The following is a 112,368-nucleotide window of genomic DNA, read 5'->3' as shown; positions in this document are numbered from 1 at the left end:
AGGCGTGTTTAGGTTGGTGGATGGCACTCGTTCGCTGTGATTTCTTCTCCGACGTCCTCGGCTTCAGCACCTCGATGACCGTCGTGCTGCCCCAGCGCACCACCGGGCAGATCGGCATGTCCGGCAGCGGCCGCGACGGTGACCTGCCGACCCTGTTCCTGCTGCACGGCCTCAGCGACGACGACACCGTCTGGACCCGGCGCACGTCGATCGAGCGCTACGTCGCCGACCTCGGCATCGCCGTGGTCATGCCGCAGGTCCACCGCAGCTTCTACGCCGACGAGGTGTGGGGCCGCCCGTACTGGACCTTCGTCGCCGAGGAACTGCCGGCGATCGCCCGCAGCTTCTTCCGGCTGTCCAGCGACCCGGCGGAGACCTACGTGGCCGGCCTGTCGATGGGCGGCTACGGCGCGTTCAAGCTCGCCCTGCGCCACCCGTCGCGGTTCGGCGCGGCCGCGAGCCTGTCCGGCGTCCTCGACCTCGGCGACCGGATGCGCACCATGACCTCCGAGGTCGATCCCTTGATGTGGCGGCGCGTCTTCGGCGACGACCCCTTCGACGGCGGCGACAACGACCTCCTCGCCCTGCTGGACCAGGTCACCGACCCACCGCCGCTGTTCCAGTGGTGCGGCACCGAGGACCCGCTGTATGCGGGCAACGTCCGCTTCCGCGACGCCTGCGCCGAGCGCGACATCCCGCTGACGTCGCAGTTCAGCGCCGGCACCCACGACTGGTCGCACTGGGACGACAAGATCCGTGACGTCCTCGCCTGGCTGCCCCTGCCGTCCGTCAGGCCGTGAGGATGATCTTCCCGCGGGTCCGGCCCGCCTCTGCCTCCCGGTGCACCAGGGCCAGGTCGGTGAGGGGGTGGGACCCGGCGACGTCGACCCGGACCGTGCCGGCGTCGATCAGCTCGACCAGGGCGGCGAGGTGGCGGGTGTCGTTGCGGGCCACGAAGTGCACCCCGATCGGGACGGTGGCCGACACGAAGACGCCACCCTCGGCGAGCAGCGGCAGCAGCGACCCGGCCGCCGCGGCGCTGGTCGGGACGAGGTGCAGGATCGCGTCGACGGGTCCGTCGAGCGCCTCGTGGAGGGTGGTCGCCGTGTAGTCGACGACCTCGTCGGCACCCTGCCGGCGGACCAGGTCGGCGCTGCGGGCGCTGGCGGTGGCGATCACTTGCGCCCCGGCGTGCCGGGCGAGCTGGACGGCGAACCCGCCGACGCCGCCACCGGCGCCGTTGACCAGCACCCGCTGCCCGGGCCGGACGTCCGCGTGCTCGAACACCGCCTGCCAGGCGGTGAGGCCCGCGACCGGGATGGCGGCGGCGTGCGCGAGCGGGATGGTGCGCGGCGCGGCGACGAGCGTGGCGGCGTCGGCGGTGACGTAGTCGGCCGTGGCCCCGTGGACCCGGCCGATGACCTGGTCGCCGGAGGTGTGGCCGGATACGCCGCTGCCGGCCTCGACGACCGTGCCGGCGACGTCGCCGCCGAGCGTGAGCGGCAGCTCCATCGGGAGGATCTCGCGCAGCAGCCCGCGGCGCAGCCCGACGTCGGACGGGTTGAACGAGGTCGCGGCGACCCGGATCAGCACCTCACCCGGACCGGGCACCGGCAGTGGGATGTCGTCGGCCCGGATCTCGGTCGCGTCGCCGTACCGGTGGATTCGCATGGCTCTCATGGTTTCGAACCTACGGCGATGCTGGGAGACGAACCATGCGTCACAGTCCCTCGTTCATACCTGATCGTCTCGCTGGCGATACTGTGGCGGGCATGGACGTGCTCAGTGACGTGATCACGGTGATGCGGACCGGCCGGCCCCGCTCGGCGCGGGTGGCCTGGCACGCGCCGTGGGCGCAGCAGTTCGCGGCCGTGCCCGGCGCCGCCGGCTTCCACGTGATCCTGCAGGGGCCGTGCTGGCTCGTCCTGCCCGGCGCCGACCCGGTGCCCCTCGGGGCCGGCGACGTGGTGTTCCGGCCCCACGGAGACGGGCACACCCTGGCCGGCAGCCCGTCGACCCGGCCGACCACCCCCGCGTGCGACCCGAACGACCCGCAGCTGCTCCAGCGCTACGCCACCGACACCGTCGGCGTCCCCACCGGCGCACCGGTCACCGTGACGCTCTGCGGGGCCTACGAGGTCGACCCGGCCCGGGTCCATCCGCTGGTGCGCGACCTGCCCGAGCTCATCCACCTCCCCGCGCACCTCGGCCGGCACCCTTCGCTGCGAGCCACCGTCGACCTGCTCGCCGCCGAGCTGGAGCGGCCCGGGCTCGGCACGGACGCCATCGTGCCCGCGCTGCTCGACACGCTGCTGCTGCACATCCTGCGGGCGTGGCTGGAGCGGCCGCCCGCCCTCGCGACCACGACCGGCTGGGCCGCCGCGCTCAACGACCCGGCCACCACCGCGGCGTTGCAGGCCATGCACCGGGATCCGGCGCGGCCGTGGACCGTCGCGGCCCTCGCCGCGGAGGCCGGGCTGTCCCGGGCGCCGTTCGCGCGCCGCTTCACCACCCTGCTCGGCCAGCCGCCACTGACCTACCTGACCTGGTGGCGGATGACCACCGCGGCCCGACTGCTGCAGGAGTCCGACGCGCCGCTCGGTGTCATCGCGGCCAAGGTCGGCTACTCGTCCGAGTTCGCCTTCGCCGCCGCGTTCAAACGCCGGCACGGCACCGCGCCGGGCCGATACCGCCGCGGACCGGCGGACGGGTGATCCGCCGCGGACCGGCGGACGGGTGATCCGCCGGTCCACAGTGGACGTTCAGTGGGCAATGTCGACGACGACCCTGGTCGGGTTCGACAACAGCAGCACCCGGTAGCCGGTGCGGTGGCCGGTGGTGATGAACGCCGACACCGTCCCGTTGTCGTAGACGTTGAACGACACCGATTTCGCCTGCCCGAGTCCGACCGGGGCCGGGTTCGGGCCGCCGACCACCCCGCGCTGGGTGGTGGCGGCGGTGAACCCGACGAAGACCGTCGACGGGTTCGGCCCGGTGTAGGCGACCGTGACCAGCGGGGTGGTCGCGGTGGCCAGGTCGAACACGACCCGGTCGTAGCCGGGGTGGGTGGCCGACCGGACGCCGGTGATCTGGACCTGCGCGGCGGTCCCGGCGCCGCCGCTGAACCGTTCGGTGGTGAACGGCTGGGTCGGCTGGTGCGCCACGTCGACGGCGAGCCGCGGCGGGTCGGTCAGGCGCAGCACCCGGAACCCGACCCGGTCCGCGACGCCGAGCCCGAAGGTGATGTGCCCCTCGGACGCACCGCCGGACCTGATCTGCAGCAGGGTCGGCAGCCGGGGGTCGTAGACCCGGGTGAGGTCGACGGCGGGGTACGCGCCGTCGAACACGACCCGCAGGGTGGCCGCGCCGGCGAGCGGGATCCGCTGGCCGGAGCCCTCGGCGACGAGCGGGGCGTATTCGACGCGGTAGCCGGGGGTGCCGCCGGTGAAGTCGAAGACCGTCCGGTCGTAGGCGTCGTGGCGGCCGGTCCGCAGCCCCACCAGGGTCGGCGGGTTCGGGTCCCAGGGCGGGACCGTCGCGGTGCCGGTGACGGGGGTGACGCTCGTCGGGGCGGGCAGGTCACCCGCCGCCGACGCGGTGCCGGTCACGAGGAGCACCGGCAGGAGGACGGCGGCGACGGACAGGATTCGGAGCGGGTTCATCCGCATGGTGATGGCCTTTCAGGGGTGGCGATCGATGACACGTCGCAGACGCCCCAGTCGCCGCCCCGGTTTACCGCCCCTCGCGCCCGCGTCCTTGATCGGACAGCCCGCCGCCGCGCCACCCGCCCGCCCGGAGCTGATCGGTACCAGTCGATGAACGGACACGCTGTGTTCACCTTCCGCTATCCGCAGGCAATCCGGCGCTGCCAGGGTGGGCGCGGAAGCGCCCAATGCACGACGACCGGGCGTTCAGCACGATGCACCGGAAGGCTGCGCCCAACGTGAGTTCTGCCGACGCCGCCCGCGACCTCGGTGACCAGCGCGCCGCCCTGCACCGCTACGTGACCAGGCTCGTCGCCCCCGACCTGCACCAGGCCGAGGACATCGTCCAGGAGACCCTGCTGCGCGCGTGGCAGCACGCCGACCAGCTCGACTGGGCCCAACGCCCGATCCGGCAATGGCTGTTCCGGATCGCGCGGAATCTCGTCGTCGACGCCTGGCGCAAGGATCGCAGCGTGCCGATCGGCATCGCCGCCGACCTGTTCCCCGAGCGCGCCGACCGCAGCGACCTGGCCGAGACCGTCGCCGATCGGCACCTCCTGCTCCACGGTCTGCGGCAGCTGCCGGCCCAGCACCGGGAGATCCTGGTGCACGTCCACCTGCTCGGGCGCGGCGGCGACGACACCGCCCACGCCCTCGGCATCCCCCGCGGCACCGTGAAGTCGCGCACCCACCATGCCCTGCGGGCCATGCGTGTCGCCCTTGGAGAGGCCGCATGACGTCGTTCCTCTCCGCGCAGCGCGGCCCGATCAGCGCCCTGCTCGGCGGGCTCGGCCTGCTCATCCTGGCGCTGGTCCTGCTGCAACGCTCCGTGCGCCGGGCCGGCGGCTGGCGGGTCGTGCGGCGCCGCCTCGCGCGCGAGGTGCGGCAGACCGCGGCGGCGTTCGTGCGTCCGGTGCGCCGGTGGTGGCGCTACCGGCGGCGGCTCCAGCTGCTCCGCCGCCTGCTCGCCGACCCGCAGACCTGGTCAGCGGTCGAGACCGCGTTGTGCGACGTCCCGGCACCCGGCCGGCAGCCGTACGCGGCGATCGTCTCGGGCGGTTCGGTCGGCGTGTACCTGACCGGCGCGCCCAGCGCCGCGCCGGACGACCCGGCCTGGACGGCCGACGAGGACGACCCGTCGCTCTGGTGGACACCGATCGACCCGGCCGCGCCCGGCGGCGCCGGCCCGGTGCTGGTCGCGGCCGGCGTGGAGGACCTGCGCGGCGGTGCCGTCTTCCTCGACCTGGCCGCCGGCCCCGCCACCCACGCCACGACCGGTGACGAACGCACCGCCCTCGCTCTCGTCCAGTCCGTCGCGGCCCAGCTGGAGGTCCGCCAGCCGGACGGCACCGTCACCATCGGCCCGGGCGTCCATCCCCGCTTCGAGGGCGCGACCACGACCACCGCGACCGAGTTCCTGATCTCCGCCGGTGTCCCGGACACCATCCGCCCGGACATCCGCACCGTCCGGCTCGGCGGCGCCCGCGGCCACGCCAGGCTCCTCGTCGCGGACCGCGCGGGTCTCGTGCGCCCGCTCGGCACCCCCCTCGTCCTGGACGTCACGCCGCTGCCGAGGTCGGTCGCCCGCGCCTTGGGCACCATCCCGCCGGCACCTCGCCGGCCGGCCCCCGGCCCGGCCCTCGACGAGGACGCCTTCGTCGCGCTGCTCGACAACCTCCCACCCCAGCGGACCGCTCCCACCGCGCCGCCGCCCCGGACCTCGACCGCACCGCCCGTGCCCGCCCTGCCCGTGCCCGCCCCGCCCGTGCCCGCCCTGCCCGCGACCGCCCCGCCCGCGACCGCGCCGCCCGCGGCGGTACCGGCTGCGACCGCGCCGCCCGTGGCGGCACCGGCTGCGGCGGCACTGGCCGCGGCGACGGCGGCCGGCCCGGCCCGGCCTCCGGTGTCGCCGCGGGTCGCCGACGCCGGCGAACCGCCGGCGGGCGGGTCCGGCGAGGACGAGTTCGACGAGCCCGGGCCCACCGCGCTCGGGGTTTCCGCCAGCCTCGTGGGAGGCGCCCGGGCGGCCACGAGAGGCGAGTTGCCGTGAACCTCACCCTCAGCACCGTCGACGGGATCGACGGGACCCGCCGGGACCACCTCGTCGACCTGCCCGGTGGGTGCACCGTCGCCGAGCTCAGCGCCGCGCTCGACCGGCCCGCCGACGACGGGCCCGGCAGGTTCCTCGCCGGTGCCGGTCCGGCGAGGAAGATCTTCCTCGGCGGTGCCGAGGTGCCGCTCACCGCCGCCGTGCACGGCTCCGGCATCAGATCCGGGACCGTCCTCGGCCTCGGCCGGCCCGTCCGGCACCGGGATCAGGTCCGGGTCCCGTCACCCGACGCCGGGCCCGTCCTCGCCGAGGTCCACGTCGTGTCCGGCCCGGCCGCCGGGCGGAGCTGGCTGCTGACCGCGGGCAGCTGGGAGGTCGGCACCGCCGGGCACTGCGCGATCCGCGTCGCCGGCCCCGACGCGCCGGCCCACGGACTCTGGGTGACCGTGTCGACCCGGGGCACCGTGACCTGGCACCGGGAGTCCGGCGGCGAAGACGGCGAGGTCCGGCCCGCTGTCGTGGAGCCGCCGTACGCGTTCGACCCGGACACCGGGATGACGCTCGAGGGAGGGGAGCGGCCGGCCGTACCGGACGCGCAGCAGGACGACCAGCACGGCAGTCGCTGGGAGGCCGGCACGGACCTGGCCGTCGGGCCGGTGCTGCTGCGGCTCGTGGCGCCCGTGGTCGCGGACGCGGCGATCACCGAGGCTGCCGACGGGATCGCGCTGGACTACAACCGGCCGCCGCGGATCGCGCCGCACCTGGACGCCGAGCGGGTGCGGCTGCCGAACCCGCCGACCCGCCCGCCGCGGCAACCGTTTCCGCTGCTGATGCTCATCGCCCCCATCGTGCTCGGACTCGTCCTCGTCGGGGTGTTCCGGTCGTACTTCTACCTGGTCTTCATCCTGTTCACCCCGGTCATGGCGATCACCAACTGGATGGTGGGGCGGCGCGGCAACCGCAAGCAGCACGAGGACCAGTGGCGGCGGTATCGGCTGCGGATGGACTCCCTGCAACGGGAGATCCACGAAGCGGTCCGGCAGGAACGGCACGTGCGGTGCGTGACCGGCCCCGACCCGGCGACCCTCGGCCTCGTCGCGACCGGGCCCGGCGTGCGGCTGTGGGAGCGGCGCCGGCGGGACCCCGACCATCTGCTGGTGCGGCTCGGCACCGCGGACCTGCCGTCGGTGAAGGAGATCGACGACCCGGGCCGCGACGAGAACCACCGAACGGTGCGCTGGAACATCCGCGACGTGCCGGTCGGCCTCGAGCTCGCCGAGTACGGCGTCGTCGGGGTCGCCGGGCCGGTCGCGCCGGTGCAGGCCCTGGCGCGGTGGTTCGTCGCGCAGAGCGCCGTGCTGCACAGCCCCCGGGACCTGCGGGTCGTGGTGCTCACCGAGCCGCAGCGCAGTGACGGCTGGAGCTGGGTCCGCTGGCTGCCGCACCTGCGGCCGGCCGGTGGTGGGGGCGGGCCGATGATCAGTGTCGGCAGCGACCCGGAGAGCGTCGCCAACCGCGTCGCTGAGCTCGTCGCACAGCTGCAGGCCCGGCAGCGGGCGCTCGGCTCGTCGCTGGGCAAGGCCATGTTCACCGACCCGGACGTGCTCGTCATCCTCGACGGCGCCCGGCAGCTGCGGGACGTGCCCGGGGTGGTGCAGCTGCTCACCGCCGGGCCCCGGGTGCGGCTGTTCAGCATCTGCCTCGACGAGCAGGAACGCCTCCTGCCGGAGGAGTGCACCGCCGTCGTGGTGGCCGCCGCGACGACGGTGACCCTGCGCCGCACCGGCAACGCCGACCTCACCGGCGTCCGCGCCGACCTCGTCGACGTCGACTGGTGCGAGCGGCTGGCCCGCGCCCTCGCCCCGCTGCGCGACGTCAGCCCCGAACATGACGCCGGGCTGCCCCGCGAGGTGCGGCTGCTGGACCTGCTCGACCTCGAGCCGCCCGACCCGGCCGAGCTGCTGCGTCGGTGGGAGCGGCGGCCGGCGAGCACCACCTTCATGCTCGGCCGCAGCTACGACGGCCCGCTGGCCCTGGACCTGGTTCGCGACGGCCCGCACGGGCTCGTCGCCGGCACCACCGGATCCGGCAAGTCGGAGCTGTTGCAGGCGTTCGTGGCGTCGCTCGCCGCCGCGAACCGGCCCGACGAACTGACCTTCGTCCTCGTCGACTACAAGGGCGGCAGCGCGTTCCGGGAGTGCGCCGAACTGCCGCACACCCTCGGCATGGTCACCGACCTCGACGCGCACCTCGTCCAGCGGGCGATGGAGTCCCTCGGCGCCGAACTGCGCCGCCGGGAACGGATCCTGGCCGACGCGGAGTGCAAGGACCTGCCCGCGTACCGCGCGAAACGGGCCGTGGACCCGGCGCTGCCCCGCCTGCCGCGGCTGCTGCTGGTCATCGACGAGTTCGCCACCCTCGTGCGCGAGGTGCCCGACTTCGTGCCCGGCCTGATCGGCATCGCCCAGCGCGGCCGGTCCCTCGGTATCCACCTGATCCTCGCCACCCAGCGGCCCGCCGGGGCGGTCACCCCCGACATCAAGGCCAACACCAACCTGCGGATCGCGTTGCGGGTCACCGACACCGTCGAGAGCCAGGACATCATCGACACCGGCGAGGCCGTCAACATCTCACCCGGCAACCCCGGCCGCGCCCTGGTCCGCGCCGGGCACCGCACCGCGGTGCCGTTCCAGGCCGCCTGGGTCGGCGCCGGCCGGCACCCCGACGGCGCCGCACCCGTCGCGGCGGCGCCGCTACGCACCGCCGAGCTGTCCTGGCAGCGCCTCGGCCGGCCCGTCGACCTTCCCGCCCCCGACCTCGACCCGCACGCCCCCGCCGCCATCGTCCCGACGGACCTGCAGGCATTCGTCGCCGCGGTCGTCGCGGCCGCCGGCGGTCTCGCCGACCTCGTCGCGCAGCCGAGCCCGTGGCTGCCGGCGCTGCAGGACCGGGCGCTGCTCGCCGAGCTGGCAGTGCGGCGGGAGGGTGCGGTGCACGAGAGCGTGCCGCCGCTGATCCCGTACGCCCTCGAAGACGTCCCGCAGCTCCAGCAGCGCCGGGTCGCGACCGTCGACCTCGGCACGTTCGGCCACCTCTACGTGATCGGTGCGCCGCGCTCCGGCCGCACCCAGGTGCTGCGGAGCATCGCGGGCGCAGCCGCGCAGCGGGTCAGGGTCCGCGACGTGCACCTGTACGGCATCGACGCCGCCGGCGGTGGCCTCACGGCACTGGAGGCGTTGCCGCACTGCGGCGGGGTCGTGTCCCGGCACGACATGGAACGCCTCGAACGGCTCCTGCGCCGGCTCGGCCGCGAGCTGACCGAACGGCAGGAACGCTGCGCCGCGCTCAGCTGCGCCGGGCTCGTCGAGCTGCGCCGCCGGGTGCCCGCCGCCGAGCGGCCACCGCACATCCTGCTGTTCATCGACGGCTGGGACGCCCTCGCCCCCGTCCTCGACGAGCACGACCAGGGCCGGCTCCTCGGCGACGTGACCCGCATCGTGCGGGAGGGCGCCGCCGCCGGCATCCACGTGATCGCCACCTCCGAGCGGGCCCTGCTGGGCGGGCGGCTCGCCGCGCACAACGACCACAAGCTGCTGCTGCGCCAGGCCGACCGCAACGACTACCAGCTCGTCGGCATCCTGCCGAGCAAGGTCCCGGCGACGATCCCGGCCGGTCGGGGCTGGCACGTGCTGTCCCGCACCGAGACGCAGGTCGCGCTCCTGGACCCCGACGACAGCGGCCAGGCCCAGGCCGCCGCCCTGCGCAGGATCGGCGCCGCGGCGACCTCGTCCGCGGTCGAGGACCGGCCGTTCACGGTCGCCGGGCTACCGGCGAGCGTCGCGTTCACCGACGCCTACGAGCAGGTCCCCGCGGCGCTGCGGCGCCCGATGTGGGGGCTGCTCGGCGTCGGCGGCGACGACGGCACCGCGGTCGGCGTCGACCTCGCCACCACGTCGGCGTTCTACGTCGGCGGCCCACCCGGCACCGGCCGCAGCAACGTCCTGGCCACCCTGGCCGTGTCGCTGCTCGCGGGCGGCACCGGGCTGATCGTCTTCACCCCGCGGGAGTCGCCGCTGCGGGCCCTCGCCCGGCACGCCCAGGTCCGGCTGTTCACCGACCCGGACCCGGGCAACGACGCCGTGCAGGCCGCGCTGGCCGAGCTGCGGGCCCCGGCGGTGATCCTGGTGGACGACGCCGACCTGCTCACCACCCCCGCCGCGGACAAGGTGCTCCGGGCGGTCGCGACGTCGGGCCGCGACCACGGGCAGTGCGTCGTGTACGCCGGTGCGGCCGACGCGCTGTCGATCGGCCTCGGCGCCTGGCTCACCGCGGCCCGCCGGGCCCGGCGGGGGCTGCTGCTGGCCCCCCGGTCCGTCACGGAGGGCGACGCGATCGGCGCCCGGCTCACCTCCAGCCAGGTCCGTGGCGCCGCCCCGGTCGGCCGGGCGTACACGTCCGGGCCGGCCGGCACCGCGCTCGCCGTGCAGGTCCCCCTGACGGTCCTGCGCGACTAGCCGGCGGGTGGTTCTGGGGTCCGGCGCACGAAGACCGTGCCGGAAGGGTGTGCCGCCGACGATAATTGCGGCAGCGTCTCAGAGGAGCTGATCCGGCATGGCGGCACGACTCGTCAGTGTGTGGCAACCGTTCTTCCTCCGCAGCGAGGACCTGACCGCGGCCCTCGACGCCGCGAGCGAACTGGAGGAGCTCGGCTACTCCCGGATCTGGTTCTCGGCCGGGTTCGGGGCCGGCGTCCCCCCGCGCTTCCGGGAGATCCTGGACGGGACCAAACGCATCGGGGTGGCCCCGGGCATCCTCTCCATCTGGCATGCGCCGCCGGCCGAGGTGGCGGCGTTCACGGCCGACGCGGAGCGGACCCATCCCGGCAGGTTCCTGGCCGGTCTCGGCGCCAGCCACGCACCGATGGTCGAGGAGAAGGGCGACGCATACCGCAAGCCCTACTCGAAGATGGTGGAGTATCTCGACGCCCTCGACGCGTCCGGGGGCACGGCCGACCGGCGGGTCCTGGCCGCGCTCGGGCCGCGGATGCTGGAACTCGCCCGCGACCGTGCGGCCGGCGCGCACCCGTACTTCATCACCGTCGAGCACACCGCTGAGGCGCGGGCGGTCCTCGGCCCCGACCGGCTGCTCGCGCCGGAGGTCGCCGTCGTCGTCGACCCGGACGCCGCCACCGCGCGCACCACCGCCCGCCAGTACATGGCCGCGTACCTCGAGCTGCCCAACTACACCAGGAACCTGCGCCGGCTCGGGTGGACCGAGGACGACCTGACCGGCGGCGGCAGCGACCGGCTCGTCGACGCGGTCATCCCCTGGGGCACGGTCGAGCAGGTCGCCGCCGGGATCGAACGGCACTACCAGGCCGGTGCGAATGAGGTGGCGATCCAGGTGCTCAACGGCGGCAACGCCACGGTGTTCCCGGCCAGGGCGTTCCGCGCCCTCGCCGCGGCGCTGATCTGACCCCGGCCGGGAGCCGGCCGGGAGCCGGCCGGGAGCCGGCCCGCGGCGGCCACAACGGGCCGCCGCGGCCGGTGGGTCAGGAGCCGGCGGAGCGGATCTTGCCAGCCATGTCGACGTCCATCTCCTCCATCGAGGTGCGGATGTCGCGGAACTGCTTGGCGAAGTCGTTGATGCCCTTCATCGCGGCGAGGAGGCTGGTGTTGAACTTGTCGTAGGACTCCTTCATCGCCGGGCTGGACTGCTGGAACACCAGGCCGTCCTCGAGGAGGTTGGACACGTCGCTGCGCAGGGACTCCAGCATCGGCAGGATGTCGCGGACAGCGCCGTCCAGGCGGGTCGAGGTCGCCTCGATCTTGTCGTAGTCGAGTGAGATGTTGGGCATGCGGGGCTCCTTCAGTCAGACGGCGGTCGGGTAGCTGGAGTAGTCGGTGTCGTCCTCGGGGGTGGTCTTCTCGACCTCGTCCCAGCGCGCGTACTGGTCGCCGCGCGTGTACTTGGTCACCGTGCCGTCGCTCTCGGTCACGGTCATGGTGCCGCCGCCGCCCTCGTTCAGGGCGATCACCGTGTGCGTGGTCGAGCCGTCGCCGGACGTCGTGTCGGTCACCGACGAGCCGTGCTCGCCCGTCGTCGTCACGGAGTGCGTCGTGCTGCCGTCGCTGTACGTGGTGTCCGTCGTGTACGACTTGTGATCCGGCGTGTACGTGGTCGTCGAGGTGTACCGCTGGTCGCCGTTGACGACCGTGGTCTCCTCCTTGATCACGTTGTTGTTCTCGTCGAGGGTGAGGTGGGTGTGCACCGACCCGGTCTCGGTCGTGATCGTCGAGTCCGTCGGCGGCGGCCCGGGGTCGGTCGCGGAGCAGAATCCCGGCATCGACCCGTCCGGCCCCGGGACGCAGTCACCCCGGTGCGCCTGCAGGTAGTCCCAGGCGGCCTTGTCGTCCTTCCACCGGTCCAGGTCCAGGCTGGCGCCCATCATGCCCATCCCGTTGGCGATCTGGGCGTCGACGTCGAAGTAGCCGTCGGCGACCGCGCCGAAGATGTCGCCGAGCTCCCGCAGGTCCGATTCGGCCTTGCTCATCGGGTGCTGGGCGATCCGGTACAGGCTGCGAAACGACTCAGCCAGCCCGTCGTTGCCGAACACCGCGTCGGAGTCCTCGTACTCGATGCTGCCGACCTGCGAGAACGCCGTGTCGCCGAGCTTCGGCCCGATCCGGTCGGCGAGATCGTGCAGATCCTTCTTGGCCTCGTGCAACAGCCCGTAGTCGATGGCGAAGTCGGGCACCGCGGCCTCCTCTCGTGGTTCCGCTCGGGTCCCGCCCAGACCACGTGTGAACCGTCCGGCGGGTTCACACGTGGTCATGCAGATCCGGTGAGAGGGGGTTGCCCGCGTGCCACGACCCACCGACTGGGACAAGGTCGGCCTCGGCGCCGACCCGACCCCCGGCGACCCCGCCCGTATCGACGAGGTCATCACCTCGCTGCGGAACCTCGGCACCGTTGCCCGGGAGGTCGACACCGCGCTCGCCGCCGTCCTGGACACCGCCGGCCCGGAGGCGTTCGCCGGCAAGACCGCCGAGGCGCTCCGGGAGAAGATCAGCGGTCGCCTCCGCGGCTTCGTGCAGAGTCTCGCCGAGGCGTTCGAGTGGTCCACCACCGCGCTCACCACCTACGTGGCGGTGATGCGCGACGAGCAGTGGCGCGCCGACCAGGCCCTCACCCAGGCCCGTGGCATGGCCGAGGACGACCCCGGCCGGCAGGCGCTCACCGACACGGCCCGCACGGCGGGCGAGCACCAGCGCACCGCCGCCGACAGCGCGTCGAGCCGCATCGTCGAGGCGTACCAGAACATCAAGCAGCCCGTGTCCGGCTGCGAGGAGTTCTGGGAGATCTTCAAGTGGATCGCGATCGCCCTGATCCTGCCGGCGCTGGTCTTCGGCGGCCCGATCGCGCTCGTCGCCATCGGCGTCAACCTGGCCCTGTTCATCAAGACCGCGGTCGACTTCGCCCACGGCAACGCCACCGCCCTGGAGTTCTTCCTCTCCGCCCTGGGCATCCTCGCCCCGACCACCCGCGCCGTGCCGATCTTCCAGCTGATCGCGGCGGGCGCGAAGTTTGCCTGGGCCGGCATCAAGGCCGGCGCGTTCGCCGTGTTCAAGTTCTTCGGCAACGCCTTCCGCGGCATCATCAGCCACCCGTTCGTGCTCTTCCCGAGCCTGCACGACATCGCGACCGTGGCGGGGACCTGGGTCCGCAACGGCGCCCTCTGGGTCCGCAACGGCATCACCGACCTGCCCGGCCTGGCCGGCATCGCCCTGTCCAAGACCGGCCTGTTCATCGTCAACGGGGTCAAGGGCATCCAGGCGTTCGCCACCGGCATCCCGTCGATGGTCGCGAAGTTCGGCACCAGCACCTGGCAGTTCCTGAAGACCGAGTTCGGCGGCAACCGCTGGCTGCGGCTGTTCCTGCCCGCCGAGGCCGACGAGCTGCACCTCGGGGTGTGGAAGGCGATGAAGCTCGCCGTCGTCGACCGCGGGATCATGGGCAACCACCTGTACGGCCTGCCCCGCCCCCACGTCTTCGTCCCCGAGAGCGGCGGCGGTGGCGTCCACCTCGACCTCAACGACGTGCGCACCGGCAACCTCGCCGTCCCGCCGCGGATCGAGACCGCGCACGTCGGATCGTTCGAGGGCCTCGGCCGGATCACCCCGACCCCGCCGACGCTGCAGCTGCACTCCACCATCGGCGACGGCTTCCACTTCAGCGCCGACGCGGTGCGCACCATCGACACCATCATGCTGTCGCCGGTCGACACCCTGTCCCGGCTGCGGCTGGAGGGTCTGACCAGCGGCGCGCCGGTCCTGCACACCGTCGACCCGGGGACCGGCGTCAGCGCCGGCGTGCACCTGCAGCCGGTGTCACCGGCCCAGCACGCCGGCGCCGGGAGCAACCTGCACCTGCCCGGCATCTCCGCGGTCACCGCCCCGCCGCCGGGCACGTTGCTCGGCGGGATCCACCTGGGTGAGACCGGGTCGATGGCCGGCGCGGTCCACCTGACCCCGCCGGGCGCGATCACACACAGCGCGGTCCCGCCGGCGAGCGTCCTCGCCACTGCGGTGCCCCCGCCGACCGCCGTGACCCATCTGGGCGCCTCGCCGGTGCTCGCGAACGCTGTGCCGCCGCCGGCGGGCCTCACCCACGCGGGTGCCGCACCGGTGGTGGTGGCCAATGCCGCGCCCCCACCCGCCGGCCTCACCCACGGCGGCCCGGCCCCGGTCACCCTCGGCGACCTGGGCCCCGCCGGCCTGCCCGCCGTCCACAATGGATTCACGACCGCGACGCACCTCGGCACGCCGCCGCCGTCGGTGCACGCCGGGGCGATGGACCTGCTCGCCCAGCACCCCGGCGCGGCACCGGCGGCCCACACGCTGATCGGCGCCCCGGGCGGCGCGGTCAACGGTGCCGGGGCCCGCATCGGCGACCACACCGGCCTCGCGATCGGCGCCCAGCACGTGACCCAGGACCTCGGCACCCTGGGCCGCAACCTGGACACCCCACCGGTGTCGCAGCTCGTCGTCACCCGCCTCGACGGCGTCTCAGCCCACGCGGGCCCGACCGGACCGGGGGTCACGCCCGCCCACCTCGCCGGCGCCCCGCCCGCCCTGCACGGCACCACCGTCCAGGCCCTGCACGCCACCCCGACCCCGATGCCGCACGGCGGTGCCACATCGGAGCTGACCGGCCTCTCCGCCGGAGGCGGAGCACTGGGCCGTGGCCTCGACGTGCCGCCGGGCACGGGTCGCGGCCTCGACGTGCCGCCGGGCGGGGGAGCGGGTCGCGGCCTCGACGTGCCGCCGGGCGGAGGAGCGGGTCACGGCCTCGACGTGCCGCCCGGCGCCGCGATGCACGGGCCGCCACCGGGCGTCTCCACCAACCCGGCACATCTCGCCGGCACCCCGGGCGGCGGCGGCACGCACCTCGGCGCGCCACGAAACCTCACACCGGACGAACTGATCGCGCCCCAGCCGGTCACCGTGCACATGCCCGACACCCGGGCCCTCAACGGCTCCGGCACGCGGATCGCCGACCACACCGGCCTGGCCGACAGCGCCCGCCACGCCGCACCCCCACCGGCCCTCGGTCCGGTCGGCCGCACCGGCGAGGACATCGGAGCCGGCGCCCCCCCACCACCCGGCGGGGCGGCCGACGCCGGGGTCGACCCGGTCACCGTGACCCTCGCGCTGGGCCTGCTGCAGACCCAGATCGGCCGCGGCGCGCCGCACGCGGGAAGCGCCGCGGTCCGGGACGTCGCCACGACCCCGCCACCGCCGGCGAGCGGGCGACCGACCGGTGCCCAGCTCGACGCGGCCTGGCAGCGCGACAGCAACCGCATCGCCGGGCTGTTCGGTGCCCTCGACGACCCGCTGCGCCGGCAACGGCTGGACGCCTGGGGCTCCTACACCGCGGCCCGCAACGAACTCGGCCGCGTCGAGGCGATGTGGGACGACATCCGGGCCCGGCCCGGCCAGTCCTCCAGCGGCCCCGGCCTCGCCCACGTGCACGCCGAACGCACCCACCAGGCGGCGCTGACCAAGGTCGCGCGCCTGGAGACCGACCTGCGCGGCCTCGGCGTCAACCCGGCCGCGATGGACGCCCGGATCTCCGAGCTGACCGCCGGTTCGCTGCGGGACCGGCCGCGGATGCTCGGCGGCGGCCAGAACCTCTCGCAGATGATCAACGATCTGTGGGCCGGCGCCCCGATCGACGGGCACGTCGTGCTGCGCGGCGCCGACGGCGGCGGGCTCGGGCTGCGGGTCGAGGAGCTCGCCGACGGTGCCGGCGCGGTGCAGCTGCGGCTCCTGGACGACGACGGCGCCGTGGTCGTCAACCGCACGGTGACCGAGCACGACGGCGGCTACCAGATCAGCGACGGCACCGGCTTCCAGCGCTTCGACGCCGACGGTGATCTCACCGAGGTCGGCACGATCCTGAGGGGGCTGGACGGGCACGACCTCGACGGCCGATTCGTGGTGGAGCCCACCGGCGGATACGCGGCCGGCGGCGTGCGGATCGAGAGCACCGGCGGGCACGCGATCACCCAGCACGGCAACGGGTTCCAGGTCGCCGACGGCGCCGGGTTCCACCGCTTCGACGCGGCCGGCGCCGCGACCGCCGCCGGCCGGCCGCTGCGGGACGCGACCGGCGCCCCGATCGGCGGGCAGTTCGTCGTCACCCACGGCGCCGGCGGCACCGTCGTCGAGGTCGCCGACCCCCGGTTCACCGTCGCGGCGCACGGCGGCGGCGGGTTCCAGGTCACGGACACGCTCGGCCACCACGCGTTCCAGCGCTTCGACGGCACCGGCGCGCTCACCGAGACCGGCCGGCCGCTGCGGGACGCGGGCGGTGGCGTGCTCGGCGACCGGTTCCTGGTCACGCCGACCGGCGGCGCCCCCACCCGCATCGAGGTCACCGACGCCCGCTACACCGTGGCGGCGCACGGCGCCGGGTTCCAGATCACGGACACCGCCGCCCACCACGCGTTCCAGCGCTTCGACGGCGCCGGTGCCCTGACCGCGACCGGGCGGCCGCTGACCGACGCGGGCGGCGGGGTCCTCGGCAACCGGTTCTTCGTGACGGATGCGCACGGTGCCGGCGGCCGGATCGAGGTGACCGACGCCAGGTTCACGGTCGCGGCGCACGGCGGCGGGTTCCAGATCACCGACACCGCCGCGCACCATGCTTTCCAGCGCTTCGACAACGCCGGCACCCTGACCGCCACCGGCCGGCCGTTGACCGACGCCGGCGGGGGTGTGCTCGGCAACCGGTTCTTCGTCACGGACGCACACGGCGGCCGGATCGAGGTGACCGACGCCAGGTTCACGGTCGCGGCCCACGGCGGCGGCACCCAGATCACCGACACCGCCGCGGGCAACGCGTTCCAGCGGTTCGACGGCACCGGCGCACACATCGAGACCGGCACACCGGCACACAACCTCGCCGGGCAGGCCGACCGGGTCGTGGTCAACCCCGCCGCCGGCGGTGCCGGGCACGTGGAGAGCCTCACCGGCGTCCGCCTCCACGGCTGGCAGGTCGCCCCGGACGGGGCCGGCTACCGCATCACCGACCAACTGGGCCTGCACACGGGGGAGTTCCGCCGCTACGACGCCGCCGGCAACCTCCTGGAGCAGTCCTTCAACGTGCTGCGCGACGCGGCACCCACGACCCGGCAGTTCGTCGTCGACGCGGCCGGCCGCACCTGGCGCCTCCACGACAACGGCCTGCCGACGCCCGCCACCGGCGCGTTCCATGCCGGGACGCTCGACGCGGCGGCCGCCGGCACCGGCCGGGTGCGGCTGCTGAACCGGACCGGCGTCGAGGTCTTCGACCGGCGCCCCATCCCCGGCGGCACCACCCTCGACGTGTTCCGCCGCATCGACGGCGACTTCGGCCGCACCTCGCAGCGCCCGCAGTGGGTGCAGCTCACCGCCGACGGCCGGGTCGTGGACCACGGCGTGCGGCGTTTCGACACCAACGCCGTCGGCTGGCGCGACGTCAACCACAACGGCCGGCTCGTCCACGAGATCCGGCAGGGCATCGGCGGCGGCGACGTGGTCGGGCTGCGCGGCGCGCTCGGCGACTGGACCTGGCACCGCTTCGACAACGCCGGCAACCGGCTCGGCCACGGCCCCCGTGCCCTGGACCGCGACGGTGGCTGGACCGACCGGCTGCCCCCGGTGGGCGGCAACCCGGGCCCCGTCGTGCAGCGGCAGTGGGGCACCGCGCACGCACCCGCCAACGCCGGCATGTATCAGCAGTTCGACCTCGGCGCCGGCGGCGTGCGCCGGGACACCTGGCAGGCGCAGTCCCCGCACGGCAAGGACGCCGGCAAGCTGGAGTCCCTGCCCACCGGCGACCGCCTCGAGACCCGCCGCTGGTCGGAGCAGCGGCCGCCGCAGTGGGCCCGCAAGTTCCTCGCCGGCGTCGACGAGGACGTGTTCCGCGCCAACCCGCACCTGCGCACCGACACCCGCTTCCAGCTCTTCGAGTGGCGCCGCCTCGACCAGCACGGCAACGTGCGGGCGCAGGGCTTCCGGTTCGTCAGCATGAACGACAGCACCTACGACTTCAACAACACCGGCCGGTTCGTGCGGTCCAGCGCGAAACTCGACCACGGCAACACGCTCAAGGTCGGCCACGACGTCGTCGACCTCCCGCCGGCCGCGGTCCGCGACGCCAACCGCATCCCGTGGAGCGAGGGCAACGGCCGGCTGTCCGGGCACCGTGTCAACGTCGGCCCGCACCCCGACGGGCGGATCTGGGAGGACCGGTTCGTCGTCGGGCAGCAGCACGGCAACTGGTACGAGTTCGGCGGCCAGCAGCACTCCGTGGCCCGGGCCGGCTACGCCGACGGCTCGATCAAGGAGTTCCACCGCCCGCCCGCGCCCGGCGCCGCCGACGGCGGCATCGCCAGCCGCGGCGCCGCCCACGAGGGCACCGGCGTCTGGGTGCGCAAAGATCCGCACGGCGTCATCATCGGCCGCGCCGACGACTGGCCCGACCCCGCCGGCGGCGTCCACCGCGTCGAGGCCAACGCCCCGGATCGCGCCGGGAACTGGAGCTGGTCCGGATACGACGCGCGCAGCGACAGCCGGACCTGGCAGTGGCGCGACGGCGCCGGGCAGACCGGCTCCCGCGAGTACGGGCGCGGCTTCAACGGCCCGCACACCACCTACGACGACTCGTTCCGTGACACCGTCCGCGGCGCCGACGGCCACCAGGTCCTCATCCGGGAACGGCGGATGCTCGACAGCGGCGGCCACGTCGACTCGTGGCGGGTCGACCTGCCCGGCGGCGGCCACGAGTGGCACTGGCGGAAGGTCGACAGGTACGGCAACGTCGCCGCCGCGCCCGGCGCGAACCCGCTGCGCCGCTGGTGGGACACCAACGCCAACGGCGGCGCCGGCGGCTGGGTCGCGGACTGGTTCGGCGGCGCCACCCGCTTCCGCGACGAGGTCACCGACGGCGCCGGAGCGGCCGTCACCGTCCGGGAGATCCCGGCCGGCGCCGAGATCGGCCGGATCCGCGAATACAACCTCGGCACCCCCGGCGCGTGGCGCGAGTTCGACATGGGCACCACCGTCCGCGAACGCTCGCAGATCCCCGGCGGGTTCCTGGAGCGCGACGCCTGGCGCGGGCAGTGGCGGCAGTACGACAACACCGGCCTCACCATCGCCCGCCGCACCGACGACGGCTACGTGTTCGAACGCGCCAATGGCGCCTGGGAGTCCGTCGGCCGCGAACTGGACTACCGCGGCGGTGTCACCGAGCTGCGCGGCTGGAACCGGCGCATTCGCGAGGCGAACCGCATGGAATGGGGCGGCGAGCTGCGCCTCGGCACGCACACCGAGGCGCTGTACGAGCCGTACTGGAAACTCGCCCTGCAGAAGGCCGCGCTGGAGTTCACCCAGGAGTTCCTGCTCGAGTTCGCGGCGAACCTCGCCGTCAACGGCATCGTCGACGCGATCGCCGGCACCGAGTTCAACGGCAAGGACGTGCTGAAGGCGTTCGCCAACGCGGCCGTCGGCGCGGCCGTCAAACAGGCGGTCGGCTCGCTCGTGCACGACAACAAGTTCGGCGCCATGCAACGCTCCGGCGACTGGAAGGCCGGTCTCGCCAACATCGACGGCGGCAAGGGCTGGCACCGCAAGCCGCTCAACCACGACAAGCACTGGTCCAACGAATGGGCCGGCAACGAGACCGCGACCCGCTGGCGTGGCGGCACCTACGACTTCGCGTTCAACGTGCCGGTCGCCGGGCTCACCGGGTTCGTCAACGGCAGCATGAACGCCGCCGTCTTCGGCATCACCAACGCCAACGGCGAGACCGTCTACCTCACCGGTGGCGCCGCCGCCTTCGACGGGCTGCTGTCCGCCGCGGCCGGCGTCACCGGCGCGGTCACCACCAGCATCGCCAAGACGCTGTTCAACTCCGGGCTCGGCGGGCGCGCGTTCCACCGCCAGGGCCTGGCCGAGTTCGCGTTCCAACTGCCCTGGAAGATCATCGAGAAGACGGTCACGTCGCAGCTCCTCAAGGAGTTCCGCATGCACGACAACCCCTGGTACTACGCCAAATGACCAGGGTTCTCACCGTCAGCCCGGCACGCGGCCGCGGCACCCACCGCAGCATCACCGAGGCGCTGCGCGCCGCCGCGCCCGGCGACACCATCACCGTCGCCCCGGGTCGCTATCCCGAGGAGGTCCACGTCGATCAGGACGTGCACCTGCGCCCCGAGCACGGCACCGGCAGCGTCGAGGTCGGACCGATGACCCTCACCGCGGCGGCCGTCACCCTCACCGGGCTCGTCGTGCGCGGCCTGGACCCCTCGCGCCCAGCGGTGTCCGTCCTGGACGGTGCCGGCGCCGTCCTGGATCACGTCGAGGTCCACAACGGACGGATCGAGGCCCGCGCCGTCAACGACGTCGCCGCCCTCGTCCTGCGCGACGTCGCCGTCCACGGCGCCGCCGGCACCGCGCTGCACCTGGCCGGCGACGTGAAGGCCGAGGGGCACGACGTGCGCCTCGACACCGTCGCCGGGGTCGGGATCGTGCTGTCCGGAGCGGCCCAGCTCGCCGCCACCCGGCTGCTCGTCCGCGCCACCGACGGCTCCGGGATCCGGGTCCGCGGCACTGCCCGGCTCACCCTCACCGACTGCCGGATCGACCGGGCCGGCCGCAACGGCCTCCTCGTCGAGGACGCCGCCGCCGCGGTCGCCGAGGAGACCCGCATCGACACGTCCGGCGCCGCCGCCGTCCAGGCCTCCGGGGCGGCACGGGTGCGGCTCACCGACTGCCGGATCACCGCCCCCGGCGCCAGCGGCCTCGTCGTCGCCGACGACGCCGAGCTCACCGCGACCGGCTGCACCGTCCGCGACACCGTGGCCAACGCGCTGCTCGCGGTCGGCGCGGCCCGCGCCGTCCTCGACGGTTGCCGGCTCACCGCCGCCGGTTTCAGCGCCGTGCACACCGCCGGCACCGCCGACGTCCACCTCACCGGCTGCCGGGTGCTGCGCGGCGCTGAGCACGGCGTGCACGCCGTCGAGCAGTCCCGGGTCAGGCTCACCGACTGCGACCTGCGCGAGCTCACCATGACCGGCCTGCACGCCGGGGACCGGGCCAGTCTCACCGTCGCCGGCTGCACCGTCGCCGACGTCGCCACCGGAGTCCGGATCGCCTCGTCGGAGCCCGCCGAACTGCGCCAGTGCACGGTGCTGCGGCCCAGCGAGGTCGGCGTCGAGGTCGTTGCCGGTGGCGCGCTCACCTTCGCGGGCGGCCGCGTCGTCGATGCCGGAGCTGCGGGGATCGTCGTCGACACCGCCGCCGCGGTGCGGGTGAGCGCCACCGACATCACCGGCGGCGGTGGCTCCGGCCTCGTCGCGTGGACCGGGGCCCGGCCGCACGTCGAGGGCCTGCGTGTCGACGGGGTCGCGAAGAACGGCATCTACGTCGCCCCCGGCGCCGGTGGGCAGTACACGCGATGCGACGTGACCGGCTCCAAGTTCGCCGGCGTGCACATCGGCGCCGACGCCGACCCGGCCTTCGAGCACTGCCGCATCCCGGACACCAGCACCGAACCCGGCTCCCGCGCCGCCTTCTCGCAGTGCACCATCGGCGACGGGCTCCTGGCACCCGCCCTGCCGCAGCCCGGATCGTCGGACATCCCGGACGTTCCAGATGAATCCCTTGATGATCTCCTGGGTGAGCTCGCCGAGCTCGTCGGCCTCGACCGGGTCAAACGCGACGTGAGCACCCTCGTCAAGCTCATGCAGACCGTCCGCCGCCGCGAGGAGGCCGGCCTGCCCGCCCCGCCGCTGAGCCGGCACCTCGTCTTCGCCGGTAACCCCGGCACCGGCAAGACGACCGTCGCCCGCCTCTACGGCCGCCTGCTCAAAGCCCTCGGCCTGCTCCGCCGCGGCCACCTCATCGAGGTGGACCGCAGTGCCCTGGTCGGCGAGTACGTCGGCCACACCGGCCCCAAGACCGCCGCCGCCGTCACGAGCGCGCTCGGCGGCGTCCTCTTCATCGACGAGGCCTACTCGCTCGTGCCCCGCTTCGGCGGCAACGACTTCGGCCAGGAAGCCATCGCCACCCTCGTCAAGATGATGGAGGACCACCGCGACGACGTCGTCATCATCGCCGCCGGCTATCCCGGCGAGATGGACCGCTTCATCGGCGCCAACCCCGGCCTCGCCTCCCGCTTCACCCGCACGCTGCACTTCGACGACTACGACAGCGCCGAACTGGTCTCCATCGTCGAGCACCAGGCCGCCGGGCACCGCTACGAGCTCACCGACGTCTCCCGCGCCGGCCTCGCCGACTACTTCACCGCCCTGCCCCGCGGTGCGGGGTTCGGCAACGGCCGCCTCGCCCGCCAGGTCTTCCAGGAGATGACCGAACGGCAGGCCCAACGCGTCGCCGAACTCCCCGCCGCCACCGGCGACGACCTCGTCCTGCTCGCCCCCGAAGACCTCCCGACCCGATAGCCGACTGGAGCAGCCATGTCCCCGTTCGCCGACGCCTTCACCCGACGGCCCACCGTGCCCCGCCGGGGGTTCGTCCCGGCGCCCCGTGTGTTCGTGGTGGTGGGTGTGGTACTGGCGGCGACGACCCTGCCGTTCGTCCTGCCGGGCGGCTCATCGGCGGGTGCCGACCGGAGCGCCGCACGTGAGCCTGCCGGCGCCCCGCGCCCCGCGGCGGTGACCTCCGCTGCCACGTCCGCGACGCCGGCACCGGGCACCGTCACCTCCGGCCCCGCATCGGGGACGCCCACCTCCGCCGCCTCGGCTCCGGGCGGTTCGGGCTCCGCGGCCGGCGGTGGTTCGGGCTCCGGTGGCTCGGGCTCGGCGGCGGGTGGTTCCGGCGGCTCGGGCTCCGCGGCGGGCGGTGGGACGACCACGGCGGCGGCTCCGCCCGCGGTGGCTCCACCGGCGCCGGCGAAGACCACCGCGAAGGCCGCCGCGCCGCCGATTCCCGGCCGGGCGATCGTCGGTGTGCAGTCCCGCCTGTGTCTCAGCGCCGCCGCCGGCAAGGACGGCGCCGCCCTCGTCATCGCCACCTGCGACGGCTCCGCGGTCCAGCACTGGGAGGCACTGTCCGACGGCACGATCCGCTCCGTCGGGCTGTGCATGGACGCCGCCTGGGGCGGCACGGACGTCTTCACCGTCGTCCAGGTCGCCTACTGCAGGGGTAACAGCGCCCAGCAGTGGCGCCTCAACACCTCCAACGACCTGGTCAGCGTCAACGCCGACAAATGCGCCGACGTCATCGACCGGCGCACCGGCAACGGCAGCCCGGTGAAGCTGTACTGGTGCAACGGCCAGGACAACCAGAAGTGGTTCTGGCGCTGAGGCCTTCGCCGGTCGGCCGGTCCGGGTGCGCCGGCCGCTGACCGGCGAATCGTGCGTTGAGCTGCACGTGCCGGGTAGTGGGCTGCGGGTCCGCCCCTCGTCCCGTGGAGATCTCCGTGGAAGCAGTGGAACAGCTGGCCATCTCGGTCGAGCCGCTCCTGGTCCGAGACGCGCAGCTGGTGCGAGCCGCCGGCCGTCTCACCGCCCGCAACCGGCACCGGCTGCGCAGGGCGGTCCAGAAACGCCTCGTCGAGTGCCCGATCGCCGTCATCCTCGACATCACCGGGCTGGAGCTCGCCGACCCGCCCGCCGCGGCGACGTTCGTGGCGATGCACCGCGACGCCGCCGCCGCGGACGTCGAACTGCTGCTGCACGGCGGCCACGGCCCCCTCACCCAGCGGATCCGGGTGCTGGACCCGGCGCTGCCGCAGTTCCGGACGCTCGCCGAGGCCGTCGCCGCCGCCGGCGAGCCACCCCGCACCGGCCGCTGGACGCACCGGCGGTTCGCGCCGGGGCCGCAGACCTTGCGCCTGGCCGGTTGCCTCGTCGCCGACGCGTGCACGGCGTGGCACCTACCGGACCTCGTCCACCCGGCCCGGTCCGCGCTGCACGAGCTGTTCCAACTCGGGCACCGGTGCCCGGCGGCGCAGCTGCACATCGTCGTCGCGCTGCGCCGGACCGGGCTGCTGCTGAGCGTGCGCAGCCAACTCGTCGCCGGCCACCGGCCGGACTGTCAGGCGCCACAGTGCCCACCTGGCTCGGGGCCCGTCATCCGCCACTCGGCCGGCCCCGACTACCACGCGCGCTGGGCGCTGCTGCCGGTGACCGCGTCCTGACCGCGCCGGATCAGGGCAGGCTGAGCACGATCCGGTCGACCGACGGCGCGTGCCCGTCCGGGTTGGACACGGTGATGGTGTTGCCGTCCTTGCGCAGCTGCACCTTCAGTGTCGAGCCGGTGCAGCAGGTCGAACCGCCGGTGAGCGTGACCCGTTGCGGGTCCCGCCCGGCCACGGTGACGACCGCGGTCCGGGTCCGCTCGTTGTCGATGTTCACGTGGAACAGCCGCAACGTGTACGTGCCGGCGACCGGAACCGTGACGTTCTCGAACCGCAGGAATCCGTCACCGTCGCGGCTGCCCCAGTCGCCGATGTTGCGCACGATCGAACCGCCCGACGCGCCCGGGTACCGGTCCACCCACGCCGACCCGCCGCGCGTGTTGCCTGGCGCCTCCGCCTCGTACGTGACCGGCCCGAACGTCACCGGCGGCGACGACCGTGGCGACGACCGCGTCGAGGTGGTGGTCGCCGAGGCGGTGGTCGCCGACGCGACGGTCGACGGCGCCCGTGTTGCCTCGGCGGGCGTGGGACCGGGCATGGACACGTCGGACCAGGTGGGCGCCCCGGCCGGGGGAGCGGCCCGGCGGTCGGGGCCACCGCCGCCCCCGAGCAGCGCCGACACCAGCAGGATCGCCAGCAGCGACAGGGCCGTGGCGACGCCGGCCACGATCAGCCGCGGCCACCACGGCGTGAGCCGGCGGCGCAGCTCGGACGGCTCGTCGGTGGCGTGCCAGCCGTCCCGGTCCGGCGCCACCGGCCAGTCCGCCTCGTCGGCGACCACGTCGACCACGGCGGGCTCGGCACGCGGCTCGACCGGTGGCCTGACCGGCGGCTCGACCGGCGGCCTGACCGGCGGCTCGGCGCGCGGCTCGACCGGCGGCTCGACCGGGCCCGGCTCCGTCCCGGCGGCCGGCACGTGGCCGGCGAGCCACGGCGGCACCCGTAGCGGCTCGGCGTCTCCGTCGGGACCTGTCATGGACCCCGAAGATAACGATCCCGGTGGCCCTTGGCCAGTTGGCCGACCGGTTCGGATCCCCCCTTTAGGCTGCTATGGGTGAGCTACGACCTGTACTTCTGGCCCACCGGCGCGGTGCGCAACCCCGGCCGGACGGCCGGCCGGCTCGCGGAGGGGCGCCCCGGCCGGCTGGCGCCGGACCCGCGGGTGCTGGAGTTCCGCGCCGAGCTCGTGCGCCGCTGGCCGGACGTCGTCAATTACCTCGAGCCGTGGCACACCGACCAGCCGTGGCCGCGCCCCGCGGGCCCCGCCGACGCCGCCCACCGGTATGTCCTGCTCACGCTCCCGTACCACTGGCCCGCCACCGACGCGCTGCCCGTCCTCGCCGGCGCGTATGGCATGGACTGCTACGACCCGCAGTGCGACCAGCTGACCCGGCCCAGCCCGACCGGCCCGGGCGGGGCGGACCTCGACGCGATCGGGCACGTCGCCGGGCGGGTCGATGAGGACCGCCTCGGGTGGCTGCTCCAGCGGGTCGGCCGCTGCATCGGGTACGCCTACGACGACCTGGACGAGGCGGCACTGACTGGGGCGTTCGACGACCCGGGCGCCTCGTTCGAGTACCCCCTCGCGGGCACGCCGCCGCTGCTCGTCCGCCTCGCCCGGCCCCAGCCCTCCGCCGCGATCGACGTCCGCCTCGAAGGTGCCATGGACCTGGTCCTCGCCGCCCGGATCGAGGCCCTGATCGGCAGCGCCTCGGGAGAACGCATGAGCTGACCCGGCGATCAGGAGGCGTTGGTCAGCTCGTCGAAGGGTCGCACCTCGACCGGTCCGAAGCAGGCCACCGCGCACTTCCCGGCCCAGGCCAGCGCCTCGTCCAGGTCCGCGCACCGGATGACCCAGAACCCGGCGACGTGCTCCTTCGTCTCGGCGAACGGCCCGTCGGTCGTGGTGGCGGTGCCGCCCTGGATCCGCACGACGGCGGCGCTGTCCACCGGCAGGAGGCCGCCGGCGAAGACCCAGGCGCCCGCGGCCCGCAGTTCGTCGTTGACCCTGTCGGTCTCACGGAACATGGTCCGGGTGTCCTCGTCGGACAGCGGCTGCTCGCCCTCGACGGTGTGCACCGACAGCAGGTACAGCTTCATGGTGATCCTCCGTAGGTGAAAGGCTCTCATCAGGGCTACGAAAGGGACCACCCCGAATCGACACCTGCGCCCGGACCATTTTCCCAGGGCCTTCCGCGCCGCGCAGCGGCACGGGCGTGGATGCCTAAATACTAGTTACCCGATAGGGATTGACAACTAATACCGGGCTCCCTACCGTTTCAGTAGGCGGCCGCGAGGACGCACCGCCATCCCCCGAATCCCTTCACTGCTCGCGCTCCCGTGGTGCGGGCCTGCCGTCATACCCGATGGAGCCCTCGCATGAGTGAGCCCGTAACGCTGACACCGCCGTCCGAACATCCACCGATCAGCGATCACGTCACCCGGTTCGACCCGCAGGTGGCGCACCGCCGGGTCACCCCGCGGCTGCGCCCATGGCGCTGGATCGTCAGCGCGGCCGTGCTCGTGGTGCTCACCCAGTTCATCGTCGGCGTCTTCACCAACTCCCACTACGAGTGGAACAAGTTCTGGGCGTACTTCACCCGCGAGTCGATCCTCGACGGCGTCGTGGTCACGCTGCAGGTCGTCGCCCTGAGCGCGGTCGTCGGGCTGGTCCTCGGCGTGCTCGTCGCGCTCGGCCGGCTGTCGACGAACCCGCTGATCAACGGCCTGTCATGGGCGTACGTGTGGTTCTTCCGCGCGCTGCCGCTGCCGCTGCTACTGATCATCACGTTCAACTTCTCGTACTTCTACCCGCGGCTCGGCGTCGGCATCCCCTGGGGCCCGGTCTTCGCCGAGGTGCAGACCAGCGCGCTCACGCCGCTGGCGATCGGCGTCATCGCGCTGAGCCTCAACGAGGCGGCGTACGCGGCGGAGGTCATCCGCGGCGGCATCCTGTCCGTGGAGGGCGGCCAGATCGAGGCCGCCAACGCCCTCGGCCTCACCAAGGCCCGGCAGCTGCGCCGGATCGTGCTGCCGCAGGCGCTGCGCTCCATCGTGCCCGCCTACGGCAACCAGCTCGTCGGCCTGATCAAGGCCAGCTCGCTGGTGTACTACGTCTCGCTGCTCGACCTGTTCGGCGCGGTGTACGTGCTGGAGTCGCGGCACCCCGAGTCGATCGTGCCGATCCTGATCGTCGGTGCCACCTGGTATCTCGTCCTCACCGCCGTGCTGTCGGTCGTGCAGTTCTACGTCGAGCGGTTCTACGCCCGGGGCAACGCCCGCGCGCTGCCGCCGACCCCGATCCAGCGGCTGCGCAACTTCACCACCTCGTCCTACGTCCGCCTGACCCGGAGGGGCTTCTGATGACGGCGACGCTGAACGCGGCCGCGGCCCTGGAGATCCGCAACGTGCACAAGTCGTTCGGGACGCGCGAGGTCCTCAACGGCGTCGACCTCACCGTCAACCCCGGCGACGTCGTGGCGATCATCGGCCCGTCCGGCTCCGGCAAGTCGACGCTGCTGCGCACCGTCAACCACCTGGAGAAGCCCGACCTCGGTTACGTCGCGGTCCACGGCGACCTGATCGGTGTCGAGGTCCGCGGCACGCACCTGCACGAGCTGTCCCAGCGCGCCGTGCGGCACCAGCGGACCCGCATCGGGTTCGTCGCGCAGAGCTTCAACCTCTTCCCCAACCTCACCGCGCGGGACAACGTCGCCGAGCCGCTGATCGCGCACAAGCGGCTCGACAAGTCCGCCGCCTTCGAGCGGGCCGTCGAACTGCTCGCCAAGGTCGGCCTCGGTGACCGTGGCGACGCGTATCCGCGGCAGCTGTCCGGCGGCCAGCAGCAGCGCGTCGCGATCGCCCGCGCCCTCGCGCTGGAGCCGACGCTGCTGCTCTTCGACGAACCGACCTCGGCGCTGGACCCGGAACTGGTCGGGGAGGTGCTCTCGGTGATCCGGCAGCTCGCCGCGACCGGCACCACGCTCATCATCGTCACCCACGAGATCGGCTTCGCCCGTGAGGTCGCCGACACCGTCGTGTTCATCGACGAAGGCCTCGTCGTCGAACAGGGGCCGCCGGCCCAGGTGCTCACCGCGCCACACCATTCCCGCACCCGGGAATTCCTTTCCAAAGTGCTCTGATCTCCAGCTCTGAATTTTCCAGCTCTGATTTCCAGGGAGAACGAACCATGACCACCGTCAGACCTACCGGCCGGACGTTCTCGGCCGCAGCCCTTGCCGTCGTGCTCGCCGCGAGCCTCTCCGCCTGCGGCAGCGACGAGGACAAGGCGAACGCCGGCACCCCGGCCGGCGCAGGCACGGTGACCATCGGTGCCCAGGCCAACGGCATCGCCCAGAAGACCGAGATCAAGGTCGAGAAGCAACAGAAGATCGCGGATCTGGTGCCCGACGCCATCAAGTCCGACGGCAAGCTGACCATCGGCCTCGGCGCCCTGCCGACGGGTTTCCCGCCCCTCGCCTTCGTCGGTGACGACGACAAGACCCTCACCGGCGCCGAGCCCGACCTCGGCCGTCTCGTCGCGGCCGTGTTCGGTCTCACGCCCGAGATCAACAACGCCACGTGGGACAACCTGTTCGTCGGCATCGACTCCGGCAAGACCGAGGTCGGCTTCTCGAACATCACCGACACCGAACAGCGCAAGGAGAGGTACGACTTCGCCTCCTACCGGCAGGACAACCTGGGCTTCGCCGTGAAGGACGGCAACGCCTGGAACTTCGACAAGGACTACAGGAAGCTCGCCGGGCTCAAGGTCGCCGTCGGCGCCGGCACCAACCAGGAGAAGATCCTGGTCGCGTGGCAGGAGAAGCTGAAGGCCGAGGGCAAGCCCTTCGAGATCAAGTACTTCGCCGACACGCCGACCACGTTCAAGGCGCTCGTCTCCGGGCAGCTCGACGCCTACTTCGGCCCGAACCCGGGCATCGCCTACCAGCTCAGCCGGACCAAGGGCACCGCCGACGCCGTCCGCAACGCCGGCACCTACTCCGGCGCCGGTGAGACCCTCCAGGGCCTGATCGCGGCCACCACCAAGAAGGACAACCAGCTGGCCAAGGCCCTCGCCGAGGCGATCAACTACCTGATCGCCAACGGCCAGTACCAGCAGTGGCTCGCCGCCTACAACCTCGACACCGAGGCCGTGCCGACCTCCCAGGTGAACCCGCCCGGCCTGCCGAAGTCCAACGCCTGACCCAACCGACCGTGACGCCCGGGGGAAGGCTTCCCCGGGCGCCCCGGCGCGTCCCGGATCAGAACTCCAGGTGCTCCCAGGCCGGACCGGCGTACGCCGGCGGCTCCTCGCGGCCGCCCTGAATGCTGTGCCACTTCGCCGTCCAGTCCGCGGCCGGCCCGGCGAGCACGGCCCGCGCCTCGGCGGCACTCCCGTCGGGCCGCGCCTCGTCCCAGGGCAGCGTCACCCAGATCTGATACTCGTCCGGCTCCACGAGCTCCACCTCGATCGTGCCGGCCTGGCGGGCGTAGACCCTGACACTCTCGATCCCCGGTGGCAGGGCCAGGTCGACGAGGATGAGCCGCCCGGCCCGCAGCGCCGCCGTCTCCCAGCCGCGCTCCGCCCCGGCGCGGGCCACCTCGGCGTCATAGGCCACGGCGTCGAACAGCGCCGTGCGCCGCTCGGTCACCAGCGCCGCCGCGCCGGTCGGGCCCCACTCCCAGCGCACCGCGGCACCCTCGCGGCGGATCTGCGCCCGGACGGAGAAGCACCCCGGGCCGCAGCTCGGGCAGCGGGCGATCGTCGCGGTCGTGGTCTCGCCGGTCGCCACGAACCGGTTGACCGGCACCAGCACCTGCCACGGATCGGGGCCGGCGTGGCCGTCGGCGCGACTGACGTCCTCGCCGTCGATCCGCACGATCACCCGAAGATCCTCGACGGACAACGACAACACCGACGTCATGCCCGTCAATCTACTGGTCATCCGCCCCGCCCAGGGGGCGCAGGGCGGCGAACACCACCGGCCAGTTGCCCGGCAGGTCGGCCAGCGTCCGCGCCAGGTGCCGGCGCAGGATCAGCTGCGCGGCCGCCCGCGTCGCGCCGGTGCCGCCGAGGGCGTCCACCGCCTGCTCCAGGCTGTCGGCGTCGGCGCTCGGCACACCGAGCGTGGCGAAGGCGGCGACGACGTCAGGCTCGGCGTGGACGGTGTCGTCCCGCCAGCCCGTCGCGGCGCCCAGCAGGTATCGCAGGTGGTAGGAGAGGGCGGGTTCCCGGGCCAGCGCCGCGGTGTCGACGGTCCGGTCCTCGTCGTCGTCCGTCAGCGCGGACTCCGCCACCGACAGCTCGACCAGTTCGAGCCAGTACGCGGCGTCGTGCCGGCCGTCGGTCTGCGCCAGGTGCCGGGCGGCGAACGCGGCCATCTCGGCGGGGTCCTCGATCAGCGGGGTCAGCACCAGGTCGGAGCTGTAGGAGAAGCCGAAGAACCAGCGCCGGCCGTCGACCACCATCGACTCGATGCCGCCGACCTCACCGGCGAGTTCGATGCGGTCGTGCAACGGTTCCACCATGATCGAAGATCGTAGGCCCGGGACCGGATGAACGGTTCCCGGGTCCGGCACGCAGCGGCGAGGTCCATTGCTACGCCGTCGCGCGGGGGCTGGTGCTCTCCCGGATCTCCAGGCGGTGCGGCGCGGTGATCCTCTGGCGAGTTCGCACCATCGAAGGCCTGGTCATGGGAATCGCTAGGTGAGCCGCTTGGAGAACCAGTGGTGGGCATACGGCTCGTCGTTGTAGGCGGGGACCTCGGTGTAGCCGCTGGAGCGGTAGAGGCGGATCGCCTCGACCAGGTTGCGGTTGGTGTCCAGGCGCACCGAGTCCCGGCCGGCCTCGGCGGCGCGGCGTTCCAGCTCGCTCAGGATGCGCCGGCCGACGCCGAGACCGCGCACCGTCCCGGACACCCACAGGCGCTTGATCTCCGCCGGCACGTCCGGGAGCAGCTTCAGGGCGCCGCAGCCGACCGGCTCGCCGGACAGTGTGGCCAGGAGGAACACGCCCTTCGGCGGGACCAGGTCATCGTCGTCGACGGGCTTGCTGACCGCTGGGTCGAAGCCGGCGTCGAAGCGCTGGGACAGCTCCCGGGCGTAGGCGCGCAGGCACGAGCGGGCCCGCGGGTCGCCCGGCGGGCTCGGCGCCAGGTCGATCATCGAGGCCATGAGCAGGCGCTCGACCTCGGCCATCGCGGTCGCCAGGCGGCCCTGCTGGCCGGTGCTGAGGGGGCCGAGGATCGAGCGCGCCAGGTCGTCGGACTCGCGGTCGAGCACCGCCCACTCGGCCCGGCCTTCGGTGGTCAGGGTGGCCTCGCGGACGCGGGCGTCGCCACCCGTGCCGGCGCAGACGTCGACCAGGCCGTCGGCCTCGAGGGCCCGCAGCAACCGGCTCAGGTAGCCCGCGTCCAGGCCCAGGCGGGCGCGCAGGGCGGCGACCTCGGCGCCGGCCGGGCCGATCTCCCACAGCAGGCGAGCCTGGCCGAGCGGCCTGCCCCGGGACAGGTACTCGTCGTCGAGCGCGCCGACGCGCTGCGTCACGGTCCGGTTGAAGCGGCGGACGGTCGCCACCAGATCCTCGGTCATATGCCTGACTATAGTCAGGTAATTGGTGGCATGCGACGGGCATACTCGGCGCGGTGAGACGATCAATGCTCCTCGCCGTGGCCGCGGTGCTCCTGCTCGGCTGCATCGGGCCGTTCGCGGACACGTTCGACGAGGCGGTCCAGGACACCCCGGCCGACTACGACGAGTGCTGCATCAACGCCGACCGGGCCGTTCTCGGCAAGCTCGCCGGAGTGCCCGTCATCGCCGGCGCCGACCTCGACACGCTGCGGGTCGACGCCGTCGCCACATCGCAGCAGCTCGACGAGAGCGCGGCCGACTGGCACAGAGACGGCGACGGGCTGATCGCCGACGACGACACCCACGAATACGTCCTCGCCCTGGTCACCCGGCTGCCCGGCGGGGATCCTAAGATCCACCCGGTGAGCACCGTGATCGTCTCGGCCCGAATGACCGACGCCTGGCGGGTCGGCTGCCCGGCGGACGCAACCGGACCCTGCGCCGTCCCCACCCGCTACGAGTCGGCGCCGCTGGTCGACCCGCAGGACGGCGACCCGATCGCCGCGGCGATCCTCGCGGTGCGCGTCCCGGTCGGGCAGACCGTGCTGCTGACTGCCGGGGACCCCAAGCCGGGCGGCGCCGCGGTCGACCTGCGCACCGGGCGCGCCGTGAAGATCCCGCGTGCGTAGCCGCCTGTTGGCGCTGCTCGGCGCCGGGCTCGCGCTCGCCGTCGCCTTCGCCATCCGGGCCGTCGACGACGGTGCGCTGCGGCAATACTCCGGCACCGCCCTCTACGCGTCGATGATCTACGCCGGGGTCTTCTTCGTCCGGCCCCGGACGACCCCGCTCGTCGCCGGCGCCGCCGCGATCGCGTTCTGCTGGGCGATGGAGACCTTCCAGCTCACCGGCGTCCCGGCCGAGCTGTCGAGTCGCAGCCTTCTCGCCAGGTACGTGTTCGGGGTGACGTTCGACCCGGTCGACCTCATCTGGTACCCCGTCGGCGTCGTGCCGTTGGTGCTGGTCCACGTACTGATCACACGAAAGTTTCACGGCGTGAGCAGGGCGGACGGCATCCGCCAGGGGTGAGATCCCCTCGAAGGGGCGGTGACGGGGTTCAATCCGCGCACCGCACCCGGAGAGGAGCACCACCATGCGCAGGAGGATTCTCGGCGCAGTCGCGGCACTCGGGGTCGCCGCCGCCACGACGGTCATCGCCGTGGCAGCCTCGACCCCGGCCGCGGCCGCCCCCGCGTACAACTACGCCGAGGCACTGCAGAAGTCGATCTGGTTCTACGAGGCCCAGCAGGCCGGGACGAAACCGGCCTGGAGCCGCGTCGGCTGGCGCGGCAACGCGGCCACGACCGACGGCGCCGACGTCGGGCTCGACCTGACCGGCGGCTGGTTCGACGCCGGCGACCACGTCAAGTTCGGGTTCCCGATGGCGTTCTCGACCACCATGCTCGCGTGGGGCGCGGTCGAGTACCGCGACGCCTACGTGCAGTCGGGCCAGCTGACCAACCTCGTCAACAACCTCAAGTTCGTCAACGACTACTTCATCAAGGCACACCCGTCCGCGAACGTCCTCTATGGACAGATCGGCGCCGGCAACCCGGACCACGCCTGGTGGGGCCCCGCCGAGGTGATGCCGATGGCGCGGCCGTCGTACAAGATCGACGCGACCTGTGGCGGCTCCGACCTCGCCGGTGAGACGGCCGCCGCCATGGCCGCCTCCTCGATCGTGATCCGGCCCACCGACGCCGCCTACGCCGACAAGCTCGTCACCCACGCCAAGCAGCTGTACGCGTTCGCCGACGGCGTGCGCCGCAAGTACAGCGAGTGCATCACCGACGCGGCCAGCTACTACAACTCGTGGAGCGGCTTCAACGACGAGCTCGTCTGGGGCGCGATCTGGCTGTACCGCGCCACCAACGACGCCACCTATCTCGCCAAGGCCGAGGCCGGGTACGACAACCTCGGCAACGAGAACCAGACCACGACGAAGTCCTACAAGTGGACGATCGCCTGGGACGACAAGTCGTACGGCTGCTACGTGCTCCTCGCGAAGCTCACCGGCAAGCAGCGGTACGTCGACGACGCCAACCGCTGGCTCGACTACTGGAGCGTCGGCGTCAACGGGCAGAAGGTGCCCACCTCGCCGGGCGGCCAGGCGGTCCTGGACAGCTGGGGCTCGCTGCGGTACGCCGCCAACACCTCGTTCGTCGCGCTGCTCTACAGCGACTGGATCACCGACGCCACCCGCAAGGCCCGGTACCACGACTTCGGCGTCCGCCAGATCAACTACATCCTGGGCGACAACCCGCGCAACTCCAGCTACATGATCGGCTTCGGCGCCAACCCGCCGCGCAACCCGCACCACCGCACGGCGCACGGGTCCTGGACCGACCAGATCACCAACCCCGAGATCTCCCGGCACGTGCTGTACGGCGCGCTCGTCGGCGGACCTTCGTCACCGAACGACAGCTACACCGACAGCCGCTCCGACTACGTGATGAACGAGGTCGCCACCGACTACAATGCCGGGTTCACCTCGGCCCTGGCCCGCATGTACCGCGAGTACGGCGGCACGGCACTGGCGAACTTCCCGGTCGCGGAGACCCCGGACGGCGCCGAGATGTACGTCGAGTCGTCCATCAACACCCCAGGCACGACCTTCACCGAGATCAAGGCGATGGTCTACAACAAGTCGGCGTGGCCGGCGCGGACCCTCGACCAGGGCTCGTTCCGCTACTACTTCACCCTCGACGGCGCCACCACCGCGTCGCAGATCTCGCTCACCAGCGCCTACAACCAGTGCTCCGCGCCGGCCGGGCCGACGCTGGTCAGCGGCAGCACGTACTACGTCACCGTCAGCTGCGCCGGGCAGAAGATCGCGCCCGCCGGGCAGTCCGCGTGGCGGCGTGAGGTCCAGTTCCGCATCACGTCCGCCGGCACCTGGGACCCGAGCAACGACTGGTCCTACCCGTCCGCGGCGGGCCCGAACAACCACATCACCCTGTTCGACGGGGCCACCAAGGTCTGGGGCGACGCACCCGGCACCGGCCCGGTCGACACCACCCCGCCGTCGGCCCCGGGCACGCCGGCGTTCACCAACGTCACGTCGACGTCGGTCACCGCCTCGTGGGCGGCGTCCACGGACAACGTCGGGGTCGCGTCCTACCGGGTGTCCTCGGCCACCGGCGTCGTCGGCACCACGACCGGCACGTCCCTGGCCATCACCGGGCTGGCGCCGGCGACCGCGTACTCGTTCACGGTCGTCGCGCTGGACACCTCCGGCAACGCGTCGGCGGCGTCGCCGGCCGGCACCGTCACCACCGCACCGGCCACCGGCGACGTCACGCCGCCGTCGAAGCCCGGCACCCCGGTCGCGTCGGCGGTCACCAGCAGCGGGGCGACCCTCACCTGGGCCGCGTCCACCGATGCCGTCGGCGTCACCGGCTACGACGTCCTGCGCCTCGGCGGCACCGCCGGACCGGTCGTCGTGGCCACCACCACCGGCACCACCGCCACGGTCACCGGGCTGACGGCGTCCACGGCCTACCAGTTCGCGGTCCGCGCCCGCGACGCCGCCGGCAACCTGTCCACGCTGTCCGACCCGGTCACCGTCACCACCAGCGGCACCACGACCGGCAAGAGCTGCGAGGCCACGTATCGCGTCACGAACCAGTGGGGCGACGGCTTCAACGGCGAGGTGACCGTGCGCAACTCGGGCGGTCAGGCGATCACCGGCTGGACGGTGACGTTCACGTTCCCCGGCAACCAGCGGGTCACCAACGGCTGGTCCGGCGTCTGGTCGCAGACCGGTGCCGCCGTCACCGTCCGCAACGCCGACTGGAACGGCGCCCTCGCGCCCACCGCGTCGACGGCGGCCGGCTTCGGTGCCTCCTTCACCGGCACCAACACCAACCCGGCCACGGTCACCTGCACCGCGAGCTGAATGCTGGTAGCCCCGGCGCTCCCGGCGCCGGGGCTACCATCGGTGGTGATGACCGACGTCGTGATCGACCTCGACACGCCGGTGCGGCCGGAGCCGGCGCCGCGGCAGGTGAGGCTGCCCCGGGTCCTGCTGCTGGCCGCCTGCGCCCTGTTCGCCGCGGCCCCGGCCACCGCGCCGGTCACCGTGTCCTTCGCGCACCAGCTGCCGATCCCGAGCTACTGCACCGGCGCCCCGATGCCCGGCGGCCGCCTCAACATCGTCGAGGGCGACGTCTACGTCATCCTCGACGGCCAGAACGGCGTCGTCATCAGCACCGGCCCGTGCCCGCGCCGGTGAGCGACCGCAGCGAGGTGCTGTTCCTCGGCGGGCGGTCCGGCGTCGGCAAGAGCAGCGTCGCGGTCGAGCTGCACGTCCAGCTGTGCGACGCCGACGTGCGGCACTGCCTCATCGAAGGCGACAACCTCGACCTGGCCCACCCGCCGCCCTGGGAGCACCGCCTCGCCGAGCGCAACCTCGCCGCCATGTGGGCCAACTACCGCGACCTGGGCTACCGCCGCCTGATCTACACGAACACGGTGAGCGTCCAGCACGTCGACGCGCTCACCGCCGCGATGGGCGACGACCCGCGCGTCACCGCCGTGCTGCTCACGTCCTCGGACGCGACGGCCCGGGAGCGGCTGGCCCGCCGCGAGATCGGCAGCGCGCTGCAGCGGCACGTGGTGCGCAGCGACGCCGCGGCCAGGTCCCTCGAGGCGCACGCGCCGCCGTCGGTGCACCGGATCCCGACCGACGGCAGGGCTCTCAGCGAACTCGCAGCGCAGATCCTGGCATTGACCGGATGGCATCGGTACCATCAAGCCATGCCGCACTTCTAGGTTCGCACCCCGCGTCTCTATCTGGTCACCCGCGCCGATCTGCCGCCCGGGACCCAGGCCACGCAGGCGACCCATGCCGCGCTCGACTTCGCCGTCGCCCATCCTGACGCCTTCCGCGACTGGCACACCGCTTCCAACACGCTCGTCCTGGTCGCCGCGCGCGACGAGGACGCCCTGCGCCACCTGTGCGGCGCCGCGTCCGTCGCCGGGCACCGGCACACCAGGTTCCACGAGCCGGACCTCGGCGGCGCGCTGACCGCGGTCGCCCTCGAGCCGGCCGCGTACAAGCTTCTCTCGCACCTCCCCGTTGCCCTTCGTGGACCACGAGGGGAGGTGAAACCATGACCACCGACCTCATCGCGGACCCCTCGGACCTGCCGAAGGCGATCCGCTGGCTGCAGGCGAAGGTGCTGCGGCAGGCCGCGGCGCTCGACACCCTCAACCGGCGGGTCGTGTCCCAGCGGCTCGTGTTGCGCACGCTGGACGAGCTCGGCCGGTCGCTGACCGCGGCGGAGTTCCGCACGGCCCGCGACCGCGTCACCGACGAGCAGCTCCGGGACCGGATCGACGAGATGTCGCCCTGACCCTCCACACTGTGGGGGTGACCCCGGCGGTCACCCCCACCGAGCCTCAGAAGCCCGACGGCCGGGCAGCTGTCTCTAAAACAGCCCGTAGCGGGTTCGACTCCCGTCTGAGGCGCGTCGCGGCGGATCCGGTGTTCGATACGCCGGCGATATGCCGCCGCTCGTAGCATCGGGATCATGCGGGTACTGGTCGTCGAGGACGAGCCGTTCATGGCCGAGGCCATCCGGGACGGGCTGCGCCTGGCGGCGATCGCGGCCGACATCGCCGGCACCGGTGACATCGCACTGGAGCTGTTGAGCGTCAACGCCTACGACATCGCCGTCCTCGACCGTGACATTCCCGGGCCCTCCGGCGACGAGATCGCCGAACGTATCGTCGCCTCCGGCAGCGGGATGCCGATCCTGATGCTCACCGCCGCCGACCGGCTCGACGACAAGACCTCCGGGTTCGAGCTCGGCGCCGACGACTACCTCACGAAACCGTTCGAACTGCGGGAGCTGGTCCTGCGGCTCAGGGCGCTCGACCGCCGGCGGGCCCACAACCGGCCGCCCGTGCGGGAGATCGCGGGCCTGCGCCTGGACCCGTTCCGCCGCGAGGTGTACCGCGACGGCCGCTACGTCGCGCTCACCCGGAAACAGTTCGCCGTGCTCGAGGTCCTCGTCACCGCGGAAGGCGGTGTCGTCAGCGCCGAGGAGCTCCTGGAACGGGCCTGGGACGAGAACGCCGACCCCTTCACCAACGCCGTGCGCATCACCGTCTCGGCGTTACGCAAACGGCTCGGCGAACCCGCGATCATCGCCACCGTGGCCGGCGTCGGCTATCGCATCGAGACGGCAGCCGGCGCCGGAGGGGACCGTGGATAGGGCGCCCGGTCCGAGCGTCCGCCTGAAGTTGACCCTCAGCTACGCGGGGTTCCTCATGCTGGCCGGTGTCCTGCTGCTCGCCGTGGTGTGGGTGTTCCTGCTGCGCTACGTGCCCGAGGTGATCCAGTCCGGCACGGACGTGCCCACCATGGGGCAGGGCGGCCGGCGCCCGCCGTCGCCGATCATCGCGCCGAACCGCGCCGACCTGGAGGCCGCCTTCGCCCCGAAGGCCGCCGCGATGCTGGTCGTCCTGCTGATCTTCGGCCTGCTGGGAGGATGGATCCTCGCCGGCCGCATGCTCGCGCCCCTGACCCGCATCACCCGGGCCACCCGCCAGGCCGGGGACGGGTCGCTGTCCCACCGGATCGAGCTGGAAGGCCGCGGTGACGAGTTCCGCGAGCTCGCCGACGCCTTCGACGCCATGCTCGCGCGCCTGGAGGCCCACGTCGCCGAGCAGCGCAGATTCGCCGCCAACGCCTCCCACGAGCTGCGCACCCCCCTCGCGGTCACGCAGACGCTGCTCGACGTGGCCCGCAACGATCCGGACCGCGACAATGGCGAGCTCGTCGAGCGTCTCCGGGTGATCAACACCCGGGCGATCGACCTCACCGAGGCGCTGCTCCTGCTCAGCCGGGCCGAGCAACGCTCCTTCACCCGGGAGCACGTCGACCTGTCGCTCATCGCGGAGGAGGCCGCCGAGACGCTGCTCCCGCTCGCGGAGCGACGCGGCATCACCGTCGAGACCTCCGGCGACATCGCGCCCACGACCGGCTCCCACGCGCTGCTGCTGCAGCTGACGACGAACCTCGTGCACAATGCGATCGTCCACAACCTGGCGGGCGGCACGGTGTGGGTCACGACCGGTGTCGAGGCGACGACCGTGACGCTCACGGTCGACAACACCGGCGAGCGGCTCACCCCGACGCTGGTCGCCACCATCGTCGAGCCGTTCCAGCGCGGCACCGGCCGGATCCACGACGGCCACGCGGGTGTCGGCCTCGGCCTGGCCATCGTCAAGCGCATCGCCGAGGCACACGACGGGACCCTCACCCTCACCCCCCGCCCCGACGGTGGGCTCAGCGTCACGGTGCGGCTGCCAGGTGCTGGAGCCCGATCAGCTCGGTGATGGGAAAGTCGAAATAGGTGTCCGGGTACGGCTCGTCGCGCAACGTGTAGTGCCACCACTCGAAGTCGTAGCGGGCGAACCCGGCGGCCTCCATGACGGCGCAGAGGGTCTGCCGGTTGTCCGCCTCGACCGGCGTGATGCCCGCCGCCGCGTGATGCGAGACCGGGTCCATCAGGTCGTGGTCGCCGCCCATCGCGGCCAGCTCGCCGGTGGCGAGATGGTAGAGCGTCAGGTCGACGGTGCTGCCCCGGCTGTGGCCCGACCTGGTGGCCACATATCCGCGCTCGATCATCTCGGCCCGGTCGATGTTCGGGTAGTGCCGCGGTTTCGTCCGGCCGTCCTCGGGCTGCCGCGACCAGCGCACGAAGCAGTCGACGGCGCGTTGCGGGCGGTACCCGTCCCACAGCAGCAGGCCGAAGCCGCGCGACGCGGCCCCGTCCCGGGCCCTCCGCAGAGCGGCGCACAGGGCCGTCGTGCCGACGATCCGGTTGGCCCGGTATCCGTCCACCGGTTTGCCGGTGAAGTTGTCCCAGGTCGCATACTTGGCGTCCCAGCGGATTCCGGGCACGAACTCGTCGACGAACACGAAGACGTCGCTCATCGGAGTTTTCCCGTCAGTGCCAGCGACACGAGCCGGTCGATCACCTCGGCGAGCGGCCAACCCGCCGCCGCCATCATTCTCGGGTAGCGGCTGTACGAGGTCAGACCGGGGAGGGTGTTGACCTCGTTCAGGACCACCGTGCCATCGTCCTTGAGGAACAGGTCGACCCGCGCCAGCCCCCGGCAGCCCAGGGCGCGATAGACGGTCTTCGCCGTCTCCTGGACCAGCTCGCGCGACGCCGCCGGGATGTCGGCGGGGACGATCGGGGTCGAGTTCTCGGAGCCGGTCTCGGGTGCACGCTCCTGATGGATCCTGAAGAAGCCGTGGGACAGCGCGATCCGGTCCACCTCGCCGGTGACCAGGTCCGGTCCGTCGCCCAGGACCGCGCACCCGACCTCACGACCGGCGACGGCCGCTTCGATGAGCACCTTCGCGTCGTACCGCCTCGCGACCTCCACCGCGCCCGGGAGCTCCTCCCCTCGGGACACCTTGCTGACGCCGAAGGACGAGCCGGACCGGGCCGGTTTGACGAAGACGGGATAGGTGATCCGGTCGGGATCGGGGGTCTCGTCCGCCATGACGGTCCGGACGTCCGGCGTGGCGATGCCCGCGCTGCCGGCGACGAGGTAGGCCAGGGACTTGTCCATGCACAGTGCGGAACTCTGCACGTCGCAGCCCACGTAGGGGATGCCGGACAGCTCCAGCAACCCCTGCACCGCGCCGTCCTCGCCGAACCTGCCGTGCAGGACGGGCAGCACCAGGTCCAGCCCGATCGTCTCGTAGCGGCCCTGCTCCAGCACCAGCAACCCGGGCACGCCCCGGTCCGGTGACAGCACGGCCGGGCGTCCGCCGCCGCGCTCCCAACCCGCGCCGGGGCCGTCACACAGCCGCCAGGCGCCGTCCCTGGTGATCCCGATGTAGAACGGTTCGTACCGCTCGGGGTCCAGGCTCCGGGCGACCTCCCGCGCGGATGTGACGGAGACGGGGTGCTCCTCGGAGCATCCGCCGAACATGACGCCGATCTTCAACCTAGCCACGCTGGCTCCCGTTCTCGAATTCCAGGCAATTGACGATGGAGTGCTGCACGATGTCGCTCAGGGCGTGGTCCGTGTAGTAGGCCGTGTGCGGAGTGACGATCACGTTCGGCAGCCGCCGCAGCCGCAGCAGCCGCTCGTCGGCGACGGGCCGGTTCCTGCGGTCGGTGTAGAAGATCCCTTCCTCGCCTTCCAGGACGTCCAGCGCGGCACCGCCCAATCTGCCGCTCTCCAGCGCCTGCACCAGGGCATCGGTGTCCAGCAGCGGGCCGCGCCCGGTGTTGATGACGAACGCGCCGCGTTTCATCAGCTCGATCCGCCGCCGGTCCAGCAGGTGACGGGTGTCCGCGTGCAGCGGGGTGTGCAGGGTCACGATGTCGCTCTGCCGCAGCAGCGCGTCGAGCGGGACGTGGTCGGTGCCGGCCTTCGGGCGGCTGTCGCTGGCCAGGACCTTGCCGCCGAAGCCTCGCAGCCGGTCGATGACCGCCGCGCCGATGCGTCCCGTGCCCACCACCCCGACGGTCAGGTCGCGCAGTTCCCTCCCGCGGGTGGCGGGCAACCGGTAGTCATGGACGTCCACGCGGCGCAGGACGGATCTCGCGTCCCGGACCGCCATCAGCATCAGCATCAGCGTGTAGTCGGCCACGCTGTCGGGCGAGTAGGCGACGTTCCCCACGACGATGCCGAGCCGCTGCGCGGACCGCACATCGATGTGGTCGAACCCGACGCTCCGGGTGGAGACATAGGCGACGCCGGCGCGGCGCAGCGCGAGCAGCGTGGCGCCGGTGACCCGGGTCTTGTGGCCGACGCTGACGCACCGGTTGCCGAGCGCCAGGCCGGCGTCGGCCTCGGACACCGGCGCCGCCGTGATGGTCGGCACCACCCCGAGGTGCGGCGCCAGCTCCCGGAACAGGGCGGCCTCGTCGGGCTCGCACCCGTACACCGTGATGCCCGTCGCGGGGGTGCCTGCTCGTGCTGGTTCGCGGTGGGTCATGCGTTCCAGTCAAGGCAACCGGCTGTTGCCGGCACGTATTCGATTTCGGATACGCCGACGATATGTTCCGATGCTCCTGCGACTCTCGCAGGACGGGCTGGCTTCTCCTGCGACGCACGGACGGGGTGACAGCGCATGAGCGGCGACCGGGACGGCATCGGCGACCGGATGAAGGCCTACGAGCGGGTGACGAGGACGGTGCTGCCGAGGCGCACCCACACGCTGCTGCGCGTGGACGGCAGGTCGTTCGGGTCCTACCTGCGTGGTGCCGCCAGGCCGTTCGACGCGGCGTTCATGGCGGACATGGACGCGGTCGCCCAGGCGCTGTGCGCGGAGATCGCCGGCAGCGTGTTCGCCTACGTGCAGTCGGACGAGATCTCGGTCCTCGCCGTCGACTTCGCCGCGCCCGGGACACAGCCGTGGTTCGGCGGCGAGGTGCAGAAGTGGTGCTCCGTCGCCGCGTCCGTGGCGACCGCGACCCTCAACGCGCGGCGACCGGGACCGCCGGCGATGTTCGACGCCCGCGTGTTCACGATCGCCGACCCCACCGAGGTCGCCAACTACTTCATCTGGCGGCAACGGGACGCGGTCCGCAACAGCATTTCGATGGCGGCCCGGGCGGTGTTCCCGCACCAGCGCCTGCACGGCGTCAACTCCGGCCAGGCACAGGACCTGCTGTTCGCCGAGAAGGGCATCAACTGGAACGACTACCCCGCCGGCTGCAAGCGCGGCCGGGTGGTCGTGCGGGCGTCGGGTGAGCGGGCCGTGACGTTCGTGCACAAACGCAGCGGTGTCGAGGAGACCGTGACGGCGCTGCGGTCATGGTGGGAGGTCGGCGCGGCGCCGCACTTCACCCCGAACCCGGACGGCTTCCTCGCCGCCACGATCCCCACGCTGCCCGCCCTCGGGCCGGCCGGGTCGCGAGCGCAGTGCGCGGCGGGATACTTGGCGTCGTGACGATCAAGGCGCTGATCTTCGACTTCGACGGTCTGTTGATGGACACCGAGACCACGCTGCTGGAAAGCTGGCAGTGGGAGTGGCGGCGGCACGGTCTTGAGCTGGACCCGGCCGGCTTCTTCGCCGACCACGGCGGCGATGCGAACGAGCCACGGTATGCGGCGCTCGCCGCGGCGGTCGGGCCGGCGTACGACCGCGAATCCAGTCACACGCTGCGGATGGCGCACCGGCTGGCGTTGAACACGGTGCTGGAGCCGGCGCCCGGCGTCGTCGACTGGCTGGATCGGGCCGGGGAGCTGGGGCTGCGGCTGGCGGTGGCGAGCAGCTCGGCGGTCACCCACGTGGGCACGATGCTGGACCGGGCCGGTTTACGGGCGCGGTTCGAGGTGCTGGCCACCGGCGAGGAGGTGGCCGCGCACAAGCCGGACCCGGCCGTCTACCTGCTGGCGCTGGAGCGGCTCGGGCTGCCGGCACAGGAAGCGGTCGCGTTCGAGGACACCGTGCACGGCGTGGCCGCGGCGCACGCCGCCGGGTTGCGCTGCGTGGCGGTGCCGAACCCGCACGCGGACCACGCCCGCTTCACGGCCGCGGACCTGCTCCTGACCAGCGCCGCCGAGCTGCCCCTGGACGCGGTCCTGACCGGCCTGCCCCGGCGCGGCGGCCGCCCTGCACAAACCTGACAAGGTTGTTCCAGAAACATATGAGCATCTATTGACCCGGGTCTGGGTCGGGTCCAGACGGGCCCCCGGCGCTCCACCTGATCATGTCCGAGCACCGGATAACCCAGTGGGGCTGGGCCTGGGGCCATCGGTCTCGGGCCGTTCCTGACCAGCTGGCCGAGTCGCTCGCTGGGCTGACCTGCCGCCGCGGCACCGGCACACGGCAGGACGCGCGCCTGCCGTGTGCCATTCGACGCCGTGCACTTGACCGGGGCTGCAGCGGTACATATTGTGCAACGTCTATAAGTAAACCTAACTAACAACCATGGAAACGGAGACCCGATGCACTCCCCATGGATCAGGCGCACCCTTGCCGTCCTCGCCGCCGCGGCCTGCGTTGCCGCCCTCCAGATCGCGGGCGCCGCCCCGGCCAGCGCGGACACCGTCGGCCCGATCACCGGCGGCACGTCCGGCAAGTGCATCGACGTCCCGGCGGCGAGCACCGTCAACGGCACCCAGGTGCAGATCTACACGTGCAACGCCAGCGCGGCGCAGACCTGGACCGTCGGCACCGACGGCACGATCCGCGCGCTGGGCAACAAGTGCCTGGACGTCGCCGGCGGGGTCAACGCCAACGGCACCAAGGTCCAGATCTGGGACTGCGCCGCGGGCAACGCCAACCAGCAGTGGACCTACAACGCCACGGCCCGCACGCTGGTCAACCCGGCCACCGGCAAGTGCGTCGACGTGGTCGACGGCAGCACCGCCGACGCCGCCAAGCTGCACATCTGGGCCTGCAACGCCGCCGTGAGCAGCCAGCAGTGGAACCTGGGCGCCGCGCCGCCGCCCGCGTTCACCGACTACCAGGCCGAGAGCGCGACGATCTCGCAGGGCGTGGTCGAGGCGAACCACGCCGGCTACACGGGCACCGGTTTCGTCAACTACGACAACGTGGCCGGCTCCTACGTCCAGTTCACCGTGTCGGTGACCGCGGCGGGAAGCTATCCGCTGACGTTGCGCTACGCCAACGGCACCACCGTCGACCGGCCGATGGACGTCACGGTCAACGGCGCGCCGGCCGCTCCCGGGCTGTCCTTCCCCGGCACCGGCGCGTGGCCGACCTGGGCCGAGAAGACGGTCACCGCGACCCTGGCCGCCGGCACGAACACGGTGCGGGCCGCCGCCACCACCGTCAACGGCGGGCCCAACCTGGACCGGCTGCGGGTCACCGCGCCGTCGGACAGCCAGCCGCCCACCGCGCCGAGCAACCTCCGCGTGGTCGGCGCGGTCCGGCCCACGGGCGTCGACCTGGCCTGGAACGCCGCCACCGACAACGTCGGCGTGTCCCGCTACGTCGTCTACAACGGCGGCAACGTGGTCGCGGAGGTCGGCGGCAACATCCTCACCGCCACGCTGTCGTTGCAGCCCAACACGTCCTACGTGTTCAGCGTGCTGGCCTACGACGCGGCGGGCAACCCGTCGCAGGGCAGCAACAACCTGGCGGTCACCACGCCGCCGGGCACCGACACCCAGCCACCGGGCACGCCGGCGAACCTTCGCACCACCGCGATCACCGCCAACACGGTCACCCTGGCCTGGAACGCCGCCACCGACAACGTCGGGGTCCGTGGCTACCGGGTGTCGCGCAACGGCACCCAGATCGCCGACGTGCCGGACCTGACCGCGACGGACACCGGTCTGACCGCCGCGACCACGTACCAGTACACGGTGCTGGCCTACGACGCCAACGGCAACACCTCACCGGCGAGCGCGGCCCTCGCGGTGACCACGTCGACCCAGGCCGGCGGCGGCGACCCGATCTTCGACCGGAACGTCAACACCGCGCTGGACCTGCCGTGGGGGATCGCCTTCCTGCCCGACGGCAGCGCCCTGGTCGCCGAGCGGGACCGGTTCGAGATCGTCCGGGTGACGCTGGCCGGGCAGAAGACGGTGGTCGGCACCATCTCCGAGGCGGTCACCACCACCGGCGAGGGCGGCCTGCTGGGCCTCGCCGTCGGTCCGAACTTCGCCACCGATCACTGGGTGTACGCCTTCCACACCGCCGCGTCCGACAACCGCCTCGTGCGCTTCAAGTTCGAGAACGGCGCCATCGGGCCGCGTGAGGCCCTCGTCACCGGGATCGCCAAGAACCGGTTCCACAACGGCGGGCGGGTGAAGTTCGGCCCGGACGGCTACATCTACATCACCACCGGCGACGGGCAGGACAGCAGCCGCGCGCAGAACCTCAACTCGCTCAACGGCAAGATCCTGCGGGTCACCACCACCGGCGCGGCCGCGCCCGGCAACCCGTTCGGCACCCGGGTCTACAGCCTCGGCCACCGCAACCCGCAGGGCCTGGCCTGGGACTCCCAGGGACGGCTGTGGTCCTCGGAGTTCGGCGACAACACCTGGGACGAGCTCAACCTGATCACCCCGGGCGCCAACTACGGGTGGCCGACCTGCGAGGGAACCTGCAGCAACCCGAGCTTCGTCAACCCGGTGCGGCAGTGGAGCACCTCGTCCGCGTCGCCGAGCGGCATCGAGATCGTCAACGACTGGATCTACATGGCCGCCGTCCGTGGCACCCGGCTGTGGGTCATGAAGATCACCGGGGCCACCACCGACACGCCCCGGGCGTTCTTCAACGGCTCCTGGGGCCGGCTGCGGACCGTGGTCAAGACCCCGGACGGTGGGCTCTGGCTCACCTCGACGAACAACGACATGAACGGCGGCACACCGACGGTGCTGAACAACGTCATCGTGCGGCTGCGCTTCACACCTTGACCGTCGCGGGCCCGTGGACACGTGCCACGGGCCCGCACCCGGTCACCAGCCGCCGTCGAAGAACCCTCTGAGGCCGGGCAGGGGGTCCGCCGAGACCGTGGTGTTGGCCACCGCGACGACGGCCACCGCGAGGGTGGACAGCACCAGGAGCACCCCGAACGCCGCCCGCGCCACGCGCCGGTCGCGGGCCCTGACGAACCTCCGCCACGACGCGACGCTCAGGGCGGCGAGGGCGAGCGCCACGACGGTGGCGACGACCGCCATCACCGTGTGGTACCACGCGTAGTCGTCGATGATCACGGTGAGGGCGGGTGAGTGCGGGTCGCCGGCGAGCTGCTGCCGGATCTGGTCCGCCGGCCAGTCCACCGGCCCCTCGAGCAGCATCGGCAGCAGGGAGGCGAACGGCGCGGCCGCGCCCTGGACGTTGGCCATCACCACGGTCAGCGAGGACAGCGCGAGCACCGTGACGGCGGCTCCGGCGGTCGCGACGGCGGCGCCGCCGGAGGTGCGGTACGCCTGCCACAGCCTGGCGCCGAGCGCGACGAGGACGGCCAGCAGCAGCGCGGCGATCGCCGCCTTGGCCACGTGGTAGCGGAACCAGTAGTCGACGACCCGCTCCAGGTCGGGGGTGAAGCCCGGCCCGCCGGTGCGCCAGTATCCGGTGAACGCCGCATGGAGGGCGCCGATGAGGTCACGCTCGTCGGTGAACCCGTCCGAGCCCACACCGGCGAGGGCGGGCGGGGCGACGACGAAGGCCACGACGAGTGCGACGGCGCACCCGGCGAGTGTGGCTGAGCGTCTGTGCACAGGACTCCTTTTCACTGCTGTCCGCGCAGGTACGTGAGCACGGCCAGGACGCGCCGGTTCGTGTCGTCACTGACGGGCAGGTGCAGTTTGGTGAGGACGCTGCCGATGTGTTTGCCCACACCGGCCTCGGTCAGGATGAGGATGCGGGCGATCGCCGCGTTCGAGTGGCCTTCGGCGATCAGCGCGAGGACCTCGCGTTCGCGGGCGGAGAGCCGGCCGAGCGGGTCGCGGCCGCGCTGCATCAGCTGGCGGACCACCTCCGGGTCGACGACGGTGCCGCCCTCGGCGACCCGGCGCAGCTTGTCGACGAATTCCGCGACGTCGGCGATGTGGTCCTTCAGGAGGTAGCCGATGGCGCGGCCCTGACCCGAGGCGAGCAGCTCACCGGCGTAGCTGTGCTGCACGTACTGGCTGAGCGCCACCACGGCGAGATCCGGGTCGGCCGCGCGCAGCGCCACCGCGGCCCGGAGGCCCTCGTCGGTGAAGCCGGGCGGCATGCGCACGTCGGTGACGGTCAGGTCCGGGCGGTGCTCGCGGACGGCGGCGACGAGGGCGGCGGCGTCACCGACGGCGGCGACGACCTCGAAGCCGAAGCGGGTCAGCAGGCCGGCGAGGCCCTCGCGGAGCAGGACGGAGTCCTCCGCGATCACGACGCGCACGGCAGCTCCACCCGCAGGATCGTCGGACCGCCGGCCGGGCTCGACATGAGCAGCCGGCCGCCGGCCGCCGCGGCCCGGTCGGCGAGGCCGGTGATGCCCGTTCCCCGTGCCGGGTCGGCGCCGCCGCACCCGTCGTCGCGGACCTGGACCGTCAGCCTGCCGCCGGACCGCCGGGCGCTGACGACGGCCTCGGTGGCGGTGGCGTGCTTCACGGCGTTGGCGAGCGCCTCGGACACGGCGGCGAAGGCGACCGTCTCCACGGTGGGGGTGAACCGGCCCGCGTCGGCGTCGACGCGGACCCGTAGCGGGCTGCCGGCGGCGAGCTCCTCGACCGCGGCCCGCAGGCCGAGCTCGCGCAGCGTCCGTGGACTGATGCCGCGGACCAGGTCGCGCAGCTCGACCATGAGGACCTTCGCCTGCTCGTGTGCCGAGGCCACGGCCGCCGCCGCTGGGGAGTCGGGTGGCAGGTCGAGCTTGGCGAGGCCGAGCTGCATGGTGAGGCTGACGAGGCGCTGCTGGGCGACGTCGTGCAGGTCGCGCTCGATGCGGCGGCGCTCGGCGTCGAACGCGTCGGCGAGCCGGGCCCGGGATCTGGCCACCTCGACCAGTTCGGCGGCGGCCGGGTCGGGTTCGGCACACAGCAGCAGCCGGGCGAGGGCGGCGTGCGCACCGCCGAAGGCAGCGGCCAGGTACAACAGGACGGGGATCAGCGCCAGCCCGAGCAGGGTGCGGCCGACCGCGGTCCCGGGCGAGTGCAGGTTGACCACGTGGTGGTGCACCGACAGCGGTGTGGACACCACGAGCAGGGCGATCAGGGCGAGCACCGCGCCCCAGACCGGTGCGACGACGGCGAGCAGCAGCAGGTACGCCACCGCACGCCAGGTGGCCGGGTCGGTGTACAGGGTGCCCGTACGCCAGGTGGCCGGGTCGGTGCCCAGGGCGCCCGTGTGCCGGAAGGGCGCCGGGCCGTCGCCGGCCAGCCGGAGCCGCCACCGCTCCACGCGGGCGACGGCGAGGGCCAGCCCCGGCCCCACGAGCGCGAGCAGGCCCACCCCGACCAGGCCGAGCACGGCGGCGAGCAGCAGATGATGGGCCGCCCGCGGTGGGCGCAGCACCTCGACGGCGAGGACGAGCGGCGCCGCCGGGCCGGACAGCAGCAGCCACAGCACGCCGGAGGCCGCCGCCGTGGACGCGGCGTAGGCGATGCCGCGCCACGGCCACGCCGAAGCGAGGAACCGGGGACGCAGCACCGCCCGCAGCAAGGTGGTGCCTGGGGTCATGCGCCCAAGCTAGCCGTGGCCGGATGGGCCGGACCAGGACGCTGGACCGAGACTCGTGGTAGTGCCAGGCATACCTCAGAAGCGCTTCGCGGCCTCGATGGCGTCGGCGGTGGCGAGGACGCGGCCGGCGTCGGCGTCGGGGGTGGCGAGGTTCGGGCGGAACTCGACGGTGGTGATGTCGGTGATGCCGGCCCAGCGCAGCCAGTCGTCGAAGTACGGCCGCTGGAAGTCGGCGCCGAAGGCGGGGCCGCGGCCCTCGCCGTAGACGGCGCTGGTGTAGATGACCGCGGCCTTGCGGCCGGTGAGCAGGCCGCTGTAGCCGGCCGCCGGGTCGAAGCCGAAGACCAGGCCGGGCTGGCTCACCACGTCGATGAACTGCTTGAGGATGTAGGGGACGCCGGCGTTCCACATCGGCACCGAGAAGAGCACCTTGTCCGCGGCGGCGAGGCGGTCGAACGCGGCGCGGGCGGCGGCCCACGCGGCGGCGCCCGCGCCGGTGGGCTCGACGCCGGCGAAGACGTCCATCTTGGCGCCGGCGGCGGCGGGCCCGAACGCGGGCAGGGTGCCGTCCCACAGATCCCACTCGGCGGTTGCGTGCGTCGGGTTCTGCTCGCTGTACACCTCCAGAAAACGCGAGGCGAGCGCGAGTGACTCCGAACGGGCGCCGCGGGGGGACGCCGAGATGTGCAGCAGCGTGGTCATGTCCAACCTCCGGGACGAAGAAAGTGTGTGCGCACGCACTAAGTTAGCCAATTGTGTGCGCACGCACAAGAGTTGGTACGGTGTGACGATGGACAACACGGCCGCCTGGGCGGGCCTGCTGCGGGTGCACGCCGCGCTGGTCCCGGTGCTGGACCAGGAGCTGCAGGCCGCCCACGGCCTGCCACTGACCTGGTATGACGTGCTGCTCGAGCTCAACGCCGCGCCGGAGCGGCAGCTCACGATGGGGGAGCTGGGCGCGAAGGCGGTGGTCAGCCGCAGCCGGTCCAGCCGCGTCGTCGACGAGCTCACCCGGGCCGGCCTGGTCGAGCGGGTGGCCAACCCGGCGGACGGGCGGTCCGCGTTCGCCAGGATCACCACCGCCGGCCGGGCCAGGCTGCGCGCCGCGGCACCCACCTACCTCGCCGGCATCGAGGCCCACTTCACCAGCCGGATGACCGCGGCGGAGGCGCGCACCGTCGCCACGGCATTGGAAAAAGTGCTCAAGGGGTAGATACTCACCGGGCATGGAGAAGGGGTTGGGCCGCGATCTCGCGCACGCGCTGCGCACCGGCCCGTTCTCCGCCGCGCTCCACCTGGCCATCGAGGACCGGGGCATCCGTCTCGACGAGATCCAGGAGCAGCTCGCCAGCAAGGGCGTCAGCGTCAGCATCACCACGCTGAGCTACTGGCGGCGGGGTCGCAGCCGACCCGAACGACCCGATTCGCTCAAGGCGGTCCGGCTGCTCGAGCAGATCCTCGCGTTGCCCGAGGAGTCGCTCATGGTCCAGCTCGGGCCGCGCCGCCCGCGCGGGCGGTGGCTGAGCCAGCCGCCCGGGACGATCGAGATCGACCGGCTGTTCAGCGACGGGACCAGCGTCGCGAGGATGGTCGCCGAGCTGGACCGCTGGATGTATCACGAGCTGACCCGGTTGAGCCTGCACGACCTGTATCTCGTCGGCCCGCACCGGCAGGAGATCAGCCTCACCTGCCGGCAGGTGCTGCGCGCCAACATCGACCGGGTCTCGCGCACCGTGGCGGTGTTCCTCACCGACGACCCGAGCGCGCACGTGAGCGTCAACGCGATCCGCAACTGCCGCATCGGCCGGGTCCGCACCGACACCGGCGGGCTCGTCGCCGCCGAGATCATCTTCGACCGGATGCTGGCACAGGGGGAGACGGTGGTGCTGGAGTACGAGTACCGCAGCGACTCACTGTCCACAACGGACAACTACTACCGCGGCTTCTCCACCCCGGTCACCGAATACGTGCTGCAGGTCCAGTTCGACCACGACGCGGTGCCGGCGCGCTGCCAGCGGTTCGAGCGCCGCGGGCTGCACGCGCCGGACCAGGGCGTGTGGGAGACCTGGATCGGAGCGACCCACGGCGCCCACGTCATCGCCTCCGACGTTCCCCCCGGCATCGTCGGCATGCGGTGGGAGTGGGAGTGAACGTCATTGGTCACTCCCACTCCCGCGTGTCATGACGCGCTGACCGACACGTCGTCGAGCACGAAGCTGGTCTGCAGCGACCAGTCCTCGACCCCGTTGAACTTCAGCGTGACCGTCTGCCCCGCGAACGCGCTCGCGTCGACGACCTTCTCCACGTAGCCGTTGGTCCTGTCCAGGTTCGTGTACGTGGCCACGGTGGTGCTGCCGAGGGTGACGGTCAGCCTGTCGTAGACCAGGTTCTCGGTCTCCGCGGTGGTGATGCGGATCCAGAAGCGCAGCTGGACGGTCGAACAGCCGGACGGGATCGCCACCGGCTGCGAGACCGTGTCGGTCTGCACCTGGCCGCCGCCGTTGAGCCAGGCGTTGCGGGTGCCACTGCGCGCCGGGTACTGCGACCAGGTGCCGATCACGTTCGCGGTCGCGGTCCACGGCGAGGTGCCGCTCTCGAAGCCACCGTTGCCGACGGGCTGCGAGGGTGTGCAGCCACCGCCACCGGTGGTGACCGTCCAGGTGAACTGGGTCGACGCGGTCTTGTTGGCCGCGTCCTTCAGGGTCACCGTGACGTTCGAGGTGCCCGCGGTCGTCGCGCTGCCGGTGATCCGACCGGTCGACGCGCCGATGGACAGCCCGGCCGGGAGGCCGGACGCGCTCCAGGTGTACGGCGTGGTGCCGCCGCTGCCCTGGATCTGCAGGTCGACCGACTGGCCGACGACAGAGCTCTTGTTGCCCGGGTTCGTGACGGCGGGGTCGGTGGGCGTGCCGCCGCCGATGAACCCGGTGTACAGCAGCACGTTCGGCGAGCCGCTGCCCGGGCTGGTGATCTTGCCGGTGGTGCCGTTGCTGACCAGCGCGTCGCGGACCTGCGCCGGGGTCGCGTTGGGGTTGGCGCCCAGGTAGAGCGCCGCGGACCCGGCCACGTGCGGCGAGGCCATCGAGGTGCCCGTCATCGTCGCGCTGCCGGTGTTGCTGGAGTACGACGCCGACACGATGCTCGTTCCCGGCGCGAACAGGTCCAGGCAGGAGCCGTAGTTGCTGGAGCTGTTGCGCGCGTCGGAGCTGTTGCTGTTGCCGACCGTGATGGCCGCGGCCACCCCCTGCGGGCTGTAGTAGCAGGCGTCGTCGCCGTTGTTGCCGGCCGCCTGCACGAACTGCACGCCCGAGCTGATCAGGCTCGACACCGCGCTGTCCATGGCCTGGCTGCTGCACCGGCTGCCGCAGCCGATCGAGTAGTTCGCGACGGCCGGCTTCTGCGCGTTGGTCCGCACCCAGTTGATGCCCGCGATCAGGTCGTCGTTGGTGCCGGTGCCCTGGCAGTCCAGGACCCGGACCGAGACGAGGCTCGCCTTCTTCGCGATGCCGTACGTCGTGCCGACCGCCGTCCCGGCGACGTGCGTGCCGTGACCGTGGCAGTCGGCGGGGTTGCTGTCGCCGTCGACGATGTCGGTGCCCTGCTTCACCCGGCCGGTGAAGTCGGTGTGGCTCGCGTTGAGGCCGGTGTCCAGCACGTACACCGTGGCGCCCTGGCCCGGGTTGGCCGGATACGTGAACGCCTGGTTCAGTGGCAGGCTCCGCTGGTCGATCCGGTCGTCGCCCCAGTTCGGCGGGTTGTTCTGGGTGTCGGCGATGGTGATGCGCTGCACCGCCTCCACCGACGCCACCGCCGGGTCCGCGGCCAGCCGCTGTGCCTGCTGCGCCGACATGCTCGCCGAGAAGCCGCGCTGGACCGGGTCGTACACGTGCCGGGTCTGCCCGCCGAAGCGTCCGGTGAGCTGTCTCGCCTGGGTGGCGATCGCGGTGGAGCCGTCTTTCAGGGTGACGATGTAGCGGCCCGACACCGCGTCGGGACTGTCCGCGTACAGGATCGCGCCGGTCGCGGGCACGGCCGTCGCCGGTCCGGCCGCCGCGAAGGCGCCGACCAGCCCCGCCACGAGCGCGGTGCCGGCCGCCGTAATTCGGTGCAACACGGTGAGACCTCCTCGAGGGATGCCAGCTCCGTGGCCGGGTCCGGTTGACGCCGACCCCGGAGGGCTGCAGCAGAAGGTAGGAGCGCGCGCCCCTCGGGGGTCACCCCGGTGAACAGACATCGACGATTCGTAACATCAAAACTGTTTATGAACCGGCGCGTACGCTGCGTGCGGGCACCTTCGCGGGGAGTTATTTGCTCTCAGTCATGAAGCCACTCGGCGATCGGCCGACTGGCCAAATGCTGCGTCGAAGCATGCGAGGAAAGATCGTTTTATGCGAGGGTGGCGGGGTAAGTACCAGCTTCTGGAGGCACGCTTGAGCAACAACCTGGACATCGCGCTGAAGAGCACGATGAACATCGAAGGCGCGTTTGCGGTCGCGCTCGTCGACTACACCAGCGGTATGACCCTGGGCACCCTCGGCGGCGGTCCGGACTTCGACATCACGGTGGCCGCGGCCGGCAACACCGACGTGGTGCGGGCGAAGCTGCGCACCATCGAGATGCTCGGGCTCGGCGAGCCGATCGAGGACATCCTCATCACCCTCGACAGCCAGTACCACCTGATCCGGCCGCTGCACTCGCGCACCGGGCACGGCCTGTTCCTGTACGTCGCGCTGGCGAAGGCCCGTGCCAACCTCGCGCTGGCCCGCCACCAGCTGCGCCAGATCGAAGTGAGCCTCGAGCTGTGACGTCCGGCTTCTTCGGCGGCGACCCGGACGGGCTGCCGGGCCTCCCACGCCGGGAGGGCGTCGAGCCCGGTGGTGCGGTGGGGCAACTCCCGCCGGCCGCCTTCGACGCCCGTCCCGAGCCGTACGACCCGGTCCTGTCCCCGGTCCGCGCGGCGATGGCCGACCTGCGCCTGCGCGTCCCGGGTGTCCGCGGCAGCGTCCTGGCGGGCGTCGACGGCCTCCTGATCACCTACGACCTGGGGCCCGAGGCCGAGCCGCACGACCTGGCCGCCCTCGCCGCGACGACCTTCGGCCTCGGCCGGCAGGTGAGCCTGGTGCTGGGTCAGTCACCGTTCCGCGATGCCACCATGCGCAACGAGGGTGGGTACTTCACCGTGTACGCGGTCAACAGCAACACGCTCCTCGCCGTCCTCGGCGGCGACGGGCTCAACGTCGCCCGCCTGCACCTCGAGGCCCGCCCCACCTGCAACCATCTGGCCGGGCTGCTGGCGCTCTAGTCGTTGAGGCGGCGCGCCAGCCTGGTGAACCACGGGGCCAGCTCGCCGTCGATCGCCGCCCATTCCTGCTCGGTGGGGGCGACCTGTGGTTGCTCCTCCGGCCGGGAGCGCACCATGCGGTGCCGCAGGCCGGTCGGCGGGTGCGAGCGCAGCAGCGCCGCGTCGTGCCGGAGGCTCAGCAGGCGCAGCGACTCCAGGGGCGCCGACGCACGCAGCGCGGTGCCGGCCGTCCGCCAGCCGCGCGGGTCGGCGAGGTTGCGGTGCCCGGCCGTCATCGCCGCGGGCAGGTCACCGGCGACGAGCAGGCCGTCGAACAGGTCCGCGGTGGCCGCCGAGCCGGCGACGCGGACCGCGATCCGGTCGGCGAGGTACTCGGCCCGCTGGCCGTCCCGGCCGGACAGGACCAGCAGCGCCGCCGACAGCAGCCACAGCACCGGCGTCACGACGACCGCCACCGGCACCATCCACAGGCTGCCCTGCCGCACGGTTGCGGTCAGCATGTTGAGCATGGCGCGCAGGACCCGGAGGCCACCCAGGACGACCACGCCGCGCCGGGAGTCGTGGTTGACGAAGTGCCCGAACTCGTGGGCGAGCAGCGCCACCCGTTCCTGTGGCTCGAGCGAGGCCCACAGGGGCAGCCCGATGCCCAGGATCCGGCGCCGCCGGAGCGTCACGACGCTGTACGCGTTGACGTCGTGATCCAGGTGCACCTCGTGCGGCATCGGCGTGCCCGCGGCCGTGGCGACCCGATCCAGCAGGGCGAACAGCGCCGGCGCGGCGGTCCGGTCGACGGTCCACGGGTTGCGGTGCCGCTCCCGCCGGTGCGGCCACACCATGATGAGGACGCACAGGATCAGCACGGGCCCGAGGACCGCGCCGATCGAGCCGGCGAGCGTGAGCAGGACGCCGGCGACCAGGACCAGCGGCACGAGCAGCACCAATGGCGCGGCGAGCAGCAGCATCGCGACCCGGGCGAGTGGGTTGCCGTGGTGCCCGACGGGGCGGCCGGCGAGCGAGGCGTGCTGCCGCCGGTTGAGCCGGAACGCCAGCCAGTGGTCGGCCCGGTCGGCGGCCCGCAGCCCCCACATCCTCGGCACCCGGTGCCGGTCGAACGCGCCGAGGTTCCACTCGCACGCCGGGCACCACGGCGGGGCCGGGTCCGTCCCGGCGAGGTGGCCCTGGCATTGCGGGCAGGTCTGGTGGGTACCGATGGCAGCGGCCGTCACGGTTGATCATTCTGTGGTCCGGGGCGGAACTTTGTCTGCCCCGGACGGTCACGGTTCGGCGGTTTCCAGGGGGTCGGCGAGGAGGCGCTCGAAGGCGAGTTCCGCCGCGCCGACCAGTGGGGCGTCGTCGCCGAGCAGCGGGGTGCGCAGCCGCACGTGCTCGCGGCAGGCGGGCAGGGCCATCGTGGACAGGCGGCCGCGGACGTGGGTGGCGCCGGCCAGGTACAGCTCGCGCAGCGCGCCGCCGAACACGACGGCGGTCGGGTTGAAGATGTTGACCAGGTTGGCGACGCCGAAGCCGAGCCAGTCCGCCGCCTGGCGGACCGCGTCGCGGGCCGTGGGGTCGCCGAGCCGGGCCGCCTCGACGCAGGCCAGGACGGCGTCGCGGTCCAGCGACACGTGCCGCGCGATCTCGGTCTCCCAGCAGCCCCGGGAGCCGCAGCCGCACTCGCGACCCTGCGGGTTGACGACCATGTGGCCGACCTCGCCGCCGTGACCGCCGTGGCCGGTGACCCGGCGGCCGCCGGCGATGATGCCGGCGCTGATGCTCGCGTCGCCGTGCAGGTAGATGACGTTGTCGAGGCCGGCGGCGGCGCCGCGGGTGTGTTCGGCGAGGGCGGCGAGGTCCGCGACGTTGCCGACCACCGGCGGGCGGTCCAGGCCCAGCGCCGCGCCCAGATCCCCGGCGGCGCCGACGCTGGTGGTGCCGCCGCCAGTGCCGCCCGGCGGGAGCATGCGCACGACACCGTCGCCGTGGCGCATCATGCGGGACACCGCGATGCCGCTGCCGACGAACACCGCGTCGGCGGGTGCGGCGCGCTGCATGTCGTCGAGGCAGGCGGCCAGGATGGCCACGGTGTCGCGGACCGCGGTGCCGGCCGGGCGGGGCAGCTCGCGGCTGTCCAGCACCTTGCCGCCGAGCCCGACCCGCGCGGCGCGCAGCCGGTCGACCTCGATGCTCAGGGCGTAACCGTAGACCCGCGACGAGCGGGGGCGCACGACCAGTGACGGGCGGCCGGCGCGGCCGGTCTCCTGTGGGGCGCCCTCGTCGATGAGTCCGGCGCCGGCGAGGTCCGCGGTGAGCGCGCCGATGGTGCTGCGGTTGAGGCCGAGCTGGTTGGTCAGTTCGGCGCGGGAGGTGTCGCCGCTGACATGGACGTAGCGCAGGAGCGCGCCCAGGTTCTGGCGGCGGACCGAATCCTGGGTGGGGGTGCTTCGCTGGGGGCTCTGGGAACTCGCTGACACGGATCGCTCCCTCAAGCGGCCGTGGGCCCCCGGAACACCGTTCCGGGGGCCCACGACGTCAGGTGCCTGTTGTTACTTGGTGAGCGGGGACAGCTTCGGGTCGTTGGCGTACGCCTCGGCGGCGTTGGCCTTCGTCACGATGACCGGAGCGAGCAGGAAGGACGGGATGATCTTCGAGCCGTTGTTGTACGACTTGGTGTCGTTGATGGTCGGCTCGTTACCGCCCTGCAGCGCCTTGACCATGTTGATGGTCTCGGCAACCAGCTTGCGGGTGTCCTTGTTGATGGTGGAGTACTGCTCGCCAGCCATGATCGACTTGACCGACTCAACCTCGGAGTCCTGGCCGGTGACGACCGGGAGCGGCTTGTTGGCACCCTTGATCGAGGTGATGATCGCGCGGGCCAGCGTGTCGTTCGGGGAGAGCACACCGTCGAGGGTCTTGGCGCCGGTGTAGGTCGAGGTCAGCAGGGAGTCCATGCGCGACTGCGCACCCTCGGCCTTCCAGCCCTGGATGGCCGTCTGCTTGACGTCCTTCTGGCCCGAGCCGACGATGATGTCGCCCTTGGCGATCAGCGGGTTGAGCACGTCCATCGCGCCGTTGAAGAACACGCCGGCGTTGTTGTCGTCCGGCGAGCCGGAGAACAGCTCGATGGTCCACGGGCCGGTGGCCTTCTTGGCCTTCATGCCGTCCACCAGGGCCTGGCCCTGCAGCTGGCCGACCTTGAAGTTGTCGAACGCGACGTAGTAGTCGAGGTCCGGCGTGTTGGTGATGAGCCGGTCGTACGCGATGACCTTGGCGCCGGCGTCCTTGGCCGCCTTGACCTGGGTCGAGAGCTGCGCGGCGTCGGTGGCGCCGATGACGATGACCTTCGCGCCCTTGGTGACCATGGCGGAGATCTGCGCCTGCTGGTCCGCGACCGTGGTCGAGGCACCGGCGTACTGCACGTCGGACTTGAAGCCGGCGTCCTTGAGGCCGTTGGTGAACAGGTCACCGGCGAGCACCCAGTTCTCCGACGTCTTCGACGGCAGCGCGACACCGATCAGCGAGTCGGCGGCGAAGCCCTTGGCGGCACCGCCACTGGGGCTGCTGCCGGCGTCGCGGTCCGAGTCGCCGCAGGCGGCGGAGCTGAGCGCGAGCAGAGCGACCGCGCTGACGGCGAGGCTCCTGGTGAGGAACTTGCGCATGTTTGGCATTGCCTTTCTTCGGATGGAGGTGCGGGTGTTGGGGCGGGACAGGGTGTCAGCCGGCCACCGGGGTCTTGGCGGCCTCTTGTCCGGTTCCGGATGTTGCGGACGGACCTCCGGTTGACTCCCGGCGGAAGGGTTTGCTCAACGATCCGATGATCGAGAACCGACCCTGGCTCTTGTTGTAGACGTCGAACGCGACAGCGGCGAGCAGGAACAGGCCCTTGATGATCTGGACCATGTCGGAGCCGGTGCCGGTCAGCTGCAGGCCGTTGCTGAGCAGGGCCATGACCAGACCACCGACGATCGACCCGCTGATCGTGCCGAGACCACCGGAGACGGCTGCACCACCGATGAAGACGGCCGCGATCGCGTCCAGCTCCCAGCTCAGACCGTCCTGCGGTCCGGAGGCTGCGGAGCGTGCCACGAAGATCATGCCGGCCAGTGCGGCCAGGACCGACATGTTCATCATGACGAAGAAGTTGACCCGCTTGAGCCGCACGCCGGACAGCTCCGCGGCGCGGGCGTTGCCGCCGACCGCGTAGATGTAGCGGCCGCCGGCCGTGTTGCGGGTGAAGAAGGCATACGCGATGACCAGGACGGTCAGGATGATGCCGGACACCGGGAAGCTGGTGCCCCGGGGGCCGCCGGCGAAGCGCAGCGTGGCGAAGATGATCACGCCGAGCATCACGGCCAGGCGGATCAGCGACACCCACACCGGGGTCGGCTCGGCACCCATCGCGACGCGGGTCTGCCGGGCGCGGTACTCCCGGTAGGCGACGGCCAGGCAGGCGGCCAGGCCGAGCAGCAGCGTCAGGTTGTTGTAGGGGATGCTCGACGGTCCGACCTCGGGGAGGTAGCCCGCGCCGATCTCCCGGAAGGCCTTCGGCACCGGCACCGAGTCGGCGTTGCCGATGTACTGGTTGCCGCCTCGGAACAGCAGCATGCCCGCCAAGGTCACGATGAAGGCCGGCACCCCGATATAGGCGACCCAGAAGCCCTGCCACGCCCCGACGAGCGCGCCGACCCCGAGACCCAGCAGGATGGCCAGCCACCAGGGCAGGTTCCACTCCTGCATCGCCTTGGCCACGATGATGCCGACGAACGCGGCGACCGAGCCGACGGACAGGTCGATGTGACCGGCCACGATGACCATCAGCATGCCGATGGCCAGGATCAGGATGTACGAATACTGGCTCACGACCGCGATGAGGTTGCGGGAGGTGAGGGTCAGGCCGCCGGTCTTGATCTCGAAGAACAGGACGACCGCCGCCAGCGCGAAGATCATCCCGAACTGGCGGGCGTTGGAGGTCGTGCCTCCGAAGAGGTTCTTCTGCAGGTCTTTGATTCGGCTCATGGCGTCGGCATCTTCTTCGTAGAGGTCATCTGCTTCATGAGGAGTTCCGGGTTGGCGTCGCGACGGGCGACGTCACCGGTGATGGTGCCTTCGAACACTGTGTAGATCCGGTCGCACAGGCCGATCAGCTCCGGCAGCTCGGACGAGATGACGATGACGCCCTTGCCCTGCTCGGCGAGCTTCTGGATGATGCCGTAGATCTCATACTTGGCGCCCACGTCGATGCCGCGGGTCGGCTCGTCGAGGATCAGCAGGTCCGGGTCCGTGAACATCCACTTCGCCAGGACGACCTTCTGCTGGTTGCCGCCGGAGAGCTTGGTGACGCCCTCGTCGACCGTCGGGGTCTTGACCCGCAGGCTCTGCCGGTAGGTCTCGGCGTAGGTGTGCTCCTTGACCTGGTCGAGCACGCCGTTGCGGGAGATCTTCGACAGCTTGGCCGCCACCATCGACGTCTTGATGTCGTCGAGGAGGTTGAGGCCGATCGCCTTGCGGTCCTCGCTGACATACGCCAGGCCGTGCTTGATGGCCGAGGCGACCGACTTGAGCTCGATCTCCTGGCCGTCCTTGAAGATGTGCCCCGACAGCCAGGTCCCGTAGGACCGGCCGAAGATGCTCATCGCGAGCTCGGTGCGGCCGGCGCCCATCAGGCCGGCGAAGCCGACGATCTCGCCGCGGCGCACGTTGAAGCTCGAGTTCTTGCACACCAGGCGGTCGGCGGAGATCGGGTGCCGGACCGTCCAGTTGCGGACCTCGAAGAACACCTCGCCGATGTTGGGCGTGTGGTCGGGGAACCGGCTGTTGAGGTCGCGGCCCACCATCCCGCGCACGATGCGGTCCTCGTTGACCCCGTCGTCCTTGACGTCGAGGCTCTCGATGGTCCGGCCGTCCCGCAGGATCGTGATGGTGTCGGCGATCGCCTCGATCTCGTTGAGCTTGTGCGAGATCATGATCGAGGTGATGCCGCGGTCCTTGAAGCCGCGCAGCAGGTCCAGCAGGTGCCGGGAGTCGTTCTCGTTGAGCGCGGCGGTCGGCTCGTCGAGGATGAGCAGCTTCACGTCCTTGGCGAACGCCTTGGCGATCTCCACGAGCTGCTGCTTGCCGACGCCGATGTCCTTGATGAGGGTGTCGGGGTCTTCCTTGAGGCCGACCAGCGCCATCAGCTCGTAGGCCTTCTTGTTGGCGGCCTGCCAGTCGATCGCGCCGAACTTCTTGGGCTCGTTGCCCAGGAACAGGTTCTCGGTGATGGACATGCCCGGCACGAGCGCGAGCTCCTGGTGGATGATCACGATGCCGGCGTGCTCGCTGGAGCGGATATCCGGGAAGCGGGACTCGGAGCCCTGGTAGATGATGTCACCGCTGTACGAGCCATACGGGTAGACACCGCTCAGGACCTTCATCAAAGTGGACTTGCCGGCACCGTTCTCGCCACAGATGGCGTGGATCTCGCCGGAACGGACCACCAGGTTGACGTCGGCGAGCGCCTTGACGCCGGGGAACTCCTTGGTGATCGACCGCATCTCCAGCAAGACCGGAGCGCTGCTCGTCATGTTGCCTCCGGGGGAACGCCAGTTGGCACATTTGTTGTGGCGACCAACTTATTTCAGATCGCAGACTTTGCAAAGCCGCCAGCTGGACTGGTTGGTAACAATCCGGTAATGACGCTGCGTCGCGGGCGGGCCGAGAGCCGCTGCCTCGTGTCCGGGCGGTTAGCTGCGTGTGTCCGAGCCTAAATCAAATTGTTTTACAAAGTCAACGTCCTGAGAGAGGATGTGATCAGTACGTGATCAGCAACTGAACGAAGGCGGGGCTGCGTGCGACAGGTAGGGACCAACCTCCCTAAAGTAGGACAATATAACCGTGCTGTGGTGCTGGATCAGATTCAGCTCGCCGACGGTGTCAGCCGCGTGGAGATCGCACAGCACACCGGGCTCACCCCGCAGACCGTCTCCGGCATCGTCCGCCGGCTGATCGACGAGGGCATCGTCCGCGAGGACGGCGCCCGCACATCGAACGGCGGCAAGCCACGCACCGTCCTGCGTCTCAACGCCGACGCCGGCCGCGCCGTCGGCCTGCACTTCGACCCCGTCGAGCTGGCCGCCGTCGTGGTCGACCTCCTGGGCCGCCCGCTGGTCACCGCCCGCCGCACCACGCCTCGCCCGGCCGACCCCGCGCTCGTCACGGCGGCCATGGCCGAACTGGTCGACGAGGTGCTGCTCGAAGCCGGCGTGCAGCGAAGCCAGGTCCTCGGCCTCGGCCTCGCCGCCCCCGGCCCCATCGACCAGCACGTGGGCATGGTCATCTCCCCGCCGCAGCTGGCCAACTGGAGCCGCGTGCCCATCAAGGAAATGCTCGCCACCGCCACCGGCCTCGAGGTCACGCTCGACAACGACGCGACCGCCGCCGCCGTCGCCGAGCGCTGGGCCGGCGCCGGCCGCGGCGTCGCCAACTTCGCCTACTTCCACCTCGGCACGGGCGTCGGGGGCGGCCTGGTCCTGGGTCATCAGGTGTATCGGGGCGGCTCGATGAACGCCGCCGAGTTCGGCCACACCTCGGTCGCCGAGGACGGCCCCGGCTGCTACTGCGGCAACCGCGGCTGCCTGGAGAGCCTCGTCAACCCGCCGGCCATCGTCGCCGCCGCGCACCGCCTCCTCGCCGCCGACCCACCCGCGTCGTCGCTGTCCGAGCTGTACCGCGCCGACCCCGTCGCCGTGGACCACCCGACCATCTGCCTCGCCGCCGCGGCCGGCGACCCCCTCGCCGCCGCGGTCATCGACGCCGCCGCCGAGCACCTGGCCACGGTCGTCGTCAACGTCGTCAACATCGTCGACGTCGACCTGGTCATCCTCGGCGGCCACGGCATCCGCCACGTCGAGGCCCGCTTCCGCCAGGCGGTGGTCCGGGCCCTGGCGACCCGCACCCTGGCCCGGCGCATCCGCATCGTCGACGTCGCGCTGTCCCCGCTGGGCGTGGACGCGGCCGTCGTCGGCGGCGCCGCCCTCGTGCTGCACGCCACCTTCTCCCCGCAGGTCTCCTCCCTGCTGTCCGAGTGAGACCCTGAGCCGGTGCTGGAGCGGTTCGACATCCGGTCGCTGGACGCCTACGCGTGGGTCTTCGACCTCGTCTCGGCCGACGACGAGACGCGCGAGGCGGCGGTGCGGCGGCACTGCACGCTGCTGTGGCGGCAGCACCGGTCCCGGCCGACGGGCACCCTCGCCGACCCGGTCGCCGCCTTCACCGACGAGCGCACCGAGCGGACGGGCGACGAACTGCGCCGGCTGGAGCCGTTCGCGCTGCTGTGCCTGCAATGGCAGACACGGTTCCCGGCCGACTGGCAGCGGGTGCAGCCCCGCTGGCCACAGGTGTCCGCGCCCATCTACGGGTTCATCCGCCACGGCGCGTCGCCCCCGGTGCGCGCCGTCCTGGAGGACCTGCTGCTCGACGCCGTGCGCCGGCCCCGGCGCCACCTCAGCGACGGGTGGCACCACGCGCTGGCACGGCGCCTCGACAGTCCCACGCTGCGCGAGCGACTGCGCGAGGCGGCCGGCGCGCCGGACCGGGCCGCCCGGCTCCACGCCGGATACGTCCTGTGGCGCGTCGAGCACCCCCGCGAATCCACGACCGGCCGGTCGTGGCGGCGCTGGCGGCGCACCCACGGCGTGCCGATCACCCATCCCCGGCCCGGGCCCGAACTGGCCGCGCTGCCCGCCGCCGAGGCCGCCGCGGAGCTCGCCGGGCTGACCCCGCGGGAGCTCGCCGAGGTGTTCGAGGCGCTCGAACCCGCGCCCGCCGCCCGGATCGCCGCCGCCATAGGCGAGGACCCCGCGGTGCCGGCCGCGATCGCGGCGATGGCGCTCCGCCCGGCGGCGTGGATGTTCAACGCGATGCCGCAGCCGCTCGCGGCGCGCCTGCTGGCGGCCATGCCGCCGGACCTGGCCGCGGTGCGGTTTCCCCGCCCGAAGCGCGACCAGGTCCTGCTGCTGATGAGCGCCGGGGACGCGACGGCACGGCTCTCGTTGATGCCGCCGCTGCAAGCCTCCTACCAGCTGCGGTATCGGCCGGTCGAGGTCGCCGCGCGGTTTTTGACGGCGATGGATCCCGACGCCGCCGCGCTCGCTCTCGCCGCCCTGCACTGGGGTTGGGGACCGGGTCCGATCTTCGACGCGCTCCCCACCGACGTCGCGGACGGACTCCTGGCGCGGATGCCGCCCCAGGACCGGGACCGGGTGTGCTGGTTCGTGGAGACGCGGCGCTTCGAAGCGGCGGCCCGGGCCGCCGTTGACGCCGCCGGCCCGTCACATGACATCGCGGCGGGTGAGTAGCAGGCCGGCCAACAGGGTGAACACCACCGTCCAACCCGACAGGAGCAGCGCCGCCGCAGAACCGTCCAGTGTGGACAGGACGCCCGGGGTGCCGTTGTCGGCGAAGGGCACCGCGCCCAGGGCGCCGGCGAGGGAGCCGGCCGCGGTGCCCGGCAACAGGTCCGCGACCGCGGCGACCGGGGCGAGGACGTTGCCGGTGCCGCGCAGCAGGTTCTCCACCGCCAGGGTCCACACCATGCCGAGGCCGACGGCCAGGGCCGGACCGCGGGCCACGATGCCGAGCAGGACGCCGCACGACGCCCACATCGAGTGCATCAGCAGCGCGCCGCCGGCGGCCCGGGCGAGGTCTGCCAACGGTGGCAGGTCGAAGGAGGAGGACTCGGCGGCGGCGATCGCGAAGGCGCAGGCGAAGTTCACCGCGAACATCGCCGCGACCAGTCCCGCGACGACGGCACCGAGCGCGCCGAGCAGGCCGGTGAACGCCCGCAGCCGGGACGGTGCCGTCGTGAGGACCGTCTTCCAGGTGCCCCAGCCGTAGCCGCTGCCGGCCGCGAGGGCGCCGAGGATCAGCAGGATCGCGCCGCCGAACATGGGCATGCCCTCGACGGTCGTCACCGGCACGCCGGCCGGGAGCAGACCGGCGAGCAGCGGGGCGTCCTCGCTCACCGGGCGGCTGCCGGTGCGGTAGGACAGGTAGTCGAAGACGTAGCCGAACAGCACGTCCAGGGTCAGCCCGATGCCGAGCAGCACCCACAGCACGGGCCACTTCCGCAGCCGCAACAGCTCCGCGCTCATGCCAGATCCTCCGTCAGCTCGAAGAAGACGTCCGAGAGGGAACGCTCGACGGTGCGCACCTCGTGCACCTCGACGCCGGCCCGCACGAGTGCCTGGACCAACGGGGGTGCCGGGGAGTCGCACCGCAGGCCGCCGTCGGACTCGGTGACGGCACCGAACCGTGCGGCGACGGCCGCTGCCACGTCCACCGGCGCGGCCCGCACGAACAGCGTGCCGGCACCCCGGATCGCGGCGACGGTGCTCTCCGCGACGAGCCGCCCGCCGGTGATGACGCCGACACGGTCGCAGATCTCCTGGACCTCGCCGAGCAGGTGGCTGGACAGCAGGACTGTGCGACCCTCGGCGGCGAGGTCGCGCAGCAGCCCCCGCATGGCGGCCATCCCGCCCGGGTCCAGGCCGTTGGTCGGCTCGTCCAGGACCAGCAGCTCGGCGTCGCCGAGCAGGGCGGCCGCCACCCCGAGCCGCTGCTTCATGCCGAGCGAGCACGTGCGGAACGCCGCGCCCCCGTCCAGTCCCACCCGGTCGAGGGCGGCGTCGGCGGCGGTGTCGGGCAGGGCGCGGTGCCGGGCGAGGACCCGCAGGTTGTCGCGGCCGGAGAGGTACGGGAAGAACCCCGGCCCCTCGATCAGCGCGCCGGTGCGCCGGGCCGCGACGGTCGCGGTGCCGGCGGTCGGGCGGACCAGACCGAGGATCATGCGCAGCGTCGTGGTCTTCCCGGCGCCGTTGGGGCCGAGGAAGCCGTACACCTCTCCCTTGTGGACAGTCAGGCTGACGGCGTCGACCACGACACGCGTGCCGTAGCGGCGGGTCAGCCGGTCGGTGGAAACCATCGTCTCGGTCATGGGTCGAGCATCGGCGCCGGCGGGCGGGGAGGCGTCAGCGTGCGGGCGGCACCGGGCATACGCAAATCAACGTATCCTCGGCCGATGTGGTCCAGGGCGTGGCGGCTGGGGTGGCCGGCTGTGCTGGTCGCCGGCGCGGGGCTGCTCGGCACCGGTGACGCCGGCGACGGTGAGTCCGGCTGGACCAGGTCGCCCGACCTGTTCGCCTACCTGCTCGTCGTGGTCGCGGCGGTCGCGGCACTCGCGGTGCGGCGCATGCCCGCGGTGACGCTCGCCGGCTGCGGCACCGCGGTCGGGACGTATCTGGCCGCCGGGTATCCGGTCGGGCCGATCCTCGTCGCCGTGCCCGTCGCGGCGGCCGGGGTCGCCGTGGCGTGGCCGGCGAATCGTTCGGTCCCGGCCAACGTCGTGCTGGGGCTGGCGATGTACGTGGCCGGCGGGCTCCGGTTCGGCCTGCCGTTCAGCGCCGGCACCTGGCCGCTGCTGGTCCTGCTCGCGGTGGCGCTGCCGGCCGCGATCGGCGTGGGGGTGCGGACCCGGCGGGACGCGCTCGCCGAGGTGCACGCGGCCAACGTCCTGCGGGTGGTCGCCGACGAGCGGATGCGGATGGCGCACGAGCTGCACGACGCGGTCGGCCACGGCCTGGCCGTCATCGCCATGCAGGCCGGGGTCGCGCTGCACGTGCTGGACCGGGACCCGGTCAGGGCCCGGGCGTCCCTGGAGGCGATCCGGGCGACCAGCCGCGAGTCCCTGGACGGGATGCGCGCCGAGCTCCACCTGTTGAGCAACGATGACGACGGCCCCAGGCGGCCGGCGGTCACGCTCGCCGAGGCGCCGGTGCTGCTGGACCGGATCCGGTCCGGTGGCCTGGCGATCGTGGCCGACGTCTGGGTGGGGGAGCTGCCGCGGGAGGTGGACGTCGCGGCGTACCGCATCCTCCAGGAGGCGCTGACCAACGTGCTGCGCCACGCCGGGGCCGGCACCGCCCGGGTGCGCGTCGCCCGCGAGGGTGCGGACGTGGTGGTCGAGGTCCGCGACGACGGGCGGGCGGCGGGCGCCGTGGTGGAGGGCAGCGGCCTGGCCGGCATGCGGACCCGCGCGGCCCGCGTCGGCGGCACCGTCGAGGCCGGCCCGCGCCCCGGCGGCGGCTTCGCGGTGACGGCGCGACTGCCACTGGACAAAGGGCTGCCACTGGAAAAGCCACTGGTTCAACCGCTGGAGCGCCCGTGATCCGCGTCGTGGTCGCCGACGACCAGGCCCTGGTCCGGATGGGCCTGCGCACGCTGCTCGACGGCGAGCCCGGCATCGACCTGGTCGCCGAGGCCGCCGACGGTGTCACGGCGGTCGCCACGGTGCGTGCCTGCCTTCCCGACGTCGTCCTCCTCGACATCCGGATGCCGGTCCTCGACGGGCTGGCGGCGCTGCGGCAGATCACCGCGGACCCCGCCCTCGCCGCGGTCCGCGTCGTCATGCTGACCACGTTCGAGCTGGACGAGTACATCTTCACCGCGCTGCGCGACGGGGCCAGCGGCTTCGTGCTCAAGGACGCCCCGCCGGAGGACCTGCTGCGCGCGGTGCGGGAGGTGGCCGCGGGCGAGTCGCTGCTGTCGCCGTCGGTGACCCGGCGCGTCATCGAGCGCTTCGGCGCCGCCGCGACCCCACCGTCGGTGCCGCACCCGCAGCTGCACCGGCTCACCGGGCGGGAGCGGGAGATCGTCGCGTGGGTCGCCACCGGCCGGTCCAACGACGAGATCGCCGCCGAACTGGTGGTCAGCCCGGCCACGGTGCGCACCCACGTCAGCCGCGCGATGCTGAAGCTGCACGCCCGCGACCGGGCCCAGCTCGTGGTCTTCGCCGTCCAGTCAGGCCTGCGCCGGTAGCGAGCGCCGGCACGCGGACCCCCGTCCACACCGGTGGGTCCGGAGTTGGATCAAGGTAGTCCAGGGGACCCGGGGGTGTCAGACCCGTTCGGCGGCGGTGCGGAAGGTGTTGCGGTACGCCATCGGCGGCACACCGATCGTGCTGGCCAGGTGCTGGCGCATGGAGGCGGCCGTGCCGAAGCCGGCCGAGGCGGCGACCCGGTCCACCGGCAGGTCGGTGGTCTCCAGCAGGTGCCGGGCGTGCTCGATCCGCTGCCGGGTCAGCCACTGCCCCGACGTCATGCCGACCTCCTCGCGGAACCGGCGGGAGAACGTGCGGACGCTCATGCGGGCGTGCGCGGCCAGCTCGGCGAGGGAGATCGGGCGGTCCAGCCGGCCGAGCGCCCACTGCCGGGTCGCCGCCGTGGTCGCGGCCGCCGGGGACGGGACCGGGCGGTCGATGTACTGGGCCTGGCCGCCTTCCCGCCAGGGCGGCACGACACACAGGCGGGCGACCCGGTTCGCCACGGCGCTGCCGTGGTCGCGGCGGATCAGGTGCAGGCACACGTCGATGCCCGAGGCGGCGCCGGCGGCGGTGAGGACGTCGCCGTCGTCGATGAACAGCACCGATGCGTCGACGTCGACGGCGGGGAAGGTGCGCTGGAAGTGCTCCGCGTCGTTCCAGTGCGTGGTCGCGCGGCGGCCGTCGAGCAGACCGGCGGCCGCCAGGACGTAGGAGGCGGTGCAGATCGAGACGATCCGCGCGCCGGGCCGCAGCCGGCGCAGCGCCGCGGCGAGAGGCTCCGGCAGCCAGTCGCGGGGGCCGTCGGGCGCGCACACGAACGGCGGCACGACGAGCGTGTCGGCGGTGTCGACGGCGGACGCGTCGTGCTGCACGGTGACGCTGAAGTCGAAGCCGGTGCGGACCGGGCCGCCGTCGAGGCTGCAGGTCACGACCTCGTACAGGTGGTCGGCGGTGCCGAAGATCCGGCTCGGGATGCTCAGCTCGAACGGATACACGCCGTCGAGGGCGAGGACGACGACACGATGAGCCATGGCCAGATCTTTGCACATACTGGCAATGTGGCCACTCGATCGGGACGGTCGTCGCGGCGAGGCTGGGCGCATGGGAGACAACGTGATGCGCGCGATCGGTCAGGACACGCTCGGCGGGCCCGAGGTGCTGCGGGTGGTGGAGGTGGACCGGCCCGAGCCGGGGATCTCGGAGGTCCTCGTCAGGGTCCACGCGACCGGCGTGAACCCCACGGACCTGTGGCACCGCGCCACCGGCGGCCTGCTCGGCAGGCCCGTCCGGCTCGGCTGGGACGTGTCCGGGGTGGTGGAGGAGGTCGGCCTCGGCGTGACCTGGCTGCGTCCCGGCGACGAGGTGTACGGCATGCCGCGACTCCCGGAGGCCGCCGGCACCTATGCGGAGTACGTGACGTCGCCGGCCCGGCACCTGGCCCGCAAGCCGGCCGGACTGTCGCACGTGGAGGCCGCCGGGCTCGGCCTGGCCGGGCTGACCGCGTGGCAGGCCCTCGTCGACACCGCGGACGTCCGGCCCGGGCAGCGGGTGCTCGTCCACGCGGCGGCCGGCGGCGTCGGGCACCTCGCCGTGCAGATCGCGAAGGCCAGGGGCGCGCACGTCATCGGCACGGCGAGCGCGGCGAAGCACGACCTCGTCCGCGGTCTGGGGGCGGACGAGGTGGTCGACTACACCGCGGTGCGGTTCGAGGACGCCGTCGCCGACCTCGACGTGGTGGTCGATCCGATCGGCGGGGAGTACGGGCCCCGGTCGCTGACCACGCTGCGGCCCGGCGGCGTCCTGGTGGCGCTCGCCTCGCCCGCCGAGGCGTACCTGGCGGACGAGGCGCGGCGGCGGGGTCGCCGGGCCGGGTTCCTGCTGGTCCAGCCCGACCACGCGGGGCTGCGGTCCCTAGCCGACCTGGTCGACCGCGGCGAGCTGCGGATCGTCGTCGACGCGGTGCTGCCCCTCGACGAGGTCGCGAAGGCGCACGAACTGGTCGCGACGGGCCGCTCCGCGGGAAAGGTGGTGCTGACCGTCAGCAGCCCTTGACCTGCTGGGCGCAGCGGTCGGCGGCGGTCTTGGCCAGGGTGCCGACCAGGCCGGCGCCGGTGGTGCCGACCGTCATGTCGTTGAGCCACAGCACGAAGTCGCCGCGGCGGATCGCGACGATGTCGGCGGTGACCGCGATGCCGAAGTCGGTGTCGCCGGTCATCCGCACCCCGAACGCTTTCTCGCCGAGCGTCGCCGGCACCTGCGCCGGGGTGAGCGTGAAGCGCACCGTGATGCCGGCCAGCTCCTGGCTGAACGACTTGCAGGTGGTGACGGCGGCGGTCAGCCGGTCCATCGCGGTGACCGCGCCGCCGGCCGGGAAATGCACGAGGGCGTCGGTCAGGTACGGCCCGACGGCGCCCTTGCTGTAGGTGACGGCGGCGGCCGTGGTGCCGTCGCCGGTCACCGGGTCCAGCGACGGGCAGCCGGGGAAGTTGCCGCCGATCGTGACGGCACCGTCGTCGTTGGTGGCGGCCGCGACCGGCACGAACCCCTCGGGCAGATCGGCCGGCGTGAGCAGCGCGGGCCGCAGATCCTCAGCGGCTTGGGCGTGAGCGGCGGTGGCCGGGGAACCGGTCACCGCGACGGCGGCCGCTACGGCCGCCAGCCTGTGAACCATCCTCATCAACCCAACGCTACGGACGCCTCGCGGCCTTCATGGCGTTTTGCCCGATATTTCCCCGAACGGTCAGGCGCCGAGCTGCCCGAACGTCGTGTCCGCCTCGTCGTCGATCTGGAACCCCGGGCCGAGCCGGCGGGCGATGGTCCGCGCGTCGACGGACATCCACCGCTGCTGGGCCACGTACGCCGGGTCCGCGACGTGATATCGGCAGCGGCCGCCCCACCAGCCGGGCTCGTAGGACACCACGTCGACCAGCCGTCCGGAGAACGGGAACCGGCCCCGGACCTGCTCCGGGATCGTGCATCCGTGGTCCTCGAAATACGGCTGGACGGTCAGCATCGCCAGCAACCGCCCGCCGTCCTCGCGCCAGGCGCGTAACCGCCCGGTGCGCAGCATCGTCCCGGACTGCCGGGTCTGCTCCCGATAGTTCCAGAACGCCTCATCATGAACCAACTGCGCCGCCATGCGGTCATTCTGACGAGGTGACGTCCGTCGATCGCTGATCGTTGGACACCGTTGGACAGGCGGCCCGCAGCAGTGTGATGGCGGCGTCCCGGGGCGCGCTCGGCGCCGCCCCGGGGTGCAGGTCCGCCAGCACCGTGGCGCCTACCACCAGGGCGAGCAGCTGGCGGCCCAGCGCCGCCGGGTCGGGCGCGCCCGCCCGGCGGGCGATCCCGGTGAGCAGCTCGAGGCGCCGGTCCAGGTGCCGCGCGGCGGTGGCGCGGGCGGTGCCCTCGTGGCCGTCGTGCCACTGGGTCGCCGCGTTGAGCAGCGCGCAGCCGCGGAAGGTCGGCTCCGCGTGCCACCGCCCGAGCGCGTCGAACACCGCCGTGAGCTGCGCCTCCGGGTCGTCGCCGGCGTCGGCCGCGGCGCCGGCCAGCCAGGCCGTGACCCGGTCGCTGCGCGCCTGGAGCACCGCCTCGACCAGGCCGTCCTTCGAGCCGAAGTGGCGATACAGGGTCTCCTTCGACACCCCGATGCTGGTGCACAGCTCGGCCACGCCGATGCCGTCGAGCCCCCGCCGGTAGAGCAGGTCGGTGGCGGCGGCGAGCAGGCCGGCGCGGGTGCGGGCCGGGTCGATCGCGGTTCCCTTGGTGACTGGCACGACACAGATGGTACCGAACGGTTCGATCTGTGTGCTAGCGTCCCGACGATGACGACGGTCCCGGCCGCGAGCACGCCCGCGGTCACCTTCACCAGTGGCGGGGAGACCCTCGCCGGCGTCCTGCACCTCCCCGCCGGCGCCGGCCCTCACCCGGTCGTCGTGCTCCTGCACGGCTTTCCCGGCAACGAGCGCAACTTCGACCTCGCCCAGGCCCTGCGCCGGGCCGGGCACGCGGCGCTCGTCTTCCACTACCGCGGCTCGTGGGGCATGGGCGGCGACTACTCCTGGCGGCACGTCCTGCAGGACGCCGCAACGGTCGTGGCGGCCGTCCGCGACAACGATTTCGCGGCCACGCACCGCCTCGACCCGGCACGGGTGGCGGTGGTGGGCCACAGCCTCGGCGGGTTCGCGGCGCTGATGACGGCCGCCGCCGACGCGGGCGTCCGCGCGGCCGTCTCCGTCGCCGGTTTCGACCTCGGCACGGCCGCCGACCTGTGCGCCGACCCCGCGGTCCGGGCCGAGGTCGTCGAGGCGCTCGGCAGCGACCTGCTCCCGCTGCGCGGCACCAGCGGCGAGGCCCTCGTCCGCGAGATGGTCGCCGCCGGGCCCGCGTGGCGCCTGGCCGGCCTCGCCCCCGCCTTCGAAGACCGCCCGGTGCTGCTCGTCGGCACCGGTCGCGACCCGGTCACCCCGCACGAGCTGCATCATTCGCCATTGGTCCAGGTGTACGGGTCCCGCCCGGGCATCCGGCTCGAGCACCTGGTGTTCCCGACCGACCACGCCCTGTCGGACCATCGCCTGGAGCTTGCCGCGACCGTCATCGATTTCGTGGACCGGCACCTATCCGGCCGGTGACGTCGCGACCATGCTGTCGGCGGCGGCGATGACGGCGTCCTCCGACGGGCGCGGCTGCCAGCCCAGGACCCAGCGGGCGCGGTCGCTCGAGATCTTCTTGACGTTGTTCAGGTCGGCCGCGACGGGGCGGAACTCCGCGGAGAACACGGCGGCGACCCGCACGACGACGTCCGGGACGGTCCGGGTCGGCACCTTGCCTGCGGCGTCACCGAGGTGCGCCCTGAGAATCGCGCCGATCTGCCGCATCGCGATCGGAGGCCCGCTGGACAGCAGGAACCGCCGTCCCGCGGCACCCGCGGCGGTCATGGCCAGGACGTGCGCGCTCGCCACGTCCCGCACGTCCACGATCGGGATCCACAGGTTCGGGTACCCCGGCATCGCCCCGTCCAGGCTGCGCCGCACGATGTGGTTCGCGCCGGAGACGTCCCCGCCCATCACCGGCCCCATGACGGCGACGGGCAGCATCGTGGTCAGCTCCAGCGCGCCGCCCTCGGCCGCCATGAAGTCCCACGCGGCCCGCTCGGCGAGGGTCTTGCTCCGGCCGTAGGCGTCCACGCCCGGCCCGTCGAGCACGGACCAGTCGTCCTCGGTGAACGTGTGACCGGTGTGCGGGTGACCGAACCCGACGGCGTGGAACGCCGAGGTGAGCACGACCCGCTTGACACCGGCGTCGCGGGCGGCCCGCAGCACCCGCAGCGTGCCGTCCCGGGCGGGCACGATGACGTCGTCGTCGTGCCTGACCTTCCCCAGGTGCACGGGGGAGGCCACGTGCAGCACGAAGTCGCACCCGTCGACGGCCTCGGCCCAGCCGGTGTCGGCGGTCAGGTCGGCGGCGACGAAGCTCAGCGCGTCGCCGCGCACCATGCCGGCGCCTTCGAGCACGGCCCGCACCTCCCCCTCCCGCGCCGGTGACCGGACGGTCGTGCGGACCAGGTAGCCCGCATCGAGGAGTTGCAGGATGCAGTGCCCGGCGATGAAACCGGACCCGCCGGTGACGAGTACCCGCTGCTGATTCGTGGTCATGCGACCACCATCCGGCGCTCCACCGGACCGGACCAGAGCCCCCACCAGCCAGGGGTCTGGCAGGACCCCCGCAACGGCGCCCGGCGCGGCCTACCGTGGCAGGCATGAGCGACGAGCCGAACCTGCTGGGTGCGTTCCTGCGGGCCCGCCGGGAACTCGTCACCCCCGAGGCGGCCGGCGTGCCCGTGCTGGGGGTGCGGCGGACGCCGGGCCTGCGCCGCGAGGAGGTGGCGATGCTGGCCGGCATCAGCGCCGACTACTACCTGCGCCTGGAGCGAGGGCGCGACCGCAGCCCGTCGGCACAGGTCCTGGAGTCCCTGGCCCGGGTGCTGCTCCTGGACGAGGACACCACGGCGTACCTGCTGGGCCTCGCCACCGGCAAGCCCCGCCGCCGGCCGCGTCCCCGGAAGGAGGTCGTCCCGCCGAGCACCGTCAAGTTCGTGGCGATGCTCACGTTGCCCGCGTTCGTCGAGGGGCGGTATCTCGACGTGCTCGCCGCCAACCCTCTCGCCACCGCCCTGTCGCCGCGCCTCGTGGTGGGCGGCAACCGGCTGCGCGACGTCTTCCTCGACCCGGCCGAGCAGGCGATGTTCCCCGACTTCGAGGCGGCCGCGGCCGGGCTGGTCGCCGGCTTCCGCCAGGCCGTCGGCACCGCCACCGACGACCCGCGCTGCATCGAGCTCGTCGGCGAGATGTCCCTCGCCAGCCCGCTCTTCCGGCGGTTGTGGGCCCGCCACGACGTGCGCCACCGGGCCGGCGCGGTGGTGCCCTTCAGCCATCCGCAGGTCGGCGAGCTGCGCCTCAACCGGGAGAAGCTGCTCATCAGCGGGACCGACGGCATCATGCTGGTCGTGTACCACCCCGATCCCGGCACGCCCGACGCGGACAAGCTGGCGCTGCTCGGCGCCGCGTCCGCCGGAGTCTCAGCCGGCGGACGGCAGGCGGTCCGGAAGCTCGCTCAGTGACGTGATCCGGTGCGGTTCGCCGGGCGGGCCGGACCTGTCGCGGTCCAGGTGCACGGCGCGCAGCCCGGCGGCGCGGGCCGGCAGCACGTCCAGGTCGTGCCGATCGCCGACGCTCACCACGGCGCCCGGCGGCAGCCCCCAGCGGCGGCACACCTCGGCGAACACGGCCGGGTCGGGCTTGAACAGGCCCAGCGCCTCGCCGGTGTAGACCGGCCCGACCCGGTCCAGGAGCCCGATCCTGGCCAGCTTGTCGGTCTGCTGGGACTGGCTGCCGTTGGTGAGCACCGCCGTGCGCAGTCCGGACCGCTGCAACGCGTCGAGCGCCGGGACGGCGTCGGGGTAGGGCGCCCACGATTGCGCGTACCAGCGAAGAAACGCGGAGAACAGCGCGTCGAGCCGATCGTCGTCACCCCCGACCGGGCCGCCGGTCGCGAGCAGGAAGTCCCGGAGGCGGTGGCGCCGTTGCTGCTGGAAGGTGACCCGCCCGGCGCGCCAGTCGGAGAGGTGCCGCTCCTGCAGCGTGAACCACAGGGCCCGGGCCGGCGCGGTCGCCTCGACCCCGATCTCCGGCAGCCACCGCAGCAACGCGGCCGTCACGGCCGCCTCGTGGTCGAGCAGCGTGCCGTCGAGGTCGAACAGTACCGCCTGCACCGTCACGTGCGTGGATCTTACGCCGTGACGAACATGACGCTGTTTCCGACTGCTTCCTGCGCGAGGTGCCATCCGGGGACTGATCGCGGCCATCGACGGCGCTATTGGTCACGGCCGATACCCGGTCGCTAGCGTGCCCGGCATGTACATCGCCCGGCCGCCATCCGGCGGCGCACCGCACCGGGTCGTGCTCGGCCACCAGCTCTTCGGCGTCGACGCGGGGATCCGCGCGTTCGCCGACCGGCTCGCCGCGGCCGGCTGCCTCGTCGCCGTGCCCGACCTGTTCCACCGCACCGCGCCCGGCGTCGAGCTCGCCCAGGACGACGCCGGGCGGGCCCGCGGCTTCGAACTGTTGCGCGCCCTGGACCGCGACGAGGTCGTGCGGGACGTCGCCGAGGCGGTCGACGTCCTCGGCGGCGATCCGGCCCGGGTCAGCATGGTGGGGCTGAGCATCGGCGGGCACGTCGCGTACCTGGCGGCGGCCCGCCTCGGCCTGGCGGCGACCGCCGTGCTGTATCCGGGCTGGCTCACCGGCACCGAGTTCGCCCTGAGCCGTCCCGAGCCGACGGTGGCGCTGACCCCGGACATCAGCGGCCGGCTGCTGTTCCTCGTCGGCGGCGCCGACCACGTCGTGCCACCCGCCGACGTCGACACCGTCGGTGCGGCGCTGCGCGAGGCCGGCGTGCGGCACGAGATCGTCGTGTACCCCGACACCCCGCACGCCTTCCTGCTCCCCGGCCCGCCCACCTTCCGCCCCGAACCGGCGGCCGACGCCTGGCGGCGGGTCCTGGAGCTGATCACCTCGTAGGGTTGATCCATGCGCGCCATTCGCTGCGACCGCTTCGGCGGCCCCGAAGTTCTCGTCCCCGCCGACGTCGCCGACCCCGTCCCGGGGCCGGGTCAGGTGCTCGTCGAGGTGAGCGCGGCCGGGATCAACTACGCCGACACGTCCCGCACCGCCGGCACGTACAGCGGCGGGCAGGCCCTGCCGTTCATTCCCGGCACCGAGGTCGTCGGCCGCACCCCCGACGGCCGTCGGGTCGCCGCGCTCACGTTCGCCGGCGGTGGCTACGCGGCCCGCGCCGTCGTGTCCACAGTGGACACCGTGGACGTGCCGGACGGCGTCGCCGACGGCCCGGCCCTGGCGCTGCTGGTGCAGGGCCTCACCGCCTGGCACCTGCTGCACGGCAGCGCCGCCCTGCGGCCGGGCGAGACCGTCGTGGTCAACGCGGCCGCCGGCGGCGTCGGCACCCTCGCGGTGCAGCTCGCCCGGCATCTCGGCGCCGGCCGGATCATCGCCGCCGCGTCCACGCCGGAGAAGCGTGCCCTGGCCGCGTCCCTGGGCGCCGACGCCACCGTGGACAGCGCCCCCGACGGCTATACCGACCGGGTCCTGGCCGCCAACGACGGCGCCGGCGTCGACGTCGTCCTGGAGTCCACCGGCGGCCCCACGTTCACCGCGGCCCTGGCGACCCTGGCCCCGCTCGGCCGCCTCGTCACCTACGGCGACGCCTCCCGCGGCGGACGCCCACCGGTCGACCCCGCCGAGCTCGCCAACCGCAGCGTCGCGGTCGCCGGCTTCTGGCTCCGCCCGGTCCTCACCCGCCCCGACGCGTTCCACGGCCCCCTCACCCAGCTGCTGGAGCTGACGTCGAGGGGTGTCCTGCGCCCGCAGCTCGGCCCGGCCTACGCACTGGAGGACGCCCGCCGGGCGCACGAGGACCTGCTGGCCCGCCGCACCACCGGCAAACTCGTCCTGACCGTGGACTGAGCCCGCTCGTGCTTTCAGCGGGCGCGGAAGCTGGCGCGGTAGGAGTGCACCCCGGTCGCGGCCGCCCCGGCTGGGCGGCGCATGCGTCGGGCTGGAGCCCTGGGCCGGCCGGGACCTGCCCCGGCCCGGCGGCGCCGGCCACGTGCGCGTCACCGCCGTCCCCGCGCAGCACGGCCCCGACGGCACCGAGCACCTCACCGGGCCGGTCACCGGTTTCGTCCTGCACGGCGACGGCGTGCCCACCGTCTACGTCAGCGGCGACAACGCGTCGCTGCGGGCCGTCGCCGAGATCGCGGAGCGCTTCCCGGCCGTCGACGTCGCGATCCTGTCCGGCGGCCCGGCCCGCACCGCCCTGCTCGGCGACGCCGACCTGACCCTCGGCGCGGCCGGCATCCTCGAGGCGGCGCGCCTGCTGAAGGCGGCGACGGTCGTGCCCGTCCACGTCGACAGCTGGGCGCACTTCACCGAGGGCCCGAGGACGTCCGCGCCGCCTTCGAGGCCGCGGGTAGCGCGCAGCTGCTCGGGTAGCCCACTGAGGTGCTCGAGGTCCTCCGCGGGCACCCGGACGTGGTCGCCGCCACGGCACCGGCGGTCGCCCGGGCGGGCACGACGGGCGGCCACGAGCGGGTCGCGGCGTACCGGGCGGTCACCGCGGCGCCGGGCACCGCCCCGTCCACGGCTGGGTCGAGGTCGCCGGCTCCCACGGCGGCGTCGTGGAGGCGGCGGCCTGACCGTCACCGTGACCTTCGCGAGCGCTAGGCTCGGCGGCGGCATGAACTGATGCGAGGTGCCCCGGGCGACCGGGGAGAATCGGGAAGTCGGTGTGAATCCGGCACGGGCCCGCCGCGGTGATCGGGGAGCTGCCGCCCAGGCGCGCCGCAGCGGCGTGCGGTCACTGGCCCGAGGGCTGGGAAGGCGGGCGGTCAGGCGTTGATCCGAGAGTCCGAAGACCGGCCTCGCGTGCATCGCCGACCCCGCTTCGGGGCGGCCTGAGCAGCGGGAGCCTGCCCTCATGAGCACCGACCTGTACGACGTCGTGCGCCGCCGCCGCGACGTGCGCGGCCAGTTCACCGGCGGGCCGATCCCCGCCGAGGTCCTCGACCGGATCCTGACGGCGGCGCACGCCGCGCCGAGTGTCGGGCTGTCGCAGCCGTGGGACTTCGTCCTCGTGCGCGACGCCGGGCTGCGCGGCGCGTTCCACGAGCACGTCCGGCGGGAGCGGGCGACCTTCGCCGCGACCCTCGACGGCGCGGCCGCGGCGACGTTCCAGCGCATCAAGATCGATGGGGTACTGGAGTCGACCCTCTCCGTGGTCGTCACGTACGACCCCGCCCGTGGCGGGCCTGCGGTGCTGGGCCGGCACGCGATCGCCGACGCCGGCCTCTACTCGGTCTGCCTCGCCATCCAGAACCTGTGGCTGGCCGCGACCGCGGAGGACCTCGGCGTGGGCTGGGTGTCGTTCTACCGGGAGCCGTTCGTCCGTGACCTGCTCGGCATCCCGGCCGGCATCCGCCCGGTCGCGTGGCTGTGCCTCGGCCCGGTGACGCACCTGGAGACGGTGCCGGACCTGGAACGGCACGGCTGGCGTAGCAGGGTTCCGCTGGCCGAGGCCCTGCATCACGACCGCTGGTAGCTGTCGGTTACGCACGGTCGAACTGTCGCCCGGGCGACTCCGCGCTGGTTACGTTGCGTGTCAGTCTCATTACGCAACGTAACGCACATCGTCTGAGGAGGCGGATTCCCATGGCACAGATCGCGACGGAAACCAGCACCAGCACCAGCACCGAGATGAAGAAGATCGTGGTCCGCAAGGCGGGCGCGGTGCGGCTCACCAGGCTCTGCAACAACTACTGCTACGGCATGTGCTGCTGCGCCGAGTTCCTGGGCTGACGGATCACCCGGCCGGGGGTGTCACCCACCCTCGCCCCCGGCCGGGCCCGTAACCCCGTCAGCAGAGAACCCGGAACCCCGCCAGCGGAGAAGCAGAGGAGATCTGGCATGCCGACCGGTCCAGTGGCGCTGCACGACCTGCGGTACCTCGACGAGGGCGACCGGGTCGTCGTCGGCCGCACCGACTGCGACTCCTACGGCGTCTTCCCGCCGGACGGCGCCGCACTGCTCCGCGAGCTCGCCGGCGGCCGCGCACCGCAGGACGCCGCCGTCTGGTACACCGACCGCTACGGCGAACCCGTCGACATCGACGAGTTCCTCGACACCCTGCGGGACCTGGACTTCCTGAGCGCTGACGGCAGTGCTGACGGCAGTGCTGACGGCAGTGCTGACGGCGCCGTGGCGCACGCCGCTCCGCCGCGCTGGCAGAAGCTCGGCGCGGCCTTGTTCTCGCCGCTCGCCTGGGCCTGCTACGCCGCGCTCGTCGTCGCCGCCGTCGCGGTCTGCGTCGCCGACCCGCGGCTCGCGCCCACCCGCGGCAACGTGTTCTTCACCGACTACCTGCTGATCGTGGAGCTGACCATCCTGTTCGGGCAGTTGCCGTTCGTGGTGCTGCACGAGCTGTTCCACCTGCTCGCCGGCCGCCGGCTCGGCCTGCACTCCTCGATGCACCTCGGCCACCGGCTCTACTTCCTGGTGGCCGAGACGAAACTCGACGGGCTCGTGGTCGTGCCGCGGCGGCAGCGCTACCTGCCGATCCTCGCCGGCGTGGTCGCCGACGTGCTCACGGCCTCGGCGCTCACCGTCGTGGCGTGGCTGACCCGGCACCCGGACGGCACCGTCCCGGTCGCGGGACGCGCCTGCCTCGCCGTCGCGTTCATGACCCTGCTCGGCATCCTCGCGCAGCTGTACTTCTTCCTGCGCACCGACGTGTACCACCTCATCACCACCGTCCTCGGCTGCGTCGACCTGCACACCACCGCCCGGGAACTGCTGCACAACCGGATGTGGCGGCTGCTCGGGCGCACCGACCGGCTCGCCGACGAGACCCGCTGGGATCCGCGCGACCGGGCCGTCGCCCGCTGGTACGCGCCGCTCTACGCAATCGGTTACGCGGCCATGCTCGCCGTGCTCGTGTTCATCGCGCTGCCGCTGGCCTGGCACTTCCTCGGCACCGCCGTCGCCGCCGTCACCGACCCGGCCGTGCCCGCGGCCCGGTTCTGGGACGCGCTGCTCTTCCTGGTCGCCTCGGTCGGCCAGCTCGTCCTCGCCGCCGCGCTCGCCGTCCGCGACCGCCGCCGCTCCCGCCCGTCCTGAAGGAGTCGTCATGTCCCAAGTCCTGGCCACAGTGGACGCCCACCGGCGGCTGCGCGGGCCGTTCACCGCCGCCGGCACCCTGCTGCGGCAGATCGTCCCCGACCTCCTGCGCACCCACCCGGACCTGGTGCGGGCGCACGACATCGAGATCCTCGCCGCCGCGCCGGAGCTGGCGGCCCTGCTGACCTGCGAGCGGGAGACCCTCACGTCGCAGGCGTCACCGGAGTCGCGGACCCGCTACTACCCCTACGCGCGGACCGTCCAGATCGGACACGGCCTCGTCGACCTGCTGCAGGCGCTGCTCGCCGACATCGGGCCGCGCACGCTCGTCGTCCGGCACGCGGACGAGGCGGACCGCACCGACGCCGAGTGGCTCGCCCTCCTGGCCCGCCGCATCAACCCCGCACTGCTGACCGTCGTTGCCGGTACCGACGAATCCGCCGACTCCATCGAGTCCTATGTGGATGGCGACTGCGTCAGCGCCGACCCGGCGCTCCGGGCGGCATACGAAGCGCTCGATCCGGCCGAGCGGGCGCGGCTGCACGACCGGCGTGCCGACGAGCTCGCCGCCCTGGACGAGCCGTCGCTGCGGCTCGGCGCCATCTGTCACCACCGCGAGCACGGCAGCGACCCGCACGGCGCCGGCGTCGCCGCGCTCAGCGCCGCCCTCGGCGACTGCATCCTCGCCGGCCACTACGACGCGGTCCTCGAGCTCGGCCGGCGCTGCCTCGACCTCGCCGACTGGGCCACCCAGCCGGACCAGTGCTGGCTCGCCACGGTCAAGATGACGATCGCCCTGTCCACCATGGGTCGCGCCGACGAGGCGATGGCCCTCTACGACGAGGCGTGCGCCCGCTCCACCTCGCCCAGCGTCCACATGCAGGCCGCGTACGGCCGCGCGATGCTCTACACCCGCTACTTCGACGAGGCCCGCCGCGACCTGCGCAAGGCCAGCGCCTGGGTCAACACCGCGGTGTCCCTCGCCTCGCTGCTGCCCGAGGACCGGCGCCGCGCGTACAACCTCACGTTCAACGAGAACGGCCGGGCCCTCATCGCGATGCACCTGGGCGACCCGGCGGAGGCGATGCGCCTCATCGACGCCGGCATCGAGCGGATGGAGGCCACGTTCACCGCCGGCGAGCGCGACCTGCACCTGTCCGTCCTGCGCTACAACCGCGCCCAGCTCATCGCCCGCCAGGCACCGGCCGACGGGGTCCGCGAGTACACCGCCGTCATCGGCCTCGACCCGCACCACCCCGACTACTACGCCGAACGCGCCGGCCTGCTGCGCCGGCTGGGCCGCTCCGCCGAGGCGCTCGCCGACTACGACGCCGCCATCGCCGTCGGCCTGCCGGACGTCGAGCCGCACTACAACCGCGGCGACCTGTACGCCGAGCTCGGCGACCTGGACGCCGCCCTCGCCGACTTCGACCGGGTCCTCGACCTCGAGCCGGACTTCCTCGCCGCCTACGTCAACCGGGCCGCGCTGCGCTACGAACTGGGCGACCCCGCCGGTGCCCGGGCCGACGTCGCCGCCGGCCTCGACCTGGAGCCCGGCCAGCCGCACCTGCTGTGCACCCGGGGCATGCTCGCCGCGGACGCCGGCGACCTCGCCGCGGCGGTCGCCGACTACCGCGCGGCGCTGCTCGCGGAGCCCGGCCTGGCCGGCGCGTGGACGAACCTCGGCGCGGCGATGTTCGAGCTGGGCGACGCGGCCGAGGCCGTCCGCTGCTTCGACCGGGCCCTGGCCGTCGAGGACGATCCGGTCGCGCGGGCGAACCGGGCCGCCGCCCTGTCCGCCGTGGCGGTGGCCGCATGACCGCCGTTGGCGTTTGCCCGGCCGGCAAGGGTGTTGTCGCGGCGGGGGAGTTCCGGGCGGTGGCGGGGCGGCTCCCCACGGGGGTGACGGTCGTCGCGGTCCGTGCCGGCGACGTCGTCCACGCCATGACGGTCAACAGTTTCACGACGGTGTCGCTCGATCCGCCGCTGGTGCTGTTCTGCGTGCGGCGGTCCAGCCGGACGGCGGTGCTGCTGCCGGCCGCGGGCGCGTTCGCGGTCACGGTCCTGCCCGCCGGCGCCGGTGCCGTCTCGACGGCGTTCGCCGACCCGTCCCGGCCGCCGGGGCTCGGCGACACCGGCTGGACACCCGGACCCGGCACCGGCAGCCCCGTCCTCGACTGCGGCCTGGCGTACTTCGACTGCACACTGGAGACCGTGCACGTCGCCGGCGACCATGACGTGTGCGTCGGCCGGGTCCGCGCGTTCGGCGCGATGGGCACCGGCGCGCCGCTGGTGTTCGCCGGTGGGTCGTACCTGTCGATTTCGGGGCGGTCCTCTGCGTCGTACAGGTAGGCGGGCCCTCAAGGGCCCCGGACGAATGGGACGTATCATGGCGAAGTATCTGGTTCTCATCTACGGTGACGAGCAGCGCTGGGACGCCGAGACCGAGGCGGAGCTGGCGGCGAAGGATGAGGGGCACCGGGCGTTCAATGCCGCGGCCGGCTCGCGGGTCCTCGGCGGCCACGAGCTGGAGGCGTCCTCGACCGCGACCACGCTGCGCGGCGGTGGCCTGATCACCGACGGGCCGTTCCTGGAGTCCAAGGAGGCCCTCGGCGGGTTCTACGTCATCGAGGCCGCCGACCTGGACGCCGCGATCGCCCTCGCCGCGCTGCTGCCGGAGCTGTCCTCCGGCCACGGTGGCGTCGAGATCCGGCCGATCGTGGACCACGGGTGACGTCGGCGGTCGCCGACGCGCACCGCCGCGAGTGGGCCCGGGTGCTCGCCGCGACGGTGCGCGTCACCCGAGACCTGGACCTGGCCGAGGAGTGCGTGCAGGACGCCTACGCGCAGGCGCTGCGCACGTGGCCGGCCGACGGCGTGCCGTCCCGCCCGGGCGCGTGGCTGACCACCGTCGCCCGCAACCGCGCGCTGGACGTGCTGCGCCGCGAGTCCGCCCTGCGTCGCGCGCTGCCGCTGCTGGTGACCGAGGAGCGGGTGGCCGGACCGGGGGAGGACGACGACCGGCTCCGGCTGGTGTTCACCTGCTGCCATCCGGCGCTGTCGCGGGAGGCGCAGGTCGCGTTGACACTGCGGCTCGTGTGCGGGCTGTCGACCACCGAGGTGGCCCGGGCCTTCCTCGTGCCCGAGCCGACGATGGCGGCCAGGATCACCCGCGCGAAGCGGAAGATCAGCGCCGCCCGCATCCCGTACCGGGTGCCGTCGCCGGACGAGCTGCCCGAGCGGGTCGGCGCCGTCCTCGAGGTCGTCCACCTCGTCTTCACCACCGGTCACACGGCTCCGGTCGGGCCGCACCTGGTCCGGCAGGACCTGGTCGACGGCGCCGTCGACCTGGCCCGCATGCTGCGGCTGCTGCTCCCGCACGACGCCGAGGTCGCCGCGCTGCTGGCCCTGATGCTGCTGATCGACGCCCGCCGCGACACCCGCAGCTTCGAGGGCCGGCTGCTGCTGCTGTCCGAGCAGGACCGCAGCCGGTGGGATGCCGGGCAGATCCGGGAGGGCACCTCCCTGCTGACCGCGGCGCTGCGCCGGAGGGCACCGACCCGCTACGCCGTCGAGGCCGCGATCGCCGCCGTCCACGCCGAGGCGCCGTCGTGGGAGGCGACCGACTGGCCGCAGATCGTCGCCCTGTACGACGTCCTCCTGCGCCTCTGGCCGTCCCCGGTCGTCGCCCTGAACCGCGCCGTCGCCCTCGGCCTGCGCGACGGCCCCGCGGCCGGGCTGGCCGCACTGACCCCGTTGCTGGACTCGCCGGAGCTCGCCACGTACGCCTACCTCAGCGCCGCCCGCGCCGACTTCCTGCGCCGGCTCGGGCGCCTGCCGGCGGCCGCCGACGCGTACGCGGAGGCCATGGCCCTGTGCGGCAACGACGCCGAGCGGTCGTTCCTGGCCGGTCGGCTCGCCGAGGTGACCGCCAGCGGTTCGTAGGTGTTTACCCGCCCGGTGCCCGGGTAGGGCGGCTGCTCACTGTCGAAACGGCCGTGAGGAGCGACCCATGCCCGACCCACGCGAGCGCACCCCGCAGCCGCCGTCTCGCCCGTCTCGTGCCACCGCTGGATCGTCGAGCGCCCCCGGCCCGGGCCGCGGGCGCGAGGGGCGGGTGAGGGCGACGGCCCCGGTCGCCGGCCCGGGCGGCCCACCCGTGCCACCCCCGGCCGACGTCAGCGGGCGGCGTCGGTGAGGGCGCTGCCGACGAGGCGGGCGGCGGTCACGGCGAGGCGATGGCCCTGGTATCGGGCCGCGGCGAGCGTGGCGTCGCTCGGGACACCTTCGGCGCCGGGATGGGCGATGCCGTAGGGGTTGCCGCGGGCGGCGTGGACGGCCGGGTCGGTGTAGCCCGGCGGGACGATGAACGCGCCCCAGTGGTAGAAGGTGTTGTACAGGGCGAGCAGCGTCGACTCGTTGCCCCCGTGCGGGTTGGCGGCGCTGGTGAACGCGGTCGCCGCCTTGTCCTGCAACTGGCCCGTGGCCCATAGGCCGCCGGTCGTGTCGATGAACTGCTTGAGCTGCGCGGCGATGTTGCCGTAGCGGGTCGGCGAGCCGAACGCGTAGGCATCGGCCCAGGTCAGGTCGTCGTGCGTGGCGACCGGGACGTGCGCCGCGGCGTCGGTGTGGGCCCGCCAGGCCGGATTGGCGTCCACCGCCGCGTCCGGGGCCAGCTCCGGCACGCGCCGCAGGCGGACCTCGGCACCGGCGTCCGCCGCGCCGGCCGCGATGGCCTCGGCGAGGGTGTGCACGTTGCCGGTGGCGGAGTAGTAGATGACGGCGACTCTGGCACCCATGGATCCTCCAAGTGGAATAATTTCCGCTTTCGCGTCCCAGGCTAAGTGGAAACTGTTCCACTTACAAGGGATGGGAGGATCGTCACGTGCAACCACTGCCCATGGCCGGCCAGCCGCCCGCGGAGCGGGCCGACGCCGCCCGCAACCGGCAGCGGCTCATCGACGCCGCCCACCGGATCGTCGCCGCCAAGGGCGCAGCCGGGCTGGCACTCGACGAGGTCGCCCGGGAAGCCGGCGTCGGCGTGGGCACCGCGTATCGGCGCTTCGGGGATCTGAGCGGCCTCGCGTACACGCTGATGGAGGGCCACGAGATCCGCTTCCAGGAGGCGTTCCTCGCCGGCCCGCCACCCCTCGGCCCGGGCGCGCCGCCGGACGCGCGGATCCGGGCGTTCCTGCACGCGCTGCTGGACCTGCAACGCGACCAGTGGGAGCTGCGGCTGCTCGCCACGACCACGACGGCGCAGGGGTTCGGCAGCGGGCCGTACAAGACCTATCACCTGCACCTGGTCAACCTGATCGGCGAGCTCGGCGGGTCGCGCGACGCCGCCTACACGGCCAGCGTGCTGCTCGCCCTGCTCCAGCCCGCGGTGCTCGACCACCAGCAGCGGGCGCTCGGCCTCGACCCGGACCGCGTCAGGATCGGCCTGGACGTCGTGCTCGGCGCCCTGGTGCTGAACCGCTGAAGTCCGCCGACCCGGGCCGGCGCCCGGCCCGGGACGGCGACGTGGATCAGCCGGGGATGAGGTCGTTCGCGGTGCGCAGGGCCGGGGCGGTGCGCCAGGCGGGGTCGTCCGCGGCGGGCAGTGCGGTGCCGGTGACGTGCAGGGTGACCGTCTCGCCGGGCAGCAGCGTCACGAGTTGCTCGTCGACGGTCGCCGCCGGGTCGAGCCGGTCCGCGAACAGGGTCAGATCGCGCACGAACGTGCGGGCCGTGACCTCGACCGTGGCGCCGCCCGCGGTGGGGTGGACCACCACGTCGACGGACGCCGCGGGGTAGGCGAGGTCGACGTCCTCGCCGAAGTACCAGGTGGCGCCGTCGGCGACGATGAGCTCCCGGGCCGGGTCCTCGGGAGTGGTGACGTCGGGCGGCAGCGGCACGGCGACGGTGCCACCCGCGGGCACGTCGACGGTGAGCGTCGCCTTCGCGCGAGGGTCGCCGGTGAAGGAGACCCGGCGGACGTCGACCTGCGCCTGCCACGCCGTGGTGGAGTCGTTGACGGCGATCAGGGTGGGTACGCCGGAGCGGGGCTGGATGGTGAGGAACCGCGAAGCGTAGGCCCGGCGCAGCGCGTACCAGAGGGGCTTGCGCCGGCCGTCACCGTCCACCGCGGACCAGGACGTGACCGGCCAGTTGTCGTTGAGCTGCCACAGCACCGTGCCCATGCACAGTGGGCGGAGGGAGCGGAAGTGCGAGATGCCGAACGTGATCGCGCGGGCCTGGTTGAGCTGGGTCGCCCAGTGCCAGTCGTCGAACCCCGCCGGCAGCGGGAAGTGGCCGGTGAGGCCGGCGGCGAGCTTGCCGTTGCCGTCGGCGGCCTTCTGGTGGTGCAGGATCCCGGGTGAGGTCGGGGTCAGCGGCTCGTCGGACACGGCGCGGCGCAGGGTCGCGAACGTCGGCGGGGCCTGGAAGCCGAACTCGGCGAGGAAGCGGGGGTGGTAGGTGGCGTAGTGCCGGTAGTCATGGGTGTTCCAGACGGTCCAGATGTGGCTGGTGCCGTGCGCCGGGTCGTTCGGGTGGACCGTGTCGGTGCCGGACCAGGGGTTGCCGGGCCAGTACGGGCGGGTCGGGTCGACCGCGGTGACGATCCCCGGCAGCACGTCGAAGTAGTAGCCGGCGCCCCAGGTGCGCCCGGCGAGGGGCTCCTGCCAGTCCCAGTCCTGGAAGCCCCAGATGTTCTCGTTGTTGCCGACCCACATCACCAGGCTCGGGTGCGACATGAGCCGCAGCACCTGCTCGGACGCCTCGGCGGCCACCTCCGAGCCGAGCGGCTCCTCCTCCGGGTAGGCGGCGCACGCGAACAGGAAGTCCTGCCCCACGAGCAGCCCGTGCTCGTCGCAGAGGTCGTAGAAGTCGTCGCTCTCGTAGCGGCCGCCGCCCCACACCCGCAGGTAGTTCACGCCCGCGTCGATCGCCTGGCCGATCCGGGCGGCGTAGCGCGAACGGTCCACCCGGGTCACGAACGCGTCGTCGGGGATCCAGTTCACGCCGCGGACGAACACCGGCGTGCCGTTGACGACCAGGGTGAACGCGGTGCCGTCGGCGTCGGCGCGGGTGTCCACCTCGACGGTCCGGAACCCGATCCGCCGCTGCCACGTGTCAACCATGGCGGTGTCGGCGTGCAGGGTCACGTCCAGGTCGTAGCGGTCCGCGGCGCCGAACCCGCGCGGCCACCACAGCCGCACGTCCGGCACGGTGACCGTGACCACGGCCGAGCTCTCGCCCGCCGCGATGGTGGCCGTCGCGGTGACCCCCGCGACCGTGGCGGTGACGGTCAGCGGCTCGTCGCCGGCGCGTTCGACCGTGACGTGCACGTCGACGATCCCGTCGGTGCCGTCGACGGTGACGAGGGGCCGGACCTCCGCGAGGCGCGCCACCGACCACGAGTGCAACCCGATCGGCTGCCAGATCCCGGCCGTGACCAGGGTCGGGCCCCAGTCCCAGCCGAAGTTCGACGCCATTTTCCGGATGTACTGGAACGGCTCGTCATACGCGTTCGGCCGCTCACCGACCGCGTCCCGGACCGCCAGCGCGTAGTCGTAGGCGGAGTCGAACCGGATCTCGAGCCGGTTTCCGGTCGGGCGCAGCACCTCGCGGACGTCGAACCGGTAGCCCCGGTGCATGTTCGCGGTCCGGCCCAGCTCGACCCCGTTGAGCGTGACCGTCGCCACCGTGTCCAGGCCGTCGGCGACCAGGTCGACCCGGTCGTCAGCGACAACGGCGTCGAACGTGGTCTCGTAGACCCAGGTCGTCCGGCCGATCCAGGCCAGGTCCAGCTCGTTCGCGTCCAGGTACGGATCCGGGATCAGCCCGGCATCCAGCAGGTCCGTGTGCACGCAGCCCGGCACGGTGGCCGGGACGGGGCCGTCGCCGAGCGGGGCCGGTCCGGCCGCGCGCAGAGTCCACCCGGAATGGAGAGGACGCAGGACTGGCATGTGGGCTCCCGTGATCACGGCCGCACTGAAGCGGATAAGTAGGCGAAGCACGACCCTAAAACGGAGGTGTTAGGAGTGTCAACAGTAGCTTGCTGAACCGCTTGCGAACGCGGCCGCTGGCGAACGCGGCCGCTGGCGAACGCGGCCGCTGGCGAACGCGGCCGCTTGCGAACGCGGCCGCTTGCGAAACGCCGTCAGGCGGAACGGCCCGCGCGCAGCGGCCGGGTCGACTGGCGCGCCGTCAGGATCCCCGGCTGCATCGTCACGTGGCTGATCTCGCCGCCGTTGATCGTCGCGAGCAGGGCCCGCGCCGCGAGCTCCGCCTGGTGCGCCGGCGTCTGCTGCACGGCGGTGATCGCCGGCACGGTGATCTGGCACAGGTCCGAGTCGTCCCAGGCGACGACCGACACGTCCTCCGGCACCGCCAGGCCCATCTCGTGCGCCACCTTCAGCGACGCGGCGGCCATCACGTCGTTGTCGAACACGACGGCGGTCGGCGGCTCGGCGCCGCTCATCAGCTCGCGCATCGCGCGCATGCCGTCCACGGCGCTGTAGTTGGTGTAGACCACGCGATACCGGGAGCGGTCCAGGCCCGAGTGGTCCAGCGCGTCCAGGTACGCCGCGTCGCGCTGCCCGGTGTGGAACAGCTCCTCGGTGCCGGCGACCCGGGCGATCGTGCGGTGCCCGAGGGCCCGCAGGTAGCCGACGATGGCGCGGGCGGTGCCGGACACGTCGGCGTCGACCGTGCTGCACCCGACGAGCCCCGGCTTGCCGCCGATCACGGCCGCGGGCAGCCCGATCTCGACCAGGGCGTCCAGGCGCGGGTCGTCCTTGCGCAGATCGGTGAGGATCACGCCGTCGACGTGCCGGCCGGCCCACCACTTGCGGTACACGTCGATGGTGTCGTCGATCCGGTCGACCAGGTGCAGCACCAGGGCGATGTCGTTGCGGTTGAGCTCGGCCTCGACCCCACTGAGCATCTGCGTGAACCAGGAGTCGACGATCATCACCCGTGGCGGGCGGACCAGGACCAGCCCGACCGCGTTCGCCCTGGCGGTGCCGAGCGACCGGGCGGCGATGTTGGGCGCCCAGCCGAGGTCCCGCGCGGCGGCGAGGACGCGCGCGCGGGTCTGCTCGGACACGCCGGGCCGGTTGTTGAGCGCATAGGACACCGCGGCCTCGGACACCCCGGCGTGGACGGCGACCTGGCGGATCGTGACCCGCGCCTGGCCGGCCGCCTCGGCGCCGGTGTCCTTCGCTGCTGCGGCCACCTGTGCTCCCCATCTGTCGTGCACTGCACGTGAGGGTACAGGCTCACCCGGGCGGCAGTTCCAGATGCTCGCGGAGCGTGCCGCCCTCGTAGGCGGTCCGGTACACACCGCGCCGTCCACGAGGTCCGGCGCGTCGACCTCGATGGCGTGGCGCGTCAGGCCGCATCTCCCACCAGGGCGTCGGACGGGATCCGCACCGCGCGGAACGTGGTGCGCCGGCGCAGCTCGAAGCCGATCGACTCGTAGAGCCGGATCGCGTTGGTGTTCGTCGCCGCGGCGTGCAGGAACGGGTGCTCGCCGCGGGCGCGGATGCCGTGCGCGACGGCCCGCACCAGCCGGGTGGCGAGGCCCTGGCCACGGTGTTCGGCGTCGGTGCACACCGCGGAGATCTCGGTCCAGCCGGGCGGGTGCAGCCGCTCACCGGCGAGGGCGACGAGCCTGCCGTCGCGGCGGATCCCGAGGTACGTGCCGAGCTCGATCGTGCGCTGCCGGAACGGCCCGGGCTGGGTGCGTTCGACGAGGTCGAGGATCTCCGGCACGTCGGCGGCGGTCAGCCGGACCGCTTCCGGGTCCGGCCGGGCCTCCAGCGCGACGTCGAGCAGCTGCACGCCGCCGGCCTCCAGGACCACCTCCCAGTCCGCCGGCGGGGCCGGCACCGTGCCGGTGAGGGTGACCACGGCGCCGGGCCCGGCGAGGGCGGCCACGTCGGCCCAGACGCCCGGGCCAGCGTCGGGGGCGACGGTGACGAACGGGGCGACGTCGACCTGGTAGCGCACGGCGTCGCCGACCCGCTCGGCGAGGTGCTGGTGTGCTCCTCCGAGCGAGGCCCACACCGGGTTGTCGAGGATGTGCATGTGGTCTCTCCGGTCAGCCGGTCAGGACGGGAAGTGCGGCGAGCAGGGTAGCCGTGTACTGGTGCTCCGGCCTGGCGAACACGTCCTCGACGGGCCCCTGCTCGACGACCCGGCCGTCGTGCATGACGAGGACCCGGTCGGCCAGGTGGTGGATGACGCCGAGGTCGTGGGAGATGAACAGCAGCGCCGTGCCGTCGGCGGCGCGCAGGTCGGCGAGGAGGTCGAGGACCTGCGCCTGCACCGACACGTCCAGCGCGGACACGGGCTCGTCGCAGACCAGGACGTCGGGCCGGGGGCCGACGGCGCGGGCGATCGCGACCCGCTGGCGCTGCCCGCCGGACAGCTCCCGCGGGTGGCGGCGCAGGTGCGCGGCGCCGAGCCCGACCCGTTCGAGCAGCTCCACGACCCGGTCCCGGCGGGCCGCACCGCGCAGGTCGAGCGGTTCCGCGACGAGCTTCTCCACCGTGTACCGCGGGTCGAACGAGCTCAGCGGGTCCTGCGAGACGACCTGCAGCCGCCGCCGGTCCGGGCGCCGCCGCCGCTCGGGCACACCGGTCCACCGCGTCTGTCCGAGGTGGACGGTGCCGCCGTCGGGTTCGAGGAGGCCGAGCGCGATGCGGGCCACGGTGGTCTTGCCGGACCCGGACTCGCCGACGACGCCGAGGATCTCGCCGCGGGCGAGGGTGAAGGTCACGTCGTTGACGGCGTGCCGGGTGCCGAAGTGCTTGTGCAGGCCATCGGCGCGCAGCACCGTCCGCGAAGGGTCGACGGCCGGCGCCGGTAGCGGTGAACGGGTGGTGCTGCTGAGCCGGTGCCCGCGGGACGCGGCGGTCGGCACGGCCGCGAGGAGCATCCGGGTGTAGTCGTGCTCCGGCGCGGTGAGGATCCGCTGCGTCGGGCCCTGCTCGACGATGAGCCCGTCGCGCATGACGAGGACCCGGTCGGCGATCCCGGCGACCACCGCCAGGTCGTGGCTGACCAGCAGCAGCGTCGAGCCCGCCGCGCGGCGCTCGGCGAGCAGCCGCAGCAGCGAAGCCTGCACGGTCACGTCCAGGGCGGTGGTCGGCTCGTCCGCGATGAGCAGCGGCGGGTCGGCGGCGATCGCCGAGGCGATCAGGGCGCGCTGGCGCAGCCCGCCGGACAGCTGGTGCGGATACTGCCGGGCGCGCTCCGCCGGCTCGGGCACGTGCACCGCGTCGAGCAGCGCGGTGACCTGCGCGTCGCGGGTGGCGGCGACCCCGACCCGGTGGGTGCGCAGCACCTCGCCGATCTCCTGCCCGACCGTGTTGAGCGGGTCGAGGGAGACGAGGGCGTCCTGCAGGACCAGCCCGGCGACCCGGCCGCGCAGGCGGCGCCAGTCCCGGTCGGTGTAGCCGCCGGTGTCGCGGCCGTCGACCTCGAGGGCGGCCGCCCGCACCTCGGCGAAGGGGCCGGCGAGCCCGACGAGGCTGCGGGCGGTGACGCTCTTGCCCGAGCCGCTCTCCCCGACGATGGCGACGCACTCGCCGCGCTCGACGGTGAAGCTGATGCCGCGCACGGCGTGCACGGGACCGGTGCCGCCGCCGGGGAACGTGACGTGCAGGTCGTTGACGGTGACGAGTGCGGCCATGTCAGCGCCTTCCCTCGAAGCGGCGTTGCAGCCGCCGGCCGACGGCGGTCAGCGAGATGACGGTGATGGTGAGGGTCGCGCCCGGCAGGATCGCCGCCCACCAGGCGACCCGCAGGTAGTTGCGGCTCTCGGAGAGCATCGCGCCCCATTCCGGCGACGGCGGTTGCGGGCCCATGCCGAGGAACGACAGCGCGGAGGCGTTGACGATCGCGCTGCCGAGTCCGATCGTGGCGAGGATCGGCAGCGGGCCCAGCACGTTGGGCAGGATGTGCCGCCACACCAGACGGGTCCGGGACAGCCCGAACGTGACCGCCTGTTCGACGTAACCGGACCGGCGGACCAGCAGCGTCTGGGCGCGCACGATCCGGCCGTACCGGGGCGCGAACGCCAAGGCGATGGCCATGATGAGACTCGGGGTGCCCGGCTCGGTGAACGCGATGAACAGCAGCGCCAGCAGCACCTCCGGAAACGCCGACAGCACGTCGAGCGCGCGGCTGAGCACCTCGTCGACGGCGCGCGGGGACAGCCCGGCGACCAGGCCGAGGATGCCGCCGGAGAGCACCGACAGCAGCGTCGAGATGACGCCGATGCTGAGGGAGTACCGGGCACCGTGCACGACCCTGGTGAAGACGTCGCGGCCGAGCTGGTCGGTGCCGAACCAGTGCGCGCCGCTCGGGCCCTCGAGGGCGTGGAACGGGTCGGCGGCGAGCGGGTCGGTGCCGGTGAGCAGCCGCGGCGCGACCGTGGCCACGGCGACGAGCAGCAGCACCACCCCCGCGGCCGCCAGCCCCGGCGCGAACCGCCGGCCGCGTGACGGCGCCGGGTCCGGGTGCGGGGCGAGCGCCGCCACCGGCGACGTGGCCTGTTCGGGCAGGGCGATCGACATGACGGGTCAGCCTTTCCGCAGGCGCGGGTCGATGAGCAGATACGCCAGGTCCGCGAGGGTGCTGAGCACCACGTAGATGGCGGCGGCGAGCATCACGACCGCGAGGACCACCGGAATGTCCTTGTTGTTGACCGCCTCGGTGGCGACCTCGCCGAGGCCGGGCCGGCCGAAGACCCGCTCGACGATGACCGCGGCGCTGAGCAGGAACCCGATCAGCGTGCCGGCCAGGGTCACCGCCGGCAGCAGCGCGTGGCGCAGGGCGTGCCGCCACAGCAGGGCGGACCGGGTCAGGCCGCGGGCCCGGGCGGTCACCGCGAACGGCTCGTCCAGGGCCCGTTCCAGGCCTTCGCGGATGACCTGGCTGAGCAGCCCGCCGATCGGCAGCGCGAGGGCCACGGCCGGCAGCACCAGCGCGGACGCGTCCCGGTCGCCGGAGACGGGGAACCAGCCGAGCTGGAAGGAGAACACGCTCAGCAGCAGGATGCCGATGAGGAACCCGGGCGCGGACACGATGGACAGTTCGATGCCGGAGACGAGGCCGCGCAGCCAGCGGGCCCGCCCGGCGGTGACGATCGCGAGGCCGACGGCGATGACGGCGCTGAACGCGGTGGCCAGGAGGGTCAGCTTCACCGTCGGCCAGACCTGGCTGCCGATGATGTCCACGACGGGACGTTGCAGCACGTAGGAGCGGCCGAAGTCGCCGTGCAGCAGCCGCCACAGGTAGTCGACGTACTGCACCACCGCCGGCCGGTCGAGGCCGAGGTCCCTGGCGATCTGGGCGCGGATCTGCGGCGTGTCCGGGCCGTCGCCGACGAGCGTGTCGACGGTGTCGCCCGGGGCGAGCCGCAGCGCGAGGTAGGCCGCGGAGGCGGCGGCCCAGAGGACCACCGCCCCACTGCCGAGCCGCCTGAGGATCGGCTTCAGCATCGCTACTTGCCGATCCACACGGTGTAGGCGCTGCCGGGCACGCCCGCGGTCGGCTCGAAGCCCACCCCGCCGACCTTCTTCTGCGCCGCGACCTGGTCCGCCGGCGCGTACAGCGGCAGCAGGACCGCCTGGTCGGTGTAGACCTTCTGGATGGTCGAGTACGCCGCCTTGCGCCTGGCCGGGTCGCTGGTGGCCTGCGCCTCGACGATCAGCTTCTCCAGCTCGGGGTCGGAGAAGCCGTGCCGGTTGATCGGGGCGCCCTTCGGCACGATCAGGCCGAGCGCGGCGCCGGCCTCGGTGTCGGCGCGGGAGTTGTCGAAGACCTCGAACTCGCCCTTGGCCAGGGCGTCCGCGGCGGTGCCCTGGTCGACGACCTTGACCTGCAGGTCGATGCCGGCGGTCTGCTTCACCGCGGCCTGCACGGCCTGGGCGAGGATGTCGCGCTTGTCCCGCACGAACGGCGCCGACAGCACGATCCGGGCGGTGAGCCGCTTGCCGTCCCTGCTGCGGAAGCCCTCGCTGTCCTTCGCGCTCCAGCCGGCCTCGTCGAGCAGCTTGTTGGCCTCGGCGGGGTTGTTGCCGTAGGTCTTCTCGACCGACGCCTCGTAGAACGGGCTGGACGGGCTCAGGATGCTCCACGCCCGGGTCGCGGTGCCGCGGTACACCCCCTGCAGGACCGCGTCGACGTCGACCGCGTCCCGGAACGCCTTGCGGACCCGGATGTCGTCGAACGGCGCGTGCGTCTGGTTGAAGTAGAGGTTGTACGCGGTGCCGCTGTTGAGCTGCTTGGCGAAGGTCAGGTTCGGGTCGCTCCTGACCAGCTCCTGCTCGGTCGCGGGGACACCCTCGATGACGTCGACCTGGCCGGAGGTCAGGGCGCCGACGCGCACCGAGGACTCCTTGAGGAACCGGTAGGTGATCTCGTCGAGGTAGGCGGGGCCCTGGTGGCCGGCGTTGGACGGGGCCCACGCGTAAGCCGGGTTCCTCTTGTAGTGGACCTCCTGACCCTTCGTGTAGCGGTCGAGGATGAAGGGCCCGGTGCCGACGACGGACGGCCCGCCGGCCTTCAGGTCGGGGCTCTTGAGCGACTTCGGCGACACCTGCGCGCCCTGCGGCGAGGCGAAGAAGTCCAGGATGAGCACGTCGGGCTGCTTGAGGTGCACGGCGATGGTCTTCGGGTCGACGACCTCCGCGTCCTTGAAGTTTTTCAGCTGGGTCGAGGCGACACCGGGGTTGTAGCCGGCGACGAGAAGCTGGTCAAGGTTGGCCTTGACGGCGGCGGCGTCGAACTTCTCGCCGTCGTGGAACGTGACGCCCTCGCGGAGCTTGAACGTGTAGGTGAGCCCGTCGGCGGACGCCTCCCACGCCGTGGCCAGCCACGGCAGGTAGCCGCCCTTGTCGTCGTGGGTGAGCAGCGCCTCGAAGCTGTTCCAGACCAGCAGGCGGGCCTTCGCCTGGGCGTACTGGTGCGGGTTGAAGGTGATCGGCTCGGTCTCGATCGCCCAGGTGAGCTTGCCGCCCTGGACGGGCGCGCTGTTGCCGGCGGCGGGGTCCTCGGCGGCGGCGCCGTTGCACCCGCCGAGCAGTAAGGCCGCGACGGCAAGGGACGCGAGGTATCTACGCATGGACATCCTCAAGTGGGGAGTTCGCGACCGGGTTCGCGATCGTTCGGAGCCGCCATCACGCACTTCGGCAGCAGCCGGCGGGTGGTCAGCGTCTCGTTGGGGCCAGTGCAGCAGTGGCTGTGCGTGACTGTCAACGGTCGATGGGCAGTCCTGTCGGCCTTCTCACGTACCTCTGGATAAATTCCTAGTATCCACGTAGGATTGGTCGGCTATCTGGCTCCGGATCCACGGAGGACCTCCATGCCGAAATTGCCGCGCTCAAGCCGTCTGGCCAGCCCAGTTGACACGACGGCCCATGGCGAATACCGCATCCCGCAACGCCCCGACGACCCTCGCCCGCTGTACCGGTTCGCCGGACATGTAGTGGACGATCCACAACCCGGCCGTTACCACCTCTACGCGGGGTGGTTCTGCCCGTGGTCGCAGCGCGTGACGATCGCCCATGCCCTGGCCGGCCTCCGCGACGTCGTCACGGTGTCCTACGTCGACAACGTCCGCGACGGGCGCGGGTGGGCGTTCCGGGAGCGCTACGGACCCGACCCGGTCAACGGCTTCACGCTGCTGCGCCAGGCGTACGAGGCCACCGAGGAGGACTTCGACGGCCACGTCTCGGTCCCGACGCTGTGGGACCGCGGCACCGCCCAGGTGGTCAGCAACGACTTCAAGGGCATCGGCATCGATTTCGCCACCCGCTTCCGGCACGTGGCGACCCCGGTGATCGACACCTACCCGGAGGCGCACCGCGAGGAGATCGAGCAGCTCGACGCGTGGCTCAACCCCGCCGTCAACCGTGGCGCCCCCGGCAGTACTGCCTTCCTGGACGCCCTCGGCACCCTGGACGAGCGGCTCGCCACCCGCCGCTACCTGCTCGGCCCCGCGATCACCGAGGCCGACATCCGCCTGTACGTCACCCTCGTGCGTCTCGAGCTTCGCCTCGCCGACTTCCCCCACCTGTGGGACTACGCGCGGGACCTGTACACCGTGCCGGCGTTCCGCGACACCACCGACTTCACCACCTATGGGCAGGCCGGCGAGCTCCTCGACTGGGACGCCCCGGTGGACCGCCCCGAAGGGATCCCCGCATGAGCGAGTTGCACCTGGCAGTCGCGCTGGACGGCGCGGGGTGGCATCCCGCGGCCTGGCGGGATCCGTCCGCGCTCCCTGATGCGCTCTTTTCGCCGGTGTACTGGCTGAGCCTGGTCCGCCTGGCGGAGCGCGGCAGGCTGGACTTCGTCACCATCGAGGACTCCCTCGGCCTGCAGTCCGGCCGCTACGACGGGCTCGACGGGCGGGCCGACCACGTCAAGGGGCGGCTCGACGCGCTGCTCATCGCGGCCCGGGTCGCGCCCGTCACCACCCACATCGGCCTGGTGCCGACGGTGACCGTGACCCACACCGAGCCGTTCCACGTCTCCACCCAGCTCGCCACCCTCGACTACCTCAGCACCGGCCGGGCCGGATGGCGGGCCCAGGTGTCCGGCCGGGCCGTCGAGGCCGCGCACTTCGGCCGCCGCACCTTCCCGGCGTTCGACCTGGCGAGTCATGAGGAGCCCGCCGTCCAGGCGCACATCGCCGAGCTGTTCGCGGAGGCCGCCGACCACATCGAGGTGGTCCGCCGGCTCTGGGACAGCTGGGAGGACGACGCCGAGATCCGCGACGTCGCCACCGGCCGGTTCGTCGACCGGGACAAGCTGCACTACATCGATTTCGCCGGCGCGCAGTTCAGCGTCAAGGGACCGTCGATCACGCCGCGCCCGCCGCAGGGCCAGCCGATCGTCACCGCTCTCGCCCACAGCCGCGCCGGCTACGACCTCGGCACCGACATCGTTTACGTGACGCCGACCAGCGTGGCGAACGCGGCCGAGATCGTCACCGAGGTCCGCTCGCTCGGCCCGGCCAAGGTCTTCGCCGACGTCGTCGTGTTCCTCGACCCGGAGCGCAAGGCCCGCCTCGACGAGGTCGACGGCGCGCCGTACACCAGCGACGCCCACGTCTACACCGGCGACGCCGCCGGGCTGGCGGAGCTGCTGCTGTCCTGGCGGGAGACCGGCCTCGACGGGTTCCGGCTGCGCCCCGGCGTGCTGCCCGCCGACCTCTCGGCGATCGTCGACGACCTGCTGCCGCTGCTGCGGGCCGAGGGCGCCTTCCGCACCGACTACACCGCCACCACCCTGCGCGGGCACCTCGGCCTGCCCGCCGCGCAGAACCGCTACGCCCGCACGGAGGTCACCGCATGACGAAGTTTTCGGGGAAACCACAGAAGCAGGTCGTCCTCGCGGCGCACTTCCCCGGCGTGAACAACACGACGGTGTGGAGCGACCCGGCGGCGGGCAGCCAGATCGCCTTCGACTCGTTCCGGCGCTTCGCGCAGAGCGCCGAACGCGGCAAGTTCGACTTCTTCTTCCTCGCCGAGGGCCTCCGGCTGCGCGAGCAGCGCGGCCGCATCCACGACCTGGACGTCGTCGGCCGGCCAGACGCGCTCACCGTCCTCGCCGGCCTCGCCGCGGTCACCACCCACCTCGGGCTCACCGGCACCGTCAACGCCACCTTCAACGAGCCCTACGAACTGGCCCGCAAGCTCGCCTCGCTGGACCACCTGTCCGGCGGCCGGGCCGGCTGGAACGTGGTCACCTCCTCCGACGCGTTCACCGGGGAGAACTTCCGCCGCGGCGGCTACCTCGACCGCGCCGACCGCTACACCCGCGCCGCCGAGGTGCTGCACACCGCCCGCGAGCTGTGGGACACCTGGCCCGCGGACGAGGTCACCGCCGACCGTGCAGCTGGGGTCTTCACCCGCACCGGCGACCCCGGTCACTTCGTCCACAGCGGGCAGCACATCGACATCCAGGGGCACTTCACGGTGCCCCGCAGCCCGCAGGGCCGGCCGCTGATCATCCAGGCCGGCGACTCGGACCCGGGCCGCGAGTTCGCCGCCCGCGACGCCGACGCGATCTTCTCCCGGCACGGCACCCTCGAGTCCGGCAGGGCGTTCTACGCCGACGTCAAGGGCCGCATGGCCCGCCACGGGCGGCACCCCGACCAGCTGAAGATCCTGCCGGCCAGCACGTTCGTCCTCGGTACCAGTACCGAGGAAGCGGTTGAGAAAGCCCACCACATCCGCCGCCAGCAGGTCAGTCCCCAGACCGCGATCCTGCTGCTGGAGCAGCTGTGGAACAAGGATCTCAGCGACCACGACCCCGAGGGGCCGCTGCCGGTCTTCGACCCGGTCCTGGACGACGACTCCATCATCAAGGGCCGCACCCGGCTCTTCGACGACCCCCTGGCGACCGCCCGGCAGTGGCGCGACCTCGCTTCGGAGAAGGGGCTCGGCATCCGCGACCTCATCATCGAGGTGACCGGCCGGCAGACCTTCATCGGCACCCCGTCGAGCGTGGCGGCCACCATCGACGAGTTCGTGCAGAGCGACGCGGCCGACGGCTTCATCCTCGTGCCGCACCTGGTGCCCGGCGGTCTCGACGAGTTCGTCGACGGGGTGGTGCCGCTGCTGCAGGAGCGCGGCGTGTTCCGCACCGACTACACCACCACGACGCTGCGCGGGCACCTCGGGCTCGACCATGTCTGACCCGGTCTTCCACTGGTTCCTCCCGACCGGCGGCGACGACCACGCGGTGGGCGCCGGCACCCACGGGGGGATCATCGGCGCGCAGGACACGGCGCCGCTGCCCCGCTCCGCCACCCACCGGGCGCCGACCCTGGACTACCTGACCCAGATCGCGCGGGCCGCCGACCAGCTCGGCTACGCCGGCGTGCTCACCCCGACCGGCGTGCACTGCGAGGACGCGTGGCTGACCACCGCCGCGCTGATCGCCGCGACCAGGAAGCTCAAGTTCCTCGTCGCGTTCCGGCCCGGGCTCATCACCCCGGTCCTCGCCGCGCAGATGGCCGCCACGTTCCAGCGGCTGTCCTCCGGCCGCCTCCTGCTCAACGTCGTCATCGGCAGCAGCGCCGCCGAGCAGCGCGGCTACGGCGACCCCCTGGACCACGACGCCCGCTACGAACGCGCTTCGGAGTTCCTCGACGTGGTGCGCGCCGCCTGGGCGGGTGCCCGCTTCGACCATCACGGGCTCTTTTTCGATGTCGAGGGTGGGCTCCTGCGCGAGCCACCTTCCATTGTTCCCACGGTGTATCTCGGCGGGTCGTCGGACGCCGCGATCAAGCTCGCCGCCCGGCACGCCGACGTGTACCTCACCTGGGGCGAACCGGTCGACGCCGTCGCTGCGAAGATCGCGGCGGTCCGGGCCGTCGCCGACCGGCCGCTGCGGTTCGGCATCCGGCTGCACGTCATCACCCGCGCCACCGCCGACGATGCCTGGGACGCGGCCCATCGCCTGATCGCCGGACTGGACGACGAGACGATCCGCGCGCGCCAGGAGAGCCTGCGCAGCCTCGAATCCGTCGGCCAGCGCCGGATGCTGGACCTGCACGGCGGCGACCGCGACCGGCTCGTCGTCGCCCCCAACCTGTGGGCCGGCATCGGCCTGGTCCGCGGCGGCGCCGGCACCGCCCTCGTCGGCAGCCACACCGAGGTCGCCGCACGCATCGACGAATACCGTGCCGTCGGCATCGACGAGTTCATCCTGTCCGGCTACCCGCACCTGGAAGAGGCGTACACGTTCGCCGAAGGAGTCCTGCGCCAATGAAGTTCCTCGCCATCACCCTCATCGTCACCGACGGCGTGAAACCGGCCCGCGAACGGCTCCGGGAGGTCGTCGACAACGCCGTCCTCGCCGAGCAGCTCGGCTTCGACGGCTTCGGCGTCGGGGAACGCCACGAGCGGCCCTTCATCTCCTCCTCGCCGCCGGTCGTGCTCAGCCACATCGCGGCGAGGACCAGCATCATCCGGCTGTTCACCGCCGTGACGACGCTGAGCCTGCTCGACCCGGTCCGCGCCTTCGAGGACTACTCCACCCTGGACAACCTCTCCGGCGGGCGGCTCGAGCTCATCGTCGGCAAGGGCAACGGCGCCGCGCAGGCCAAGCTGTTCCACGTCACCACCGACGACCAGTGGGACCGCAACCGCGAGGGCTACGAGCTGTTCACAAAGCTGTGGCGGCAGGACAAGGTCACCTGGTCCGGCCGGTTCCGCCCGTCGCTGGACGAGGCCGAGGCGTGGCCCCGCCCACTGCAGCCGGACATCCGCATCTGGCACGGCAGCGCCACCAGCAAGGCCTCCGTCGAGCTCGCCGCGCTGCACGGCGACCCGCTCTTCTCCGCCAACGTCACCAACCCGGTCGAGCCCTACGCTTCGCTGGTCGCGTACTACCGGGAACGGCTCGCCTTCCACGGCCACGACGCCTCTGCGGCGTTGGTCGGCGCCGGCTCCGCCGGGACGTACGTGGCCGAACGGTCCCAGGACGCGATCGACGTCTACCGGCCGATCTTCAACAAACGCCTGGAGCTGTTCAAACGCGTTGGCGTCGAACCCGTCTTCCACACCCTGGAGGACGCGATCGAACGCAGCTCGATCCTCGTCGGCAGCCCGCAGCAGATCATCGACAAGGTCCACCGCTACCACGAGCGGCTCGGCCACGAGGTCATGCACGTGCAGGCCGACGCGGACGGGCTCACCGACAAGCAACACCGCGGCTCCCTGGAGCTCTTCCAGGCCGAGGTCGCCCCGGTGCTGCGCCGCGAGATCCCCAGTCGCCCGTTCCCACCCTTGGCGGTGCAGTGATGACCGTACCCCTGTCCGTCCTCGACCTCGCCCCGATCAGCTCGGGCAGCGACGCCGGCGCCGCCCTGCGCAACACCGTCGACCTCGCCAGGCGCGCCGAGTCCTTCGGCTACCAGCGTTACTGGGTCGCCGAGCACCACTTCGCCGGCGGTGTGGCCAGCGCCGCACCGGCCGTGCTCATCGGCCTGATCGCCGCCGCCACCGACCGCATCCGGGTCGGCTCCGGCGCGATCCAGGTCGGCCACCAGACGGCCCTGTCCGTCGTGGAGCAGTTCGGCCTGCTCGACGCGGTCTTCCCCGGGCGGTTCGACCTCGGCCTGGGCCGCTCCGGCCAGCGTCGCACCGAGGCGCTCGCGGCCCGGTCCACGCCGCCCCCACCCCCACCGCCCGCGAAGGTCGTCGACGGGCTGCTCATCCCGCCGCCGTTCGACTTCGCCCGGCTCGCCGGGCAGCCGCGCTTCGCCCTGTTCGGCGCGCTGTTGCAGCAGCCGGGCGCGGTGTCACCCGACTTCGCCGACGTCGTGGAGGACATCCAGGCCCTGATCGCCGGCACCTACGCCCGCGACGGCCTCGACGTGCACGTCACCCCCGGCGAGGGCGCCAAGGTCGAGCTGTGGATCCTGGGCTCCAGCGCCGGGCAGAGCGCCACCGTCGCGGGGGAGCGGGGCCTGCCGTTCGCGGCCAACTACCACGTCGCGCCGGCAAGCGTCCTGGAGGCCGTGTCTGCTTACCGCGCCGCGTTCCGCCCGTCCCCGGTGCTGGACCGCCCGTACGTCGTCGTCTCCGCCGACGTGGTGGTCGCTGCCGACACCGCGACCGCCCAGCACCTCGCCTCGCCCTACCGGCACTGGGTCCGCAGCATCCGCACCGGCGCCGGCGCGATCCCCTTCCCGACCCCGGCCGAGGCCGCCGCCACCCCGTGGACCGACGACGACCAGGCCCTCGTCCAGGACCGCCTCGACACCCAGTTCGTCGGCGACCCGGCCACCGTCGTCGCCAAGCTGCAGACCCTGCAGCGGGCCACCGGCGCCGACGAACTGCTCGTCACCACCATCACCCACGACCACGCCGACCGCGTCCGCTCCTTCGAACTGCTCGCCAAGGAATGGTTCATGATCCGGTAGATCCTGTGCACCCCTGGGTACACAGGATCTACCGGATCATGGGGAAGTCGCCCGGTAGAGGAGCCAGGTGGCGAGGCTGAACCCCATCACCGCCACGGCCGTCCGCAGCACCTTCGGGTCGGCGCGGCGGGTGATCGCGGGGCCGAGCGCGCCGCCGATGCCCGAGCCGACCGCAAGGGGGATGACGGCCCACCAGGCGACGTCGGCCACGACCGCGAACATGGCCGCCGGCACGATGTCGGCGCAGGCCGTGAGCGCGTTCTTCACCGCGTTGGCCCGGACCAGGTGCGGCTCGACCAGCAGCAGCACGATGGCGAGGGTGAGGATGCCCGACCCGGCACCGAAGTATCCGCTGTAGACGCAGACGCCGAAGAACGCGACCGCGGCAACGACCCGCTGCCAGCCGGCCACCGCCGTGTCTTCGCCGGCGGCCGCGGCTGCGGCCGGTTCGTCGATCGTGGGGCGGATCAGGATCAGGGCCGCGGCGAACGCGATCAGGAACGGCACGAGCCACGCGAACACCCCAGGCGGGGTGACCAGCAGCAGCACCGCCCCGCCGGTGCCGCCGATCACCGCGACGGCGGCCCACCACGGCAGCCGCCGCCGGTGCACCCGCAGCTCTTGCCGGGACGCGGCCGAGGACGCCACCGCACCGCTGATCAGCGCGACCGTGTTGGCGACGTTCGCCTGCAGCGGGCCCAGGCCGGCGGCGAGCAGCGCGGGATACGTCACGAGCGACGTGATGCCGCCCGCGGTGCCGATCACGCCGCCGAGCATCCCGGCCAGGACGAGCAACATGATCCGCACGGTGGTGACGGTACCGGTGCGGTTGACATCGACAGCGGCTATACCTAGGTTGCCTAGGTATGGACGTCAGGGGTCATCTCGACCTGTTGTTGCTCGCCGTGCTGGCCGATGGGGGCCCGGTGCACGGCTATGCCCTGATCGCCGCGCTGCGGGACCGCTCCGACGGGATGTTCGACCTGCCGGAGGGCACCGTCTATCCGGCGTTGCACCGGCTGGAGCGCGAAGGCCTCGTCGTGAGCCACTGGGAGCCGGCCGTGCCCCGCCGCCGCCGGGTCTACGCACTCACCAGCGACGGCCGGCAGGCGCGGGTCGCGAAGCAGGTCGAGTGGCGCAGCTTCGTCAGCGGCGTGCAGTCGGTGCTCGGGCCCGCCGCCGGGCCGGTGCCGGCATGACCACGGCGCAGAGCCCGGTCGAGCGGTATCTCGACGAGATGTTCGACCGGCTGGCCGGCACCGGCGCACCCGGCCGCCGGATGCTCGCCGAGGCCGAGAGCCACCTGCTCGCCGCGACCGAGGACGGCATCGGCCGTGGCCTGGATCCCGAGACCGCCGAGCGCGACGCGGTGGCCAGGTTCGGCGCCGCCGCCGAGATCGCCCGGCAGGTCCCGCCCGCACCGGCGAGCCTGCGGGCCGCGCTGCGCAGGTCCGCCGTCGGCGGGTGGGCGGTCGCCGGTGCCGCCCTGGCCTGGTACGGGACGAGCGGCGTCCTCACCTGGCTGCTCGGCCGGCCGTTCGCCCAGCTGCTGGTCGCCACGGACCGGTTCGGCCGTGACCGGAACATGTGCGAGCGACCCTGGGTGCCGAGCGAGCCAGGGCTCGACTGTGCCGGGCACTACTTCGGTCAGCTCGACCGGGTGCCGGTCGGTGGTGCACGGTTCCCGTTCGCCGTGGTGGCGCTCATCGGCATCGGGCTGCTGGTCGCCCTGGTCGTGGCACGCCGCTGGACCCCGCTCGGCACGGCCGCCTGGACGCCGGCGGGTCCGACACTGGGGCTGGCGTTCGCGGTGCCGTTCGGGTTCGTGGCGCTCCTGCTGGCGTTCTACGGCGTGGTCGGCGCCTCCGCACGCATGCAGAACTGGACCCTCAGCTACTTCGTGGCCGGCCTGCTCGCCGGGGTGATCGCCGTCGTGGCCGTGCGAAAGGCGCGCCGGGCCACATAGGGCGTCAGTCGAGCATCGCGCCGCAGGACATGTTCAGGGCGGTGCCCGTCAGCGTGCGGGCCAGGTCGGACGCGGCGAAGACGGCGAGGTTGCCGGCGTCCTCCAGCGTCGCCGGCCGGCCGAGCAGGGTCTGGCCGGTGATGCTCGCCTCGATGGCGGCGCGGCCGGGGACGTCCGCCGGGATCACCTCGGGCACGCCGCCGGTGCGCAGGGTCAGCACCCGTACACCATGCGCTCCGAGCTCCACCGCCAGCTGGCGGCGAAGGTGTTCGACGGCCGCGAACCCGGCCTGCAACCCGCCGAGGTGGAAGTCGCGCGGTGGGTCGCCGGCGCCGCCGAAGAACAGCAGGACGCCGCCGCCCTGGCGGACCATGTGCCGGCCGGCGGCGCGGGACGTGATGAACTTCGAGCGGACCGACTGCACCACGGGCGCCAGGTAGTCCTCGACGGCCATGTCGAGGACCGGGGTGCCCTGCACGTCGGCGTCGGCGATCACGTTGACCGCCACGTCGATCCGGCCGGCCGCGGCGACGACGGCCGCCGCGTGCGATTCGACCGCGTGCTCGTCGAGGGCGTCGACGACGGCAGTGTCGGCGCTCCCACCGGCCGCGCGGATCTCCTCGGCCACCGAGGACAGGGTGGCCAGGGTGCGCCCAGCGAGGAACACCCGCGCGCCGGCCCGGCCGTATGCCCTGGCCATGGCACCGCCGATCGAGCCGCCGCCCCCATAGATGATCGCGTTCTTCCCTGCCAGCAGCATGATGTTCCTTCCAGGTGGATGCATCCGTCACTGGTACAACCCGGCCCGGCGGAGAAAATCATCGCGCTTCGAGGAACTCCGGCAGGCCGAAGGCGGAGAACAGCGCCGGACCGAGGAATGACACCACCTCGGTGACCCGCGACCCCCGCACCGTCACCAGGTCGATACTGGCCGCCTCGAAGCGACCGTCGGACAGCAGGTACGTGCCGAACGCCGGCCGCCCGTTCGCCGCGGTAGGCAGGAACCGCCACCGGTGGCGGGAGGGGCCTTCGAGGAGGAACGTGTGAATGGCCGGGGCACCGTCGTACACCTCGGGCAGCGGAGGCATCGAATACCTGGCGTCGTCGGCCAGCATGCCGACGATGGTGTCGACGTCGCCGGCCTCCCACGCGGCGCGGTACGCGGCGGCGACCCGGCGCACCGACGGAGGTGGGGGTGTCGGGTCCGGGGCGGGCAGTGCCTTGCGGGCCCGCTGGACGGCGCTGTTGACGGCGGCGACGGTGGTGTCGAGCAGCCCGGCGGTCTCCGCGGCGGAGAAGCCGAGCACCTCGCGGAGCAGGATCGCGGCCCGCGGCCGGGGCGGGAGATGCTGCAGGGCCGCCACGAACGCCAGCTCCACCGAGACGCCGGTGAGCGCGTCCGGCAACGGCTGCAGCCAGAGCGGCTCGCCGCCGTCGGAAACCGCGAGCGGTTTCGAAGACAGCATGCTCAGGCAGCGGTTGGTGGCGATCCGGAACAGCCACGGGCGCACCCCGGCGGGGTCGTCGAGGCGCGGGAACGCCTTCCAGCCTCGCAGGTACGTCTCCTGCACCGCGTCCTCGGCGTCGTGCAGCGAGCCCAGCATCCGGTAGCAGTGCGCGAGCAGCTCGCCCCGCAGCGGGCCGGTGAGCTCCTCGAACGTCACCCGCCCAGCCTAAAATCATGTATTTCCCATTACATTACTGGGGAACATTCTGTCGGAGGGTTGACGGAAAAATTCCATCCGCCCTACGGTGTCAATCGTGTCCGTTGAGGGTGTTCACGCGCTGGTCAGGCGCACGCATGAGGAGCGCGTCCTGCGCGTCCTGCGGGAACACGGCGCCCTCAGCCGGGGACAGATCGCCGCGAAGGTCGGGTTGTCCCGCACCACCCTGTCGGAGATCACGGGCGACCTGCTGTCCCGGGGGGCGGTCGTGGTCGTCGACACCGACGCGAGCCTGCGCGCCGGCAGCGGCCGGCCGGCGGAGCTGCTGACGCTCGACCCGTCGTCAGGGCAGTTCCTCGGCGTCGACCTCGGGCACACCCGGGTCCGCATCGCCGTCGCCGACGCCGCCCACGAGGTGATGGCGGCCGGCCACCAGACCTACGGGCCCGACACCGGCTGGCCGGAGCGGGTCGCGATCGCCTTCGACCTGATCGACGACGTGGGCACCGGCTCCGGGGTCAGCTTCCGCGCCCTGCAGGGCGTCGGTGTCGGGGTCGCCGGGCCCCGGCCGGCCGAGCCGGCGGTCGCCCAGGCGTTCCGGGAGCGGTTCGGCACGACGGTCATCGCCGACAACAACACCAGGTTCGCCGCGCTCGCCGAGGCGATCACCGAAGGTCCCGACCTGCAGGACGTGCTGTACATCCGGCTCGCCGACGGCATCGGCGGCGGTCTCGTCGTGGGCGGGCGGCTGGTCACCGGCGGGCACGGGGTCGCCGGTGAGTTCGGCCATGTCCCGGCGACCGGCCCGGGCGCGGAGCCGGATCCCTGCCGCTGCGGCCGCCACGGCTGCCTGGAGACCGTCGCGTCGGTGCCGGCGGTCCTGCGCACCTGCCGCCGGCGCGGCCTGGCCGTGCACACCGCCGAGGACCTCGAGGCGGCGCTGCGGCGCGGCGACCCGGTCGCGGCGGCGGTGCTCGACGAGGCCGCCGTCGCCGTCGGGCAGGTCCTCGCCGCCGCGGCGCTGGTGCTCGACCCGGCCCAGATCGTCGTCGGCGGGCGGCTCACCCGATGTTGGCCCGGTGTCGTCGACCGGGTCGCCGCCACCATCGCCGAACGGGCCGGCACCGCCACGCCCCGGGTGGTCCGCGCCGCCCGCCTCGGCGACGAGGACGGTGCCCTGGGTGCCATCGCCGCCCTGTACCGGCAGACCCCGCTGCTCGCCGGCTACCACTGAGCGTTCCGCACAGACCGTCCCGCGTGGACGGGCACTGCACCCTGCCCGTCGTTGAGGAGAGCGCCATGACCAGACCGGGACGCCGATGAGCGTCGTCGGTGGCACCACGAGAGCGACCCCGCGCCGCCGCGGCGTGTGGGTGCTCAACGCCGTCTCGGCGGCGGCCGGGCTCGCCGCGTGGTGGATCTACGCCACCACGGACCCGACGGTGCCGACGCCGCCGGCCGTGCTCGACAAGGCCGTCGAGCTGCTCGGCGACGGCACTCTCGAGGCGGACATCCTGGCCAGCCTGCGCCGGGTGCTGATCGGCTTCGCGCTGGGCACCGGCCTGGCCGTCCCGATCGGGTTCCTGATGGGCTGGTACACCGTGGCCCGCGGGCTGATCGAGCCGTGGGTGCAGTTCTTCCGCACCATCCCGCCCCTCGCGATCATCCCGCTGGCGATCGTGCTGATGGGGATCGGCGAGACCCCGAAGCTGTTCGTCATCTTCCTCGCCGCGTTCCTCGCCTGCGTCATCGCCACGTTCCAGGGCGTCGTCGGGGTCGATCGGACCCTCATCAACGCCGCCCGGGTGCTCGGCGCGCCCACCCGGGTCATCTTCGCCCGGGTCGTCGTGCCCGCGTCCACCCCGTTCATCCTCGTCGGCATGCGGGTCGGCCTCGGCTCGTCCTGGGCCACCCTCGTCGCCGCCGAGCTCATCGCCGCCCAGGAGGGACTCGGCTACCGGATGCAGAGCGCCCAGCTGTACTACGACCTGCCGACCATTTTCGTCGGCCTGATCAGCATCGGCGTGCTCGGCCTGCTGATGGACCGGCTGCTGCTGCTCGTCGAGCGGCGCGCCACCGGCTGGCAGGAACGCCGATGACCACTCGCATTTCCATCCGGGGCGTCGCCCGCACGTTCCCGCTGCAGGGCAAGGACTTCGTCGCGCTCGGCGACGTCTCCCTCGACGTGGCCGACAACGAGTTCGTCACCATCGTCGGCCCGTCCGGCTGCGGCAAGAGCACCCTGCTCAACATCGTCGCCGGCCTCGACCACCCGACCGGCGGGCAGGCGCTCGTCGGCGGGCAGGCGGTCACCGGGCCGGGGCCCGACCGGGGCGTCATCTTCCAGCAGTTCGCGCTGTTCCCGTGGCTGACCGTGCGCAGGAACGTCGAGTTCGGGTTGCGGACCGCGGGGGTGCCGCGGGCCGAGCGCCGCCGCCGTGCCGAGCACTTCATCGACCTGGTCGGCCTGACCCAGTTCGCCGACGCGCTGCCCAAGACGCTGTCCGGCGGCATGAAGCAGCGCTGCGCCATCGCCCGCGCCTACGCCGTCGACCCGTCCATCCTGCTGATGGACGAGCCGTTCGGCGCCCTCGACGCGCTCACCCGGGTGCGGCTGCAGGAGCAGCTCCTGGACACCTGGAGCCGCGAGAAGCGCACCGTCATGTTCGTCACCCACGACGTCGACGAGGCGGTGTTCCTCGCCAACCGGGTCGTCGTCATGGCCGCCAACCCGGGCCGCATCGTCGAGGTCATCGACGTCGACCTGCCGTTCCCACGCACCGAGGAGGTCCGGCTCGGCCCGGACTTCAGCCGGTTGCGCAACCGCGTCTGGAGCGCGGTCTATCACCAGCCTGCCCAGGAGAGGAAACCCTCATGATCTCGCGTCGCGGTTTTGCCACGGTACTGGCAGCGGCAACCCTGATCGGCGTCGCCGGCTGTGGTTCCGACGAGCCCGCGAAGGCAGGTGCGCCGACCAGGGTGACCTTCGGCTACATCGGCGACTACAACGGCACCAGCCTCCTCGCCGTCGCAGAGAAGCAGGGCCTGTGGAAGAAGTACGGCATCGACGCCACGGTGAAGGTCTTCACCAACGGCCCGGTGCAGGTGCAGGCACTGCAGTCCGGCGACCTCGACTTCGGCTACATCGGCCCCGGCGCCTTCTGGCTGCCCGCGTCCGGCCAGGCGAAGATCATCGCGATCAACACCCTCGGCGCCGCCGACCGGGTCATCGCCCAGCCCGGCATCACCTCCATCCAGCAGCTGCGCGGCAAGAAGGTCGGCGTCCCCGAGGGCACCTCCGGCGACATGATCCTCACCCTCGCGCTGCAGGCCGCCGGCATGACGAACAAGGACATCCAGCGGGTGCCGCTGGACGCCTCCACGCTCGTCTCGGCGTTCTCGTCGAAGCAGATCGACGCCGCCGGCTTCTGGTACCCGGCGATCTCCACCATCAAGAAGACCGTGCCGGACCTGGTCGAGCTCGCGAAGAACGACGACTTCGCCAGCAAGGTGTCCTTCCCCAACGCGTTCGTCGCCGGCAACAAGGTCGTCGCGGAGAAGGCCGCCGCCGTCACCAAGGTGCTCCAGGTGCTCCGGGAGGCGACCGACTACCGCGCCGCCCACCCGGACGAGACGATCGCCGCCACCGCGGAGCTGCTCAAGCAGGAGGTCGCCGCCGTGAAGGCCGACGCGGCCAACAGCAAGGCGCTGACCACCAAGGAGCTCGACGCCGCGACCGCGGACGGCACCGTCGGCACGTGGCTGACCGGCATGGGCGACTTCTTCGTCAGCGCCGGCAAGCTCAAGGCGCCGGTCGACCCGAAGACCTACTACCTCGGCGACCTGTGGACAGCGGCATCGAAGGCGGCGGCCGCCAAGTGACCACGGCACCACGCAACATCCTGTTCCTGATGACGGACCAGCACCGGGTGGACACGCTCGGCGCCTACGGCAACGCGCTCGCGCGGACCCCGGTGCTGGACGAGCTGGCCCGGAGCGGCACCCGGTTCGACCGGTGGTACACGCCGACGGCGATCTGCACCCCGGCCCGGGCCAGCCTGCTCACCGGGCAGGCACCGTTCCGGCACAAGTTGCTCGCCAACCAGGAGCGCAACGTCGGCTACAGCGAGGACCTGCCCGACGGCACGTTCACGTTCCCGCAGGCGCTGCGGGCCAACGGGTACAACTGCGGCCTGGTCGGCAAGTGGCACGCCGGCACCGCGAAGCACCCGGCGGACTACGGCCTGGACGGCGTGCACCTGCCGGGCTGGCACAACCCGGTCGACCACCCGGACTACCTGTCGTACCTGGAGTCGCGGGGGCTGCCGCCGTACCGGATCAGCGACCACGTGCGGGGGACCCTGCCCAACGGCGGGCCGGGCAACCTCCTCGCCGCGCGGCTGCACCAGCCGGTCGAGGCCACCTTCGAGTACTACCTGGCCACCCGCACCATCGAGATGCTGGAGCGCTACGCGGCCGACGGCAAACCGTTCTTCACAGCGCTGCACTTCTTCGGCCCGCACCTGCCCTACATCGTGCCCGACGAGTACTTCGACCTGGTCGACCCGTCCGATGTGGAGCTTCCGAAATCGATCGCGGAGACCTTCGTCGGCAAACCGCCGGTGCAGCGCAACTACAGCGCGCACTGGACCTTCGACACCATGCCGCTCGAGGTCACCCGCAAGCTCATCGCCGTCTACTGGGGCTACGTCACGCTCATCGACGAGCAGCTCGGCCGGGTCCTGGCCGCGATGGACTCACTGGGGCTGCGCGACGACACGTCGGTGTTCTTCACCTGCGACCACGGCGAGTTCACCGGCTCGCACCGGCTGCACGACAAGGGCCCGGCCATGTACGAGGACATCTACCGCACGCCCGGCATCGTCAGGGTGCCGGGCGCGCCCGCCGGGCAGGTCCGCGACGAGTTCGTGAGCCTCACCGACTGCACCGCCACCATCCTGGACCTCGCCGGCATCCCGTCGGCGGCCACGGTCGACTCCCGCAGCCTGCTACCACTGGTCCAGGGAGGCACCCCCGACTGGGCGCCGGACGTGGTGGCCGAGTTCCACGGGCACCATTTCCCGTACCCGCAACGGATGCTGCGCGAACAGCGCTACAAGCTGGTCGTCAACCCCGACTCCACCAACGAGTTGTACGACCTGGACACCGACCCGGACGAGCTGCACAACCTGTACGAGCGGCCGGAGCTCACGGCCGTGCGGGCCCGGCTCCTGCACCGGCTCTACACGCTGCTGCGGGACCGCGGCGACAACTTCCACCACTGGATGGCCTCCATGTACGACGTCGGGTCGCTGCGGCACGACCCGACGCTCAGCGGGCTCGACGACGCCTCGTACACACCATGACCGACTGCTGCCAACCCGCGTTCCCGTCCCGCTCTCCGCCATCGTCCGTCCACAGTGGTGGCTCGCACGGGATCGAACAGGCGCACGTGCCGGCGCAGACGTTCGCGATGGGCGACGCGCACGGCGACGGCATCCGCCCGGACGGCGAAGGCCCGGTCCACGACGTGCGGCTCGACGCGTTCAGCATCGACGCCACCACGGTCACCGTCGCCGACTTCGCCGCGTTCACCGCCGCCACCGGCTACCGCACCACCGCCGAGGCCGACGGCTGGTCCGCCGTCTTCCACCTCTTCGTCAGCGCCGACGCCGACATCGTCGGCGCCGCCCCGGCGACCCCCTGGTGGCTCGGAGTCCGCGGCGCCGACTGGGCACACCCCGACGGCCCCGGCTCCACCGCCCGCCCCGACCACCCCGTGGTCCACGTCAGCTGGCACGACGCCCAGGCCTACTGCGCCTGGGCCGGCCGCCGCCTACCGACCGAGGCGGAGTGGGAGTGCGCCGCCCGCGGCGGCCGCGCCAGCGACCGCTACCCCTGGGGCTCCACAGTGGACGTCTCGGACTGGCCGTGCAACATCTGGCAGGGCGAGTTCCCGGTCCACAACACCGCCGAGGACGGCTACAAGGCGACCGCGCCCGTGCGCACGTACCACCCCAACGGCTACGGCCTGTGGCAAGCTGTCGGCAACGTCTGGGAGTGGTGCGCGGACTGGTTCGCCGCCGACTACTACACCCGATCCCCGCTGCATGCCCCGCCCGGCCCCGTCACCGGCGTCGCGAGGGTGCTGCGCGGCGGCTCCTACCTGTGTCACGACTCCTACTGCAACCGCTACCGCAACGCGGCCCGCTCCAGCAACACCCCGGACTCCTCGATGGGCAACGCCGGCTTCCGCACCGTCAGCGCTGCCACACCGTCGTCGGCAGATCTTTCGATCCTGCCTGCCTGATCGCCGTTTCGGGGCCTTGGTTGCGGTTCGCGGGCGGCGCTCGTCATGCCCTTCAGGTCCGCACCCACATGATCCAGCGCCGTCGCGGTCATCATTCGCTGGGTGGTCGTGGACGCGACCGCGGCGCTCCTTTGATCATGGGCAGGGGCGGGGTGATCGCCGCTTCAGGGGCCGTGGTTGCGGTTCGCGCGTTCTGGTCGTCATGCCCTTCAAATATTCAGCTCCAGGCGCGGGGACTTGATGGCACCGCCCGGCCTTCGGCCGTGCGACAGGGTGGCGTGGTCACCGTGACTGCCGTCTTGCGGTGATCCCAAGCCAGGTCCGCACTCACATGGTCCACCGCCGTCGAGGTCATCATTCGGTGGTGCCACACCGTCGTTGGCTCAAGAACTCCCGACAAATCACCCAGGTCGGGGCGCCGACACGGCCCGCACCGGGATCTTTCGATCTTGCGTGCTTGATCGAAGTCGCCGGATGGCCGCCCGCACGGCCGTGGCGCTCCTTCGATCATGGGCGAGGCGGGAGGTCACTGGTTGAGCGTTGGTACCCCCGGTCTAGTCATCGATCTGTGCGGATTGATCGTGATCCGCAACGTTTTGCGTCGTGCGGGCGGCGGGAAGTCTTCCGGATCATGCATGTTCTCCGGTCGCGCCGTGGTTCGCCGTCCCCGTGCTTGATCGAAGTCGCCGGGTGGCCGCCCGCACGGCTGCGCGCATGGCCACGGGGCTCCTTTGATCATGGGCGGGTGCGGGTGATCGCCGGTTGGGCGCTGGTACCGACCGGTTCAGTGATCGATGGTTTCGTTCGTTGACCAACGGCGGTGTTGTAGCACCGAATGATGACCTCGACGGCGGTGGATCATG

General features: G+C 72.7%; 103 protein-coding genes and 1 riboswitch. Of the genes, 62 read left to right on the top strand and 41 right to left on the bottom strand.

The window, feature by feature from the left end:
• The first annotated feature begins 20 nt into the window (after positions 1-20).
• The gene (locus Dsi01nite_RS02385) at positions 21-800 is read left to right on the top strand and encodes an alpha/beta hydrolase (protein ID WP_203844317.1); all 780 of its coding nucleotides are present in this window, start codon (positions 21-23) and stop codon (positions 798-800) included.
• On the opposite strand, the gene Dsi01nite_RS02380 is transcribed toward Dsi01nite_RS02385, so the two are convergent.
• Entirely contained in the window at positions 790-1,671 is an 882-nt protein-coding gene (locus Dsi01nite_RS02380) for an NADP-dependent oxidoreductase (protein ID WP_239135625.1), read from the bottom strand. The two genes, Dsi01nite_RS02385 and Dsi01nite_RS02380, sit on opposite strands and share 11 nt — an antisense overlap.
• 101 nt (positions 1,672-1,772) lie before the next feature.
• On the opposite strand from Dsi01nite_RS02380, the gene Dsi01nite_RS02375 reads away from it, so the two are divergent.
• Complete coding sequence (locus Dsi01nite_RS02375) at positions 1,773-2,714, top strand: AraC family transcriptional regulator (protein ID WP_203844315.1); 942 nt, start codon at positions 1,773-1,775, stop codon at positions 2,712-2,714.
• Positions 2,715-2,762: 48 nt separating this feature from the next.
• Here the strand turns inward: Dsi01nite_RS02375 and Dsi01nite_RS02370 are convergent, their stop codons facing one another.
• Complete coding sequence (locus Dsi01nite_RS02370; protein ID WP_203844314.1) at positions 2,763-3,662, bottom strand: AMIN-like domain-containing (lipo)protein; 900 nt, start codon at positions 3,660-3,662, stop codon at positions 2,763-2,765.
• A gap of 281 nt (positions 3,663-3,943) precedes the next feature.
• On the opposite strand from Dsi01nite_RS02370, the gene Dsi01nite_RS02365 reads away from it, so the two are divergent.
• The 4 genes from Dsi01nite_RS02365 to Dsi01nite_RS02350 all read left to right on the top strand — a co-directional run bounded on the left by Dsi01nite_RS02365 (position 3,944) and on the right by Dsi01nite_RS02350 (position 11,229).
• Positions 3,944-4,441: a sigma-70 family RNA polymerase sigma factor gene (locus tag Dsi01nite_RS02365; RefSeq protein WP_203844313.1), complete on the top strand. Its 498-nt coding sequence runs from the start codon at positions 3,944-3,946 to the stop codon at positions 4,439-4,441.
• The gene (locus Dsi01nite_RS02360; RefSeq protein ID WP_203844312.1) at positions 4,438-5,754 is read left to right on the top strand and encodes a hypothetical protein; all 1,317 of its coding nucleotides are present in this window, start codon (positions 4,438-4,440) and stop codon (positions 5,752-5,754) included. Before Dsi01nite_RS02365 ends, Dsi01nite_RS02360 begins: the two co-directional genes overlap by 4 nt.
• Positions 5,751-10,268 (top strand): FtsK/SpoIIIE domain-containing protein, encoded by a 4,518-nt coding sequence (locus Dsi01nite_RS02355; RefSeq protein ID WP_203844311.1) that lies wholly within the window; start codon positions 5,751-5,753, stop codon positions 10,266-10,268. The genes Dsi01nite_RS02360 and Dsi01nite_RS02355 overlap by 4 nt, the downstream gene beginning before the upstream one ends.
• Positions 10,269-10,365: 97 nt before the next feature.
• Positions 10,366-11,229 (top strand): TIGR03620 family F420-dependent LLM class oxidoreductase, encoded by an 864-nt coding sequence (locus Dsi01nite_RS02350; protein WP_203844310.1) that lies wholly within the window; start codon positions 10,366-10,368, stop codon positions 11,227-11,229.
• Between the two features lie 76 nt (positions 11,230-11,305).
• On the opposite strand, the gene Dsi01nite_RS02345 is transcribed toward Dsi01nite_RS02350, so the two are convergent.
• Both Dsi01nite_RS02345 and Dsi01nite_RS02340 read right to left on the bottom strand, forming a co-directional pair.
• Entirely contained in the window at positions 11,306-11,611 is a 306-nt protein-coding gene (locus Dsi01nite_RS02345) for a WXG100 family type VII secretion target (RefSeq protein WP_203844309.1), read from the bottom strand.
• Positions 11,612-11,626: 15 nt separating this feature from the next.
• Positions 11,627-12,511: a hypothetical protein gene (locus Dsi01nite_RS02340; protein WP_203844308.1), complete on the bottom strand. Its 885-nt coding sequence runs from the start codon at positions 12,509-12,511 to the stop codon at positions 11,627-11,629.
• A 106-nt stretch (positions 12,512-12,617) separates the two neighbouring features.
• Here Dsi01nite_RS02340 and Dsi01nite_RS02335 point away from each other — a divergent pair, with 106 nt between their 5' ends.
• The 4 genes from Dsi01nite_RS02335 to Dsi01nite_RS02320 all read left to right on the top strand — a co-directional run bounded on the left by Dsi01nite_RS02335 (position 12,618) and on the right by Dsi01nite_RS02320 (position 24,465).
• Positions 12,618-20,360 carry a hypothetical protein gene (locus Dsi01nite_RS02335; RefSeq protein ID WP_203844307.1) on the top strand — a complete coding sequence of 2,581 codons (7,743 nt, stop codon included), beginning with the start codon at positions 12,618-12,620 and terminating at the stop codon, positions 20,358-20,360.
• Entirely contained in the window at positions 20,357-22,765 is a 2,409-nt protein-coding gene (locus tag Dsi01nite_RS02330) for a right-handed parallel beta-helix repeat-containing protein (protein WP_203844306.1), read from the top strand. Before Dsi01nite_RS02335 ends, Dsi01nite_RS02330 begins: the two co-directional genes overlap by 4 nt.
• Positions 22,766-22,780: 15 nt before the next feature.
• Positions 22,781-23,629, top strand: coding sequence for a ricin-type beta-trefoil lectin domain protein (locus Dsi01nite_RS02325; protein WP_203844305.1), 849 nt, complete (start codon positions 22,781-22,783; stop codon positions 23,627-23,629).
• Between the two features lie 116 nt (positions 23,630-23,745).
• A complete protein-coding gene (locus Dsi01nite_RS02320) occupies positions 23,746-24,465 on the top strand; it encodes an STAS domain-containing protein (RefSeq protein ID WP_203844304.1) in 720 nt (239 codons plus the stop codon).
• Between the two features lie 10 nt (positions 24,466-24,475).
• Here Dsi01nite_RS02320 and Dsi01nite_RS02315 read toward each other — a convergent pair whose 3' ends face one another.
• The gene (locus tag Dsi01nite_RS02315) at positions 24,476-25,441 is read right to left on the bottom strand and encodes a carbohydrate-binding protein (RefSeq protein ID WP_203844303.1); all 966 of its coding nucleotides are present in this window, start codon (positions 25,439-25,441) and stop codon (positions 24,476-24,478) included.
• Positions 25,442-25,519: 78 nt separating this feature from the next.
• On the opposite strand from Dsi01nite_RS02315, the gene Dsi01nite_RS02310 reads away from it, so the two are divergent.
• Positions 25,520-26,197, top strand: a complete 678-nt coding sequence (locus tag Dsi01nite_RS02310) for a hypothetical protein (RefSeq protein ID WP_203844302.1) — start codon at positions 25,520-25,522, stop codon at positions 26,195-26,197.
• A gap of 8 nt (positions 26,198-26,205) precedes the next feature.
• Here the strand turns inward: Dsi01nite_RS02310 and Dsi01nite_RS02305 are convergent, their stop codons facing one another.
• Positions 26,206-26,565 (bottom strand): YciI family protein, encoded by a 360-nt coding sequence (locus Dsi01nite_RS02305; protein WP_203844301.1) that lies wholly within the window; start codon positions 26,563-26,565, stop codon positions 26,206-26,208.
• A gap of 279 nt (positions 26,566-26,844) precedes the next feature.
• Between Dsi01nite_RS02305 and Dsi01nite_RS02300 the strand changes: the two genes are divergently transcribed.
• Genes Dsi01nite_RS02300 through Dsi01nite_RS02290 form a run of 3 tightly spaced genes read left to right on the top strand, consistent with a single transcriptional unit; the run spans position 26,845 to position 29,671 of the window.
• Positions 26,845-27,828, top strand: a complete 984-nt coding sequence (locus Dsi01nite_RS02300) for an amino acid ABC transporter permease (protein ID WP_203844300.1) — start codon at positions 26,845-26,847, stop codon at positions 27,826-27,828.
• On the top strand, positions 27,828-28,607 hold the full coding sequence (locus Dsi01nite_RS02295) for an amino acid ABC transporter ATP-binding protein (RefSeq protein WP_203844299.1): 780 nt from the start codon (positions 27,828-27,830) through the stop codon (positions 28,605-28,607). Before Dsi01nite_RS02300 ends, Dsi01nite_RS02295 begins: the two co-directional genes overlap by 1 nt.
• 47 nt (positions 28,608-28,654) lie before the next feature.
• Positions 28,655-29,671: an ABC transporter substrate-binding protein gene (locus Dsi01nite_RS02290; RefSeq protein WP_203844298.1), complete on the top strand. Its 1,017-nt coding sequence runs from the start codon at positions 28,655-28,657 to the stop codon at positions 29,669-29,671.
• 58 nt (positions 29,672-29,729) lie between these two features.
• Here Dsi01nite_RS02290 and Dsi01nite_RS02285 read toward each other — a convergent pair whose 3' ends face one another.
• From Dsi01nite_RS02285 to Dsi01nite_RS02275, 3 genes are all read right to left on the bottom strand, one after another.
• Entirely contained in the window at positions 29,730-30,392 is a 663-nt protein-coding gene (locus tag Dsi01nite_RS02285) for a hypothetical protein (protein WP_203844297.1), read from the bottom strand.
• 10 nt (positions 30,393-30,402) lie between these two features.
• Positions 30,403-30,996, bottom strand: a complete 594-nt coding sequence (locus tag Dsi01nite_RS02280; protein ID WP_203844296.1) for a hypothetical protein — start codon at positions 30,994-30,996, stop codon at positions 30,403-30,405.
• A 174-nt stretch (positions 30,997-31,170) separates the two neighbouring features.
• Positions 31,171-32,058 carry a bifunctional helix-turn-helix transcriptional regulator/GNAT family N-acetyltransferase gene (locus Dsi01nite_RS02275; protein ID WP_203844295.1) on the bottom strand — a complete coding sequence of 296 codons (888 nt, stop codon included), beginning with the start codon at positions 32,056-32,058 and terminating at the stop codon, positions 31,171-31,173.
• A gap of 53 nt (positions 32,059-32,111) precedes the next feature.
• Here Dsi01nite_RS02275 and Dsi01nite_RS02270 point away from each other — a divergent pair, with 53 nt between their 5' ends.
• The 9 genes from Dsi01nite_RS02270 (at position 32,112) to Dsi01nite_RS02230 (ending at position 39,441) form a co-directional block, all read left to right on the top strand.
• Positions 32,112-32,726 carry a hypothetical protein gene (locus tag Dsi01nite_RS02270; protein WP_203844294.1) on the top strand — a complete coding sequence of 205 codons (615 nt, stop codon included), beginning with the start codon at positions 32,112-32,114 and terminating at the stop codon, positions 32,724-32,726.
• Positions 32,719-33,123, top strand: coding sequence for a ribosomal maturation YjgA family protein (locus Dsi01nite_RS02265; RefSeq protein ID WP_203844293.1), 405 nt, complete (start codon positions 32,719-32,721; stop codon positions 33,121-33,123). The genes Dsi01nite_RS02270 and Dsi01nite_RS02265 overlap by 8 nt, the downstream gene beginning before the upstream one ends.
• Before the next feature lie 64 nt (positions 33,124-33,187).
• On the top strand, positions 33,188-35,992 hold the full coding sequence (locus tag Dsi01nite_RS02260) for a glycoside hydrolase family 9 protein (protein ID WP_203844292.1): 2,805 nt from the start codon (positions 33,188-33,190) through the stop codon (positions 35,990-35,992).
• Between the two features lie 48 nt (positions 35,993-36,040).
• Positions 36,041-36,328 (top strand): hypothetical protein, encoded by a 288-nt coding sequence (locus tag Dsi01nite_RS02255; protein ID WP_203844291.1) that lies wholly within the window; start codon positions 36,041-36,043, stop codon positions 36,326-36,328.
• Positions 36,313-36,867 (top strand): adenylyl-sulfate kinase, encoded by a 555-nt coding sequence (locus Dsi01nite_RS02250; protein ID WP_203844290.1) that lies wholly within the window; start codon positions 36,313-36,315, stop codon positions 36,865-36,867. The genes Dsi01nite_RS02255 and Dsi01nite_RS02250 overlap by 16 nt, the downstream gene beginning before the upstream one ends.
• Positions 36,868-36,888: 21 nt before the next feature.
• Entirely contained in the window at positions 36,889-37,212 is a 324-nt protein-coding gene (locus Dsi01nite_RS58825; RefSeq protein WP_203844437.1) for a peptidyl-tRNA hydrolase, read from the top strand.
• Positions 37,209-37,451, top strand: a complete 243-nt coding sequence (locus Dsi01nite_RS02240) for a hypothetical protein (protein WP_203844289.1) — start codon at positions 37,209-37,211, stop codon at positions 37,449-37,451. Before Dsi01nite_RS58825 ends, Dsi01nite_RS02240 begins: the two co-directional genes overlap by 4 nt.
• A 177-nt stretch (positions 37,452-37,628) precedes the next feature.
• Complete coding sequence (locus Dsi01nite_RS02235; RefSeq protein ID WP_203844288.1) at positions 37,629-38,315, top strand: response regulator transcription factor; 687 nt, start codon at positions 37,629-37,631, stop codon at positions 38,313-38,315.
• Entirely contained in the window at positions 38,308-39,441 is a 1,134-nt protein-coding gene (locus Dsi01nite_RS02230) for a sensor histidine kinase (RefSeq protein ID WP_203844287.1), read from the top strand. Before Dsi01nite_RS02235 ends, Dsi01nite_RS02230 begins: the two co-directional genes overlap by 8 nt.
• Here Dsi01nite_RS02230 and vanX read toward each other — a convergent pair.
• Genes vanX through Dsi01nite_RS02215 form a run of 3 tightly spaced genes read right to left on the bottom strand, consistent with a single transcriptional unit; the run spans position 39,398 to position 42,070 of the window.
• Complete coding sequence (vanX, locus tag Dsi01nite_RS02225) at positions 39,398-40,042, bottom strand: D-Ala-D-Ala dipeptidase VanX (RefSeq protein ID WP_203844286.1); 645 nt, start codon at positions 40,040-40,042, stop codon at positions 39,398-39,400. The genes Dsi01nite_RS02230 and vanX overlap by 44 nt on opposite strands.
• Positions 40,039-41,079: a D-alanine--(R)-lactate ligase gene (gene vanA, locus Dsi01nite_RS02220; RefSeq protein ID WP_203844285.1), complete on the bottom strand. Its 1,041-nt coding sequence runs from the start codon at positions 41,077-41,079 to the stop codon at positions 40,039-40,041. The genes vanX and vanA overlap by 4 nt, the downstream gene beginning before the upstream one ends.
• Positions 41,072-42,070 carry a D-isomer specific 2-hydroxyacid dehydrogenase family protein gene (locus Dsi01nite_RS02215; RefSeq protein WP_203844284.1) on the bottom strand — a complete coding sequence of 333 codons (999 nt, stop codon included), beginning with the start codon at positions 42,068-42,070 and terminating at the stop codon, positions 41,072-41,074. Before Dsi01nite_RS02215 ends, vanA begins: the two co-directional genes overlap by 8 nt.
• A 135-nt stretch (positions 42,071-42,205) precedes the next feature.
• On the opposite strand from Dsi01nite_RS02215, the gene Dsi01nite_RS02210 reads away from it, so the two are divergent.
• The 3 genes from Dsi01nite_RS02210 to Dsi01nite_RS02200 all read left to right on the top strand — a co-directional run bounded on the left by Dsi01nite_RS02210 (position 42,206) and on the right by Dsi01nite_RS02200 (position 46,470).
• A complete protein-coding gene (locus Dsi01nite_RS02210) occupies positions 42,206-43,027 on the top strand; it encodes a tRNA(His) guanylyltransferase Thg1 family protein (RefSeq protein ID WP_203844283.1) in 822 nt (273 codons plus the stop codon).
• Complete coding sequence (locus Dsi01nite_RS02205) at positions 43,024-43,707, top strand: HAD family hydrolase (protein WP_203844282.1); 684 nt, start codon at positions 43,024-43,026, stop codon at positions 43,705-43,707. The genes Dsi01nite_RS02210 and Dsi01nite_RS02205 overlap by 4 nt, the downstream gene beginning before the upstream one ends.
• Positions 43,708-44,028: 321 nt before the next feature.
• Complete coding sequence (locus Dsi01nite_RS02200) at positions 44,029-46,470, top strand: PQQ-dependent sugar dehydrogenase (RefSeq protein ID WP_203844281.1); 2,442 nt, start codon at positions 44,029-44,031, stop codon at positions 46,468-46,470.
• Positions 46,471-46,512: 42 nt separating this feature from the next.
• On the opposite strand, the gene Dsi01nite_RS02195 is transcribed toward Dsi01nite_RS02200, so the two are convergent.
• The 4 genes from Dsi01nite_RS02195 to Dsi01nite_RS02180 form a co-directional block, all read right to left on the bottom strand.
• Positions 46,513-47,277, bottom strand: coding sequence for a hypothetical protein (locus tag Dsi01nite_RS02195; RefSeq protein WP_203844280.1), 765 nt, complete (start codon positions 47,275-47,277; stop codon positions 46,513-46,515).
• 11 nt (positions 47,278-47,288) lie between these two features.
• Positions 47,289-47,936, bottom strand: a complete 648-nt coding sequence (locus Dsi01nite_RS02190) for a response regulator (protein WP_203844279.1) — start codon at positions 47,934-47,936, stop codon at positions 47,289-47,291.
• Positions 47,924-49,216: a sensor histidine kinase gene (locus Dsi01nite_RS02185; protein ID WP_203844278.1), complete on the bottom strand. Its 1,293-nt coding sequence runs from the start codon at positions 49,214-49,216 to the stop codon at positions 47,924-47,926. Before Dsi01nite_RS02185 ends, Dsi01nite_RS02190 begins: the two co-directional genes overlap by 13 nt.
• 75 nt (positions 49,217-49,291) lie before the next feature.
• Positions 49,292-49,918, bottom strand: coding sequence for an FMN-dependent NADH-azoreductase (locus Dsi01nite_RS02180; protein WP_203844277.1), 627 nt, complete (start codon positions 49,916-49,918; stop codon positions 49,292-49,294).
• Between the two features lie 88 nt (positions 49,919-50,006).
• Here Dsi01nite_RS02180 and Dsi01nite_RS02175 point away from each other — a divergent pair, with 88 nt between their 5' ends.
• A complete protein-coding gene (locus Dsi01nite_RS02175; protein WP_239135624.1) occupies positions 50,007-50,429 on the top strand; it encodes a MarR family winged helix-turn-helix transcriptional regulator in 423 nt (140 codons plus the stop codon).
• A gap of 13 nt (positions 50,430-50,442) precedes the next feature.
• On the top strand, positions 50,443-51,366 hold the full coding sequence (locus Dsi01nite_RS02170; RefSeq protein ID WP_203844275.1) for a hypothetical protein: 924 nt from the start codon (positions 50,443-50,445) through the stop codon (positions 51,364-51,366).
• A gap of 29 nt (positions 51,367-51,395) precedes the next feature.
• On the opposite strand, the gene Dsi01nite_RS02165 is transcribed toward Dsi01nite_RS02170, so the two are convergent.
• On the bottom strand, positions 51,396-53,330 hold the full coding sequence (locus Dsi01nite_RS02165; RefSeq protein WP_203844274.1) for a S8 family peptidase: 1,935 nt from the start codon (positions 53,328-53,330) through the stop codon (positions 51,396-51,398).
• A gap of 352 nt (positions 53,331-53,682) precedes the next feature.
• On the opposite strand from Dsi01nite_RS02165, the gene Dsi01nite_RS02160 reads away from it, so the two are divergent.
• Complete coding sequence (locus Dsi01nite_RS02160) at positions 53,683-54,021, top strand: hypothetical protein (RefSeq protein ID WP_373318716.1); 339 nt, start codon at positions 53,683-53,685, stop codon at positions 54,019-54,021.
• On the top strand, positions 54,018-54,518 hold the full coding sequence (locus Dsi01nite_RS02155; RefSeq protein WP_239135623.1) for a roadblock/LC7 domain-containing protein: 501 nt from the start codon (positions 54,018-54,020) through the stop codon (positions 54,516-54,518). Before Dsi01nite_RS02160 ends, Dsi01nite_RS02155 begins: the two co-directional genes overlap by 4 nt.
• Here Dsi01nite_RS02155 and Dsi01nite_RS02150 read toward each other — a convergent pair.
• The 5 genes from Dsi01nite_RS02150 to mmsA all read right to left on the bottom strand — a co-directional run bounded on the left by Dsi01nite_RS02150 (position 54,515) and on the right by mmsA (position 61,078).
• A complete protein-coding gene (locus tag Dsi01nite_RS02150; protein WP_203844272.1) occupies positions 54,515-55,744 on the bottom strand; it encodes a M48 family metalloprotease in 1,230 nt (409 codons plus the stop codon). The two genes, Dsi01nite_RS02155 and Dsi01nite_RS02150, sit on opposite strands and share 4 nt — an antisense overlap.
• Positions 55,745-55,792: 48 nt before the next feature.
• A complete protein-coding gene (locus Dsi01nite_RS02145; protein ID WP_203844271.1) occupies positions 55,793-56,989 on the bottom strand; it encodes an ROK family protein in 1,197 nt (398 codons plus the stop codon).
• Between the two features lie 72 nt (positions 56,990-57,061).
• On the bottom strand, positions 57,062-58,174 hold the full coding sequence (locus tag Dsi01nite_RS02140; RefSeq protein WP_203844270.1) for a substrate-binding domain-containing protein: 1,113 nt from the start codon (positions 58,172-58,174) through the stop codon (positions 57,062-57,064).
• A gap of 55 nt (positions 58,175-58,229) precedes the next feature.
• Positions 58,230-59,531, bottom strand: coding sequence for a multiple monosaccharide ABC transporter permease (mmsB, locus tag Dsi01nite_RS02135; RefSeq protein ID WP_203844269.1), 1,302 nt, complete (start codon positions 59,529-59,531; stop codon positions 58,230-58,232).
• The gene (mmsA, locus tag Dsi01nite_RS02130) at positions 59,528-61,078 is read right to left on the bottom strand and encodes a multiple monosaccharide ABC transporter ATP-binding protein (protein ID WP_203844268.1); all 1,551 of its coding nucleotides are present in this window, start codon (positions 61,076-61,078) and stop codon (positions 59,528-59,530) included. The genes mmsB and mmsA overlap by 4 nt, the downstream gene beginning before the upstream one ends.
• A gap of 318 nt (positions 61,079-61,396) precedes the next feature.
• Between mmsA and Dsi01nite_RS02125 the strand changes: the two genes are divergently transcribed.
• Together Dsi01nite_RS02125 and Dsi01nite_RS02120 are read left to right on the top strand one after the other, a co-directional pair.
• Positions 61,397-62,581, top strand: a complete 1,185-nt coding sequence (locus tag Dsi01nite_RS02125) for an ROK family transcriptional regulator (RefSeq protein ID WP_239135622.1) — start codon at positions 61,397-61,399, stop codon at positions 62,579-62,581.
• 12 nt (positions 62,582-62,593) lie between these two features.
• Positions 62,594-63,850, top strand: a complete 1,257-nt coding sequence (locus Dsi01nite_RS02120) for a magnesium transporter MgtE N-terminal domain-containing protein (RefSeq protein WP_203844266.1) — start codon at positions 62,594-62,596, stop codon at positions 63,848-63,850.
• On the opposite strand, the gene Dsi01nite_RS02115 is transcribed toward Dsi01nite_RS02120, so the two are convergent.
• Positions 63,824-64,645, bottom strand: coding sequence for an ABC transporter permease (locus Dsi01nite_RS02115; protein WP_203844265.1), 822 nt, complete (start codon positions 64,643-64,645; stop codon positions 63,824-63,826). The two genes, Dsi01nite_RS02120 and Dsi01nite_RS02115, sit on opposite strands and share 27 nt — an antisense overlap.
• Positions 64,642-65,487 (bottom strand): ATP-binding cassette domain-containing protein, encoded by an 846-nt coding sequence (locus Dsi01nite_RS02110; protein ID WP_203844264.1) that lies wholly within the window; start codon positions 65,485-65,487, stop codon positions 64,642-64,644. Before Dsi01nite_RS02110 ends, Dsi01nite_RS02115 begins: the two co-directional genes overlap by 4 nt.
• An 84-nt stretch (positions 65,488-65,571) precedes the next feature.
• On the opposite strand from Dsi01nite_RS02110, the gene Dsi01nite_RS02105 reads away from it, so the two are divergent.
• Both Dsi01nite_RS02105 and Dsi01nite_RS02100 read left to right on the top strand, forming a co-directional pair.
• Positions 65,572-66,717, top strand: a complete 1,146-nt coding sequence (locus Dsi01nite_RS02105) for a sensor histidine kinase (RefSeq protein WP_203844263.1) — start codon at positions 65,572-65,574, stop codon at positions 66,715-66,717.
• The gene (locus tag Dsi01nite_RS02100; RefSeq protein ID WP_203844262.1) at positions 66,714-67,367 is read left to right on the top strand and encodes a response regulator transcription factor; all 654 of its coding nucleotides are present in this window, start codon (positions 66,714-66,716) and stop codon (positions 67,365-67,367) included. Before Dsi01nite_RS02105 ends, Dsi01nite_RS02100 begins: the two co-directional genes overlap by 4 nt.
• A gap of 78 nt (positions 67,368-67,445) precedes the next feature.
• Here Dsi01nite_RS02100 and Dsi01nite_RS02095 read toward each other — a convergent pair whose 3' ends face one another.
• Positions 67,446-68,402, bottom strand: coding sequence for a GlxA family transcriptional regulator (locus tag Dsi01nite_RS02095; RefSeq protein WP_239135621.1), 957 nt, complete (start codon positions 68,400-68,402; stop codon positions 67,446-67,448).
• Positions 68,403-68,472: 70 nt separating this feature from the next.
• Between Dsi01nite_RS02095 and Dsi01nite_RS02090 the strand changes: the two genes are divergently transcribed.
• A complete protein-coding gene (locus tag Dsi01nite_RS02090; RefSeq protein WP_239135620.1) occupies positions 68,473-69,423 on the top strand; it encodes an NADP-dependent oxidoreductase in 951 nt (316 codons plus the stop codon).
• Here the strand turns inward: Dsi01nite_RS02090 and Dsi01nite_RS02085 are convergent.
• The 3 genes from Dsi01nite_RS02085 to Dsi01nite_RS02075 form a co-directional block, all read right to left on the bottom strand.
• Positions 69,410-70,048 carry a hypothetical protein gene (locus tag Dsi01nite_RS02085; protein WP_203844260.1) on the bottom strand — a complete coding sequence of 213 codons (639 nt, stop codon included), beginning with the start codon at positions 70,046-70,048 and terminating at the stop codon, positions 69,410-69,412. The genes Dsi01nite_RS02090 and Dsi01nite_RS02085 overlap by 14 nt on opposite strands.
• Before the next feature lie 63 nt (positions 70,049-70,111).
• Positions 70,112-70,510 carry a class-II aminoacyl-tRNA synthetase family protein gene (locus Dsi01nite_RS02080; protein WP_203844259.1) on the bottom strand — a complete coding sequence of 133 codons (399 nt, stop codon included), beginning with the start codon at positions 70,508-70,510 and terminating at the stop codon, positions 70,112-70,114.
• A gap of 4 nt (positions 70,511-70,514) precedes the next feature.
• On the bottom strand, positions 70,515-71,150 hold the full coding sequence (locus Dsi01nite_RS02075; protein ID WP_203844258.1) for a TetR/AcrR family transcriptional regulator: 636 nt from the start codon (positions 71,148-71,150) through the stop codon (positions 70,515-70,517).
• A gap of 48 nt (positions 71,151-71,198) precedes the next feature.
• Here Dsi01nite_RS02075 and Dsi01nite_RS02070 point away from each other — a divergent pair, with 48 nt between their 5' ends.
• On the top strand, positions 71,199-72,005 hold the full coding sequence (locus Dsi01nite_RS02070) for an alpha/beta hydrolase family protein (protein ID WP_203844257.1): 807 nt from the start codon (positions 71,199-71,201) through the stop codon (positions 72,003-72,005).
• On the opposite strand, the gene Dsi01nite_RS02065 is transcribed toward Dsi01nite_RS02070, so the two are convergent.
• Positions 71,991-73,028, bottom strand: coding sequence for an SDR family oxidoreductase (locus Dsi01nite_RS02065; protein WP_203844256.1), 1,038 nt, complete (start codon positions 73,026-73,028; stop codon positions 71,991-71,993). The two genes, Dsi01nite_RS02070 and Dsi01nite_RS02065, sit on opposite strands and share 15 nt — an antisense overlap.
• A gap of 104 nt (positions 73,029-73,132) precedes the next feature.
• Between Dsi01nite_RS02065 and Dsi01nite_RS02060 the strand changes: the two genes are divergently transcribed.
• On the top strand, positions 73,133-73,993 hold the full coding sequence (locus tag Dsi01nite_RS02060; RefSeq protein WP_203844255.1) for a helix-turn-helix domain-containing protein: 861 nt from the start codon (positions 73,133-73,135) through the stop codon (positions 73,991-73,993).
• Here Dsi01nite_RS02060 and Dsi01nite_RS02055 read toward each other — a convergent pair.
• Positions 73,952-74,650: an HAD family hydrolase gene (locus Dsi01nite_RS02055; protein WP_239135619.1), complete on the bottom strand. Its 699-nt coding sequence runs from the start codon at positions 74,648-74,650 to the stop codon at positions 73,952-73,954. The two genes, Dsi01nite_RS02060 and Dsi01nite_RS02055, sit on opposite strands and share 42 nt — an antisense overlap.
• Before the next feature lie 136 nt (positions 74,651-74,786).
• On the opposite strand from Dsi01nite_RS02055, the gene Dsi01nite_RS02050 reads away from it, so the two are divergent.
• The 10 genes from Dsi01nite_RS02050 to Dsi01nite_RS02005 all read left to right on the top strand — a co-directional run bounded on the left by Dsi01nite_RS02050 (position 74,787) and on the right by Dsi01nite_RS02005 (position 83,567).
• Positions 74,787-75,452, top strand: coding sequence for a dienelactone hydrolase family protein (locus Dsi01nite_RS02050; RefSeq protein WP_203844253.1), 666 nt, complete (start codon positions 74,787-74,789; stop codon positions 75,450-75,452).
• A 9-nt stretch (positions 75,453-75,461) separates the two neighbouring features.
• On the top strand, positions 75,462-76,415 hold the full coding sequence (locus Dsi01nite_RS02045) for a quinone oxidoreductase family protein (protein WP_203844252.1): 954 nt from the start codon (positions 75,462-75,464) through the stop codon (positions 76,413-76,415).
• Between the two features lie 142 nt (positions 76,416-76,557).
• Positions 76,558-77,196, top strand: coding sequence for an MBL fold metallo-hydrolase (locus Dsi01nite_RS02040; RefSeq protein WP_239135618.1), 639 nt, complete (start codon positions 76,558-76,560; stop codon positions 77,194-77,196).
• Positions 77,184-77,388: riboswitch (cobalamin riboswitch) on the top strand. It overlaps the preceding gene by 13 nt.
• A 39-nt stretch (positions 77,389-77,427) precedes the next feature.
• The gene (gene bluB / locus Dsi01nite_RS02035; protein WP_203844251.1) at positions 77,428-78,048 is read left to right on the top strand and encodes a 5,6-dimethylbenzimidazole synthase; all 621 of its coding nucleotides are present in this window, start codon (positions 77,428-77,430) and stop codon (positions 78,046-78,048) included.
• Positions 78,049-78,158: 110 nt separating this feature from the next.
• Positions 78,159-78,305 (top strand): hypothetical protein, encoded by a 147-nt coding sequence (locus Dsi01nite_RS02030; protein ID WP_203844250.1) that lies wholly within the window; start codon positions 78,159-78,161, stop codon positions 78,303-78,305.
• A 108-nt stretch (positions 78,306-78,413) separates the two neighbouring features.
• The gene (locus Dsi01nite_RS02025; RefSeq protein ID WP_203844249.1) at positions 78,414-79,622 is read left to right on the top strand and encodes a hypothetical protein; all 1,209 of its coding nucleotides are present in this window, start codon (positions 78,414-78,416) and stop codon (positions 79,620-79,622) included.
• A 10-nt stretch (positions 79,623-79,632) separates the two neighbouring features.
• The gene (locus Dsi01nite_RS02020) at positions 79,633-81,441 is read left to right on the top strand and encodes a tetratricopeptide repeat protein (RefSeq protein WP_203844248.1); all 1,809 of its coding nucleotides are present in this window, start codon (positions 79,633-79,635) and stop codon (positions 81,439-81,441) included.
• The gene (locus Dsi01nite_RS02015; RefSeq protein ID WP_203844247.1) at positions 81,438-81,974 is read left to right on the top strand and encodes a flavin reductase family protein; all 537 of its coding nucleotides are present in this window, start codon (positions 81,438-81,440) and stop codon (positions 81,972-81,974) included. Before Dsi01nite_RS02020 ends, Dsi01nite_RS02015 begins: the two co-directional genes overlap by 4 nt.
• Before the next feature lie 37 nt (positions 81,975-82,011).
• The gene (locus Dsi01nite_RS02010) at positions 82,012-82,356 is read left to right on the top strand and encodes a YciI family protein (RefSeq protein WP_203844246.1); all 345 of its coding nucleotides are present in this window, start codon (positions 82,012-82,014) and stop codon (positions 82,354-82,356) included.
• Between the two features lie 41 nt (positions 82,357-82,397).
• Positions 82,398-83,567, top strand: a complete 1,170-nt coding sequence (locus Dsi01nite_RS02005) for an RNA polymerase sigma factor (RefSeq protein ID WP_203844433.1) — start codon at positions 82,398-82,400, stop codon at positions 83,565-83,567.
• Positions 83,568-83,800: 233 nt separating this feature from the next.
• Here Dsi01nite_RS02005 and wrbA read toward each other — a convergent pair whose 3' ends face one another.
• A complete protein-coding gene (gene wrbA, locus Dsi01nite_RS02000; protein WP_203844245.1) occupies positions 83,801-84,421 on the bottom strand; it encodes an NAD(P)H:quinone oxidoreductase in 621 nt (206 codons plus the stop codon).
• A gap of 86 nt (positions 84,422-84,507) precedes the next feature.
• On the opposite strand from wrbA, the gene Dsi01nite_RS01995 reads away from it, so the two are divergent.
• On the top strand, positions 84,508-85,104 hold the full coding sequence (locus tag Dsi01nite_RS01995) for a TetR/AcrR family transcriptional regulator (RefSeq protein WP_203844244.1): 597 nt from the start codon (positions 84,508-84,510) through the stop codon (positions 85,102-85,104).
• Positions 85,105-85,150: 46 nt separating this feature from the next.
• Here Dsi01nite_RS01995 and Dsi01nite_RS01990 read toward each other — a convergent pair whose 3' ends face one another.
• The 7 genes from Dsi01nite_RS01990 to Dsi01nite_RS01960 form a co-directional block, all read right to left on the bottom strand.
• Positions 85,151-87,574, bottom strand: coding sequence for a glycoside hydrolase family 2 protein (locus Dsi01nite_RS01990; protein ID WP_203844243.1), 2,424 nt, complete (start codon positions 87,572-87,574; stop codon positions 85,151-85,153).
• A 194-nt stretch (positions 87,575-87,768) separates the two neighbouring features.
• Complete coding sequence (locus tag Dsi01nite_RS01985) at positions 87,769-88,845, bottom strand: LacI family DNA-binding transcriptional regulator (protein ID WP_203844242.1); 1,077 nt, start codon at positions 88,843-88,845, stop codon at positions 87,769-87,771.
• 155 nt (positions 88,846-89,000) lie between these two features.
• Positions 89,001-89,699: a GNAT family N-acetyltransferase gene (locus Dsi01nite_RS01980; protein ID WP_203844241.1), complete on the bottom strand. Its 699-nt coding sequence runs from the start codon at positions 89,697-89,699 to the stop codon at positions 89,001-89,003.
• Between the two features lie 13 nt (positions 89,700-89,712).
• Positions 89,713-91,308 (bottom strand): dipeptide ABC transporter ATP-binding protein, encoded by a 1,596-nt coding sequence (locus Dsi01nite_RS01975; protein ID WP_203844240.1) that lies wholly within the window; start codon positions 91,306-91,308, stop codon positions 89,713-89,715.
• A 1-nt stretch (position 91,309) separates the two neighbouring features.
• Positions 91,310-92,194, bottom strand: a complete 885-nt coding sequence (locus Dsi01nite_RS01970; RefSeq protein ID WP_203844239.1) for an ABC transporter permease — start codon at positions 92,192-92,194, stop codon at positions 91,310-91,312.
• A gap of 6 nt (positions 92,195-92,200) precedes the next feature.
• Positions 92,201-93,121 (bottom strand): ABC transporter permease, encoded by a 921-nt coding sequence (locus tag Dsi01nite_RS01965; protein WP_203844238.1) that lies wholly within the window; start codon positions 93,119-93,121, stop codon positions 92,201-92,203.
• A 2-nt stretch (positions 93,122-93,123) separates the two neighbouring features.
• On the bottom strand, positions 93,124-94,746 hold the full coding sequence (locus Dsi01nite_RS01960; protein WP_239135617.1) for an ABC transporter substrate-binding protein: 1,623 nt from the start codon (positions 94,744-94,746) through the stop codon (positions 93,124-93,126).
• Positions 94,747-94,986: 240 nt separating this feature from the next.
• Between Dsi01nite_RS01960 and Dsi01nite_RS01955 the strand changes: the two genes are divergently transcribed.
• From Dsi01nite_RS01955 to Dsi01nite_RS01930, 6 genes are read left to right on the top strand one after another with little or no spacing between them, the layout of a single operon-like run.
• A complete protein-coding gene (locus Dsi01nite_RS01955; protein WP_203844236.1) occupies positions 94,987-95,832 on the top strand; it encodes a glutathione S-transferase C-terminal domain-containing protein in 846 nt (281 codons plus the stop codon).
• A complete protein-coding gene (locus Dsi01nite_RS01950; RefSeq protein WP_203844235.1) occupies positions 95,829-96,983 on the top strand; it encodes an LLM class flavin-dependent oxidoreductase in 1,155 nt (384 codons plus the stop codon). The genes Dsi01nite_RS01955 and Dsi01nite_RS01950 overlap by 4 nt, the downstream gene beginning before the upstream one ends.
• Positions 96,980-98,329: an NtaA/DmoA family FMN-dependent monooxygenase gene (locus Dsi01nite_RS01945; RefSeq protein ID WP_203844234.1), complete on the top strand. Its 1,350-nt coding sequence runs from the start codon at positions 96,980-96,982 to the stop codon at positions 98,327-98,329. Before Dsi01nite_RS01950 ends, Dsi01nite_RS01945 begins: the two co-directional genes overlap by 4 nt.
• Complete coding sequence (locus Dsi01nite_RS01940; protein ID WP_203844233.1) at positions 98,322-99,407, top strand: LLM class flavin-dependent oxidoreductase; 1,086 nt, start codon at positions 98,322-98,324, stop codon at positions 99,405-99,407. The genes Dsi01nite_RS01945 and Dsi01nite_RS01940 overlap by 8 nt, the downstream gene beginning before the upstream one ends.
• Positions 99,404-100,441, top strand: coding sequence for an LLM class flavin-dependent oxidoreductase (locus tag Dsi01nite_RS01935; protein ID WP_203844232.1), 1,038 nt, complete (start codon positions 99,404-99,406; stop codon positions 100,439-100,441). The genes Dsi01nite_RS01940 and Dsi01nite_RS01935 overlap by 4 nt, the downstream gene beginning before the upstream one ends.
• On the top strand, positions 100,441-101,565 hold the full coding sequence (locus Dsi01nite_RS01930) for an LLM class flavin-dependent oxidoreductase (RefSeq protein ID WP_203844231.1): 1,125 nt from the start codon (positions 100,441-100,443) through the stop codon (positions 101,563-101,565). Before Dsi01nite_RS01935 ends, Dsi01nite_RS01930 begins: the two co-directional genes overlap by 1 nt.
• A gap of 36 nt (positions 101,566-101,601) precedes the next feature.
• On the opposite strand, the gene Dsi01nite_RS01925 is transcribed toward Dsi01nite_RS01930, so the two are convergent.
• Positions 101,602-102,363 carry a sulfite exporter TauE/SafE family protein gene (locus tag Dsi01nite_RS01925; protein WP_239135643.1) on the bottom strand — a complete coding sequence of 254 codons (762 nt, stop codon included), beginning with the start codon at positions 102,361-102,363 and terminating at the stop codon, positions 101,602-101,604.
• A 68-nt stretch (positions 102,364-102,431) separates the two neighbouring features.
• Here Dsi01nite_RS01925 and Dsi01nite_RS01920 point away from each other — a divergent pair, with 68 nt between their 5' ends.
• Both Dsi01nite_RS01920 and Dsi01nite_RS01915 read left to right on the top strand, forming a co-directional pair.
• Positions 102,432-102,764 (top strand): PadR family transcriptional regulator, encoded by a 333-nt coding sequence (locus Dsi01nite_RS01920; protein ID WP_203844229.1) that lies wholly within the window; start codon positions 102,432-102,434, stop codon positions 102,762-102,764.
• On the top strand, positions 102,761-103,531 hold the full coding sequence (locus Dsi01nite_RS01915; RefSeq protein WP_203844228.1) for a permease prefix domain 1-containing protein: 771 nt from the start codon (positions 102,761-102,763) through the stop codon (positions 103,529-103,531). The genes Dsi01nite_RS01920 and Dsi01nite_RS01915 overlap by 4 nt, the downstream gene beginning before the upstream one ends.
• Before the next feature lie 4 nt (positions 103,532-103,535).
• Here Dsi01nite_RS01915 and Dsi01nite_RS01910 read toward each other — a convergent pair whose 3' ends face one another.
• Positions 103,536-104,291 (bottom strand): SDR family NAD(P)-dependent oxidoreductase, encoded by a 756-nt coding sequence (locus Dsi01nite_RS01910; protein ID WP_203844227.1) that lies wholly within the window; start codon positions 104,289-104,291, stop codon positions 103,536-103,538.
• 58 nt (positions 104,292-104,349) lie between these two features.
• Positions 104,350-105,195 (bottom strand): RNA polymerase subunit sigma-70, encoded by an 846-nt coding sequence (locus Dsi01nite_RS01905; RefSeq protein ID WP_203844226.1) that lies wholly within the window; start codon positions 105,193-105,195, stop codon positions 104,350-104,352.
• A 97-nt stretch (positions 105,196-105,292) separates the two neighbouring features.
• Between Dsi01nite_RS01905 and Dsi01nite_RS01900 the strand changes: the two genes are divergently transcribed.
• The 6 genes from Dsi01nite_RS01900 (at position 105,293) to Dsi01nite_RS01875 (ending at position 111,505) form a co-directional block, all read left to right on the top strand.
• Positions 105,293-106,429, top strand: a complete 1,137-nt coding sequence (locus tag Dsi01nite_RS01900; protein WP_203844225.1) for an ROK family transcriptional regulator — start codon at positions 105,293-105,295, stop codon at positions 106,427-106,429.
• Between the two features lie 85 nt (positions 106,430-106,514).
• A complete protein-coding gene (locus Dsi01nite_RS01895) occupies positions 106,515-107,294 on the top strand; it encodes an ABC transporter permease (RefSeq protein ID WP_203844224.1) in 780 nt (259 codons plus the stop codon).
• Entirely contained in the window at positions 107,291-108,073 is a 783-nt protein-coding gene (locus Dsi01nite_RS01890) for an ABC transporter ATP-binding protein (protein ID WP_203844223.1), read from the top strand. Before Dsi01nite_RS01895 ends, Dsi01nite_RS01890 begins: the two co-directional genes overlap by 4 nt.
• Complete coding sequence (locus Dsi01nite_RS01885) at positions 108,070-109,077, top strand: aliphatic sulfonate ABC transporter substrate-binding protein (RefSeq protein ID WP_203844222.1); 1,008 nt, start codon at positions 108,070-108,072, stop codon at positions 109,075-109,077. The genes Dsi01nite_RS01890 and Dsi01nite_RS01885 overlap by 4 nt, the downstream gene beginning before the upstream one ends.
• Complete coding sequence (locus Dsi01nite_RS01880) at positions 109,041-110,561, top strand: sulfatase family protein (protein WP_308442001.1); 1,521 nt, start codon at positions 109,041-109,043, stop codon at positions 110,559-110,561. The genes Dsi01nite_RS01885 and Dsi01nite_RS01880 overlap by 37 nt, the downstream gene beginning before the upstream one ends.
• Positions 110,558-111,505, top strand: coding sequence for a formylglycine-generating enzyme family protein (locus Dsi01nite_RS01875; protein WP_203844220.1), 948 nt, complete (start codon positions 110,558-110,560; stop codon positions 111,503-111,505). Before Dsi01nite_RS01880 ends, Dsi01nite_RS01875 begins: the two co-directional genes overlap by 4 nt.
• Positions 111,506-112,368: the final 863 nt, after the last annotated feature.

Source organism: Dactylosporangium siamense (genome assembly GCF_016862795.1).
GTDB lineage: Bacteria > Actinomycetota > Actinomycetes > Mycobacteriales > Micromonosporaceae > Dactylosporangium > Dactylosporangium siamense.
The sequence above is the reverse complement of the archived record's forward strand: the minus strand, read 5'-3'. Positions and strand labels throughout refer to the sequence as shown.

What these genes read in the sequence shown, in the direction of transcription:
- Dsi01nite_RS02170 (WP_203844275.1), top strand. Translation starts at nt 50,443, where the DNA reads ATGGAGAAGGGGTTGGGCCGCGATCTCGCGCACGCGCTGCGCACCGGC.
- Dsi01nite_RS02210 (WP_203844283.1), top strand. Translation starts at nt 42,206, where the DNA reads ATGAGCGGCGACCGGGACGGCATCGGCGACCGGATGAAGGCCTACGAG.
- Dsi01nite_RS02185 (WP_203844278.1), bottom strand. Translation starts at nt 49,216, where the DNA reads ATGACCCCAGGCACCACCTTGCTGCGGGCGGTGCTGCGTCCCCGGTTC.
- Dsi01nite_RS02345 (WP_203844309.1), bottom strand. Translation starts at nt 11,611, where the DNA reads ATGCCCAACATCTCACTCGACTACGACAAGATCGAGGCGACCTCGACC.
- Dsi01nite_RS02110 (WP_203844264.1), bottom strand. Translation starts at nt 65,487, where the DNA reads ATGACCGAGACGATGGTTTCCACCGACCGGCTGACCCGCCGCTACGGC.
- Dsi01nite_RS01945 (WP_203844234.1), top strand. Translation starts at nt 96,980, where the DNA reads ATGACGAAGTTTTCGGGGAAACCACAGAAGCAGGTCGTCCTCGCGGCG.
- Dsi01nite_RS02030 (WP_203844250.1), top strand. Translation starts at nt 78,159, where the DNA reads ATGGCACAGATCGCGACGGAAACCAGCACCAGCACCAGCACCGAGATG.
- Dsi01nite_RS01890 (WP_203844223.1), top strand. Translation starts at nt 107,291, where the DNA reads ATGACCACTCGCATTTCCATCCGGGGCGTCGCCCGCACGTTCCCGCTG.
- Dsi01nite_RS01960 (WP_239135617.1), bottom strand. Translation starts at nt 94,746, where the DNA reads ATGCGTAGATACCTCGCGTCCCTTGCCGTCGCGGCCTTACTGCTCGGC.
- Dsi01nite_RS02160 (WP_373318716.1), top strand. Translation starts at nt 53,683, where the DNA reads ATGAACATCGAAGGCGCGTTTGCGGTCGCGCTCGTCGACTACACCAGC.
- Dsi01nite_RS02010 (WP_203844246.1), top strand. Translation starts at nt 82,012, where the DNA reads ATGGCGAAGTATCTGGTTCTCATCTACGGTGACGAGCAGCGCTGGGAC.
- Dsi01nite_RS02105 (WP_203844263.1), top strand. Translation starts at nt 65,572, where the DNA reads ATGTGGTCCAGGGCGTGGCGGCTGGGGTGGCCGGCTGTGCTGGTCGCC.
- Dsi01nite_RS02330 (WP_203844306.1), top strand. Translation starts at nt 20,357, where the DNA reads ATGACCAGGGTTCTCACCGTCAGCCCGGCACGCGGCCGCGGCACCCAC.
- Dsi01nite_RS02115 (WP_203844265.1), bottom strand. Translation starts at nt 64,645, where the DNA reads ATGAGCGCGGAGCTGTTGCGGCTGCGGAAGTGGCCCGTGCTGTGGGTG.
- Dsi01nite_RS02370 (WP_203844314.1), bottom strand. Translation starts at nt 3,662, where the DNA reads ATGAACCCGCTCCGAATCCTGTCCGTCGCCGCCGTCCTCCTGCCGGTG.
- Dsi01nite_RS02080 (WP_203844259.1), bottom strand. Translation starts at nt 70,510, where the DNA reads ATGGCGGCGCAGTTGGTTCATGATGAGGCGTTCTGGAACTATCGGGAG.
- Dsi01nite_RS02325 (WP_203844305.1), top strand. Translation starts at nt 22,781, where the DNA reads ATGTCCCCGTTCGCCGACGCCTTCACCCGACGGCCCACCGTGCCCCGC.
- mmsA (WP_203844268.1), bottom strand. Translation starts at nt 61,078, where the DNA reads ATGACGAGCAGCGCTCCGGTCTTGCTGGAGATGCGGTCGATCACCAAG.
- Dsi01nite_RS02290 (WP_203844298.1), top strand. Translation starts at nt 28,655, where the DNA reads ATGACCACCGTCAGACCTACCGGCCGGACGTTCTCGGCCGCAGCCCTT.
- Dsi01nite_RS02065 (WP_203844256.1), bottom strand. Translation starts at nt 73,028, where the DNA reads ATGACCACGAATCAGCAGCGGGTACTCGTCACCGGCGGGTCCGGTTTC.
- Dsi01nite_RS01920 (WP_203844229.1), top strand. Translation starts at nt 102,432, where the DNA reads ATGGACGTCAGGGGTCATCTCGACCTGTTGTTGCTCGCCGTGCTGGCC.
- Dsi01nite_RS02025 (WP_203844249.1), top strand. Translation starts at nt 78,414, where the DNA reads ATGCCGACCGGTCCAGTGGCGCTGCACGACCTGCGGTACCTCGACGAG.
- Dsi01nite_RS01915 (WP_203844228.1), top strand. Translation starts at nt 102,761, where the DNA reads ATGACCACGGCGCAGAGCCCGGTCGAGCGGTATCTCGACGAGATGTTC.
- Dsi01nite_RS02215 (WP_203844284.1), bottom strand. Translation starts at nt 42,070, where the DNA reads ATGACCCACCGCGAACCAGCACGAGCAGGCACCCCCGCGACGGGCATC.
- Dsi01nite_RS01935 (WP_203844232.1), top strand. Translation starts at nt 99,404, where the DNA reads ATGAAGTTCCTCGCCATCACCCTCATCGTCACCGACGGCGTGAAACCG.
- Dsi01nite_RS02255 (WP_203844291.1), top strand. Translation starts at nt 36,041, where the DNA reads ATGACCGACGTCGTGATCGACCTCGACACGCCGGTGCGGCCGGAGCCG.
- Dsi01nite_RS02360 (WP_203844312.1), top strand. Translation starts at nt 4,438, where the DNA reads ATGACGTCGTTCCTCTCCGCGCAGCGCGGCCCGATCAGCGCCCTGCTC.
- Dsi01nite_RS01970 (WP_203844239.1), bottom strand. Translation starts at nt 92,194, where the DNA reads ATGTCGATCGCCCTGCCCGAACAGGCCACGTCGCCGGTGGCGGCGCTC.
- Dsi01nite_RS02140 (WP_203844270.1), bottom strand. Translation starts at nt 58,174, where the DNA reads ATGCGCAAGTTCCTCACCAGGAGCCTCGCCGTCAGCGCGGTCGCTCTG.
- Dsi01nite_RS02015 (WP_203844247.1), top strand. Translation starts at nt 81,438, where the DNA reads ATGACCGCCGTTGGCGTTTGCCCGGCCGGCAAGGGTGTTGTCGCGGCG.
- Dsi01nite_RS02305 (WP_203844301.1), bottom strand. Translation starts at nt 26,565, where the DNA reads ATGAAGCTGTACCTGCTGTCGGTGCACACCGTCGAGGGCGAGCAGCCG.
- Dsi01nite_RS02095 (WP_239135621.1), bottom strand. Translation starts at nt 68,402, where the DNA reads ATGGCTCATCGTGTCGTCGTCCTCGCCCTCGACGGCGTGTATCCGTTC.
- Dsi01nite_RS01940 (WP_203844233.1), top strand. Translation starts at nt 98,322, where the DNA reads ATGTCTGACCCGGTCTTCCACTGGTTCCTCCCGACCGGCGGCGACGAC.
- Dsi01nite_RS02375 (WP_203844315.1), top strand. Translation starts at nt 1,773, where the DNA reads ATGGACGTGCTCAGTGACGTGATCACGGTGATGCGGACCGGCCGGCCC.
- Dsi01nite_RS02380 (WP_239135625.1), bottom strand. Translation starts at nt 1,671, where the DNA reads ATGCGAATCCACCGGTACGGCGACGCGACCGAGATCCGGGCCGACGAC.
- Dsi01nite_RS01925 (WP_239135643.1), bottom strand. Translation starts at nt 102,363, where the DNA reads ATGTTGCTCGTCCTGGCCGGGATGCTCGGCGGCGTGATCGGCACCGCG.
- Dsi01nite_RS02090 (WP_239135620.1), top strand. Translation starts at nt 68,473, where the DNA reads ATGGGAGACAACGTGATGCGCGCGATCGGTCAGGACACGCTCGGCGGG.
- Dsi01nite_RS02020 (WP_203844248.1), top strand. Translation starts at nt 79,633, where the DNA reads ATGTCCCAAGTCCTGGCCACAGTGGACGCCCACCGGCGGCTGCGCGGG.
- Dsi01nite_RS01980 (WP_203844241.1), bottom strand. Translation starts at nt 89,699, where the DNA reads ATGCACATCCTCGACAACCCGGTGTGGGCCTCGCTCGGAGGAGCACAC.
- Dsi01nite_RS01975 (WP_203844240.1), bottom strand. Translation starts at nt 91,308, where the DNA reads ATGGCCGCACTCGTCACCGTCAACGACCTGCACGTCACGTTCCCCGGC.
- Dsi01nite_RS01955 (WP_203844236.1), top strand. Translation starts at nt 94,987, where the DNA reads ATGCCGAAATTGCCGCGCTCAAGCCGTCTGGCCAGCCCAGTTGACACG.
- wrbA (WP_203844245.1), bottom strand. Translation starts at nt 84,421, where the DNA reads ATGGGTGCCAGAGTCGCCGTCATCTACTACTCCGCCACCGGCAACGTG.
- Dsi01nite_RS02300 (WP_203844300.1), top strand. Translation starts at nt 26,845, where the DNA reads ATGAGTGAGCCCGTAACGCTGACACCGCCGTCCGAACATCCACCGATC.
- Dsi01nite_RS02280 (WP_203844296.1), bottom strand. Translation starts at nt 30,996, where the DNA reads ATGGTGGAACCGTTGCACGACCGCATCGAACTCGCCGGTGAGGTCGGC.
- Dsi01nite_RS02050 (WP_203844253.1), top strand. Translation starts at nt 74,787, where the DNA reads ATGTACATCGCCCGGCCGCCATCCGGCGGCGCACCGCACCGGGTCGTG.
- Dsi01nite_RS02260 (WP_203844292.1), top strand. Translation starts at nt 33,188, where the DNA reads ATGCGCAGGAGGATTCTCGGCGCAGTCGCGGCACTCGGGGTCGCCGCC.
- Dsi01nite_RS01930 (WP_203844231.1), top strand. Translation starts at nt 100,441, where the DNA reads ATGACCGTACCCCTGTCCGTCCTCGACCTCGCCCCGATCAGCTCGGGC.
- vanX (WP_203844286.1), bottom strand. Translation starts at nt 40,042, where the DNA reads ATGAGCGACGTCTTCGTGTTCGTCGACGAGTTCGTGCCCGGAATCCGC.
- mmsB (WP_203844269.1), bottom strand. Translation starts at nt 59,531, where the DNA reads ATGAGCCGAATCAAAGACCTGCAGAAGAACCTCTTCGGAGGCACGACC.
- Dsi01nite_RS01885 (WP_203844222.1), top strand. Translation starts at nt 108,070, where the DNA reads ATGATCTCGCGTCGCGGTTTTGCCACGGTACTGGCAGCGGCAACCCTG.
- Dsi01nite_RS01895 (WP_203844224.1), top strand. Translation starts at nt 106,515, where the DNA reads ATGAGCGTCGTCGGTGGCACCACGAGAGCGACCCCGCGCCGCCGCGGC.
- Dsi01nite_RS02085 (WP_203844260.1), bottom strand. Translation starts at nt 70,048, where the DNA reads ATGAGGATGGTTCACAGGCTGGCGGCCGTAGCGGCCGCCGTCGCGGTG.
- Dsi01nite_RS02240 (WP_203844289.1), top strand. Translation starts at nt 37,209, where the DNA reads ATGACCACCGACCTCATCGCGGACCCCTCGGACCTGCCGAAGGCGATC.
- Dsi01nite_RS01910 (WP_203844227.1), bottom strand. Translation starts at nt 104,291, where the DNA reads ATGCTGCTGGCAGGGAAGAACGCGATCATCTATGGGGGCGGCGGCTCG.
- Dsi01nite_RS02235 (WP_203844288.1), top strand. Translation starts at nt 37,629, where the DNA reads ATGCGGGTACTGGTCGTCGAGGACGAGCCGTTCATGGCCGAGGCCATC.
- Dsi01nite_RS02285 (WP_203844297.1), bottom strand. Translation starts at nt 30,392, where the DNA reads ATGACGTCGGTGTTGTCGTTGTCCGTCGAGGATCTTCGGGTGATCGTG.
- Dsi01nite_RS02180 (WP_203844277.1), bottom strand. Translation starts at nt 49,918, where the DNA reads ATGACCACGCTGCTGCACATCTCGGCGTCCCCCCGCGGCGCCCGTTCG.
- Dsi01nite_RS01950 (WP_203844235.1), top strand. Translation starts at nt 95,829, where the DNA reads ATGAGCGAGTTGCACCTGGCAGTCGCGCTGGACGGCGCGGGGTGGCAT.
- Dsi01nite_RS02350 (WP_203844310.1), top strand. Translation starts at nt 10,366, where the DNA reads ATGGCGGCACGACTCGTCAGTGTGTGGCAACCGTTCTTCCTCCGCAGC.
- Dsi01nite_RS02045 (WP_203844252.1), top strand. Translation starts at nt 75,462, where the DNA reads ATGCGCGCCATTCGCTGCGACCGCTTCGGCGGCCCCGAAGTTCTCGTC.
- Dsi01nite_RS01965 (WP_203844238.1), bottom strand. Translation starts at nt 93,121, where the DNA reads ATGCTGAAGCCGATCCTCAGGCGGCTCGGCAGTGGGGCGGTGGTCCTC.
- Dsi01nite_RS01990 (WP_203844243.1), bottom strand. Translation starts at nt 87,574, where the DNA reads ATGCCAGTCCTGCGTCCTCTCCATTCCGGGTGGACTCTGCGCGCGGCC.
- Dsi01nite_RS01875 (WP_203844220.1), top strand. Translation starts at nt 110,558, where the DNA reads ATGACCGACTGCTGCCAACCCGCGTTCCCGTCCCGCTCTCCGCCATCG.
- Dsi01nite_RS02200 (WP_203844281.1), top strand. Translation starts at nt 44,029, where the DNA reads ATGCACTCCCCATGGATCAGGCGCACCCTTGCCGTCCTCGCCGCCGCG.
- Dsi01nite_RS02070 (WP_203844257.1), top strand. Translation starts at nt 71,199, where the DNA reads ATGACGACGGTCCCGGCCGCGAGCACGCCCGCGGTCACCTTCACCAGT.
- Dsi01nite_RS02315 (WP_203844303.1), bottom strand. Translation starts at nt 25,441, where the DNA reads ATGACAGGTCCCGACGGAGACGCCGAGCCGCTACGGGTGCCGCCGTGG.
- Dsi01nite_RS02275 (WP_203844295.1), bottom strand. Translation starts at nt 32,058, where the DNA reads ATGACCGAGGATCTGGTGGCGACCGTCCGCCGCTTCAACCGGACCGTG.
- Dsi01nite_RS02295 (WP_203844299.1), top strand. Translation starts at nt 27,828, where the DNA reads ATGACGGCGACGCTGAACGCGGCCGCGGCCCTGGAGATCCGCAACGTG.
- Dsi01nite_RS02385 (WP_203844317.1), top strand. Translation starts at nt 21, where the DNA reads ATGGCACTCGTTCGCTGTGATTTCTTCTCCGACGTCCTCGGCTTCAGC.
- Dsi01nite_RS02060 (WP_203844255.1), top strand. Translation starts at nt 73,133, where the DNA reads ATGAGCGACGAGCCGAACCTGCTGGGTGCGTTCCTGCGGGCCCGCCGG.
- bluB (WP_203844251.1), top strand. Translation starts at nt 77,428, where the DNA reads ATGAGCACCGACCTGTACGACGTCGTGCGCCGCCGCCGCGACGTGCGC.
- Dsi01nite_RS02175 (WP_239135624.1), top strand. Translation starts at nt 50,007, where the DNA reads ATGGACAACACGGCCGCCTGGGCGGGCCTGCTGCGGGTGCACGCCGCG.